This is a genomic window from Rudaeicoccus suwonensis, from assembly GCF_007829035.1.
GTDB lineage: Bacteria > Actinomycetota > Actinomycetes > Actinomycetales > Dermatophilaceae > Rudaeicoccus > Rudaeicoccus suwonensis.
In genome coordinates, this window is sequence record NZ_VIVQ01000001.1 from 626646 (window position 1) to 741988 (window position 115343).

General features: G+C 66.5%; 93 protein-coding genes, 1 tRNA gene, 3 rRNA genes, 2 pseudogenes and 1 riboswitch (2 of these 100 cut by a window edge). Of the genes and pseudogenes, 60 read left to right on the top strand and 39 right to left on the bottom strand.

The genetic code is table 11. The features are described from left to right. The 6 genes from BKA23_RS02950 to BKA23_RS02975 form a co-directional block, all read left to right on the top strand. Positions 1-437 carry the end of a glycosyltransferase family 2 protein gene (locus tag BKA23_RS02950; RefSeq protein ID WP_145225328.1) on the top strand. The gene continues 580 nt to the left of window position 1, outside the view, so the window shows 437 of its 1017 coding nt (coding positions 581-1017); its start codon lies off the left edge, out of view; its stop codon occupies positions 435-437. Then, positions 434-1774, top strand: coding sequence for a hypothetical protein (locus BKA23_RS02955; protein ID WP_145225330.1), 1341 nt, complete (start codon positions 434-436; stop codon positions 1772-1774). The genes BKA23_RS02950 and BKA23_RS02955 overlap by 4 nt, the downstream gene beginning before the upstream one ends. Beyond that, positions 1774-3294 (top strand): tyrosine-protein kinase domain-containing protein, encoded by a 1521-nt coding sequence (locus BKA23_RS02960; RefSeq protein ID WP_145225332.1) that lies wholly within the window; start codon positions 1774-1776, stop codon positions 3292-3294. The genes BKA23_RS02955 and BKA23_RS02960 overlap by 1 nt, the downstream gene beginning before the upstream one ends. 61 nt (positions 3295-3355) lie before the next feature. Then, entirely contained in the window at positions 3356-4789 is a 1434-nt protein-coding gene (locus tag BKA23_RS02965) for a lipopolysaccharide biosynthesis protein (RefSeq protein WP_145225334.1), read from the top strand. Further along, positions 4786-6051, top strand: coding sequence for a glycosyltransferase family 4 protein (locus BKA23_RS02970; RefSeq protein WP_211841579.1), 1266 nt, complete (start codon positions 4786-4788; stop codon positions 6049-6051). Before BKA23_RS02965 ends, BKA23_RS02970 begins: the two co-directional genes overlap by 4 nt. A 49-nt stretch (positions 6052-6100) precedes the next feature. Next, positions 6101-6844, top strand: a complete 744-nt coding sequence (locus BKA23_RS02975) for a CDP-alcohol phosphatidyltransferase family protein (RefSeq protein ID WP_145225336.1) — start codon at positions 6101-6103, stop codon at positions 6842-6844. An 82-nt stretch (positions 6845-6926) separates the two neighbouring features. Here the strand turns inward: BKA23_RS02975 and BKA23_RS02980 are convergent, their stop codons facing one another. Further along, entirely contained in the window at positions 6927-8087 is a 1161-nt protein-coding gene (locus BKA23_RS02980; RefSeq protein ID WP_145225338.1) for a DUF1972 domain-containing protein, read from the bottom strand. A gap of 31 nt (positions 8088-8118) precedes the next feature. After that, complete coding sequence (locus BKA23_RS02985; protein ID WP_145225340.1) at positions 8119-8541, bottom strand: FAD synthase family protein; 423 nt, start codon at positions 8539-8541, stop codon at positions 8119-8121. A 366-nt stretch (positions 8542-8907) separates the two neighbouring features. Between BKA23_RS02985 and mfd the strand changes: the two genes are divergently transcribed. From mfd to BKA23_RS03000, 3 genes are all read left to right on the top strand, one after another. Continuing rightward, the gene (gene mfd, locus BKA23_RS02990; protein WP_145228132.1) at positions 8908-12471 is read left to right on the top strand and encodes a transcription-repair coupling factor; all 3564 of its coding nucleotides are present in this window, start codon (positions 8908-8910) and stop codon (positions 12469-12471) included. An 84-nt stretch (positions 12472-12555) separates the two neighbouring features. Beyond that, positions 12556-13113 carry a hypothetical protein gene (locus BKA23_RS02995; RefSeq protein ID WP_145225342.1) on the top strand — a complete coding sequence of 186 codons (558 nt, stop codon included), beginning with the start codon at positions 12556-12558 and terminating at the stop codon, positions 13111-13113. After that, positions 13110-14060, top strand: coding sequence for a nucleoside triphosphate pyrophosphohydrolase (locus BKA23_RS03000; RefSeq protein WP_246104421.1), 951 nt, complete (start codon positions 13110-13112; stop codon positions 14058-14060). Before BKA23_RS02995 ends, BKA23_RS03000 begins: the two co-directional genes overlap by 4 nt. A 30-nt stretch (positions 14061-14090) precedes the next feature. Here the strand turns inward: BKA23_RS03000 and BKA23_RS03005 are convergent, their stop codons facing one another. Continuing rightward, positions 14091-15014 (bottom strand): LysR family transcriptional regulator, encoded by a 924-nt coding sequence (locus BKA23_RS03005; protein ID WP_145225344.1) that lies wholly within the window; start codon positions 15012-15014, stop codon positions 14091-14093. A gap of 85 nt (positions 15015-15099) precedes the next feature. Between BKA23_RS03005 and BKA23_RS03010 the strand changes: the two genes are divergently transcribed. The 6 genes from BKA23_RS03010 to BKA23_RS03035 all read left to right on the top strand — a co-directional run bounded on the left by BKA23_RS03010 (position 15100) and on the right by BKA23_RS03035 (position 19724). Next, entirely contained in the window at positions 15100-16071 is a 972-nt protein-coding gene (locus BKA23_RS03010; RefSeq protein WP_145225346.1) for a threonine ammonia-lyase, read from the top strand. 165 nt (positions 16072-16236) lie between these two features. Beyond that, positions 16237-17517, top strand: coding sequence for a phosphopyruvate hydratase (gene eno, locus BKA23_RS03015; RefSeq protein ID WP_145225348.1), 1281 nt, complete (start codon positions 16237-16239; stop codon positions 17515-17517). 42 nt (positions 17518-17559) lie between these two features. Further along, a complete protein-coding gene (locus tag BKA23_RS03020; protein WP_145225350.1) occupies positions 17560-18099 on the top strand; it encodes a septum formation initiator family protein in 540 nt (179 codons plus the stop codon). A gap of 10 nt (positions 18100-18109) precedes the next feature. Continuing rightward, positions 18110-18697 carry a DUF501 domain-containing protein gene (locus tag BKA23_RS03025; protein WP_145225352.1) on the top strand — a complete coding sequence of 196 codons (588 nt, stop codon included), beginning with the start codon at positions 18110-18112 and terminating at the stop codon, positions 18695-18697. Next, the gene (locus tag BKA23_RS03030; RefSeq protein WP_145225354.1) at positions 18694-19638 is read left to right on the top strand and encodes a Ppx/GppA phosphatase family protein; all 945 of its coding nucleotides are present in this window, start codon (positions 18694-18696) and stop codon (positions 19636-19638) included. The genes BKA23_RS03025 and BKA23_RS03030 overlap by 4 nt, the downstream gene beginning before the upstream one ends. Before the next feature lie 13 nt (positions 19639-19651). Then, a tRNA-Leu gene (locus BKA23_RS03035) sits at positions 19652-19724 on the top strand. An 837-nt stretch (positions 19725-20561) separates the two neighbouring features. Here BKA23_RS03035 and BKA23_RS03040 read toward each other — a convergent pair. Further along, the gene (locus BKA23_RS03040; RefSeq protein ID WP_170226346.1) at positions 20562-21935 is read right to left on the bottom strand and encodes an SLC13 family permease; all 1374 of its coding nucleotides are present in this window, start codon (positions 21933-21935) and stop codon (positions 20562-20564) included. Positions 21936-22192: 257 nt separating this feature from the next. Next, entirely contained in the window at positions 22193-23416 is a 1224-nt protein-coding gene (locus tag BKA23_RS03045; protein WP_145225358.1) for a hypothetical protein, read from the bottom strand. Between the two features lie 318 nt (positions 23417-23734). On the opposite strand from BKA23_RS03045, the gene BKA23_RS03050 reads away from it, so the two are divergent. Beyond that, positions 23735-24724: a Bax inhibitor-1/YccA family protein gene (locus tag BKA23_RS03050; RefSeq protein WP_145225360.1), complete on the top strand. Its 990-nt coding sequence runs from the start codon at positions 23735-23737 to the stop codon at positions 24722-24724. Between the two features lie 114 nt (positions 24725-24838). On the opposite strand, the gene BKA23_RS03055 is transcribed toward BKA23_RS03050, so the two are convergent. The 4 genes from BKA23_RS03055 to BKA23_RS03070 all read right to left on the bottom strand — a co-directional run bounded on the left by BKA23_RS03055 (position 24839) and on the right by BKA23_RS03070 (position 28030). Next, entirely contained in the window at positions 24839-25033 is a 195-nt protein-coding gene (locus tag BKA23_RS03055) for a hypothetical protein (RefSeq protein WP_145225362.1), read from the bottom strand. Between the two features lie 131 nt (positions 25034-25164). Continuing rightward, a complete protein-coding gene (locus BKA23_RS03060; RefSeq protein ID WP_145225364.1) occupies positions 25165-26388 on the bottom strand; it encodes an acetyl-CoA C-acetyltransferase in 1224 nt (407 codons plus the stop codon). A 122-nt stretch (positions 26389-26510) separates the two neighbouring features. Then, positions 26511-26930, bottom strand: coding sequence for an HIT family protein (locus tag BKA23_RS03065; RefSeq protein WP_145225366.1), 420 nt, complete (start codon positions 26928-26930; stop codon positions 26511-26513). Further along, positions 26927-28030, bottom strand: coding sequence for an SGNH/GDSL hydrolase family protein (locus BKA23_RS03070; RefSeq protein WP_145225368.1), 1104 nt, complete (start codon positions 28028-28030; stop codon positions 26927-26929). The genes BKA23_RS03065 and BKA23_RS03070 overlap by 4 nt, the downstream gene beginning before the upstream one ends. Before the next feature lie 109 nt (positions 28031-28139). Between BKA23_RS03070 and BKA23_RS03075 the strand changes: the two genes are divergently transcribed. The 5 genes from BKA23_RS03075 (at position 28140) to lysX (ending at position 39259) form a co-directional block, all read left to right on the top strand. Next, positions 28140-29519 (top strand): cystathionine beta-synthase, encoded by a 1380-nt coding sequence (locus tag BKA23_RS03075; RefSeq protein ID WP_145225370.1) that lies wholly within the window; start codon positions 28140-28142, stop codon positions 29517-29519. Positions 29520-30138: 619 nt separating this feature from the next. After that, a 16S ribosomal RNA gene (locus tag BKA23_RS03080) occupies positions 30139-31661 on the top strand. A gap of 392 nt (positions 31662-32053) precedes the next feature. Continuing rightward, a 23S ribosomal RNA gene (locus tag BKA23_RS03085) occupies positions 32054-35174 on the top strand. Between the two features lie 111 nt (positions 35175-35285). Beyond that, a 5S ribosomal RNA gene (rrf, locus tag BKA23_RS03090) occupies positions 35286-35403 on the top strand. The 16S, 23S and 5S rRNA genes sit together here, the layout of an rRNA operon. Positions 35404-35827: 424 nt before the next feature. Further along, on the top strand, positions 35828-39259 hold the full coding sequence (gene lysX / locus BKA23_RS03095) for a bifunctional lysylphosphatidylglycerol synthetase/lysine--tRNA ligase LysX (RefSeq protein WP_145225373.1): 3432 nt from the start codon (positions 35828-35830) through the stop codon (positions 39257-39259). Between the two features lie 65 nt (positions 39260-39324). On the opposite strand, the gene BKA23_RS03100 is transcribed toward lysX, so the two are convergent. Then, positions 39325-39804 carry a phosphoribosyltransferase gene (locus tag BKA23_RS03100; protein ID WP_145225375.1) on the bottom strand — a complete coding sequence of 160 codons (480 nt, stop codon included), beginning with the start codon at positions 39802-39804 and terminating at the stop codon, positions 39325-39327. 31 nt (positions 39805-39835) lie between these two features. On the opposite strand from BKA23_RS03100, the gene BKA23_RS03105 reads away from it, so the two are divergent. Continuing rightward, entirely contained in the window at positions 39836-40345 is a 510-nt protein-coding gene (locus BKA23_RS03105) for a P-loop nucleotide/nucleoside kinase family protein (protein WP_170226347.1), read from the top strand. Further along, positions 40342-41247, top strand: a complete 906-nt coding sequence (locus BKA23_RS03110) for an amidohydrolase family protein (protein ID WP_145225380.1) — start codon at positions 40342-40344, stop codon at positions 41245-41247. The genes BKA23_RS03105 and BKA23_RS03110 overlap by 4 nt, the downstream gene beginning before the upstream one ends. A 225-nt stretch (positions 41248-41472) precedes the next feature. On the opposite strand, the gene BKA23_RS03115 is transcribed toward BKA23_RS03110, so the two are convergent. Both BKA23_RS03115 and BKA23_RS03120 read right to left on the bottom strand, forming a co-directional pair. Then, the gene (locus tag BKA23_RS03115) at positions 41473-43452 is read right to left on the bottom strand and encodes a thioredoxin domain-containing protein (protein ID WP_145225382.1); all 1980 of its coding nucleotides are present in this window, start codon (positions 43450-43452) and stop codon (positions 41473-41475) included. 277 nt (positions 43453-43729) lie between these two features. After that, complete coding sequence (locus BKA23_RS03120) at positions 43730-44113, bottom strand: hypothetical protein (protein WP_145225384.1); 384 nt, start codon at positions 44111-44113, stop codon at positions 43730-43732. A gap of 969 nt (positions 44114-45082) precedes the next feature. On the opposite strand from BKA23_RS03120, the gene BKA23_RS03125 reads away from it, so the two are divergent. Further along, a complete protein-coding gene (locus tag BKA23_RS03125) occupies positions 45083-45280 on the top strand; it encodes a hypothetical protein (RefSeq protein WP_145225386.1) in 198 nt (65 codons plus the stop codon). Positions 45281-45362: 82 nt separating this feature from the next. Here the strand turns inward: BKA23_RS03125 and BKA23_RS03130 are convergent, their stop codons facing one another. From BKA23_RS03130 to BKA23_RS18095, 3 genes and pseudogenes are all read right to left on the bottom strand, one after another. Next, positions 45363-46085, bottom strand: coding sequence for a transporter substrate-binding domain-containing protein (locus BKA23_RS03130; protein ID WP_170226348.1), 723 nt, complete (start codon positions 46083-46085; stop codon positions 45363-45365). A gap of 10 nt (positions 46086-46095) precedes the next feature. Continuing rightward, entirely contained in the window at positions 46096-46962 is an 867-nt protein-coding gene (locus BKA23_RS18090) for an MFS transporter (RefSeq protein WP_342783607.1), read from the bottom strand. Further along, a pseudogene (locus BKA23_RS18095) lies at positions 46948-47358 on the bottom strand (MFS transporter); the annotation flags it as partial. The gene BKA23_RS18090 and the pseudogene BKA23_RS18095, both read right to left, overlap by 15 nt. Positions 47359-47471: 113 nt before the next feature. Here BKA23_RS18095 and BKA23_RS03140 point away from each other — a divergent pair. The 3 genes and pseudogenes from BKA23_RS03140 (at position 47472) to BKA23_RS17925 (ending at position 49580) form a co-directional block, all read left to right on the top strand. Continuing rightward, on the top strand, positions 47472-48560 hold the full coding sequence (locus BKA23_RS03140) for a LacI family DNA-binding transcriptional regulator (RefSeq protein ID WP_145225391.1): 1089 nt from the start codon (positions 47472-47474) through the stop codon (positions 48558-48560). A 70-nt stretch (positions 48561-48630) separates the two neighbouring features. Next, a riboswitch (ZMP/ZTP riboswitch) is annotated at positions 48631-48712 on the top strand. 23 nt (positions 48713-48735) lie between these two features. Continuing rightward, a pseudogene (locus BKA23_RS18205) lies at positions 48736-49092 on the top strand (tetrahydrofolate dehydrogenase/cyclohydrolase catalytic domain-containing protein); the annotation flags it as partial. A gap of 68 nt (positions 49093-49160) precedes the next feature. Then, a complete protein-coding gene (locus BKA23_RS17925) occupies positions 49161-49580 on the top strand; it encodes a Rossmann-fold NAD(P)-binding domain-containing protein (RefSeq protein WP_246104422.1) in 420 nt (139 codons plus the stop codon). Positions 49581-49583: 3 nt separating this feature from the next. On the opposite strand, the gene BKA23_RS03150 is transcribed toward BKA23_RS17925, so the two are convergent. From BKA23_RS03150 to msrA, 9 genes are all read right to left on the bottom strand, one after another. Beyond that, positions 49584-52997 carry an error-prone DNA polymerase gene (locus BKA23_RS03150; protein WP_145225393.1) on the bottom strand — a complete coding sequence of 1138 codons (3414 nt, stop codon included), beginning with the start codon at positions 52995-52997 and terminating at the stop codon, positions 49584-49586. A gap of 11 nt (positions 52998-53008) precedes the next feature. After that, on the bottom strand, positions 53009-54604 hold the full coding sequence (locus tag BKA23_RS03155) for a DNA polymerase Y family protein (RefSeq protein WP_170226349.1): 1596 nt from the start codon (positions 54602-54604) through the stop codon (positions 53009-53011). Continuing rightward, positions 54601-55212: a hypothetical protein gene (locus BKA23_RS03160; RefSeq protein ID WP_145225397.1), complete on the bottom strand. Its 612-nt coding sequence runs from the start codon at positions 55210-55212 to the stop codon at positions 54601-54603. The genes BKA23_RS03155 and BKA23_RS03160 overlap by 4 nt, the downstream gene beginning before the upstream one ends. Before the next feature lie 367 nt (positions 55213-55579). After that, complete coding sequence (locus BKA23_RS03165) at positions 55580-56098, bottom strand: ferritin (protein WP_145225401.1); 519 nt, start codon at positions 56096-56098, stop codon at positions 55580-55582. A 216-nt stretch (positions 56099-56314) separates the two neighbouring features. Further along, entirely contained in the window at positions 56315-58456 is a 2142-nt protein-coding gene (locus tag BKA23_RS03170; RefSeq protein WP_145225402.1) for a hypothetical protein, read from the bottom strand. A gap of 181 nt (positions 58457-58637) precedes the next feature. Further along, positions 58638-59810: a fatty acid desaturase family protein gene (locus BKA23_RS03175; RefSeq protein WP_145225404.1), complete on the bottom strand. Its 1173-nt coding sequence runs from the start codon at positions 59808-59810 to the stop codon at positions 58638-58640. A gap of 37 nt (positions 59811-59847) precedes the next feature. Beyond that, positions 59848-60930, bottom strand: a complete 1083-nt coding sequence (locus tag BKA23_RS03180) for a ferredoxin reductase (RefSeq protein WP_145225406.1) — start codon at positions 60928-60930, stop codon at positions 59848-59850. 107 nt (positions 60931-61037) lie between these two features. Continuing rightward, positions 61038-61649, bottom strand: a complete 612-nt coding sequence (locus tag BKA23_RS03185; protein ID WP_145225408.1) for a cytidine/deoxycytidylate deaminase family protein — start codon at positions 61647-61649, stop codon at positions 61038-61040. A gap of 210 nt (positions 61650-61859) precedes the next feature. Beyond that, positions 61860-62534, bottom strand: coding sequence for a peptide-methionine (S)-S-oxide reductase MsrA (gene msrA, locus BKA23_RS03190; RefSeq protein WP_145228136.1), 675 nt, complete (start codon positions 62532-62534; stop codon positions 61860-61862). 157 nt (positions 62535-62691) lie between these two features. Here msrA and BKA23_RS03195 point away from each other — a divergent pair, with 157 nt between their 5' ends. From BKA23_RS03195 to BKA23_RS03210, 4 genes are all read left to right on the top strand, one after another. Further along, positions 62692-65715, top strand: a complete 3024-nt coding sequence (locus tag BKA23_RS03195; RefSeq protein WP_145225410.1) for a glycine--tRNA ligase — start codon at positions 62692-62694, stop codon at positions 65713-65715. A 79-nt stretch (positions 65716-65794) separates the two neighbouring features. Beyond that, a complete protein-coding gene (locus BKA23_RS03200) occupies positions 65795-66766 on the top strand; it encodes a hypothetical protein (protein ID WP_145225412.1) in 972 nt (323 codons plus the stop codon). Positions 66767-66830: 64 nt separating this feature from the next. Next, positions 66831-67994, top strand: a complete 1164-nt coding sequence (locus tag BKA23_RS03205) for a cystathionine gamma-synthase (protein WP_145225414.1) — start codon at positions 66831-66833, stop codon at positions 67992-67994. A gap of 14 nt (positions 67995-68008) precedes the next feature. Further along, entirely contained in the window at positions 68009-68308 is a 300-nt protein-coding gene (locus tag BKA23_RS03210) for a hypothetical protein (RefSeq protein WP_145225416.1), read from the top strand. Between the two features lie 76 nt (positions 68309-68384). Here BKA23_RS03210 and BKA23_RS03215 read toward each other — a convergent pair whose 3' ends face one another. The 3 genes from BKA23_RS03215 to BKA23_RS03225 form a co-directional block, all read right to left on the bottom strand. After that, a complete protein-coding gene (locus tag BKA23_RS03215; RefSeq protein WP_145225418.1) occupies positions 68385-68855 on the bottom strand; it encodes a MarR family winged helix-turn-helix transcriptional regulator in 471 nt (156 codons plus the stop codon). 249 nt (positions 68856-69104) lie between these two features. Continuing rightward, positions 69105-69599, bottom strand: coding sequence for a transcription elongation factor GreA (greA, locus tag BKA23_RS03220; RefSeq protein WP_145225420.1), 495 nt, complete (start codon positions 69597-69599; stop codon positions 69105-69107). A gap of 256 nt (positions 69600-69855) precedes the next feature. Beyond that, positions 69856-70218: a DUF4307 domain-containing protein gene (locus BKA23_RS03225; protein ID WP_170226350.1), complete on the bottom strand. Its 363-nt coding sequence runs from the start codon at positions 70216-70218 to the stop codon at positions 69856-69858. 88 nt (positions 70219-70306) lie between these two features. On the opposite strand from BKA23_RS03225, the gene mca reads away from it, so the two are divergent. Both mca and BKA23_RS03235 read left to right on the top strand, forming a co-directional pair. Further along, positions 70307-71266 (top strand): mycothiol conjugate amidase Mca, encoded by a 960-nt coding sequence (mca, locus tag BKA23_RS03230; RefSeq protein WP_246104423.1) that lies wholly within the window; start codon positions 70307-70309, stop codon positions 71264-71266. Continuing rightward, positions 71259-71507, top strand: coding sequence for a hypothetical protein (locus BKA23_RS03235; RefSeq protein WP_145225424.1), 249 nt, complete (start codon positions 71259-71261; stop codon positions 71505-71507). Before mca ends, BKA23_RS03235 begins: the two co-directional genes overlap by 8 nt. 162 nt (positions 71508-71669) lie before the next feature. Here BKA23_RS03235 and trhA read toward each other — a convergent pair whose 3' ends face one another. Beyond that, positions 71670-72377 (bottom strand): PAQR family membrane homeostasis protein TrhA, encoded by a 708-nt coding sequence (gene trhA, locus BKA23_RS03240; protein ID WP_145225426.1) that lies wholly within the window; start codon positions 72375-72377, stop codon positions 71670-71672. Between the two features lie 104 nt (positions 72378-72481). On the opposite strand from trhA, the gene BKA23_RS03245 reads away from it, so the two are divergent. Further along, positions 72482-73243, top strand: a complete 762-nt coding sequence (locus tag BKA23_RS03245) for an isoprenyl transferase (RefSeq protein ID WP_145225427.1) — start codon at positions 72482-72484, stop codon at positions 73241-73243. A gap of 15 nt (positions 73244-73258) precedes the next feature. Here the strand turns inward: BKA23_RS03245 and BKA23_RS03250 are convergent, their stop codons facing one another. Further along, positions 73259-74242, bottom strand: a complete 984-nt coding sequence (locus BKA23_RS03250) for a S66 peptidase family protein (protein ID WP_246104424.1) — start codon at positions 74240-74242, stop codon at positions 73259-73261. A gap of 1351 nt (positions 74243-75593) precedes the next feature. On the opposite strand from BKA23_RS03250, the gene phoH2 reads away from it, so the two are divergent. From phoH2 to BKA23_RS03265, 3 genes are all read left to right on the top strand, one after another. Then, on the top strand, positions 75594-76934 hold the full coding sequence (phoH2, locus tag BKA23_RS03255) for an RNA 5'-3' helicase PhoH2 (protein ID WP_145225432.1): 1341 nt from the start codon (positions 75594-75596) through the stop codon (positions 76932-76934). A gap of 415 nt (positions 76935-77349) precedes the next feature. Beyond that, positions 77350-78018 carry an aggregation-promoting factor C-terminal-like domain-containing protein gene (locus BKA23_RS17930; protein WP_246104425.1) on the top strand — a complete coding sequence of 223 codons (669 nt, stop codon included), beginning with the start codon at positions 77350-77352 and terminating at the stop codon, positions 78016-78018. Positions 78019-78208: 190 nt separating this feature from the next. After that, positions 78209-78625 (top strand): hypothetical protein, encoded by a 417-nt coding sequence (locus BKA23_RS03265; protein WP_145225434.1) that lies wholly within the window; start codon positions 78209-78211, stop codon positions 78623-78625. A gap of 31 nt (positions 78626-78656) precedes the next feature. On the opposite strand, the gene coaA is transcribed toward BKA23_RS03265, so the two are convergent. Further along, positions 78657-79625: a type I pantothenate kinase gene (coaA, locus tag BKA23_RS03270; RefSeq protein WP_145225435.1), complete on the bottom strand. Its 969-nt coding sequence runs from the start codon at positions 79623-79625 to the stop codon at positions 78657-78659. A gap of 91 nt (positions 79626-79716) precedes the next feature. Between coaA and glmS the strand changes: the two genes are divergently transcribed. The 9 genes from glmS to tsaD are packed head-to-tail and all read left to right on the top strand — an operon-like array spanning position 79717 to position 88483. Next, the gene (glmS, locus tag BKA23_RS03275; protein ID WP_145225437.1) at positions 79717-81570 is read left to right on the top strand and encodes a glutamine--fructose-6-phosphate transaminase (isomerizing); all 1854 of its coding nucleotides are present in this window, start codon (positions 79717-79719) and stop codon (positions 81568-81570) included. After that, positions 81567-81917: a holo-ACP synthase gene (locus BKA23_RS03280; RefSeq protein ID WP_145225439.1), complete on the top strand. Its 351-nt coding sequence runs from the start codon at positions 81567-81569 to the stop codon at positions 81915-81917. Before glmS ends, BKA23_RS03280 begins: the two co-directional genes overlap by 4 nt. Positions 81918-81933: 16 nt before the next feature. Next, on the top strand, positions 81934-83412 hold the full coding sequence (locus BKA23_RS03285) for a bifunctional ADP-dependent NAD(P)H-hydrate dehydratase/NAD(P)H-hydrate epimerase (RefSeq protein ID WP_342783588.1): 1479 nt from the start codon (positions 81934-81936) through the stop codon (positions 83410-83412). 50 nt (positions 83413-83462) lie between these two features. Then, complete coding sequence (gene alr / locus BKA23_RS03290; protein ID WP_145225443.1) at positions 83463-84623, top strand: alanine racemase; 1161 nt, start codon at positions 83463-83465, stop codon at positions 84621-84623. Continuing rightward, a complete protein-coding gene (locus tag BKA23_RS03295) occupies positions 84620-85786 on the top strand; it encodes an alpha/beta fold hydrolase (protein ID WP_145225445.1) in 1167 nt (388 codons plus the stop codon). The genes alr and BKA23_RS03295 overlap by 4 nt, the downstream gene beginning before the upstream one ends. Continuing rightward, complete coding sequence (tsaE, locus tag BKA23_RS03300; RefSeq protein ID WP_145225447.1) at positions 85783-86265, top strand: tRNA (adenosine(37)-N6)-threonylcarbamoyltransferase complex ATPase subunit type 1 TsaE; 483 nt, start codon at positions 85783-85785, stop codon at positions 86263-86265. Before BKA23_RS03295 ends, tsaE begins: the two co-directional genes overlap by 4 nt. Positions 86266-86313: 48 nt before the next feature. Beyond that, positions 86314-86982, top strand: coding sequence for a tRNA (adenosine(37)-N6)-threonylcarbamoyltransferase complex dimerization subunit type 1 TsaB (gene tsaB, locus BKA23_RS03305; RefSeq protein WP_145225449.1), 669 nt, complete (start codon positions 86314-86316; stop codon positions 86980-86982). After that, complete coding sequence (rimI, locus tag BKA23_RS03310; protein WP_145225451.1) at positions 86979-87440, top strand: ribosomal protein S18-alanine N-acetyltransferase; 462 nt, start codon at positions 86979-86981, stop codon at positions 87438-87440. The genes tsaB and rimI overlap by 4 nt, the downstream gene beginning before the upstream one ends. Beyond that, positions 87437-88483: a tRNA (adenosine(37)-N6)-threonylcarbamoyltransferase complex transferase subunit TsaD gene (tsaD, locus tag BKA23_RS03315; RefSeq protein ID WP_145225452.1), complete on the top strand. Its 1047-nt coding sequence runs from the start codon at positions 87437-87439 to the stop codon at positions 88481-88483. The genes rimI and tsaD overlap by 4 nt, the downstream gene beginning before the upstream one ends. Before the next feature lie 38 nt (positions 88484-88521). Here tsaD and BKA23_RS03320 read toward each other — a convergent pair whose 3' ends face one another. Together BKA23_RS03320 and BKA23_RS03325 are read right to left on the bottom strand one after the other, a co-directional pair. Continuing rightward, on the bottom strand, positions 88522-89670 hold the full coding sequence (locus BKA23_RS03320) for a glycoside hydrolase family 3 N-terminal domain-containing protein (RefSeq protein WP_145225454.1): 1149 nt from the start codon (positions 89668-89670) through the stop codon (positions 88522-88524). Positions 89671-89861: 191 nt separating this feature from the next. Continuing rightward, positions 89862-91085 (bottom strand): class I SAM-dependent methyltransferase, encoded by a 1224-nt coding sequence (locus tag BKA23_RS03325; protein ID WP_145225456.1) that lies wholly within the window; start codon positions 91083-91085, stop codon positions 89862-89864. 111 nt (positions 91086-91196) lie between these two features. Between BKA23_RS03325 and BKA23_RS03330 the strand changes: the two genes are divergently transcribed. The 3 genes from BKA23_RS03330 (at position 91197) to groL (ending at position 94489) form a co-directional block, all read left to right on the top strand. Next, positions 91197-92174: a ribose-phosphate diphosphokinase gene (locus tag BKA23_RS03330; protein WP_145225458.1), complete on the top strand. Its 978-nt coding sequence runs from the start codon at positions 91197-91199 to the stop codon at positions 92172-92174. 285 nt (positions 92175-92459) lie between these two features. Further along, positions 92460-92756 (top strand): co-chaperone GroES, encoded by a 297-nt coding sequence (gene groES / locus BKA23_RS03335; protein ID WP_145225460.1) that lies wholly within the window; start codon positions 92460-92462, stop codon positions 92754-92756. A gap of 122 nt (positions 92757-92878) precedes the next feature. Beyond that, positions 92879-94489 (top strand): chaperonin GroEL, encoded by a 1611-nt coding sequence (gene groL, locus BKA23_RS03340; protein WP_145225462.1) that lies wholly within the window; start codon positions 92879-92881, stop codon positions 94487-94489. Positions 94490-94590: 101 nt separating this feature from the next. Here the strand turns inward: groL and BKA23_RS03345 are convergent, their stop codons facing one another. The 4 genes from BKA23_RS03345 to BKA23_RS03360 all read right to left on the bottom strand — a co-directional run bounded on the left by BKA23_RS03345 (position 94591) and on the right by BKA23_RS03360 (position 98784). Further along, positions 94591-96018, bottom strand: a complete 1428-nt coding sequence (locus BKA23_RS03345; protein ID WP_145225465.1) for a hypothetical protein — start codon at positions 96016-96018, stop codon at positions 94591-94593. Between the two features lie 95 nt (positions 96019-96113). Further along, positions 96114-96890 carry an ABC transporter ATP-binding protein gene (locus BKA23_RS03350; protein ID WP_145225466.1) on the bottom strand — a complete coding sequence of 259 codons (777 nt, stop codon included), beginning with the start codon at positions 96888-96890 and terminating at the stop codon, positions 96114-96116. Then, positions 96887-97504, bottom strand: coding sequence for a TetR/AcrR family transcriptional regulator (locus BKA23_RS03355; protein WP_145225468.1), 618 nt, complete (start codon positions 97502-97504; stop codon positions 96887-96889). The genes BKA23_RS03350 and BKA23_RS03355 overlap by 4 nt, the downstream gene beginning before the upstream one ends. A gap of 95 nt (positions 97505-97599) precedes the next feature. Then, entirely contained in the window at positions 97600-98784 is a 1185-nt protein-coding gene (locus BKA23_RS03360; RefSeq protein ID WP_246104427.1) for an alpha-hydroxy-acid oxidizing protein, read from the bottom strand. Between the two features lie 202 nt (positions 98785-98986). On the opposite strand from BKA23_RS03360, the gene shbA reads away from it, so the two are divergent. The 6 genes from shbA (at position 98987) to BKA23_RS03390 (ending at position 106630) form a co-directional block, all read left to right on the top strand. Next, the gene (gene shbA, locus BKA23_RS03365; protein WP_145225470.1) at positions 98987-99565 is read left to right on the top strand and encodes an RNA polymerase sigma factor ShbA; all 579 of its coding nucleotides are present in this window, start codon (positions 98987-98989) and stop codon (positions 99563-99565) included. Continuing rightward, the gene (locus BKA23_RS03370) at positions 99562-100284 is read left to right on the top strand and encodes a hypothetical protein (RefSeq protein ID WP_145225472.1); all 723 of its coding nucleotides are present in this window, start codon (positions 99562-99564) and stop codon (positions 100282-100284) included. Before shbA ends, BKA23_RS03370 begins: the two co-directional genes overlap by 4 nt. Positions 100285-100401: 117 nt before the next feature. Next, the gene (guaB, locus tag BKA23_RS03375) at positions 100402-101937 is read left to right on the top strand and encodes an IMP dehydrogenase (protein WP_145225474.1); all 1536 of its coding nucleotides are present in this window, start codon (positions 100402-100404) and stop codon (positions 101935-101937) included. A gap of 177 nt (positions 101938-102114) precedes the next feature. Then, positions 102115-103236: a GuaB3 family IMP dehydrogenase-related protein gene (locus tag BKA23_RS03380; RefSeq protein ID WP_145225476.1), complete on the top strand. Its 1122-nt coding sequence runs from the start codon at positions 102115-102117 to the stop codon at positions 103234-103236. A 62-nt stretch (positions 103237-103298) separates the two neighbouring features. Next, a complete protein-coding gene (locus BKA23_RS03385; protein ID WP_145225478.1) occupies positions 103299-104909 on the top strand; it encodes a succinic semialdehyde dehydrogenase in 1611 nt (536 codons plus the stop codon). Next, a complete protein-coding gene (locus BKA23_RS03390; protein ID WP_145225480.1) occupies positions 104906-106630 on the top strand; it encodes a GMC oxidoreductase in 1725 nt (574 codons plus the stop codon). Before BKA23_RS03385 ends, BKA23_RS03390 begins: the two co-directional genes overlap by 4 nt. Before the next feature lie 70 nt (positions 106631-106700). Here the strand turns inward: BKA23_RS03390 and BKA23_RS03395 are convergent, their stop codons facing one another. Beyond that, complete coding sequence (locus BKA23_RS03395; RefSeq protein WP_342783589.1) at positions 106701-107753, bottom strand: NAD(P)/FAD-dependent oxidoreductase; 1053 nt, start codon at positions 107751-107753, stop codon at positions 106701-106703. Positions 107754-107921: 168 nt separating this feature from the next. On the opposite strand from BKA23_RS03395, the gene BKA23_RS03400 reads away from it, so the two are divergent. Genes BKA23_RS03400 through BKA23_RS03420 form a run of 5 tightly spaced genes read left to right on the top strand, consistent with a single transcriptional unit; the run spans position 107922 to position 112933 of the window. Then, entirely contained in the window at positions 107922-108788 is an 867-nt protein-coding gene (locus BKA23_RS03400) for a UbiA family prenyltransferase (RefSeq protein WP_145225482.1), read from the top strand. After that, positions 108785-110008: a type III polyketide synthase gene (locus BKA23_RS03405; RefSeq protein ID WP_145225484.1), complete on the top strand. Its 1224-nt coding sequence runs from the start codon at positions 108785-108787 to the stop codon at positions 110006-110008. Before BKA23_RS03400 ends, BKA23_RS03405 begins: the two co-directional genes overlap by 4 nt. After that, positions 110005-110541, top strand: coding sequence for an isoprenylcysteine carboxyl methyltransferase family protein (locus BKA23_RS03410; RefSeq protein ID WP_145225486.1), 537 nt, complete (start codon positions 110005-110007; stop codon positions 110539-110541). Before BKA23_RS03405 ends, BKA23_RS03410 begins: the two co-directional genes overlap by 4 nt. Further along, entirely contained in the window at positions 110538-112013 is a 1476-nt protein-coding gene (locus tag BKA23_RS03415) for a phytoene desaturase family protein (protein ID WP_145225488.1), read from the top strand. Before BKA23_RS03410 ends, BKA23_RS03415 begins: the two co-directional genes overlap by 4 nt. Before the next feature lie 38 nt (positions 112014-112051). Further along, complete coding sequence (locus tag BKA23_RS03420; protein WP_246104428.1) at positions 112052-112933, top strand: phytoene/squalene synthase family protein; 882 nt, start codon at positions 112052-112054, stop codon at positions 112931-112933. Here the strand turns inward: BKA23_RS03420 and BKA23_RS03425 are convergent. Then, a complete protein-coding gene (locus BKA23_RS03425; RefSeq protein WP_145225492.1) occupies positions 112851-114740 on the bottom strand; it encodes an ABC transporter ATP-binding protein in 1890 nt (629 codons plus the stop codon). The two genes, BKA23_RS03420 and BKA23_RS03425, sit on opposite strands and share 83 nt — an antisense overlap. Beyond that, positions 114740-115343, bottom strand: the final stretch of a protein-coding gene (locus tag BKA23_RS03430) for an ABC transporter transmembrane domain-containing protein (protein ID WP_145225494.1). Its footprint extends 1121 nt past the window's final position; only the last 604 of its 1725 coding nucleotides appear in the window; its start codon lies beyond the right edge, outside the window; the stop codon is at positions 114740-114742. The genes BKA23_RS03425 and BKA23_RS03430 overlap by 1 nt, the downstream gene beginning before the upstream one ends.

Sequence of the window (115343 nt, forward strand, 5' to 3'; positions counted from 1 at the left end):
GCGAGGACACGCTGCTCACCCGGCGGATGTCGGCAGCCGGACTGCGCATCGTCTGGTGTGAGGAGTCCGTGGTCGCCGACCTGGTGCCCGCGGCACGCGCACGGCGCAGTTGGGTCCTCAAACGGGCTCTCAGCCATGGCAACACCAGCAGCCTCGTCGAGCGCGAACTCGCCGGCAATCCGCGGAAGCGGCGGGCCGTCAGCGCACGACTCGTCGCCGGTGGCTCCGCCCGGGTCGGCGCCGGTTCGGCGAAAGCCCTGGCGGGCACCGTCGTGCGCTCACAGCAGTTGCAAGCCCGTGGCCTGAGGCTCGCGTTCCGTGGCGCTGGCATGACTGTGGGCGCTCTCGGCGTCGTCGTCGAGGAGTACGCGCGTGGCACCGGGCGCCGCCGACGTACCCCTGCAGCGCTGCTGTCATCGGCTAGGAGCGGTCGGTGATCACGGCCATTCCGGCCTTTGCGCCGGGCAAGATGCTGTCCGCGGACAAGGTGTCGATGCTGATCCTGGTCGCCGGCTTGCTCGCGATCGTGCTCGGTGTTCTGGCGACCCGACCCAAACTCGGCGTGCTTGCATGGTTCGCCGTCATCTGTTTCATCCCGTGCTGGATCGAAGTCACGGTCAAGGTGTCGTTCTCGGCGGCCATGGTCATGGCGATCCTGCTGGTCCTGGTTCTGCTGCCCGCGCGACCGTCATACATCTCCGTCGCCGACTGGATCATGGGCGGGCTGTTCATCGCCGGGCTGGCCCCGATCGCCGTGCACGCCTCCACCAAGACCGCTGCCTTCGACGTCCTCACCCAGTGGCTGACCGGCTACCTCGTCGGCCGCACGATCGCCGTCCGGGTCGGGATCGACTGGATCTACCGGTGCGTCGCAGTCTTCTTCGGCATCGTCGCCGTGCTCGGGCTCATGGAGTTCGCGACGTCGTGGAACCCGTTCCTGATGCTGAAGATGAACAACGCCGCCTACCTGGAATGGTCGCCCCAGCAGATCCGCGGCGGCATGCTGCGCGTCGACGGCGCGTTCGGGCAGTCGATCGCCTTCGGAGCGAGTCTGGCGCTCGCCATACCTCTCGTCCTCGCGGCGAAGATTCCGTGGCGTCACCGGATGACGATCGTCACTCTCATCCTGGCCACCGAGGTCGTCACATTCAGCCGGACCGGCATGATGTCCGCTGCGCTCGCGATCGGGTTCTCGCTGCTCGGCCGCAATGACATGACCGCCAGGTTGCGGGCGCTCGTCGTCACGGCGACGAGTCTGATCGTCGTGATCGCGGTGCCGCTGCTGCTCAACACGTATGCCGACGCCGGCACCGAAGCAACCGGCAGCGCCGACTACCGGCTGCGCCTGACCGAACTCATCCCTGACATCTCCACTCTCGGCCTGTCATCGGTCGCGCACGTCGCGCCGGACGGCACCTTGTTCTTCGGTCAATTCCGGTCGATCGACAGCGAGGTCATCCTCATGGGGCTGACCTACGGGCTTTTGGCTGTGGCCATCGCTCTGGCGCTGCTGCTGGTCGGCATTTATCTTGTATTCACTCGTCAAGCAGCTCCGGCGACGATCGCGGTGGTGGCGCAGATCCCCAATCTTCTCACCGTCGCGTTGATCACGCAGTATCAGATCTTCTTCTGGTTCATGGTCGGCCTGGCGGTGTATTCGCAAGCCGCGAGGTTGATGTCCGATCCCAGCCGAGGTCGGCATGACAAGGGGATCCGGCAGTTGCAGCCGGCGCACATGACGTATGCACGATCCGACACAGGGGAGGACCTCTGATGCAACTGCTCAACTATCTCGCCGTGCTGCGCAAGCGGTGGATATCCGTCGTGGTGTTCACTGTGCTCGGCGTTGCCATCGCTCTGGGCAGCTCGCTTGCGGCGACCCCGCAGTACACCGCCAAGGCGGTCGTCTACTTCTCGCTGCCGTTCGGCACGACAGCCGCCGACCTGTCGGCCGGTTCGACGTTCGCCCAGCAGCAGGTGCAGTCGTACGCCGAGTTGGCACGTATGCCGGAGGTCCTCAACCCGGTCATCGAGCAATACAAACTGCCGATCTCCTCGCGCCAGCTGGCCGGCCAGGTCGGCACCACGGTCACCTCCGGGACCGTGCTGCTGACGATCACCGTCACCGATCCCTCGGCGCCGAAGGCCACCGAGCTGGCGAACGCCATCGCCTCCAGCCTCGGCCAGCGGGTCGGCTCGCTGTCGCCGAAAGACACCGGCGGCGGCAACACCGTCGACTCGACGGTGGTCGCGACCGCTTCGCAGCCCTCCTCGCCGTCGTCGCCGAAGACGACCCGCAATGTGCTCGCCGGCCTCCTCGGCGGTCTGCTGCTCGGCATCGTCGCTGCCTTCGTGCGCGAGTTCACCGACACCCGCATCAGTTCCGCGAAGGACATCGAGGCGCTCACCGACCGGCCGCTGCTCAGCCAGGTCGCCAAGTCCTCCAAGAAGTCGGACGGACCGCTGGCGGTCACCGACAGCGGTGACGTCGCGGCCAGTGAAGCGTTCCGGCGGCTGCGCACCAACCTCAACTTCCTGAAAGTTCAGCGTCAGGCCTCGGTCATCGCCGTGACCTCCGCGCTCGCCGGCGAGGGCAAGTCGACGGTCGCCGGCAACCTCGCCGTCTCTCTCGGTCGGGCCGGCCACACCGTCCTGCTCGTCGACGCGGACCTTCGGCGCCCGTCCGTCGACAAGTTCGTCGGCATCGACTCCGCAGTGGGTCTCACCAATGTCCTCATCGGCCAGATCGACTTCGACGAGGCGGTCCACACGTGGAACTCGGTGGGCATCGACGTACTGCCGGTCGGCCCCATTCCGCCGAACCCGGCGGAGATGCTGGAGTCGACCGCAATGGCCCAGCTGCTCGAAAAGTGCCGTCAGGACTACGAGTTCGTCATCGTCGACACCGCTCCGTTGGTGCCGGTCGCCGACACCTCCGCGCTCGCGTCCGCCGTCGCCGGCTTCGTGATCGTCGCTCGTGTCGGCGCCGTCACCACCGCCCAGTTCTCCACCGCGCTGGGCAACCTTTCGCAGGTGGGTGCCCGGGTGCTCGGGGTGGTGCTCAACGGCGTCAAGGTTTCCGGGGGCACCTACGGGTATGGCGTGACGCCCTCCGACGGCGATGCCCCGCTGACTCGCCGTGCCCGCCTTGCCGGCACTCGTGACAGGGGTGACTCGGTGCCCGAAACCTCCTCCGATAAATCGTCCGACCAGACCGACGACAGTGACGTCAGCCACTCCGTCTCGCGCTCTGCCGAACCCGCTCGCGCGGGCTTCGGCCCCTCCGCCGACTGAGGTGTCGAAGTCACCAGTCACTGCCGACGACCCTGATGCAGGTATCCCGGCAGTTCCCAGCATGGGCGAACAGCCATCGATCGTGTCCGACGGACAAGCCGTGGCCGACCTCGTGAGCGATTCTTCGATGGGGGCGGTCGACGCAGACGCGAACGCGGGGGAGGATGCGCCGACGGCGTCCGACGACAACCAACCGGTATGGCGCACGGTGGGTCGCAGCGCGATCCTGCGGGCGCTGGTGCTCCCGGTCAGCGCCATCCTCGGCATCATCATCACCCGCGTCATCATCGGCAATTACGGCCCGGGCGCCTTCGCGCAGTACGGCCTGCTTGTCGGTATCGGTGCCATGCTGCCGTTCACCGATCTCGGTATCTCCGCCGCGGTGGTCAATGCGCTCGCTGCCGCACCCAGCGACACCAAGCAGGAACACGTCTATCGCACCCTCGTCGCAGCCATCCGGGTGCTCGTCGCGTCGGCGGTGGTGCTGCTGGCGCTGACGGTGGCTCTCAGCGTCACCGGCGCGTGGCCGACGCTGCTCGGTGCCGGTCTCGACCCGAAGCACGGTTCGCTCGCCGCGGGTCTCTGCCTCGGTTTGATCGCTGTCGCGGTGCCGGTCGGCATCGGTCAACGGGCACTGGTCGGGCTGGGCAAGAACCACGTGTCGATCATCCTGCAGGGTCTGCAGTCGCCGATGGTCCTCGCTGCACTTCTGCTGGCCATCTGGGTCGGCATCGATGCCGGACCGTATGTCGCTGCCGTCGCCTACGCGGCGACCTTCGTTCTGGCGATCGTGTCGACGGTCATCGTCGCGCGGATGTTGCCGGGCAACTTCGGACGTGCGACCCGAGACGCCCCGCGGATCCGGTCGGTGCATGGAGAGAAGGTCTTCGACCAGGCGTGGCCGATGCTGGTGCAGTTGGTTGCGATGCCGATCGCGCTGCAGACCGACCGGCTGATCATCAGCCACGTCAACACGGTGAGTGACCTTGCGTCATACAACCTGGCGTCGCAGATGTTCACACCGGTCGCGCAGGTCGCGAGCGCTGCGGCATACGCGCTCTGGCCGATGTTCGTCCGCGCCCGCACCAGCGACGGCCCGCCTCCTGTGTCACCGCAGAAGACCGCCTGGCAGTTCTGCGGCGCGGCGACCGCGATGTGCCTGCTGATCTGCGCGGTGTCGGGCTGGCTCGCCAATCTCGCCTCCGGCGGCAAGATCAGCCTGTCGCTGTTGCTGATCGCGGTCTTCTCGGTGCTGATGATCCTGCAAGCGGCCAAGAATCCGCTCGGGATGTACATGACCGACGCACCCGGCCTGCGCTTCCAGGCGTACATGGTGATGCTCATGCTCCCGGTCAACCTGGTCATCTCGTGGGTGCTCGCCAAGCCCTGGGGGCCGGCCGGCCCGGTCATGGGCTCGATCGTCGGAGTGCTGCTGTTCCAGGTGCTGGCCAACGCGATCTACGTGCGCCGCGACCTCCGCCGGAGATTCGCATGAGAATGCCTCAGCGCCCGGTCCGGCGCTCTCGACGAAGTCACGGAGGAAGCGGCGAGCCCAGCGTTCTCATCGCTCATCCGTCCGCCGACCTGTACGGCGCAGACCTCCAATTGCTCGAGTCCGTCACCGGATTGGTCGATGCGGGCTGGCGCGTCGTGGTGGCGATGCCCGACACCGGGCCGTTGCAGGCGCTGCTGGAGCAGCGCGGCGCCGAGGTTGCGATTGCGCGGTTCCCGGTGCTGCGCCGCGCGTACGCCTCACCTCGCGGCATCGTCCACCTGGCCGGGGCCAGTGGCCGCGCGCTCCCGGCGCTGGTGCACCTGGTCCGCAGCGTCGATCCGGCGGTCATCGTCGTCAACACAGCCACCTTGCCGTGGTGGCAACTGCTGGCGCGGATCTGCCGCGTGCCGGTCCTGGTCCACGTACACGAGGCCGAGACCGAGGATCGCTGGGCGATCCGGTTCCTGCTCACTGCGCCGCTGATGCTCTCGACCTCTGTGGTGGTCAACAGCAGGTCGTCGGCCGCGGCGGCGTGCGACGCGGTGCCGCTGCTGCGCTCGCGGATACGGCTGGTCTACAACGGGGTTCTCGGACCTGACCACCAGCTCGACTCCGCTCCCGACGGTCCACTGCGCGCCGTTGTCGTGTGCCGGCTGTCGCCGCGCAAGGCACCGGATGTCGCACTCGAAGCGATGGCGCTGGTGCGTGCGGCGGGCGTCGACGCGGATCTGGAGGTGTGTGGCACGGCGTTCGAGGGCTACGAGTGGTTCGAGGAACAGCTCACCTCACGTGCTGAGCAGGTGCCGTTGACTGGGCACGTCATCTGGTCCGGTTACGTCTCGCCGATCTGGCCCGCGCTGCAACGAGCGCATGTGGTGCTGGCTCCGTCGTTGCGTGAGCCCTTCGGCAATGCCGTCGTGGAGGCACAGCTTGCCGGCCGTCCGGTGATCGCAGCCGCTGCGCACGGACACCTGGAGACGGTCGAGGATGGTGAGACCGGCCTGCTGGTCGCGCCCGGTGATGCGCAAGCACTCGCCGATGCGGTGGTCCGCCTCGATGCCGACCCGCAGCTCAGGCTCCGCCTGGCGCAGCAGGGGCGGCGCAGTGCCGAAGCCCGCTTCTCCGTGGCGCGCTATCGCACCGAGTTCGCCTCAGCTGTTGCTGACATCGCTCGCCGCCGGGTGCAACTCACCGCCGCCGAACCAACCACCTCAGACCCTCCCGCCACACGTGGGGCAGCAACGGCATCGAGTCACCGATGAGTCGGCTGAGCGAGCGATCGGCTGACCGCATCACCTCTGGAGTTCACGTATGACCGACACCGAAACCTTCATCGCGACGCTGCAACGGCTTCGTGGGTCGCAGAAGACCGCAAAGGGGGCGCCGGCATACTCCCGGTTCGTCAACCGCAAGGCCGGTCGAGTGCTGGCCGCGCTGAGCTACCGGGCCGGGCTGACGCCCAACCAGGTCACCGGCATCAGTGGTGTCTTTTCGCTTGCTGCGATCGTGCTGATCGCGACGGTGCATCCGGGGGTGCTGCTCGGCATCGGCGTCGCGCTGCTGCTCGCGATCGGGTATGCCTTCGACTCCGCTGACGGGCAGTTGGCCCGCTTGCGCGGCGGCGGCAGCCCGGTGGGCGAATGGCTCGACCACGTCGTCGACTGCGCCAAGATCTGTGCATTGCATCTGGCCGTGCTGATCTCGTTCTACCGCTTCGGTTGGCCTGGCGACGATCGCATCCTGCTGATTCCGCTGATCTGGACCTTCGTCGGGTCGGTCAGCTTCTTCGTCATCATCCTCAACGACCAGATCCGGCGGTCCCACGGCACGACGGCCGAGATGACGACCAGCGCGTCGGTCGTACGCAGCCTGCTGGTCGCACCCACCGACTACGGCGTGTTGCTGCTGATCTTCGTGCTGTACGGCGCAGGCACTGTCTTCGAGGTGATCTACGGATTGCTGCTGCTGGCCAACGCCGCGTATCTGGTGCTGGCGCTGCACCGGTGGTTCCGCGAGTTCAGCGCTCTGCCGGCGAAGCCCGCCAAGGGCCACTAGCGCGGTACATGCACGTGACGGCCGGGCGGCATCCTTGCCGCCCGGCCGTCACTTGCCATGCCGGTGTAAGAATTTCGAAACGTCAGTGACGCCAGGTGGATTCGCGACGGCGGCGACCGGAGAAACGGCCCCGCTGGGAGTTGCCGCGGGCCATGTCGTCGCACAGCGCTTCGTACAGCTTGGCGACGACGTCCCAGGTGTACATCGTGCCGACGCGGCTCTGCAGCTCGGTGCCGAGGTCCTGCATCGACTGTGGGCTCTGCTCGGCAGCATTCAGCAGAGCGGCCAGCGCGTCGGGGGAGTCGAAGAACTGTCCGTCGGCGCCCAGCACCTCGCGGTTGAAGCACACGTCATACGCCAGCACGGGGCTCGCGGCGCCCATCGCGCGCAGCAGTGACGGATTCGTGCCGCCGACGGAGTGACCGTGGATGTAGGTCGCGGCGTGGGCGTACATCTGGTCCAGCAGGTCCTGGTTCCACACACCGCCCATGAGGCGGATCCGGGGGTCGCTGGCCGCGAGGCGCTCGATCTCGGCGGTGTAGTCGCTGGCGTACGGCGCAGAACCCACCAGCACCAGCGGAAGCTTTGCATCGCTGCGCAGATAGCCCTGTACTGCCGGAAGGACGTTGTTCTCCTTCTCGAAGCGCGCGACAACGAGGTGATAACCGCCCTTGGTGAGGCCCTCGGCCTCCAGCAGATCGGTGTCGAGGTCGCTGAGGATCGGCGCGCCATACGCGATGCGTTCGGTGTCGGCCGCGAACTCCTCGCGGTAGTAGTCCGAGATACCGTCGGCGTCGGCGATGAGGCGGTCCGACCAGCGCACGGCCAGTGCCTCGGCGACGCGGTAGTACTTCTGGCCGGTGGGGCCCCACTTTCCGCGGCGCCATTCCAAGCCGTCGACGTGTGTCGCGACAGGGGTGCGGCGCAACCAGGTGAGCGGCAGCAGTACCGAGTTCGCCGAGTTGAACACGATCATCGCGTCGGCATTGCCGTGCCGAGCGTGGTGCGCCAGCGACAGGGCGGTGTGGCTGAGGGTCTCCAGCGAACGCCGCCGGAGCTTGGGCAGGTAGATCAGCTTCATGCCGTTGTGCTCGTCCGGGCGCTCCTGGCCCGGTTCGGTCCGGCAGTACACCGTGACCTCATGGCCCTGGGCGACCAGGCGGGTGCCGATCTCGTCGACAGCTGTCTCGAAGCCGCCATACCGGGCCGGCACTCCACGAGTACCCACGAGTGAGATGCGCATGTGCTGTGCCCCTTCCGGGGTGTTGAAATCGTCAGGAAGCAGTGATGCCGAGCACCGACCGCAGGTGCGTGCTCGACGTGTGTGCCGTGTAAGGCAGATAGAAGACCTCGACGCCGACCTTCGCGAACTTCCGTTCGAGGCGGTCACCCTTGGCGGTTCCGCGCCAGTCGTCGCCCTTGAAGATCACGTCGAACGGGTGGTCGGCCCAGACGTCGAGCTTGTCGGGGACGGTTTCGGCGACGGCCTCGTCCACGAAGTCGATGTGGCTGACGATCTCCAGGCGCTCCGAGAGCGGAACGACGGGTGTCTTGCCCTTCGCCATCAGCGTCATCTCGTCGGACACGACGCCGGCGATCAGGTGGTCACAGCGCTCACTGGCGCGACGCAGGATGTTCAGATGCCCGATGTGAAAAAGGTCGTAGACCCCGGGTGCATAACCAACACGCTTGGTCACTTGGGCCTCCGGATCGGTTTTCGACGGGTCCTTTACGGGTGTCCCTGACAGGTGTATGAAATGAAGTCTTGACGACTGTAAGGGAAAGTCTGGTCACTCGTCCAGTCAACGCAAAAACCGGCCCGTGGATGTGATGCAATCGACACAGCTCCTCTGTCGTGACAGTGCTGTCGACCCCGGATGGCCAACTTCCGCGCGGGTGTTCAGCTCTCACGGCGCCGTCAGTGGTGCCGGGTACTGTGAAGCACGCACCCGGTGGCCCCTCGGCTGAGTCCGGGCCTTTGTGCTGTCATCGTCAAGGAGCCTTCCGCTGTGAGCCTCGCGCCCGTTCTCGATCTGCTGGCCTCCGACGAAAGCGTCGGGCGGATGCTCGGGCATGTCGGCAACGCCAACCTGGTCGACGTCGCGGTCGCCCCTGGCGCGCGCGCAGCCCTGCTGTCCCTCATCACCGGCGCGACCGGTGGCGCACCGGCCAGTGCCGGGACGGATCACGCATCCTCGATGGTTCTTGCGGTCACCGCCACCGGCCGCGAGGCCGGAGATCTGGCCACCGCGCTGCGCAGCTTCATGCCTGCCGAGCGCGTCGTGGAGTTCCCCAGCTGGGAGACCCTCCCGCACGAGCGGCTCAGTCCGCGCAGTGACACCGTCGGTCGCCGGCTCGCCGTTCTGCGTCGGTTGGCTCACCCCGACTCCGAGGACGACACGTACGGCCCCGTCGACGTCGTCGTGGCCAGCGTCCGCGCGGTGATGCAGCCGATCGCCAAGGGCCTCGGCGACCTTGCTCCGGTGTCGCTGCGTGCCGGTCAGGATGCCGATCTGCCGCAGGTGGTCGCCGCGCTCGCCGGCGCGGCATACACCCGCACCGACCTGGTCGAACGACGCGGCGAGTTCGCGGTGCGCGGTGGCATCCTCGACGTCTTCCCGCCGACGCAGGAGCACCCGCTGCGCGTCGAGTTCTGGGGTGACACCGTCGAGGAGATCCGCTGGTTCAAGGTCGCCGACCAACGCAGCCTCGAGGTCTCCGAACACGGTCTGTGGGCGCCACCGTGCCGTGAACTGCTGCTCACCGACGCCGTTCGCGAGCGCGCCAGAGCCCTCGCCGCGCAGCTGCCCGGTGTCCAGGACATGTTGCTCAAAGTCGCCGAAGGCATCGCCGTCGAAGGCATGGAGTCCCTCGCCCCACTGCTGCTCGGCAGTCAGATGGAGACCCTGCTCGATGTCCTGCCGCAGGGGGCGCACATCGCGTTGTCGGATCCGGAGCGCGTGCGTACCCGAGCACACGACCTGGTAGCGACCAGTGCCGAGTTCCTGTCGGCCAGCTGGGCGAACGCCGCTGCCGGAAATGCGGTGCCCGTCGACCTGCAGTCCGTGCTCGGCACGGCGTCATACTGGTCGCTCGCCGAACTCCGCGACCACGCACTGACGACCGGCCGCGCGTGGTGGACCTTCTCATCCTTCGCCTCCGACGCCGAGCTGATCGAGTTCAGCGAGGACGAACTCGCCGGTGAGCGCGTGACCATACCGACGACCGAGGTGCCCGCCTACCGAGGCAGCACCGAGCAAGCCGTCGCCGACATACAGCAGTGGACCAGAGACAAACAGCGCGTGCTGATCGTCACCGAGGGTCCGGGCCTGGGGCACCGGGTCGGCGAGGTGTTGCGAGAAAACGACGTCGTATGCCGCCGGGCGGAGCACCTCGAGCCGGGCGTGGCCGAACTCGCGACCGGTTGTCTGGGCCACGGCTTCGCGCTCCCGACCAGTGACCTGGTGCTGTTGACCGAGAGCGATCTGACCGGCAGCGCCGGTCAAGGCGGGTCGACCAAGGACATGCGCAAGATGCCGTCCAAGCGGCGCAACGTCGTCGACCCGCTGCAGTTGCGCCCGGGCGACCACGTGGTCCACGAGCAGCACGGTGTGGGCAAGTTCGTCGAGATGATGCAGCGCACGATGGCCGGTGCCACACGCGAGTACCTCGTGATCGAATACGCCCCGAGCAAGAAGGGCCAGCCGGGCGACCGGCTCTTCGTGCCGACCGACCAGCTCGACCAGGTCACGAGGTATGTCGGCGGCGAGCAGCCCACCCTGAACAAAATGGGCGGATCCGATTGGCAGACAACCAAATCCAGGGCCCGGCGGCATGTCCGGCAGATCGCGGCTGAGCTCATCCAGCTCTATTCGGCACGTATGGCGACCGAGGGCCACTCGTTCGCACCCGACACGCCGTGGCAGCGCGAGCTCGAGGACGCCTTCGCCTACGTCGAGACCCCTGACCAGCTCAGCAGCATCGACGAGGTCAAGGCCGACATGGAGAAATCCGTGCCCATGGACCGCCTCATCTGCGGTGACGTGGGATATGGCAAGACCGAGATCGCGGTGCGCGCCGCTTTCAAGGCGATCCAGGACGGCAAGCAGGTGGCCGTCCTGGTGCCGACGACCTTGTTGGTCAAACAGCACCAGCAGACCTTCGCCGAGCGGTATGCCGGATTCCCGGTCACCGTGCGTGCACTGTCGCGTTTCCAGTCCGACCGTGAGGCCACAGAGGTCATCGAGGGCCTGCGCACCGGCGCGGTCGACCTGGTCATCGGCACCCACCGGCTGCTGTCCGGCGAGGTGAAGTTCAAGGATCTCGGCCTCGTCGTGGTCGACGAGGAGCAGCGTTTCGGTGTCGAGCACAAGGAGCAGCTGAAACAGATGCGCACCGCCGTCGACGTGCTGGCCATGTCGGCGACACCCATCCCGCGCACCCTCGAGATGGCCGTCACCGGCATCCGCGAGATGTCCACGCTGGCCACCCCGCCGGAGGAACGCCATCCCGTCCTCACCTTCGTCGGCGCGTATGACGAGAAGCAGGTCACCGCTGCAATCCGTCGCGAATTGATGCGCGAGGGCCAGGTCTTCTACGTGCACAACAAGGTCAGCTCCATCGAAAAGGCCGCTGCCCGCCTGCGCGAGCTGGTGCCTGAAGCGCGCGTCGTGACCGCCCACGGCAAGATGAGCGAGCATCGACTGGAGGATGTCGTCACCGGGTTCTGGGAGCGCGAGTCCGACGTGCTGGTCTGCACCACGATCGTCGAGACGGGCCTGGACATCTCCAACGCCAACACGCTCATCGTCGAACGCTCCGACATGCTCGGGCTCTCGCAACTGCACCAGCTGCGCGGCCGGGTCGGCCGTGGTCGCGAGCGCGCGTACTCCTACTTCTTGTTCCCCCCGGAAAAACCGCTCACGGACACCGCGCACGACCGGTTGCAGACCATCGCCAGTCACACCGACCTCGGCGCTGGCATGCAGGTGGCGATGAAGGACCTCGAGATCCGCGGCGCCGGCAACCTGCTCGGCGGTGAGCAGTCCGGTCACATCGCCGGCGTCGGCTTCGACCTCTACGTGCGCATGGTCGGTGAGGCCGTGGCCGATTTCCGCGGCGACGGGTCGACCCCGCCACCGGCGGAGGTCAAGATCGAGTTGCCCGTCGACGCGCACCTGCCGCACGACTACGTGCCCGGCGAGCGGTTGCGCCTGGAGGCCTACAAGAAGCTCGCCACGGTCGAAGACGAAGCCACGCTCGGTGAAATCGAGGCCGAACTCCGCGACAGGTATGGCGCTCCGCCCGAGCCCGTGCAGCACTTGTTCGAGGTGGCGCGTCTTCGCACGATCGCCCGCCGGGCCGGCATCAGTGACGTCGCGTTGCAGGGTCGCTCGGTGCGCTTCTCGCCGGTCGACCTGCGCGAGAGCCAGCAGTTGCGGCTCGAGCGCATCTACAAGGGCACTCTCGTCAAACCGGCGCTGCACCAGATCCTGGTGCCGCAGCCCAAGACGGCGCCGGTCGGTGGGCAGCCGTTGTGCAACACCGACGTGCTGAAGTGGGCCGCCCAGTTGATCGAGGCCGTGCTTCTCGACGATGTAGCAGCGGCTGCAAACGCCACCCAGTGACAGGTGCGGGCAACCTTGGTCCCGCTGTCCTGACCCGCCCTGGCATGATGAGTGCCGATCATTCGTCTGGAGAGGTTCTTACGTATGCCGAACATCCGGCGCGCCAACTACATCCGCGCCGCGGTCGCCGCGGTCACTGCCTGCTGCGCTCTGACGCTGACCGGTTGCGGCAGCGACAGCGTCATACACAACGGGAATGACGGCGTCAGCTTCGCCGGCGGTTCGGCCACCGCTGCCGATCTGCAGGCCGCTTCGGTGCAGATCACCCAGGCGCTCGGCCAGGGGACGATCACTCCGGGCGATGTCGCGACTGTTCTGGCGCTCGGCCCGGCCGCCGTCAAGCTCGGCCAGCAGCACGACGTGGCCGTCTCCGAAGCGCAGATCCAGAACGCCTATCCGTCGGTGAAGTTCAACCGGACCGCGCTGCAGGCGCTGCAGTCCAACGACCTGCTCAGCCAGTTGCAGACATCGGACCCTGCGGGTGTGACGGCGCTGCTGGCCTCGGCCAAGGTGAACCTCAATCCGCGATACGGCACCTGGATCGCCGGCCAAGGCGCCGTCGCAGCCAGTGAACCGTGGATCAAGTCGACCCCGAGCTCGTCCGCCCCGGCTGTCGAGCAGAACGGCCACCCGGCCCCGTGACCTCGGGCACAGCGGCGTCGCTGACGCTGCTGGTGACCAGTCCTCGAGTTCCTGCCGGTCTGATGTCTCGCGACGCGTGGGACGTCCTGGCTTCTGCCGCAACGGTTTTCGCAGCTGACGCCGACGATCCGGTGACGGCTGCAATCGCCACGTCGGGCGTCGAGGTGGCGGTTCTGTCAGCCGACACAGCCGAGCAGCGTGCCCGTGCATTGGTCGAATCCGCCGAGCATGCCCCGGTCGTCTGGATCGGCTCCCCGGACGCCGACCCCGGTCTGACCGATGCGCTCGCCGGTGAACTGACGCGCCTTGAGCAACCACCCTCGATCGAGGTGCTGGTCGCGTCCTGGGATCTGCCCGGAGCTCGCATGCTGGATGCGGTCGCAGTGATGGACACGCTGCGCTCACCCGGCGGCTGTCCGTGGGATGCCGAACAGACCCATGCATCGCTGAGCAAGTACCTGCTGGAAGAAGCCCACGAGGCCGTTGAGGCCATCGAGGCCGACGACTCCGAGCATCTGGCCGAGGAGCTCGGCGACGTGCTCCTGCAGGTCCTGTTTCACGCTCGGATCGCCGCCGAGAGCGATGCCGGCTTCGACATCGACGACGTCGCAGCCGGGCTGGTCGCCAAGATGCTCCGCCGCCATCCACACGTGTTCGCCGACGGTGAGGCATCCTCGCCGGAGGAGGTCGAGGCGGCGTGGGAGACGATCAAGGCCGAGGAGAAGCCCGAGCGCGATCGAGCCGATCTGCTGGCCGGGATCCCGGTCTCGTTGTCCACCCTGCTCATCGCCGACAAGGTGCTCGCCCGCGCCGAGCGCCGCGGCACGCCAGTGGCGCTCGATGGCGACGACATCGGCTCGCGATTGCTCCACCTTGTCGCTTCCGCGCGCGAGAGCGGCCAGTCGGCCGATGCCCTGCTGCGAGCACGTCTGAGGGCGGTCACCTAGTGCGGTGGGTCGCCCGCGACGGCAGCAGCCTCAGACCTGCTGCACCGCACCGGAGCTGAGTGCGACGGTCCTGGCCACCTCGGCAGCGGTTGTCTGCAGCGCGGTCACGGCGACATCGACCGCGCGCGGTCGTGGGGGAGCGCCATACGTGACGACCTGCACGCGCCTGGTCGCCGCCAACCGGGTGACGCGGACGCCCGGGTGACGATGCGCTGCCAGCGCGAGCCCCGGCAGGATGCTCACCAGATCACCCTCGGCGACCAGCGCCTGCACGGCGATGTAGTCGTCGGTCGCGAAGCTGATGTCGGGCTCGAAACCCGCGGCACCGCACAGATCCACCAACTGTGCGCGGCACCGCTGACAGCCGGCGACCCAGCGAGTCTCTCGATGAGCGCGCAGCGCGCGGTCCGCCCGTCGTGACGGTGTGCCGGTCGGCTCGACCAGATAGAGGTGATCGTCGGCCAGCGTCGTCGAGGTCAGTTGTGGTGACGGCTCGTCATCGGCATATGTGAACGTCACCGCGACGTCGATGGCTCCGGCCCGCAGCATCGCGATCGCGTCGGGCGGCTCGGCCTCCACCAGTTCGACGGCGACGCCGGGTGCACCCGTGCGCAGACGTGTCAGCATGGCGGGCACCAGCGTCGCGGCAGCTGAGGGAAATGTACCCAATCGCACTCTGCCCGAACGTAATCCGGCCGCCGCCTGCAGTTCGTCCTCGGCACGCTGCGCGAGGGCGAGGATCTCTTGCGCACGTGTGGCGAGCGCCTCGCCCTCAGCTGTCAGTCGGACGCCGCGGCCGACTCGCTGCAGCAGCACGGTGCCGGTCTCCGCCTCCAGCCGCTGCAGGTGGTGGGAGATCGTGGGCTGACCGTAGTGCAATTCGTCGGCGGCAGAGCTGACAGAGCCGGTCCTGGCGACAGCGACGAGAGCCTGCAGACGGCGAAGATCGAGCATCTCGCATATATATCGAAGATGTCGCTGGAATTGCAATAATCAATCTATTGGACTGATACGACGGTCGGCCTTCACACTGGCTGTCATGACAGCGCTGACCTTTGCCGGAGTCCTGCAGGCCGCTGACGCGATCGCCACGGAGTTGCCGCCCACGCCTTCGTGGAGCTACCCGGCACTCAACGCCACTGTCGGCTGCGACATCGTCGTCAAACACGAAAACGTCCAGCCCACGGGCGCTTTCAAGGTTCGAGGCGGTGTCTCCTTCATCTCCGGGCTGAGCGAGCAGGAGCGTTCGCGCGGGCTGGTGACCGCGTCGACCGGCAATCACGCTCAGAGCGTGGCGTATGCCGCGCGGCTGGTCGGAGCACAGGCCACCGTCGTCATGCCCGAGTCCGCGCCACAGGAGAAGGTCCTGGCCACGCAGCTTCTCGGCGCGACCGTCGTGACCTTCGGCGGCACCATGGGGGAGTCGTGCGACCACGCCCGCGAGTTCGCCGCCAGCACCGGCATGCGCTTCGTCAGCCCGGGTGACGAGCCGGCCATCGTGCACGGGCACGCGACCATCTATCTCGAACTGCTGCAGCGCCATCCGGACCTCGAGGCGATCTACGTGCCGGTCGGCAGCGGCTCCGGTGCCGCCGGCGCCTGCGTGGTCCGCGACGCCATCGCCCCCGGCTGCCGCATCATCGGTGTGCAGTCGCAGCTGGCGCCCGCGGCATACAACTCGTGGCGATCCGGCCAGGTCGAGTCCGCGGAGTGCCACACCCGATTCAGCGGTGTCGCGACTTCGCGCGGATCGGCGCTGCCACTGTCGGTGATGCACCCGCGACTGGACGACTTCGTGCTGGTCAGCGACGAGCAGATCACCGACGCGATGCGCCTGCTGGCCGGCACCGCGCACACCCTGGCCGAGGGTGCGGCGGCCGCCTCGCTGGCCGGTCTGCTGCGCGACGAGCATCGCCCGCAACGCTGCGCGGTCGTGTGCACCGGCGGAAATGCCGACGCCTCCGAGCTGGCCGATCTGGCGGCGAGCAGGCACCTGGCCGCGGCCCTCTGACGTCGGGCCGCGAACCGGCTCGCGTTGTTACTGCCCAGTCCGCGGGTCGCTCCCCGCCCTGCGGGCACAAGGCGGATAGGCTCCACGACGTAGGCCGTAGGCTCTTTTCCGGATGCTCTGCGCTGCCGGACAGCCCGATCCACCGATGCTCCAGGAGACACGCACGTGGCCACGATCGACGCCCTGCTCGCCCGCGAGATTCTCGATTCGCGCGGAAACCCCACGGTCGAGGTCGAGGTGGCCCTCGACGACGGCACCGTCGGGCGCGCGGCTGTTCCCTCCGGCGCCAGCACCGGGCAGTTCGAGGCCGTCGAGCGTCGTGACGGCAACAAGAACCGCTACCTCGGCAAGGGTGTCGAAGACGCCGTCGACGCGGTGGCCGAGGACCTCGCTCCGCATCTGCTGGGCTACGACGCGAGCGAGCAGCGCCTGGTCGATCAAGAGATGATCGCGATCGACGGCACCGACAACAAGGGCAAGATCGGCGCCAACGCGATCCTGGGCGTCAGCCTGGCCATCGCCAAGGCCGCCGCCGACTCCGCCGACCTGCCGTTGTTCCGTTACGTCGGTGGCCCCAACGCGCACCTGCTGCCCGTGCCGATGATGAACATCCTCAACGGTGGCGCCCACGCCGACTCCAACGTCGACATCCAGGAGTTCATGATCGCGCCGATCGGCGCCGGCTCCTTCCGCGAGGCGCTGCGGTGGGGCGCTGAGGTCTACCACGCCCTCAAGAAGGTGCTGCACGACAAGGGTCTGTCCACCGGATTGGGCGACGAGGGTGGATTTGCCCCGAACCTGGAATCCAACCGCGCTGCGCTGGACCTGATCCTCGAGGCCATCAAGGCCGCAGGTTACGAGCCCGGCAAGGACATCGCGCTGGCGCTCGACGTCGCCGCGAGCGAGTTCTGCGCCGACGGCAGCTACACCTTCGAGGGTGCGCAGAAGTCGGCCCAGGAGATGACCGACTACTACGCCGACCTCGTGGCGAACTACCCGCTGGTGTCCATCGAGGACCCGCTCGACGAAGAAGACTGGCAGGGCTGGAAGACCCTCACCGACGCGCTCGGCGACAAGGTCCAGATCGTCGGCGACGACCTGTTCGTCACCAACCCGACCCGCCTGCAGCGCGGCATCGACAGCGGCACCGCGAACGCGCTTCTGGTCAAGGTCAACCAGATCGGCACCCTCACCGAGACGCTCGACGCTGTCACCCTCGCCCAGAGCAACGGCTACCGCTGCATGATGAGCCACCGTTCCGGCGAGACCGAGGACACCACGATCGCCGATCTGGCCGTCGCGACCGGCTGCGGTCAGATCAAGACCGGTGCTCCCGCCCGCTCCGACCGTGTTGCGAAGTACAACCAGTTGCTGCGCATCGAGGAAGAACTCGACGACGCCGCGGTGTATGCCGGCGCCGGTGCCTTCCCCCGGTTCCGCGCCTGATCGCAGCATCGACATACCAATGGACCGCCGGAAGGAGTGGACATGACACGGGACGCCCGCCCAAGCGGCCGCAACCAGCCTCGTTCGTCCACCCGTCCGGCGGTCAACCGGCCGGTCTCCGGGCGCCCGTCGGCCCCTCGGGGCACGCAGACCAAGCCGTCGACGAAGCCGGCTCGTCGTGCCCGGGTGACAAACTCCCGGGTGAGCCGCACCCCGCGGAATCCGCGCTCGATGCGGCGGCTTGCGGTCATCGGTGTGCTGCTGGTCTTCCTGGCCGTCGTCATCACGCCGACGCTGCGCGCCTATCTCGCCCAGCGCTCGCAGATCGGCCAGTTGACTCAGCAGGTCGCCGCCCAGCAGGCCAACATCACCTCGTTGCAGAACCAGCAGAAGCAGTTGAACGACCCCAAGTACATCGCCGCCCAGGCGGGCGCACAGTTGGCATTCGCCAAGCCGGGTCAGACCCTGACGATCTACGTCACCACGGAGCCCAGCGCAGCGGCGAAGGCGGCCGCAGCGGCCAAGAAGGCCACGTGGTACGGCTCGCTGTGGCAGTCGGTCGTCAACTCCGGCAAGCACTGAACGCGCTCGTATGACGCATCAGCCTGATTCCTCCGTGGACCCTGCCGACATCGCGGCGATGGAAGCACAGCTGGGGCGTCTGCCTCGCGGCGTCGTCGACATCGCGCACCGTTGCCCGTGCGGCTGCCCGGACGTGGTCCGCACGCTGCCGCGTCTGCCCGGCGGCACGCCCTTTCCGACAACCTTCTATGCGACCTGTCCGAAGCTGACCGGCGCGATCAGCACGCTGGAAGCCCGGGGGATGATGCGGCAGATGACGCAGGATCTGGCCGACGACCCTGTGCTGGCCGCCGGCTACCAGGCTGCGCACGAGGACTACCTGCGCCGCCGCGCGGACCTGGGGCAGGTCGCCGAGATCGACGGTATTTCCGCCGGTGGCATGCCCGACCGCGTCAAGTGCCTGCACGTCCTGGTGGCGCATTCGCTGGCCGTCGGGCCCGGCGTCAATCCGCTCGGCGACCGCGCCCTCGAGGCGCTGCCGCAGTGGTGGCTGGGCGGCTGTTGCTCAGGCGCTGAGGGTGCCGACGCTGGTGATGCGGACACGACAGATCGCAACGACGCGGCAGATCACAACGGCACGACGGATCAGCAGGTATGACGCGCGTCGCCGCCGTCGATTGCGGCACCAATTCGATCCGGTTGCTCATCGCAGACACCGACGGTTCTCGCCTGCACGACCAGGTGCGACGGATGGAGATCGTGCGCCTCGGCCAGGGCATCGACCGAACCGGCCGAATCGCTGCCGACGCCATGGAGCGCACGCTCGCAGTCGCCCGCGAATACGCCTCGCAATGCACGCAATTGAAGGTCGATCGGGTGCGATTCGTGGCCACCTCGGCTTCCCGTGACGCAGCGAATGCCGCCGATTTCACTGATGGTGTCGCCCGTGCCTTCGAGCGTTTCGGCATCGATCCGGAGGTCGTCACCGGTGCCGAAGAAGCGGCGCTGAGCTTTCGTGGTGCGACGAGCGTGGTCGGTGCGGGGATGCCTGCGCCATACCTGGTGATCGATCTGGGCGGAGGATCGACGGAGTTCGTGCTGGGCGAGCGGGAGGTTCGCGCCGCACGGTCGGTCGACATCGGTTGTGTGCGCCTCACCGAACGTCGGCTGCACACCGACCCGCCCACGGATGCCGAGATCGCGGCGACAATTGCGGACATCAGTGCTGCGATCGACCAGGCCGCCGCCGAGGTGCCGCTGGATCAGGCCCGCACCCTTGTCGGACTGGCCGGCTCGGTGACGACGGTGACGGCACACGCGCTGGGGCTGTCGTCATACGACCCGGATGTCATCGACGGGGCGCGGCTGCCGGTCGACCGGGTGATCGAGTCCTGCAATGCGCTGCTGCACGCGACCCGCGATGAGCGGGCCGCGATGGGCTTCATGCATCCGGGCCGTGTCGACGTGATCGGCTCCGGGGCGCTGATCTGGCGCACCATCGTCGAGCGCCTCGCTGGCGTTGCCGGTCTCACCGAGGTCGTCACGAGCGAGCACGACATCCTCGACGGCATCGCCCTCGGGCTCGGCGACCAGCACTGACTACTCTGGGCCTGCCCTCGTAGCCCAACGGCAGAGGCAGGCGACTTAAAATCGCTGCAGTGCGGGTTCGAATCCCGTCGAGGGCACTGCAGGTTCGACGTATGACATCAACGCGAGGCCGTGACCTGAGCACGCTGTGTGGCGGTGAGGTACCCACGGCGGGCACCACCGGCCCCTGCGGACTGCACTGCTATGGCGCGTGATGTCTCAGCGGATGCGTGATCCCCAAGGAGGGAGCGTGATCCCCAAGGAGGGAATCCGGTCCACCGGTCCGCAGCTTCGGTGATGTCGGCCCGTCCGCCGGTCCGCCGGGTTAGCAGCGTCGCAGGTTCGGTGGCCTCGGCTGGGGTCGCAGCGTCGCAGGTTCGGTGATGTCGGCCCGTCCGCAGGTCCGGTAATGCCCGCAGGGGCGCGCGCCACGAACGTCCGGCAGCCGATGGACGCCAGCAGTTGTTGCACCACCATCCGCTGGTGTCGATCGGAGCGGTTTCCTCGGACTGTAGTCATGAGATGTCATTCCTGGTCGCTACCGGGTCGAGGAAGCGGCACATGCTGACATCTCGTGGGTGCGGCGGCTTGAGGAAGCGGCACATGCTGACATCTCGTGGGTGCGGTGGCTTGAGGAGGCGGCACAAGCTGACATCTCGTGCGCGTAGCTCGTCCGATGACCGGCAACGACGGACATCTCGTGGGTGGCGCCTACCGGAAACTCGCCGAATCGGCGAATTATCTGTGGCCAGTGGGGCCCATGAGACCAATGCGACCGATGTGGCGCTGAACCCGACCGAATCGGCGACTTGTGCATGATCAGCCGCGCTCTGATCAGCCTCGCTCTGATCAGCCTCGCTCTGATCAGCCGCGCACCACCAGTCGCGGCCCACAGCGCAGCCGCCCTCGCCGCATGCTGTCAGCGCACGAGATCCTCAGTGGAAGAAGACGGTCAGCACCAGGCTCATCACCACAGCCGCGCCACCCATCACCGGCAGCCCGACGGTGAGTTCCTTGCGGTACATCGCGTCCTGCTTCTCCGGTGGCGAGAAGCTCATCACCATCGCTCCACCCTCGGAGTATGGCGACACTGCCATCGACAGGCCACCGATCGTCGTGCACACGAACAGCAGCGTGGGGTTGAGGTGCGCGATCGCTGCGATGGTGGGAACGATCGGGAACAGCGCCGGCGCCGTCACACCGATGTAGCTGCTGAACGCCGTGATCACCGCGGCCACCAGAGCGAGCAGCACAGGGATCAGGTAGCTCGGGATGTGGTCCTTGCTGAGCCAGTGCGCCAACTGGTTGATCGCACCCCCGGCCACGCCAACCTGAATCAGCATGCCCATGCCGCTGATCATGATCAGGATGTGCCATGGCACCCGCTCGATGACCCTGCGGTTGTCCGCAGCGCCCATGAGCAACGCGACGACGGTCAGCAACACGCTGACCAGTGGCGGGTCGACGTTGCCCGTCCAGGTTCCGAAGATGTCGACGCTCGGGAACAGCACATGCAGGATCGACGGAACCAGCGCCAGCAGCAGGAAGACCGCGATCAGCGCCAGCGTCATACGTTGGGCTCGGTCGAACGGTTCGGGTTTGACGACCTCGATCCGCTCACGCTGAGCCTCGGCACCGCTGCGTATGGCGCGGCGCCGGTACACGAGCGTCAATCCGGTGATGACCAGCAGTCCGAGCACCAGGTAGGCCACGAAGATCCAGAACGAGAAGCTGAACGCCCTCGAGCTCGAATAGCCGAGCTTCTCGAACAGCCCCTTGAAGACGATGCCGTTGAGGCTGGTCATGAAGTTGGAGCCCACCTGCGCGCCGACGATCACGCCGACCCCGGCGAGCAGGGGTTCGATCTTGACCTGCGTACAGATGACGAGGGCAGCTGGCGCAAGGAAGACCATGACCGCGTAGAAGCCGGCACCGAGCGCAGCAACCACTGCGGCGGTGAGGAAAAACACCACCGCAAGACCCCATGCGAGTCCGCGCGATCGGAACAGCATCAAGCCCGAGATCTTCTCCAGGGTGCCGTTCTCGATGGCGACGGAGAAGAACAGCGTCACGGCGAAGATGGTGAAGAAGATCGTCACCGGCCACATCGCGGTGACGTCTTTCGGCGTCAGACCCAGGACGAAAACTCCGATGAGATACGAGAACGCGATCGCCAACAAGCCGGTGTTGATCTTGGTGCGGTAGCTCACCCCGATCGAGATCACGATCGCCAGGGCGATCAGGAGGGTGTGCGCCAGGCTCCCCGACTGGGTGGGGGCGTCGGCTGCAACGATGCTGGCTGCGATCACGATGTGCTTCTCTCAAATGCTGTGGCCAAGGAGGCTTCTCGTCGCGGACCGTTGCCGCGACGGCAGCGGGGAAGGGCGCACGAAAACGTATCAACATCGTCCGCCGCAGTCGGGGACTTCGGCATGACGTCTTCGTAGCACGTCGCCGGGGCATGGCCGGAGCCCCAGCAGCGGCATGGCCCGATCCATACGTCGAGGGTCGACAGATCGATCGGGCCACGCGAGATTGAATTTTCCTGCTGTATGCCGCAACTCGCTCAGGCGAACGGGATGTTCTCGTTCGTCGCGAAGCGAATGCAGTCCGAGCGCACCCTGCCGGACAGCACCAGCCGGATGTCGCTGGTCTTCTGCAGTTGTTTGGCGCCGTTGTACGTCTTGTGCACGACCACGACCAACGGGTTCGACGGCGTGGGTGTCAACCCATTCATGGTCGGATCGGTGATCGTCACCTTGCTCGATCCAAGGCTGGAGTCGATGACCGCGAAAATCGGCGTGCCGGGCTTCTTGTCGCCCGCTGAGGTGACTGCGCGGTTTGCCTGAGCGCTGAAGCGCACCAGGTTGATCGTCGCAACACATTGCTCGAAGTTGATCGGGATCCCGGTGTTGGTCGACGCAAAGTCGGTGTGTGTGATCGCACCGGTGCACTGGTAGTGCGTGATCCCGTGACCGTACGCCGTGTCGTGCGAGAAACAGTTGGTCGTCGTCAGCCCGTTGGTGAAGTTGAAGCCCATGCCACTACCGGCCACCGGTACCCCGGCCGAGTTGCGACCGTCGACCTCGACGTTCTGCATCGAGGTGTTGACACTGCGGTAGTCGCACACGCTGAACGTCTCGCCGGGGTTGAAATCGGAACTGCCCGGGATCCCTTTGACCAGCACGTCGTAGACCTTGACGCCCTTGCACGAGTAGAGCCGCAGACCGTTGTACGTCTGGGGCTTGCCCGTCTTCGGATCGACCGGCTGCGTGGTGCCGAGCAAGGTGAAACCCGCGACCTGGTAGGGCCGCGACGAAGGAGCGTTCGACCAACCGTCGCCGACGCGCATCAGGCACAACTGGTTGGTACCGCCAGACTTCTGCGCGGGGATCGACTTGGCCTGAGTCGAGGTCCCTGGCGTCATCTGGAATACGGTCTTGGCCGAACCGGATCCGTAGACACCGGTGACATTCGAGGTGAACATCACCCCGTAGGTGTGTGCAACCGCGAAGTCCTTGCAGGAGAACGTTCCCGAAGCGAAGGTGACACTGGCGTTCGGTGACACCGTCGATGCTGTTGCGGTGATCGACCCGCGCTGCGCAAGTTTCTCAAACGGCTGATATCCGGCACCGGTCGGTCTAGCATAGCCGGTGGGCACGCTGATCACCGGCGGCCACGTGGGCGGGAGGCGGATCGACCAGAGCGCAGCGGACAGGCCACCGACGGCGGTGAACGCCAAGAGTCGTCGTCGGGGCAGGGTCGCATTCGGTAATTCTGAACTATTCATGACGGAGACACCTCCGTTTGGGATGAGGAGAGTCGCGCGGCAACGTGACTCCCAAAGACTAGGGCGCTTGACACCTGTAATGGGAAGTCTTTCGCGCCCTAGTTTTTGCCCGAATTCCCTGACAGTTGTTCAAGATTCGCCTGTCGCGCCACGAAAATTTCGCCAGCCTGCCTGAAGAAGATCATGGTCTTCGCCCCCTGCCGTCGAAGGTTTCGTGGACCCGCCGGGTGCTCGCCGTCGATGTCTGTCCACACGGCGAACTACACTTTGGGTCAGGGATGGTGGCCATCAGGTCACCGCAACGACTGGGAGTTGACAATGGCATCGAATCCGGTGTTCAGACGCTTCAATCAAGACCTCGCTGCCGGGCGCTACGCGGGAGATCAGCAGCCCCAGTACGGCCAGTTCGGCACTCCACAACAACAGCAGGCCGCGCAGTATGGCGCGCAGCCCGGCTACCCCCAGCAGCCTTACGGCCAGCAGCCTTACGGCCAGCAGCAGTACGGCCAGCAGCCGAATTACGCCCAGCCCGGTTATCCGCAGCAGGGTTATGGCCAGCAGTACGGCCAGCCGCAGCAGTATCCCGGCGCGGGTTACGCGACCGGGCCCGGTAAGCAGGCGCCGTACACCGACAGCCGTCGGATGACGCTGGACGACGTGGTCACCAAGACGCTCGCGTTGTTCGGAATCCTTTTGGTCGCAGCAGCTTTCGGCTGGTTCGTCGCCAAGGACAGCCAGGCAGCAGGCATGGGTCTGTTCCTCGGCGGGATGGTCGTCGGCCTGGTGATCGGTCTGGTCATCTCGTTCAAGCGGATCATCTCGGTGCCGCTGATCTTGACGTATGCCGCCGCCGAAGGGCTCTTCCTCGGTGCGGCCAGCGCCTTCTTCAATCAGATGTACCCCGGTGTCGTCAGTGAGGCGGTGCTGGCGACGCTGTGTGTCTTCGCCGGAATGTTCGCCGGCTGGAAATTCGGCCTGATCCGGGTGACCGAGCGCTCTCGCAAGATCTTCGCGATGATGGTGATGGGCTACTTCCTGTTCGCCCTGATCAACGTCGTCCTCGTCTGGACCGGTGTCTTCTCGAGTCCGTTCGGTGCCGGCGGCAGTGGTTCGCTGGGCATCATCATCAGCCTCTTCGCGGTCGGCCTCGCGTCATACTCCATCGCCGTCGACTTCGACACGATCCAGCGCGGCGTCAACTCCGGTCTGCCGGAGAAGTACTCCTGGCTGATGGCGCACGGTCTGCTTGTCTCGGTCGTCTGGCTGTATGTCGAGTTGCTGCGGCTGTTCGCCCGGATGCGCAACTGACGCGTATCTCGCTCACCAGCAACAAGACTGCGCCCCCGACCGACGACTTCGGTTGGGGGCGCAGACTTTTACGGCTGTGACGCCTCGCAGTTCGGTCGATGGGCTATCCGCTGATCAGGGCAGGGATCGCCGCAACTGCGCAAGACTCTCGAGCAGGCCGTCGGTCACCCCGGCGACCTGGGCGTCATACACGACGACGGTCAGCTGATCACCGAGCGCAGCAAGGCCCAGGTCTGGTATGCCGAGCGGCTCACAACCACACCGCGCGCGTGTGCGGTCCGCCAGCGATTGGGTGAAATCCCTGAGCACTGAGGCGAATTCGGCCGCCTGTTCCTCAGGCAGCTCGTGCCAGCGGCGCGCTATCCGCCGCGTTTCGGTCTCAAGTGCACGCCAGCCCCGGTCCGCTGGCTGCGGACCGAGGCTGGCGTCGAGAGGCTGGTTCAGGAGAGACGCTCGTAGATGATCGCCATCCCCTGACCGCCGCCGACGCACATCGTCTCCAGGCCGAAGGTGCCGTCGCGTGACTCCAGACCGTTGAGCAGCGTGGTGGTGATGCGGGCGCCGGTGGAGCCGAACGGGTGGCCCAGCGCGATGGCGCCACCGTGGACGTTCAACTTGTCGAAGTCCATGCCCAAGTCGTCGGCGCTCGGCAGCACCTGCGCCGCGAAGGCCTCGTTGATCTCGTACAGATCCATGTCGGCGATCGTCATCCCGGCTCGCTTCAATGCCTGACGGGACGCCTCGACCGGGCCGAGGCCCATGATCTCCGGAGACAGCGCCGAGACCCCGGTGGACACCACGCGCGCCAGCGGCGTCAGGCCCAACTCCTTCGCTTTGGTATCGCTCATCACGACAACCGCGGCGGCACCGTCGTTCAACGGGCAGCAGTTGCCGGCCGTGACTGTGCCGTTCTCGCGGAACACCGGCTGCAGGGTGGCGACCTTCTCCAGCGTCACACCGGCGCGCGGGCCGTCGTCGGTGGAGACGACGGTGCCGTCGGGCAGGGTCACCGGTGCGATCTCGCGGGCGAAGAATCCTTCGGCAATGGCCTTCTCGGCGCGGTTCTGGCTGGAGACACCCCACTCGTCCTGGCGTTCTCGGCTGATGCCGCGCAGGCCGGCGACGTTCTCCGCCGTCTGTCCCATGGCGATGTAGATGTCCGGCAGCTCGCCGTTCTCGCGCGGGTCGCTCCAGGTGCTGTTGTCTTTGGCGATCTGCTCGGTGCGCTTGATGGCGTCGGCGAACTTGGGGTTCTGCCAGTCGGCCTTGCTGCCGCCTGCTCCGGCGAAGTCGGCATAACGCGACACACATTCGACCCCGGCCGACACGAAGACGTCGCCCTCGCCTGCCTTGATGGCATGCGCCGCCATACGCGTCGTCTGCACGGATGAGGAGCAGAAGCGGTTGACTGTCGCGCCCGGCACGTGGTCGAGACCGGCGAGCACAGCGACGACGCGCGCCATGTTGCTCCCGTGCTCTCCCCAAGGCTCGGCGCAGCCGAGGTAGAGATCCTCGATCAGCGACTGATCCAGGCCCGGGAGCTTGGCCAGGGCCGCCTGGATCACCTGCGTCGCCAGGTCATCGGGGCGGATGTCCTTCAGCCTGCCCTTGAAGGCCCGGCCGATCGGGGTCCGCGCGGTGGAAACGATGACTGCTTCGGGCATTTGTCCTCCGTCATTGCAGGGCTACCGGGCAGTACCGCCCGGGCTCTCCCGAGTGTATGGCGACCGTATGACGCCGCGATCGTCGCACCACAGGTCGTGACGGCGGCAGCGGGCAGGTCCGATCAATCGCTGCCGCGCAAAGCAGCCGCAGTCGCGGCAATGGCGTCCGGGTCACCCGCCACCGGTCGCCACGGCAACTGCAAACTGTCGTCGGTGTATCGCGGAACCACGTGCATGTGGAAGTGGAAGACCGTCTGCCAGGCGACCGGTCCGCAGCAGTTGAGCAGGTTGACCCCCTCGGCCCCCAGTCTGTCGACCGCTCGCCCGGCCAAGCGCTTCGCAGCGACAGCGACCGCCGAGAGGCTGTCATCGTCGATCTCGAGCAGATCGCGAGCATGCTTCTTCGGGATCACCAGCGCGTGCCCGGTCGAGCCGGGGTTGATGTCCATGAACGCGATCGTGTCGGCGTCCTCGTCCACTCGTTCCGCCGGGATCTCGCCGGCGATGATCTTGCAGAACAGGCAGTCGGCTTCAGCGCTCATGGAGCCGACTGTATGCCGTTGTGATCGGTCCCGACAGCCGTTGGATCATCTGCCGGCAGCTCGGATGACGCATCGCCGGTGGGCTGCTCTGCCTCGACGGCGTCGGACTCCTGCAGCGGCGTGCGTTGACGTCGCATGAGCACCGCCCATCGACCCCGGCTGCCCCGCTGGGACCCGTGCACGTCGGTGCCGGAAACCTCCGTGCCGGGGTCGGCGACGGCTCGGGTCGCTGCCACCGAAACAGGACCGACCGTCTCACGCCGGCGAATATCCGGTGCGTGTCGGTCGTCGACGCCGGACTGACCCAGGGCGTCCAGCACACTCGGCAGGAGCGCGGACGCAGCCCTGGCATATCCCGCCGCCGACGGATGAAAGCGGTCCGCCGAGAACATCACCGCGGGACTCTTCGAGAACTCCGGCCCGAGCAGGTCCCCGAGCGACACGGTGCGACCCCCGTGCTCGATGACTGCGACGGTCTGCGCCGCCGCGAGGTCCCGTGACCAGCGACGGGCAAGGGTGCGCAACGGCTGTGGAACCGGCTGTATGACGCCGAGGTCGGGGCAGGTGCCGACGATCACCTCGGCGCCCGCCTCTCGCAGCGCAAGGACGGCCGCCGACAGGTGGCGCACCGAGGTCGCCCGCGGCAGGCGGCTGGTGACGTCATTCGCGCCGATCATGATGATTGCGGCGTCCGGCGCCGGCACGGCTTCCAGTGCCTGCTCCACTTGACCCGTCAGATCCGTGGAGACGGCACCGACCACTGCGACATTCGTCAGATGAACCGGCCGCCCGGCGAGGGCCGCAGCTGTCGCCGCGATGATCGCGCCCACGGTCTGGTGCGCTTCGTCCGCGCCCATTCCCCGAGCAGTGGAGTCTCCGATCACGAGCAACTGGATCGGTTCACCGGGCCCGGCGCCATACGTGCCGTTGGAGTCAGGTGCGCCGTCAAACGGTTGCCCGACGATGCGCCGTGCTATCACGGATTCCCCGAGCAGCAGTCCCCACGTGGTCAGACCTGCGCCGATCAGCCCCGCGGCACCGATACCCCCGCCGTATGCCGCCCTCGACGCGATCTTGCGTGCTCGCCTCGCCCGCCCCATGTGCGCACACCCGCCCTTCGTCCGGTCCGTCGGTCACCCCGATATTGTCACCAGCGCTTCAGTCGCCTGCCGAGTGCGTCAGTGGTTCAGAATCTGAGACGATCGACACATGAGATATGCCGAGCACATCGCCGACCTCGTCGGTGGCACCCCCCTGGTCAAGCTGAATCACGTCACCGAGGGCGTCGCCGCGACCGTCCTGGTCAAGGTCGAGTACCTCAATCCCGGCGGTTCGGTGAAGGACCGCATCGCGCTTCGGATGATCGAAGCCGCCGAGGCATCCGGTGCCTTGCAACCGGGCGGCACGATCGTCGAGCCCACGTCGGGCAACACCGGCGTCGGTCTGGCGTTGTTCGGCCAGCGCAAGGGTTACAAGTGCATCTTCGTGTGCCCGGACAAGGTGAGTGAAGACAAGCGCAATGTCCTCAAGGCGTATGGCGCAGAGGTTGTCGTGACGCCCACGTCGGTGCCGCCGGAGCACCCGGACTCCTACTACAGCGTGTCCGACCGCATCGCGGCTGAGACTCCCGGCGGCTGGAAGCCGGACCAGTACTCCAACCCCGAGGGCCCGAACTCGCACTACCACTCGACCGGCCCGGAGATCTGGGCCGACACCGACGGCGAACTCACCTCGTTCGTGGCCGGCATCGGTACGGGCGGCACGATCACCGGCACAGCGCGTTACCTACGCGAAGTGTCCGCGGACCGTGCGGGCGGTCGCGTGCAGATCATCGGCGCCGACCCGGAAGGTTCGGTGTACTCCGGCGGCACGGGTCGCCCGTACCTCGTCGAGGGGGTGGGTGAAGACATGTGGCCGCGCGCCTACGATCCCTCGGTCGTCGACGAAGTGATCGCCGTCAGCGATGCGGAGTCCTTCGAGATGACGCGTCGCCTGGCTCGTGAGGAGGGCCTGCTCGTCGGCGGTTCGTGCGGTATGGCGGTCGTCGCGGGTCTGCGGCACGCACGCACGCTGCCGGCGGAGGCGACGGTGGTCGTGCTGCTCCCGGACTCCGGCCGTGGATACCTGTCGAAGATCTTCGACGACGGCTGGATGAGCTCGTACGGTTTTATGCGCGAACGCGCCGACGAGACCACGGTCGGCGAGGTCCTTGCGGCGAAATCGGGTCAGATGCCGGCGCTGGTGCACACCCACCCGACCGAGACGGTGCGCGACGCGATTCAGATCCTGCGCGAGTACGACGTCTCGCAGATGCCGGTCGTCAAGGCGGAGCCACCGGTCATGGCAGGCGAGGTCGCCGGTTCGGTGAGTGAGCGCGAACTCCTCGACGCGCTGTATGCCGGGTCAGCCCACCTGGCCGACCCCGTCGAAAAGCACATGGAGGCTCCGTTGCCACTGATCGGTTCCGGGGAGCCGGTGTCCGTGGTGCGCGAGCTGCTGCGCAAGAACGACGCCGTGATGGTCGTGGACGGCGGAAAGCCGACCGGTGTTCTCACCCGTGCAGACCTGCTCAGCCTGCTGGTCGACTGACGGCGCGGTTTCTCTGCAGGCGTGATGGGGGTGGGCACGACGCAGGCGTCGTGCCCACCCCCATCACCGCATCGCACGTGACCTCCCTACGGCGCGTCCACTGGCATACGCCGTGCGCGAGTTCAGCACGACTCGTATCTGACTTCTACGGGCCGACTCACTTCTCGTGAACCACACAAAACCTCAGTCGCGCCCCGCGGTTGCTGGGCTCCACTCCCTCCGCGGCACCTCGATTTGGAACTTCTCCTGAGGTTGGTCTACTGTTCTTCTTGTCAGCCCGACGGGGCAGGACGCGGACAGGCTCGCCTGGCTGCGCGGCCCACCGAAGACTGACCAGTCTGGTTTGAAGCAGTCAGTGGCTGTGTTAAGCTAGGCACCGATCGAAGCCAAGTGCGCGAGAGTCCAGAAGGACTTGCCGCCCAAGATTCAGATCGAAACCAGAAATTAGCAGCAGTGCTGACCTGTCGCCTCAGGGTGACAGCGATGTAGTGTCTGGTCGTTTTTTGAGAACTCAACAGCGTGTCGAGATGGTTGATGCCAGATTTTTGTTTGGTTATTGATTGGTTTTGAGTTTTTTTGCTCTTGATCAGTTTTTGCCGGATTGGATTTTTTGTGTTTTTTTGCGGAGAGTTTGATCCTGGCTCAGGACGAACGCTGGCGGCGTGCTTAACACATGCAAGTCGAACGATGATACCTGTGCTTGCGCGGGTGGATTAGTGGCGAACGGGTGAGTAACACGTGAGTAACCTGCCCTTCACTTTGGGATAAGCCTTGGAAACGGGGTCTAATACCGGGTATGACTGCGCATCGCATGGTGTGTGGTGGAAAGCTTTTGTGGTGGGGGATGGACTCGCGGCCTATCAGCTTGTTGGTGAGGTAGTGGCTTACCAAGGCTTTGACGGGTAGCCGGCCTGAGAGGGTGACCGGCCACACTGGGACTGAGACACGGCCCAGACTCCTACGGGAGGCAGCAGTGGGGAATATTGCACAATGGGCGGAAGCCTGATGCAGCGACGCCGCGTGGGGGATGACGGCCTTCGGGTTGTAAACTCCTTTCAGCAGGGACGAAGCTTTTGTGACGGTACCTGCAGAAGAAGCACCGGCTAACTACGTGCCAGCAGCCGCGGTAATACGTAGGGTGCGAGCGTTGTCCGGAATTATTGGGCGTAAAGAGCTTGTAGGCGGTTTGTCGCGTCTGCCGTGAAAGCCCAGGGCTTAACCCTGGGTCTGCGGTGGGTACGGGCAGGCTAGAGTGTGGTAGGGGAGACTGGAATTCCTGGTGTAGCGGTGAAATGCGCAGATATCAGGAGGAACACCGATGGCGAAGGCAGGTCTCTGGGCCATAACTGACGCTGAGAAGCGAAAGCATGGGGAGCGAACAGGATTAGATACCCTGGTAGTCCATGCCGTAAACGTTGGGCGCTAGGTGTGGGACTCATTCCACGAGTTCCGTGCCGCAGCTAACGCATTAAGCGCCCCGCCTGGGGAGTACGGCCGCAAGGCTAAAACTCAAAGGAATTGACGGGGGCCCGCACAAGCGGCGGAGCATGCGGATTAATTCGATGCAACGCGAAGAACCTTACCAAGGCTTGACATACACCGGAATCATGCAGAGATGTGTGCGTCTTCGGACTGGTGTACAGGTGGTGCATGGTTGTCGTCAGCTCGTGTCGTGAGATGTTGGGTTAAGTCCCGCAACGAGCGCAACCCTCGTTCCATGTTGCCAGCACTTCGGGTGGGGACTCATGGGAGACTGCCGGGGTCAACTCGGAGGAAGGTGGGGATGACGTCAAATCATCATGCCCCTTATGTCTTGGGCTTCACGCATGCTACAATGGCTGGTACAGAGGGTTGCGATGCCGTGAGGTGGAGCGAATCCCTTAAAACTGGTCTCAGTTCGGATTGGGGTCTGCAACTCGACCCCATGAAGTTGGAGTCGCTAGTAATCGCAGATCAGCAACGCTGCGGTGAATACGTTCCCGGGCCTTGTACACACCGCCCGTCAAGTCACGAAAGTCGGTAACACCCGAAGCCGGCGGCCTAACCCCTTGTGGGAGGGAGTCGTCGAAGGTGGGATTGGCGATTGGGACTAAGTCGTAACAAGGTAGCCGTACCGGAAGGTGCGGCTGGATCACCTCCTTTCTAAGGAGCGTTTGAACCTTTCATCACCGAGTGTGTGGTGGGGTGAGCTCATGGGTGGAACATCAACCGTTTGTGATGGTGTGTGGCAGTGTCCACCGCGAGTACGAATCGTGCTTTCACTTTTGTGTGGGGGTGTGGTTGTGGAATGTGGTGGGTGGTGTTGGGCGTCGTTGTCGGCACGTTGTTGGGTCCTGAGGAAACGACCGTTCGCTGTCGTGTGGTGACTGTCATGGTGTGAGCTGTGGTGGTTGGTGCGTGGTGGTGGTTGTTTTTTCTGGTACTGCCTGCTGGTTGCGCCGCGTTGGTGTGGTGTGGTTGGTGGTGTTGGTGTGTTGTTTGAGAATTGTATAGTGGACGCGAGCATCTTTGTGGCTTTTAAGAATTTCTTAATTGTTTAAGTTTTTAAGGGCGCATGGTGGATGCCTTGGCATCAGGAACCGATGAAGGACGTAGGAATCTGCGATAAGCCTCGGGGAGCCGATAACCGGGCTGTGATCCGAGGGTTTCCGAATGGGGGAACCCCGCACCAGTTATGTGGTGTGACCCGTACCTGAACTCATAGGGTGCGTGGAGGGAACGTGGGGAAGTGAAACATCTCAGTACCCACAGGAAGAGAAAACAATATGTGATTCCGTGAGTAGTGGCGAGCGAAAGCGGATGAGGCTAAACCGTGGTTGTGTGATACCTGTCAGGGGTTGCAATCAGGGTGTTGTGGGGCCTTTTTTTACCGTATCTGACAGTGCGGTGCGTGGCGTGTGCGTGTAGTCGAACCAGTGTGAGTGCTGGACCGTAGTGGGTGGGAGTCCCGTAGGCGAAACACGTTGCTGTCATGTGGGAGGGTGCCCAAGTAGCACGGGGCTCGAGAAATCTCGTGTGAATCTGCCAGGACCACCTGGTAAGCCTAAATATTTCCTGATGACCGATAGCGGACTAGTACCGTGAGGGAAAGGTGAAAAGTACCCCGGGAGGGGAGTGAAATAGTACCTGAAACCATGCGCTTACAATCCGTCAGAGCCTCCGTTTGGTGGGGTGATGGCGTGCCTTTTGAAGAATGAGCCTGCGAGTTAGTGCTCAGTGGCGAGGTTAACCCGTGTGGGGAAGCCGTAGCGAAAGCGAGTCCGAACAGGGCGCCTTGAGTCGCTGGGTCTAGACCCGAAGCGGAGTGATCTACCCATGGCCAGGTTGAAGCGACGGTAAGACGTCGTGGAGGACCGAACCCACTTCAGTTGAAAATGGAGGGGATGAGCTGTGGGTAGGGGTGAAAGGCCAATCAAACTCCGTGATAGCTGGTTCTCCCCGAAATGCATTTAGGTGCAGCGTCACGTGTTTCTTGCCGGAGGTAGAGCTACTGGATGGCTGATGGGCCTCACCAGGTTACTGACGTCAGCCAAACTCCGAATGCCGGTAAGTGAGAGCGTGGCAGTGAGACTGCGGGGGATAAGCTCCGTAGTCGAGAGGGAAACAGCCCAGATCACCAGCTAAGGTCCCTAAGCGTGTGCTAAGTGGGAAAGGATGTGGAGTTGCTGTGACAACCAGGAGGTTGGCTTAGAAGCAGCCACCCTTTAAAGAGTGCGTAATAGCTCACTGGTCAAGTGATTCCGCGCCGACAATGTAGCGGGGCTCAAGCACATCACCGAAGCTGTGGCAATCACACATGTTCCTAGCCCCTTTTGGGGGGTTCAGGGGTGTGGTTGGGTAGGGGAGCGTCGTGTCACCAGTGAAGTCCCGGTGTGAACCAGGGGTGGAGGTGACACGAGTGAGAATGCAGGCATGAGTAGCGAATGACGGGTGAGAAACCCGTCCGCCGAATAACCAAGGGTTCCAGGGTCAAGCTCATCTGCCCTGGGTAAGTCGGGACCTAAGGCGAGGCCGACAGGCGTAGTCGATGGACATCCGGTTGATATTCCGGAACCGGCGAAGGACCGCCCATATCGAATCAGGGGATGCTAACCACCCGAACTACCGTGTTGATCCCTTTCGGGGGTGATCGTGTGTGGGGAGCGTGGGACCCGATCTTGTAGTAGGTAAGCGATGGAGTGACGCAGGAAGGTAGCCTCCGCGGGGCGATGGTAGTCCCCGTTCAAGCGTGTAAGCCGACTGGTAGGTAAATCCGTCAGTCATGTAGGCCCAGGCGTGATGGTGACCACGTAATGTGGGAAGTGGGTGATCCTATGCTGCCGAGAAAAACTTCTAGCGAGGTTCGAGCCGCCCGTACCCCAAACCGACTCAGGTGGTTAGGTAGAGAATACTAAGGCGATCGAGTGAATCGTGGTTAAGGAATTCGGCAAAATGCCCCCGTAACTTCGGGAGAAGGGGGGCCTGATCCTTGATGTCATTTACTGACTAGGGGTGAGGGCCGCAGAGACCAGGGAGAAGCGACTGTTTACTAAAAACACAGGTCCGTGCGAAGAAGTAATTCGATGTATACGGACTGACGCCTGCCCGGTGCTGGAACGTTAAGGGGACCGGTTAACACGTGAGTGTGAAGCTGAGAACTTAAGCGCCAGTAAACGGCGGTGGTAACTATAACCATCCTAAGGTAGCGAAATTCCTTGTCGGGTAAGTTCCGACCTGCACGAATGGCGTAACGACTTCTCCACTGTCTCAACCACGAACTCGGCGAAATTGCACTACGAGTAAAGATGCTCGTTACGCGCAGCAGGACGGAAAGACCCCGGGACCTTTACTATAGCTTGGTATTGGTGTTCGGTACGGCTTGTGTAGGATAGGTGGGAGACTGTGAAGTACCAGCGCCAGCTGGTGTGGAGTCATTGTTGAAATACCACTCTGGTCGTTCTGGGCTCCTAACTTCGGTCCGTGATCCGGATCAGGGACAGTGCCTGGTGGGTAGTTTAACTGGGGCGGTTGCCTCCTAAAAGGTAACGGAGGCGCCCAAAGGTTCCCTCAGCCTGGTTGGTAATCAGGTTTCGAGTGTAAGTGCACAAGGGAGCTTGACTGTGAGACAGACATGTCGAGCAGAGACGAAAGTCGGGACTAGTGACCCGACGGTGGCTTGTGGAAGCGCCGTCGCTCAACGGACAAAAGGTACCCCGGGGATAACAGGCTGATCTTGCCCAAGAGCTCATATCGACGGCATGGTTTGGCACCTCGATGTCGGCTCGTCGCATCCTGGGGCTGGAGTAGGTCCCAAGGGTTGGGCTGTTCGCCCATTAAAGCGGTACGCGAGCTGGGTTTAGAACGTCGTGAGACAGTTCGGTCCCTATCCGCTGCGCGCGTAGGAAACTTGAGAAGACCTGTCCCTAGTACGAGAGGACCGGGATGGACGAACCACTGGTGTGTCAGTTGTTCCGCCAGGAGCACCGCTGATTAGCTACGTTCGGAAGTGATAACCGCTGAAAGCATCTAAGCGGGAAGCACGCTTCAAGATGAGGTTTCCATCAGGGATCAAACCCTGGAGAGGCTCCCAGCTAGACGACTGGGTCGATAGGCCGGACGTGGAAGCACAGTAATGTGTGGAGCTGACCGGTACTAATCAGCCGACAACTTAAACACCACAAAACACGTTCAAAAAAGCGTCCACTATACAATTCTGAAACAACACCCACCCCGCCCCCGGAAAACATTCCAGGGTTCGCAGGCTGGTTGGTGATAGTTTCATAGAGTTACGGCGGTCATAGCGAAGCGGGAAACGCCCGGACACATCCCGAACCCGGAAGCTAAGCCCTTCAGCGCCGATGGTACTGCACTCGGTAGAGTGTGGGAGAGTAGGACACCGCCGAACAACCATTACACGTTTCAGCGTGGAACCCCCACCCCAACCCCCAACCAAAGGGGGCCAGGGACGGAACAGGGCTCCACGCTGAAACCATTTGTGGGCACATGTGCCGAGCCCGCTGTACGAATCTCTCGTATGGCGGGCTCTTTGTGTACCGCGGTTGTTCCCGAGCGCTGACTGGTTGCCCAGCGACAGTCCGCTTGGGGCCGAAGGGTGCCGGCCGATCCCATCATCGCGGCGACAGCGGAGGACATTTGAACGGCCAACCGCGGATCCTTCTCGTGCGTCATTTCAGGTGAGGCCGGGCGGTTGACGCCGGGCTTCATGTCAGGTGAGGCCGAGGTGGTTTTCATCTGTGCTGAAGACGTGGCCGGTAGGCTGCTCGAGGTCGGCATCAGCCGAGTTCATCACCCGGGGTAAAGGTAAGTCGATGCAGGCGAAGGCGCCGAAGCTGTTGCGTGGATCTTTCAATCCATACGGTGGGGCGACGCCGTCTCGAGACAAGTCTTCGGTTCCGTGGCGCGAGCGGGTAGCGCAGTGGACTGGACGGCTGTACCTGTTGGCAGCGGTGTGGTCGCTGATCACCTTGCCGTTGCGGCATACAGTCGTTTCGGACATCGGCGGTGATGCGCTCGGTCTGGTGAATGTGCCGTCCGCGCCGAGCCTGTTCATCGTGTGCTTGCTCCTGGCACTGGCCGGGGCGATCCGCCGTCGGCTGCGGGCTGCGCACACCGTGACTGTGGTCCTGAGCGCCGTCGGTGTGCTGGCGAGTGCGCTGCTGTTCGTCGGTTCCATCGCCCACAACGACTTGTTGCGCGACACCCACGTCAGGGGCTTCGAGCGTGAGTATGTCGACTTCACCAATGGGGTCTTCTTCAACACCGTCGCGTTGCTGATCGGTGTCGTCGCTCTCGTGCTCGTGGTGATGAGTCGGCGTGAGTTCCCGGCGAAGCTGGCCGCAGGCAGCCGAGTGGCGGCGACTGCGGTGCTCGCCGGAGGGCTCCTCGTGTCCTTCGTGGTGACCCTTGTCATCACGGCGACCGCCCGGCATACCTTGCATGGCTCCCGGGAAGTGGTGCGCTTCGCGCTGCGGTCGACGTTCGGGATCTCCAGTGATCCCTCGACACCGGGTATGTCCGGTCACACCGGATATCCGTGGATCTACGGGTTGGCCGGGGTCATGTCGACCGTCGCGCTGGTGCTCGCGATCCTGGTGTTTCTGCGGTCTGGGCGTGGCCGGCAATTCCAGTCCGCCGACGAAGAGCTCGCAGTCCGTCGGCTGTTGCTGCGTTTCGGTGAGAACGACTCGCTCGGCTATTTCGCCACGCGCCGTGACAAGAGCGTGATCTTCTCCGCTGACGGTCAGGCGGCGGTGACCTACCGCAACGAGGGCAGCGTCAGCGTCGCGAGCGCGGATCCCGTCGGTCGTCCGAGCTCATGGCAGTCCGCCATCGAGGCGTGGCTCGAGCAGTGCCGTCAGCACGGGCTGTATGCCGCCGTGCTCTCGTGCTCGGAGCAGGGCACCAAGGAGTATGTCGAGGCGGGGCTCAAGGCGTTCGCTCTCGGCGACGAGGCCATCATCGACGTGGAGTCGTTCTCGTTGCGCGGCCGTACCATGCGCCCGGTGCGTCAGGCCGTCACCCGCATCACCCGCGCCGGCTACACCACCCAGGTCCGTCGGCACAGCGAACTGTCGGCCGAGGAGTTGGCCGAGATCGGTCGGCTGGCCGAGGAGTGGCGTGGTGAGGAGGCCGAGCGCGGCTTCTCGATGGCGCTGAACCGCCTCGGTGATCCGGCCGACGGACGATGCGTCATCATCACCGCGCACGACGCAGAGGGCCACATCCGCGGTTTCCTGTCGTTCGTGCCGTGGGGCGTGCGTGGGGTGTCGCTGGACCTGATGCGTCGCGACCGCGATGGCGAGAACGGCCTCAACGAGTTCATGGTGGCCAGTCTCATCGAGGCCGCGCCCGAGAGCGGCATACGGCGCATCTCGCTCAACTTCGCAGTCTTCCGTGAGGTGTTCAGCAGCGCCGACCAGGTGGGCGCCGGTCCGATCACCCGCATCAACGACGCGGCGTTGTCGTTCGCGTCCCGCTTCTTTCAGCTAGAAAGCCTGTACCGCTCCAACGACAAGTACAAGCCGACCTGGGTGCCGCGGTTGCTGTGTTACGACCCCGCGCTGACGGTCCCGCGAGCCGGCCTGGCGATGGGTATCGCCGAGGGCTTTGTGCCGATGATGGGCCCGCGATTCCTGACCGGGCCACGTCCCTCGGATGTGCAGCCGCAGCGGATGGAGCCGTGGTTCGTCGACCGGGTGCGTGAGCAGGAGCAGGCGCTGCTGCTGCCGGCACCGCCGGTCGTGCAACTGTCCGAGCAGCAGCGGGTGCGCCGCGACAAACTGGTCACGCTGGACGAGGCCGGTTCGCAGGGGTATCCGGTGGCTGTTCCACGAAGCGACCGCGTCCGGGACATCCTGCCGGCATACAGCACGATGCAGCCGGATCAGGTGAGCGAGCACGTTGTCGCGATCGCGGGGCGGATCCGTGCCGTGCGCGACCTCGGCGGCGTGACCTTCGCGGTGCTCGACGATGAGGGCGCGTTCATCCAGATCATGGTGACCAAGTCCGACTCCCCGGATGCCGAGCGCTGCCTGTGGCGCAAGACGGTCGACCTCGGTGACCTCGTGAGCGTCACCGGACCGGTAGCCACCTCACGCAACGGCGAACTGTCGGTGCTGATGACCGGGTGGCAGATGGCCGGCAAGTGCCTCAGCCCGATGCCTGATCTGCGGGCGACGTTGAGCGATGACGTGCGGACCCGTAACCGGTCGCTCAACCTCATCGTCAGCCCGGACGCACGCGGCATGCTGCTGCGTCGCTCGCTGGCGGTCCGAGCGATGCGCGAGGCGTTCCAGGACCGTGACTTCATCGAGGTCGAGACGCCGATGCTGCAGGCGATCCACGGCGGCGCGGCCGCACGGCCGTTCAAGACCCACATCAATGCGTACAACATGGAACTCTTCCTACGTATCGCGCCCGAGCTGTATCTCAAGCGGCTCGCGGTGGGCGGGATGCAGCGCATCTTCGAACTCAACCGCAACTTCCGCAACGAAGGTGCCGACGCTACCCACAACCCGGAGTTCACCTCGCTCGAGGCGTACGAGGCGTACGGCGACTACAACACGATGCGGGAGCTGACCCGAGAGGTCTTCCTCAAGGTTGCGATCGCGGTCAACGGCAAGCCGGTCGCGCTGCGCCCGAACGACGCCGGCGGGTTCGACGAGGTCGATCTGACGCCCGAGTGGCCGGTCGTGACCGTGCACGCCGCCGTGTCGAAGGCCGTCGGTGTCGAACTCACCTCCTCCTCCAGCTGGGAGGAGGTCGCCGACGTATGCCGCAAGCACGGCGTCCCCGCGAAGGCCGAGCACTCCGCCGGCAAGCTCGTGATGGAGTTGTACGAGGCACTGGTGGAGAAGCAGACGACCTTCCCGACGTTCTACTGCGACTTCCCGGTGGAGGTCTCACCGCTGGCGCGCAAACACCGCAGCGATCCGCGGCTGACCGAGCAGTGGGACCTGGTGGCCTTCGGCGCCGAGATGGGCACTGCCTACAGCGAACTCACCGACCCGGTCGACCAGCGCCAGCGGTTCACCGAGCAGTCGATGGCCGCGGCCGCCGGCGACCTCGAGGCGATGCAGCTGGACGAGGCCTTCCTGTCGGCGCTCGAATACGCCATGCCGCCGACAGGTGGTCTGGGCTTCGGAGTCGACCGGTTGGTGATGATGCTGGTCGGTCAGAACATCAAGGCCACGCTGGCGTTCCCGTTTGTTCGACCGCAGGGTGGCACGACCGCCGGGTGACGTGCGGTGCGTGGAATGCGTGCGGTGAGTTCGGACGAAGCAGTGGGTCAGGCCACCGTGGTGCATCAGGGCCGGTCGGGGACGATCTCGGGCTGGCTGGACCACGGGAAGTCGATCCACAGATCGGTGCGCTTCCAGACGTACTCGCACTTGACGATGGAACGCGGCTTTTCGTATATCACCGCGCACCGGGTCTGCTTGACGTGGCCCTCGCAGAATGTGCGGACCAGATCCAGCGTGCCACCGGTGTCGGCGACATCGTCGATCACGAGCACGGTCGCGCCGGACAGATCCACCGGCTGGGGAACCGGTGGAAGCACCACCGGCATGGCCAGGCGCTCGTCGACACCGGTGTAGAACTCGACGTTCATGACGTGGACGTTCTTGATGCCGAGCGCGTAGCTGATCGCGCCGGCGGGGATCAGGCCACCGCGGGCAATGGACATGATCAGGTCAGGCTCGTAGCCGTCATCGGCGATGGTTTGGGCCAGCTCACGACTGGCGGTGCCGAACAGGTCCCAGGTGAGGATCTCGCGCTGCGTCATACTCCACAGTCTGGCGGATATCGTGCGACGAGTGACCCACCAGCTGGTATTGCTCAATGGTCCGCCCGGTGTCGGCAAGTCGACGCTGGCGCGGCGCTATGTCGACGAGCACGACGGATCGATGTGCGTCGACATCGATCTGCTGAGAGAGATGTTCGGTGTGCGGGTGCGCCATGAGACGCGATCCCTGCTGACGTCCCGGGTCGTGGCACTGAACGTCGTCGCGGCCGGCCTCGCGGGAGGATATGACGTGTGGGTGCCGCAGCTGGTGCTCGACACCGCATTCGTCGATGAGTTGGCGGGTGTCGCGGGCGGGGCGGGTGCGGAGTTCAAGGAGGTTCTGCTGATGGACAGTCTGCAGCACATGCAGCGACGAGTGGCTGAGCGTGCGCGTGAGTTCGATCCTGATGCGAACGAATTAGCCTCGTATCACGAGCGTTTCGTGCATTCCATCGGAGTGCGGCCAGAGGTGCTGATCCTCAACTGTGGCGAGGGTCTGCAGGTGCAGACGTATGACGCCCTGCTGCAGGCGATCGCATGAACGATCAGCTCATCACGCCCGGACCATCCTGCGATGACGAGATCGCTTCGTATGTCGAACGACTCGGCGTGCCGGGACTGGCCGACATTCACGTGCACTTCCTGCCGGAGCCGATGCTGGCCAAGGTGTGGGCGTACTTCGACCGGGCCGAGGAACACTACGGTGCGCCGTGGCCGATCCAGTACCGATTCGACGAGCAGACGCGGCTGACAGTGTTGCGGGGCTTCGGAGTTCGGGCGATCCCGGCGTTGACCTATCCGCACAAGCCGGGAATGGCGCAGTGGCTCAACGAGTGGTCGGCGCAGTTCGCGAACCGGGTGCCGGATGCCGTGCACTGCGGGACGCTCTATCCCGAGGCCGGCGTCGGGGAGTATGTCGGTGAAGCGCTGGCGTCGGGTGCGCGCTTGTTCAAGATGCATGTGCAGGTGGGCCAGTTCGCACCGGACGACCGGTTGCTGGACCCGGCATGGGACGTGTTGGCAGAAGCGGGTGTGCCGATCGTCATACATGCCGGATCTGCGCCCTTGCCAGGGGAATTCACCGGTGCGGAGCGAATCGCGCGGGTGCTGGAGCGCCACCCGACGCTCACGCTGGTGATCGCGCATGCGGGAATGCCGGAGTATCACGCGTTCGCGGATCTGGTCGAGCAGTTCGAGCGGGTGCACCTGGACACCACGATGGTTGCGACGGACTACACCGAACGGTTTGCGCCGCTGCCGGGCGGGTATGTCGAGCGACTGGCCGAGCTGCGTGATCGGGTGGTGCTGGGATCGGACTATCCGAACATCCCGTATCCCTATGCGCACCAGATCGATTCGCTGGTGCGTCTGGGGCTGGGTGATGAGTGGATGCGCTCGGTGCTGTGGCACAACGGAGCCCGCCTTCTCGGCCTCGATGGTTGAGCGGCGGCTCGATCCGGTATCGACGTCGAGCGTCGTGGGCGGCGCCACGCGAGTTGAGGCACAGAGCGGCGTGAACCGCGCGACCCGAGTTGACCTGGCGGTAGGCGTCGTTACGACGCGGTTGTAACCGCATGTGCTGCCAGGTCAAGCCGTGGGAGGTGCCGTCGGATGGCGCCGAGTCTGCCTGCGGTGGTGGCGGATGATGGCAGCAAGTGGTCGGAGCGATTAGCGGTGGCGGAGCGCCTGCGCGAGGGCGTCCAGCGACGTGACCGGTTGATCGCAGACGAAGCCTCGGCATACGTAGGCGGCCGAATGCCCTTCGACGAGAAGGCGATCCGCGAGCAGCGGCAGTCCCGGCTGACCCGGTGTGCCGGCGACGGTGACCAGGCCGGGGGAGGGGCTGCGCCATACAGCGCGGTGCATTGCACGGGCGGCGCGGTCGGTGCCGACGACGGCGACTTGAAGAGGGCCGGTCGCGTCGGCTTCGGCGACGGCCAGCGCCCAGCCGGCGAAGCGGGGGTCACCGTGGATCACCTCGCTCATCGACGCGGCGGCGTCCCGTGCTCGGCGAATCGCGTCTGCGTCGCCGGTGAGGGCGCCGAGCGTCAGCAGCGCGGCGGCGATGCTCGACGTGCCAGAGGGTTCGGCATTGTCGCCGCGGCCGCGCGGCGTGAGGAAGAGCTGCTCGCCGTCGTCGGAGGTGTCGCGGAAGCCGCCGTCGCCGGCATCGAAACGGTCGCGCGCGACCTGCAGCAATTCGCTTGCAGCAGTGAGGAATTGAGGGTTTCCGGTTGCCTGGTGCAGAGTGAGCAGGCCTTCGGCGAGATTGCCGTAGTCGTCGGCGACGCCGGGTGCGCTGCCCACCCGGCCGTGCCGTGAGGTGCGCCGCAGGCGGCCGTCGACCAGATGCGTGGTCAGCAGGTATGCCGCGCAGTCGGTCGCGGCGGTGACCCAGTCGGGTTCGCCGAGGATCATGCCGGCATCCGCCAGAGCGGCGATCGCCATGCCGTTCCAGGAGGTGACGATCTTGTCGTCGCGCGCCGGTTGAGGCCGGGTGCGGCGGACGCTCGACAGCTTGGCGCGGATGTCCTCCCACCACTGTTCGTCGTCAGGGTCGCTGCGTCGTTGCAGGGTGGAGCTGCCGTGCTCGAAGGTGCCGGCCGGTGTGACGGACAGCAGTTCCGCCGCCCGCGGCGCGTCGTCGGCGCCGAGCGCTTCGCGAAGCTGGTCAGGAGTCCATGCGTAGGTCAGTCCCTCGATGCCATCGGCGTCGGCGTCGAGTGCCGCAGCGAAGCCGCCTTCCGGTGTGCCGAGGGTGCCGATGATGAATTGCGCTGTCTGTGTGCAGATTCGTGCCGCAAGTGGGGACTCGGTGATGCGCCACAGGTGTGCGTAGACGCGCAGCAACTGAGCGTTGTCGTAGAGCATCTTCTCGAAGTGCGGCACGACCCACGCCGCGTCGACGCTGTAGCGGGCGAAGCCGCCGTCGAGTTGGTCGTAGATCCCGCCGCGGGCCATCGCCTCGCAGGTGCCCTGCGCCATACGTAGGGATTCGGCGTTACCGGTGCGTGCGTGGTGACGGAGCAAGAACTCCAGCACCATGGACGGCGGGAACTTCGGGGAGGTGCCGAAGCCGCCGTGCTGTGCGTCATACGTGCGCTGGAGTGTGGCGACGGCTTCGTCGAGAGTGGCGCTGGTGATGGGTGTGGACTCGCCACGCGCTGTCGCGGACTGCAGTTGTTGGGCGACATGGTCGCTGGACGCCAGCACGTGGTCTCGCTGGTTGGTCCAGGCGTCGGAGGCAGCCGAAAGCAGTTGCAGGAATTGCGGTTTCGGCAGGTAGGTGCCGGCAAAGAAGGGCTTGCCGTCGGGTGTCAGCAGGCAGGTCATCGGCCAGCCGCCGTTGCCCGTCATGGCGGTTGTCGCCGTCATGTATGCCGCGTCGACGTCCGGGCGTTCTTCGCGATCGACCTTGATAGCGACGAAGTCCTTGGCCAGGGCGGCCGCGACGTCGGCATCCTCGAAGGACTCGTGGGCCATCACGTGGCACCAGTGGCAGGCGGAGTAGCCGACGCTCAGTAGGATCGGCACGTTGCGGCGGCGCGCTTCGGCAAAGGCGTCGTCATTCCACTCCCACCAGTCGACCGGGTTGTCGGCGTGCTGCAGCAAGTAGGGGCTGGTCGCGTTCGCGAGACGGTTGGCCATGTGCGGGTGACTCCTGACGATCTGGTGCCCGGTCGCCGGCCTACGGTGGGTGCTGGTGCGACGGTGTGCTGGTCGCAGTGTTGGTGACGGCCGACCGTTCCAGCCTAGGTGGGATCTCCGCTGCGCACGTTGGAGGAGTGTGTGCGCGAGTCTTCAGGTTCGGCATGGAGCATGGCGGTGACGGATGCTCGACACCAGGGCGGTCCTAGCCGACATGGTGTCGAACATCCAGTGCCCGGCCACGTGGGCATGTCCGCGTTGGCACGCGGCGTGTGGGTTATCGGACGAGGCGGTTGGTGGCTTGCAGGACCTGTAGGGCTTGGGCGGGTCCGGTGATGGTGGCGGTGCCGGGCAGGTTGGCCCAGTCCTGGTCGTCGACGGAGAACTGTCCGGAGTACACGACGGTGGCGCGGGTGGTGACGGTGCCGGGGTGGGTGTAGGTGTGGACCAGGTCCCCGCCTGGGTATCCGCCGCCGGTGCTGGTGGCGGGTCCGAGGGTGGTGCCGTCGCCGAGGGTGATGGTGGTGGTGTGGAAGACGGGTCGGATCCGCACGGTGTGTCCCAGCAGGGTGGTGGTGCGGACTTCCCCGGGGCCGTACCCGCCTGCTGGGAAGGTGGCGGTGAAGTAGGTGGGCAGGTTGACCAGGGTCCGGTTGCCCACCGGTTCGATCCTGATGACTGGTGCGGTGAAAGGGGTGCGGTCGAATTCGGACTGGATCATCGCCAGGGTGAGTCGTGGTTTGTCGATGGTGTTCGGGACTAGATCCGGCCAGCACGTTTGACCCAGATAGTCCCACGTCGCTGGAGGCTGTCCAGGTGGCATTACCGCCCGGCGATAGATGCGCGACAGGGGGCCATTTGAGTCGGCCACGTTGTTGCAACCGGTCAAGGACAGGACGCAGTCGAATTCGTTATTTTCCGCGTCGTTGTTGGGGCACGCGGGCGGGGCGGAGTATTCGTAGGAGACTCGGCGTTCGACTCTTTGTCCATGGTCTGAAATTTTCACGGTCGTGCTCGGCGGGAGGCCGGAGGTTTCGGTCTTGCTGAGGCCGACGTATACACCGTCGTCTTCGACACCACCGCACACCGATCCGTAACACGGTTCGCCGGTTTCTGCCGTTGCGAGCACTGGGCTGAAATTCAACATTACGAATGCCGCAGAAGCGGTCCACGCTATTCTCAGGGTGCGCATTATTCAGTCGCCGTGGGATCAGTCTTGATGGTTGAAACGCGCCAACCATTCTTCCAATCAAGGCCGAAAACGAGCCCTTGGTTCGCATCGGCTGGGTAGGTCTTCAGGACGTGATTCGACTGATCGAGTCGAGCACCTTTCAGGGGCGACACGACCGCAGTGATGACATTCTCATTACTAGGGTCCAGATTTGCATACGTTCGAACAATGGAGAACTGCGGACCGCTGAATCGTTCTCGGTGACTGGATAGGTAAGCAGCGGAGTCCTCAAAGTTGGCGCAGGTCTTGCACGAGTCGAGACTGAGGGGCTCAAGAACGCCAGGTTTCGGATTTTGCCCCAACCGGTTGACTAGGTCGATGTAGTACCTGGCGAAAGCTTCAGCACCGGCTGCGGTGTGCTGGCGAGCGGGCTCCGGCACTCCCGGTGCGCCCGCGGCCGTGCCGCTGGGACTCGGCGACGCCGATGTGCTCGTCGTGCTCGACGCCTTCGACGACGGTGTGATCACCGGCACCGACGACCCGGCAGCCTCGCTCGACGAACCACCGCAACCGGCCACTCCGACGAGACCGATCATCGTCAGACCGGCCACAAACACGCGTGACGGAACCATGCACACCCTCCTGAGAAATTCCTGAGTCCCTCAGTATTGTGCGCGATGATCGTCGATGGCGCGAGTCTCCGATGGAATTGTGTGGACAGTGCGATGCGCCATCAGTCTCAGGCGGGTGGTGCCACCTGGGCTCCGGTCTGGCCGGAGCGACGCAGCGCGTCGGCGACGAAGCCGCTGGCCTTGAGCTCCTCGACGATCGAGCGAACGAAATCGATCGCCACCACGCTGCGGTCACGCGGCATCGCAACCGCCTGCTCGATCTGCATGAATGCCGGCTCGACCACTCGCATGTCGCTGTGCTGCTCGGCAAACGCGGTCACCGGTTGACGGATGCCGGCGCCCACCTCGAGACCTCCGGCAGCGAAGACGTCCACGCCTTCGGCGCCGCGCACGATCGTCGCGTGCTGCAGCGTCCGCGTGAGGAAGAGGTCGTATGCCGATCCCTCCTTGACGCCGATGCGCACGCCCGGCCGGTCCGCATCATCCACCGTGCGCACCGGCGACGCATCCGTCACGACGAAGATGCCTTCGATCACGGCATACGGCGCGGTGAAACTGACCTGCCGTGCCCGTGCCGGCTCGATCGCCAGGAAGCCGATGTCAGCGGAGCCGTCGGTCAGCTCCTCGAACGACTTACGGGCGGCGTCGAAGCACACGAACGTGCACTCGACACCCAACCGCGTCGCGATCTCAGCGGCCAGATCAACGGTCACACCACGTGGATGATCCGGATCGCCCTGCGCAAGAACGGGATTGCCGAGATTGATCGACGCGCGAAGTCGCCCGGTCGGTGCCAGCTCGTCGATGACGGCCGCGCTCAGTTCACTCACGAGCCTGAGGCTACGCGCCGCTGACGTCGGTATGGCGCTGCGCTGGTTCGCGCACGGCAGGGACCGTGGCCAGCGCGACGAGCGCGGCTGCACCCACGGCCAGCAGTGCATGCAGCACCCCGACGTGCTGGCCGAGGAATCCGAGCAACGGCGGCCCTGCCAGGAACGCGGTGTAGGCGATCGTGCTGACGACCGAGATCCGCGCGTGTGCACGCTTCGGATCGTCCGCCGCGGCACTCATGCCGATCGGGAAGCCCAGCGAGACACCGACGCCCCAGACGGCGACTCCGGCATACGCAAGCCACGTAGGTGCGAACACGACGACGAGGCAACCGGCGATCGCCATACCGAAGCAGACGCGCAGCGCGGGAACTCGGCCGAAGTGGTCGATGAGGGAGGTGCCGACGAGCCGCCCGCACGTCATGAACGACAGGAAGGTCGCGAACGCCAGAATCCCCGCCCACTTCGGCACATGGTGGCCCTCGACGAAGGCCACCGACATCCAGTCGTTGGCAGTGCCTTCGGTGAAGGCCGCGACCAGGGTGACCAGGCCGATCAACAACACGCGACGTTCGCGCCAGGCTCCCCAGTGCGAGCTGGTTTCTTCGGGTTCGTCTGCAGGAGAGTCAATTTCGTGGTCGTCCTCTATGGCGTTGAAGCCGCGCACGCACCAGATGGTGGTGGCGAGGATAAACGCCATTCCGATGAGCACGTGGGCAAGAATCGAGACGTGCGCCGCGGAAATCCCTGCGGCGATCAGGGCGGCGACGACGGTGCCTCCGCTGAAGGCAGCGTGAAAGCGCGGCATGATCGACTTGCCCAGGCCGCGCTCGACGACGGTGCCCTTGAGGTTCATCGCGACATCCCATGAGCCCATCCCGAATCCGGCGACGAACAGGCAGATCGCGGCCAGGGCCACATTGCCGAGGCTGACGCCGATGGCAGCCCCGGCATACCCGGCGGTGGTGGCGCAACTGGCGATCAGCACGGTCCGCAACGAGCCGAGCCGGCCGGCCACCCAGCCGGACAGGGGGAGCCCGGCGACGCTGCCGGCGGACCCGGACAGCAGGAAGAGGCCTAGGCCGGCAGCGGACAGGCCGAGCTGCGCCTTGACGTCCGGGATCCGGGACGCAAAGGTCGCGAACGACGCACCGTTGAGCGCAAAAACCGCAATGACCGCCCACATTGCCCGCTGCAGCGCAACGCTGCGCTGCACGTCGTCCGGCAGGGCACGGGCTGCTGTGCTCGAAGTGGTCATTGGGTTCCAACTCCTGGGTGGATCACGTGCGAGTGGTGCGGGATGTCATCGGTTGTCGTAAGGGATGCGCGTTGGCGCACAATGATTGTCGAATCGATTCGACGAATCGATTCGATAGTCTGCTACCCATGTCAGTGACAGGTCAAGCGGGACGCAACGGTCGAGCCACTTTGCGAGATGTCGCCGAGCTCGCCGGAGTGGCCACCTCGACGGCGTCACTGGTCTTCAGCGGCAACAAGCCGGTGGCTGCCGAAACCGCTGAACGTGTCCGTGCCGCAGCGCTCGACCTCGGGTATGCCGGGCCGCACCCGATGGCATCCTCGTTGCGAAACGGCCGCAGTGGCGTCATCGCGGCGGTCGTCGAGCGGCGAATCCTGCACGCGTTCCGCGATCCGTTCGTGGTGGCCGTGCTCGACGGGCTGGCGCAGGTGGTCGGAGAGCTCGGTTGCGGGCTGTTGTTGCTGCCGGACGTGAGCGAAGGTCATGGTGACCAGGCTCCGCAGCCGTCGCGGGTTGCGGCCGATGCGGTGGTCTTCCTGCTCTGCGGTGAGGAGCACAACGAGCTCGCGGACCAATTCCTCGCGCGTGGCATACCGGTCGTCGGCACGAGTTCGCCCACGGGCGACGAAGTCGTGCGGGTCGAGGTGCCCGAGCGGGCCGCAACCCGCGACGTCGCCCAACACCTGGCGGATCTGGGGCACACACGCGTCGCGCACGTGATGATGCCGTTGCGGTGGGGAAGCGGCCCCGGTCGGCGCACTGTCGGACAGGTGCGCGCGAGCGGCTTCCCTGATACGCGCGACCGCGCGCTCGGCGTGCTGGATGTCTTTGCCGATGCGGATCTCATCGAGGCTGCCGAGGCCGACTTCGCCTCCGGGCGAGCGGCGGCCGACGCGGCGCTGGATGCTCCGTCACCGCCGACCGCGATCATCGCCCAGAGCGACCTGCTCGCCGCCGGCGCAGTGCAGGCCGTGACACAGCGCGGGCTTCGTGTGCCGCAGGATGTCTCGGTCACCGGTTTCGACGGTGTCGCGTTGCCGTGGTTCGACCGCACGCTGACCACCATCGACCAGCGTCCGATGGCCAAGGGGCGCGCGCTCGGGGAGAAGGTGCGCGGGTTGCTCGAGGGGCAGCAGGTCGAGAGCTCCGTCTTCGAAGTCAGCCTGCGGATCGGCGACACCACCGGGCCTGCGCCAACGGAGACGATGCACGTCTGAGGTTGGCGCGCACTACTCGTCGTGGGAGATCCGATCCGGCTCGCGGGTCGTGTCCACCTCACCGGCTACGATCGTGGTGCACGACTGGCGCAGGTGGGTCACCACCGGGGAGTGCACCGCTCGAGATCGCATCGCCCGCCTGGGTGCCCTCATCACTGATGAGGAGTATGTCGAAATGCATTCGCAGGCAAGGCTTTTGGATGGAACCGCAGTGGCGCGCGAGGCGAATGCCACAACTGCGACGCGGGCTGCAGCGTTCGCCCAAAGAACTGGCAGGCGGCCGTTGCTCGCCACTGTGCTCATCGGCGACGACCCCGCGTCGCAGACCTATGTCGCGATGAAGCAACGGCAGTGCGAACGGCTCGGGATCGACTCCCGTCACGTCGCACTGGATGCCGCATGTGCCACGGTCGAGGCCGTTGCAGCAGTCGCTGCACTGTCGGCGGACGTGGTGGTCGACGGGATTCTCGTGCAGCACCCCGCGCCGCGCCAGATCGACGAACGCGCAGTTTGCGAAGCCATCGACCCGAGCAAGGACGTCGACGGTGTCACACTCGCGAGCTTCGCCGCGATGGCAATGGGAGACGACTGCTTTCGATCGTGCATCCCGCCGGAATCGTCGATCTGCTGGCGGCGTATGACATCCCGGTGGCCGGCCGCACTGCGTGTGTGGTCGGCCGTAGCGCGATCCTCGGCAAACCGGTGGCGATGTTGTTGTTGCAGCAGGACGCGACCGTGGCCATCTGTCATTCGCGCACGCCGGATCTGGCCGCAGAGGTCGGGCGGGCTGACATCGTGGTCGCTGCCGTCGGTCGTGCCGAGCTGATCAAGGGGGAGTGGATCAAGCCGGGTGCCGTCGTCGTCGACGCGGGCTACAACGAGGGAAATGTCGGCGACGTCGAATTCGCCACTGCAGCAACACGATCGGCATACATCACGCCGGTGCCTGGAGGTGTCGGGCCGATGACGATCGCCACGCTGATGTCGCAGACGGTCACCGCCGCGGAACGACGCGAATGACGATCACTGGAAGTCACGCGAGCGGGTGCGCACGTGGATGGTCAGGTGTTCGAGCTTGTCCGCCACCAGATTGACGACACCCTCCTTCGACCGTTCGAGTATGCCGCGCACCACCATCGCGGGCGCCGCTCTGGCGATGCGGCGGTGTCGATGCCAGACACCGCGGGACACGATGACGTTGAGGATCCCGGTTTCGTCTTCGAGGTTGAGGAAGGTGATGCCGCTGGCGGTCGCCGGCCGTTGCCGATGCGTCACAACCCCGGCGACATGGATCCGCCGGCCGGTCTCGAAGTGCAGCAACTGGGTGATCGGCAGCACTCCGCGGGCATCCATGTCGGCGCGACAGTGCTGCATGGGATGGTCGGCCGGGCTGATGCCGGTCGACTGCAGGTCGTGCGCCAGCAACTCGCCCAGGCTGAGTTCCGGCAGCAGCGGAGGCTGGTAGGGCACCCGCACCTCCAGCTGGCCGGAGCGGATCGATGCTGCCTCGGCTGACTGCCATAGCGCCGCGCGTCTGGAGCCGGCCATCGAGTCGAGCGCACCCGAGAGCGACAGCGCCTCCATCTGCTCGGTGGTCAGTTCCGTCCGGCGCGCCAGATCGGCGAGGTCGCGGTAGGGCCCACCGAGATTGCGTTGCTGCACGATGCGCTCGGCAGGTGCCGCGCCCAACGCGGTGATGTCGGCCAGGCCGAGGCGCACAGCGTGCTGCCAGTCGCGGCGATGCTCCTGCCAGTCCGGGGGTGCAGCTGCATCGAATTCGCCGATGTCCGTGTGTGCATGATCGTGCAAGCACTCGTCGCGGCCGCCTCGGCGGGCCAGTGCGTCGGCTGACTCGGGTTCGAGGTCGGCGTACACCGACGAGTGGACGATGTCGGGCGACAGTACGGTCACGCCGTGCCGGCGGGCATCGCCGGTGAGGGTCTGCGGGGAGTAGAAACCCATCGGCTGCGCACGCAGCAGGGCAGCCAGGAAGGCCGCCGGGTAGTGCAGTTTGAGCCACGAACTGGCATAGACCAGCACCGCGAAACTCAACGCGTGCGACTCGGCGAAACCGAAGTTCGCGAAGGCCTCGATCTTGTTGTAGATCTCATTGGCGACGTCATCGGACAGACCGTTGGCCGCCATACCGGCGAACAGTTTGGCGCGCAGCGAATCCATACGTTCGACACCGCGTTTGGAACCCATCGCCCTGCGCAGCAGGTCGGCATCGGCGGACGTGCACCCACCGACCGCGATCGCCATCTGCATCAGTTGCTCCTGAAAGAGCGGCACACCGAGGGTGCGCTCGAGCACGTCCTTCAGCAGTGGGTGCGCGTAAGTGACGTCTTCCTGGCCGGTGCGCCGACGGATGTAGGGGTGCACGGCGCCACCCTGGATCGGCCCGGGGCGGATCAGACCGATTTCGATCGCAAGGTCGTAGAAGGAGCGCGGTTTCAGCCGGGGAAGGGTGCCCATCTGGGCGCGACTCTCGACCTGGAAGACGCCGATCGAATCGGCCCGGCACAGCATGTCGTAGACACCCGGCTCGTTGCGGGGGATGGTCTGGATCCGCCACTGCTCATCGAAATGGCGTTCGACAAGGTCGAAGGTGTGCTGCAGCGCGGAGAGCATCCCGAGTCCTAACAAGTCGAACTTCACCAGGCCCATCCAGGCGCAGTCCTCCTTATCCCATTGCAGGACAGTGCGATTGGTCATACGCGCGTGTTCGATCGGGCAGACCTCACCCACCGGACGATCGGTGAGCACCATGCCGCCGGAGTGGATGCCGAGGTGACGCGGGTAGCCCAGCACCTGGTGCGCCAGGTCGATGACAGGGGCCGGGATGTCGTGATCCTGGCTCGAAATCTCAGCGCCCCAACGCTCGACCTGGCGAGACCAGGCATCCTGCTGGCCCTGGCTGGCGCCGAGGGCCTTGGCCATGTCGCGCACGGCGTTCTTGGGCCGGTAGGTGACGACATTGGCGACCTGGGCCGCGTTGTGCCGGCCGTAGCGGTCGTAGACGTGCTGGATGACCTCCTCTCGTCGGGCCGAGTCGAAATCGACGTCGATGTCAGGCGCCTCCGCGCGCAACTCGGACAGGAATCGCTCGAACGGCAGACCGTAGAAGATCGGGTCGACCACCGTGATGCCCAGGACGTAACACACCGCCGAAGCCGCCGCCGATCCTCGCCCCTGGCACAGGATCCCGTGGTTGAGAGCAAACTGAACGATTTCGTCAACGATCAGGAAATAGCCCGGAAAGTCTTTGGCTTCAATGACTTTCAGCTCACGTTCGAGGCGTTCGTATGCCGCAGTGTTGTCCGCCGGGTAGTGCTTCGCCGCGCCGCGCATCGTGAGTTCACGCAACCAGCTCATCGGGGTGTGGCCGTCGGGAACCTCCTGCCGCGGTAGTCGTGGCGTGGCCGCGCGAAGGCTGAAACCCAGATCGTCCGCCAACTCGACCGTGCGTTCGACCGCACCGGGGAATCGTGCGAACCGGGCCGCCATCTCGGCGCCGCTACGGATGTGGGCGCCGGGGGTCCCGGGCAACCAGCCGTCGAGTTCTTCCAGGCTGCGCCGCGCGCGGACGGCGGCCAGGGCGGTCGACAGGGGGTACTGCCCAGGGTTGGCGTAGTGCACCGCGTTGGTCGCGACCGTCTGCGCTCCCGCTTCGAGCGCGACCGCGGCCAGTCGGTCACACCGGGTGCTGTCGCCCGGCGAACCATGATCGGTCAACTCGACGAAGACGTTCGATCGGCCGAAAAGCATTTGTAGATGGCGTAATTCGGTGACTGCAGCAGCGTGGCCGTGGATCTCTAGCGCTCGCGGGACGCTGCCCTTGCGGCATCCGGTGAGCACCGTCCACTCACCCGCAGCCTCCGCGGCGACCGCGTCGAGGTCGTAGACCGGACGGCCTTTCTCCGCGCCCTCGGCCAACTGGGCGGTGGTGATGGTGCGGGCCAGCCGTCGATAGCCGCCCTCGCCGCGTGCCAACACCACCAGGTGGGTGCCCTCGGGGTCGGCGTGACCGTTCTGCGGCGCGGTCAGATCCAGCGACAACTCTGCGCCGAAAACCGTTGTCAGGCCGAGGGTGTCGGCTGCCTCGGCGAGACGCACCACGCCATACAGTCCGTCGTGATCGGTCAGTGCCAGACCGTGCAGGCGATGCTGGGCGGCTGCGGTCGCCAGAGCCTCCGGTGATGCGGCACCGTCGAGGAAGCTGTAGTGCGAGTGCGCATGCAACTCGGCATAGGGCACCACGGGTCCGGTGTCGAGCTGAAGATCCGGAGCCTTGAACGGTTGCCGTTTGCGGGACCAGCCGGGTGCGTCACCGCCGTCTGCGGGGCGGCTGAAATCCTCGCGGTCGGGTGGGCGCACGCCCTGCGAGAGCGCCTGCTCCAGCTGGGACCAGGGGATGGCCGGATTAGACCAGCCCATGACCGGCGCCCTCAGTCATAGCGGCCCTCGGCCCACCACTGCCGACCGTCGGTGATCACCAGCCAGGCGGCATCATCGTTGTCTGCCAGTTGAAACCTGTTGACTGTTGCGGGGTTTCGCCACCACCGCTGGTTGATCGGCCACGGGCCGGCCCATGAGGTGATGCGCCGCCGGTCGGTCGGTAGCAGCAACCAGACCGGCTCCGAGCGCAGTGCGCCGCGCTCGTTGACGGTCACTGCGGTGCCGTCGGCTGTGTGCACCCGCACCGTGAGAGCCTGCGCGAACACTGTGGCCGGAGCAGGGCCGGGCATGCTGCCTGGCCAGGGTTGCTCCAGTCGTCGCTCGCGCTCGGTCGGCAGCGCGTCGCCCCAGGGCCACAGGATCCGACGCTCATGCAGCAGACGCCCGCCGCCGACGGCGCTGGTCAGAACGCCGTCGTGACCCAGCCGGTGTTGCAGTCCGGTGAGAGCGAGCTCGATGCGCTCGTCGGGACGATCGCCCCACAGACCTTGAGCGTGATGTGCTGCGGCGTCCACGGATTCGGGTGAGATCTGCACGGTGCAGATGCGGTAGGGCAAGGCCTCGTCGTCGATGGTGGTGCTGTCGGTCGCGATGTCTTCGAGCTGCCAGCGCACTCGATCCAGGATCTCGGTCTGCCCGAACTGCCATGGGTGGCGCCAAATGCGCTCCAGCAGTCCGTCCGGCTCCAGCTGGACGCCCACCCGGATCTCGGTGCAGACCAGGGAGGAGTGGGTGAGCTGTTCGGTGAAGCGGGCGGCCGCCGGTCGGCACCGGGCGATGATCTGCTCGACCCGATCGGTTGGTGGCTCGAAATGGATGGTCGCGGTGAGATCGGCGGGAACGGTGCGCGCGTTCAGCGTCGGAGCGTCCTGGCCGCAGGCCAGCTTGTGGGCGTGCAGACCGGCGGCTCCGAAACGCGCGTGCACCTGATCGCGTGGCAGCTTTGCGAACTCGCCAAGGCGGCGAATGCCCATACGTTGCAACAGATGAGACATCTGTTTGTCGCAGGCGGTGCTCACTGGCAGCCCGGCGAGGAAGGCAGCCGAGCCACCGGGAGGTATGACGGTGACCGGTGTCGCGATGGTGGTGTTGCGGGCGGCGTGCTCGGCTGTGAAGAGCCCGTCGGCGACGGCCACGCGCAGATCGATGCTGGTGCGCAGGTCACGCTCGGCATACGTTCGCAGGTGGGAGAACAGTGCGTATGCCGCTTCGGATTCGCCGCCGTAGAACCGTCGCGGACCCTGCGCCTTGACCGCAGCGATGCCCGGCCGGACGACATGCACGTCAGGAACGATGTCCTCGATGATGCGGACCATAGGCTCGAAAGCACGGGTCTCGGCGAGGGTGTCCTGCGGCAGGACGATCAGATCGGGACACCGGTGTTGTGCCTGACGGAGGCGAAGACCGGCAGTTACGCCTTCGGCCACAGCCGCATCGGATGCGGCCACGATCACACTGCGGTCGGTGAGTGCCAGTGCTGCATCGGCGGGGATGCCCTGGATGAGACGAGTTGCCAGAACCGACCAGCCGGGGCACCACAGCAACAGCACGCGGACCGGGTCGGCAGTGGCAGGTGAGGTGGTCACGAGCGCACCGGCACGTCGAACTCGGCGCATCGGCGGCGGTGGTGCTCGACGACCTCCAAGCGCAGGCGTTGCCCGTGGATGCACCCGTGACCCTGGTGCAAGCCCTCCCATCGCACCGTGCGGGCGGTGAGCTGTGCGGCAGCGCGTGGCCAGGGGCCCGTGACGAGCAGGGTGCTGCCGCAGCTACGCAGCCGGGCCAGCACCCGGGAGATCTCGCCCGCGCTGATGTGCTCCGGTGGTGCGGCAAGCACCAGATCGCTCACCTCGATCAACGTGGCGACCACACTCGTCCACTGCGTGGCGTCGAGGCGGGGGACCAGCACCAGTCGGTCGAGGTCGACCCCCCACTGGGCGGCGGCTTCGACACTCAGGTGTGGCAGCCCGACCGCCGCGCACCAGGAGCCGGCTCGTGACGGACCGGCCAGCAGCGCCAGTGCTGCGGTGAACGAACCGTCGAGGGAGTATGCCGCCCCGGCCCTCAATCCCGTTGGGAATGCTGCGGATAACGCAGGATGCAGGGGCAACCCGGCCATGCTGGCAGGGGGCGAGTCGTGCCGTTGCAACAGCTGCTGCAACTCGGCGACGGTGCTCGATGTGGTGGCCGGCATGCGGTCAAGTATCGAACACGCGTTCGAAAAACGTCAACTCGCACCGGGTGGCGGTAGCTCGGGTTCGGCACCTGGTGACCTGTCGCGATCGGCCAGCACAAGGTGAGCGGACCGTTGCTCGGGCCCAGCACCTGTTGACCTGTCACAAGGTGCCGTTATGGCGCACTCTTAACAACGTCTGCCGCCAGGTCAACCGCGGACGAAGCAGGGGAGTGGAGAAGCAGGGGGAGTGGAGAAGCAGGGGGAGACAAAGCAGGGGAGTGGAGAAGCAGTAATTCTTGGACGCGGTGCAGAAAAAACAGCGGGTCCGCGGCGGCTGTATGCCGGCGAACCCGCTGCCGTGACGAGCAGTATGACGGAGCGCGTCCTACTGAGCGGTGTTCTCGGTGGTGGCGGTCGGACGCTGGGCGAGGTCCTCGTCCAGGCGCAGCAGGCCGGGGCCGTCGTTGTCGATCAGCTTGATGCGGCCGACGATCTCGCTGACCGTCGATTCTTCCTCGACCTGCTCGGACAGGAACCAGTTCAGCAGCGGGCGGGAGTCGAGGTCGTCGGCGTCGTCACCGGCGCGGTAGAGATCGCGGATCGATGCCGAGATCTTCTCCTCGTGACGCAGGGCGGCCTCGAAGCAGGAGAGAACCGAGTCGATGTGCAGATCCGGGGCGGCGATGGCGCCGATCAGCGGGTGGTTGTCGCGGTCGCTCAGGTGGTCGATGAACTTGTTGGCGTGCACGATCTCTTCGTCGGCCTGGTGGCGCAACCACGCCGCCATGCCGGGGAGGTCCATGTCCTCCATCTCGATCGCCAGCTGGCGGTAGACCATGGAGGATTCGAATTCCATGGTGATCTGGTGGTTGAACTTGGCTTCCAGCGACTCAGTCATCTTCATGCGACGACTCTACGAGGTCGCCGACCGTGCGACCAGTAAGGCCCGGCGTTCACAGGTCACGTTTTGCGTCGACCGACCGAGGGCGTGTCGGCGACCGCTCCCCTCATCCGTGCTACGGCATACAGAACGACGGCATCACACCGCACAGGACACCGAAAAAGCGTGCACCGCAACGACATTGCGGTGCACGCCTTCTCGGCGTCGAGCAGATGGCGGTCAGGAGGTGCGCAACATCCCGTTGCTCCTGCTCGTCAACGACTGCACGTTGCCGGAGCTGAATCCGCCGCGACCCTCGATGGCACCCAGGATCGACGCCTCCATCTGCTGGGCGAGCGAGTCGCGTGCGAAGCACAGGCCGGTCAGCGTCTTTTCGGTGTTGATGTAGGTGCTGTCACCGGGAGAGGTGCTGGTCAGTGCGGCCGTCGACATCTTCAGCGTCGCCATCGCGAACTGCCCTGTGGGAGCGGTCAACTGCTTGTATGCCGCACTCAGTGCGATCAGCTGCTTCTCGTGCGCGCGCACCTGAGGCGAGAGCACCTTCGGGGAGATGATCGGCAGCAGTGGAACGCCGTCGACCTGGTAGCTGTCGCGCAGCCCGGTCAGCGTCATGATTGTCGGACGCATGTCGACCTGGTCGGTGAACGTGGTGTTGGTGCCGCGTGCCGAGATGCCGGGACCGACATAACCAGCCCAGATGTCCTGCATGTCCGACCAGTCGCCACCGTGGTTCCACGCGTAGCCCTGCGAGGTGTAGACGCAGGAGGAGTTGCAGTTCGCCGCACCGCTACCGACATACGAATCCTCGCCGGAGAACAACGTCAGCGTCGGCGTGCGAGCGGCATCCGCGCTGACGAAGTGCAGGATCTTTTCTTCCGCGGTGTCGGCCATGCTGTAGGCCACCGGTTCGGACTTGGCGGTGTAGGGGTTGGTGAACTTCACCTTGGCGATCGCATGGTCCAGTGCACGCACGGTCGAACTGTTGCGGGCCGGGTTGCCCTCCACCCACAGGGCGGGGGCGGGGTCGTCGTGGATCGCAAACGGCGTCGTGTTGCCGGCCTGCGTCGCAAGCAGCCCCGGCAGGTTGACGTCGACCTCGGAGCGAGTCTTGTAGTTGCAGTAATTCCCAGGCGTGCCAGTGCAGTTCGCCGGTGTCGGCGCGGTGCCCGCAAAGTGGTCGCCCTCGTCGGTGGTGAAGGTGAACAGGGTGTTCGCCGGGGTGATCCCGTCCTTCTTGAGCCGGGCGAAGAATGTCGCGAAGGCCGCGTTGTATGACGCGAGCTGCTGCGTGAAGGTCTGCTGGCCAGGGCCCATGTCACCGGTGTTGGCGGCGGTGTGGTCACCGTGCGCGTCAGAGACGTAGATGTTGACGTCCTGCACCCCGTGCTCGAGCATCTGGGCGCCGTACCCGAGCGAGTTGTTCGGCGTCTCGGAGTCGAATCCGGGGAAGCCGGGGTTGCCGGTCGGGTCGGCGATGATCTTGCCGTCGGTGGAACGCACCGGTCCGCTCGGGCTGATCACCGGCTGGATCTGAGCGGCGCCGAACAACGCTTTGTAACCGGCGTAGCCGCCCGGCTCGTCCGGCAGCGCGTCGGTCTCACCGGATGCGCACAACCGGGAGGTCTTGGCGCAGTGCACGGCGAACCCGACCATGTCCGCCTGGGCCTTGGTCGGGTTGGTGGCGGCCTCGGCCGCCTGCGGCGAACCGGCTCCGAACACCTTGGTCACGTCGGAGGTGGTGTTTTCCAGAACCGTGTTGGGAGAACCGACTTCGCCGACATTGCAGCCGGCCTCGGTGAACGGGACCCACGGCGCCGGCACGTTGATGCTCTTCTTCGGCGCGGCCTGGGTGCGCGATGGCAGGTAGTCCATGTTGTACCGCTGGTCGGTCATGCCGCCCGAGGGGTCGTAGACCGAGTCGGTCCAATAGGCGAACGAGCTGTCCGGGTGGGTGGCGCCGGACGGGTCGTAGTAGTCGCCGCTGTTGGACTGGGTGATCGCGTCGCGGTCGGGGTAGAGCCCCGTCATGTCCGAGATCATGTTGGTGCCGGTGTGCACCAGGTCGTCGTGCGTGTTGGTCATCAGCACGCCTTGGCTCTTCATGAAGTTGAGCAGAGCCGGCATCTGTTCCAAGTCACTCGCGACGTTGGGGTTGTCGCGGGTGAGGTGCACGTTGTCGAAGTCGACCTGCACGACGTGCTTGATGCCGTTGGCGAGCTGACAGTTCGTCGGCGACGAGGGCGAAGACGGTGTTGCGGTGTGCCGGGCCGGGGTCTGGGCGGCTTGCGCAGCTGCGCCGACCCCGACTCCACCCGCAGCGAGGGCCGCGACAGCTGTCGCGGCCACGATGGCGTTCCGCACGATGTTCCTCCTGATGACGTAGGCGGCTAAGTGCACGCTGACCCATCGTGGCGGCTATGGAAAGGCTGTGGGGATATTGAGAGTGTGAATATTTGGTGTCCATACGTATGACGAGCGCCCCGCTGGTAGCAGGACGCTCGTCATACGTGCGGCGGTCGACACCGCGGGAGGTGGTGCCGACTCAGGCGGCCTCGGCCAGGCGCTCGCGGCGAACGACCTTGCGCACCAACGGCTTCGGCGCGCGGCGCGGACGAAGGCGCTCGGCATACTTGTTGGGCAGCGACAACCGGATGACCTTCATCCACGCCGAACCGACCTGGCGCGGCAGCGATCCGGAGGTGTACTGCAGGCCGTAGCGCTCGCAGATGTCCTGCACGCGCGGGGCGATCTGCTGGTAACGGTTGCTCGGCAGGTCGGGGAACAGGTGGTGCTCGATCTGAAAGCTCAGGTTGCCCGTCGCGATGTGCATCGCCTTGGACCCGGAGATGTTGGCCGAGCCGATCATCTGCCGCAGGTACCAGTCGCCGCGGGTTTCGCCGGCGATCGAGGTGCGGGTGAAGGTCTCGACGCCTTCGGGGAAGTGGCCGCACATGATGACCGAGTGGGTCCACAGATTGCGGGCCAGGTTGGCGAGGTAGTTCGCGGCGAGGGTGCGCCGGGCCGACCCGGTCACGGTCGCCAGCAACGGGTGCAGCACGTAGTCCTTGGTGACCTGACCGCGGATCTTGTTGACCACCTTGGTGGCGTCCCGCTTGAAGACGTCCTTGTCCTTGCGGCCGGCGAAGTACTTGCCGAGCTCGAGATCGTAGGCGGCGATGCCGTATTCGAAGAAGCAGGCGTTGACGAAGTTCCACACCGGCTGACCGAGGTAGACGGGGTGCCAGCGCTGGTCCTCGTCGACGCGCATGATGCCGTAACCCAGATCGTTGTCGCGGCCGAGCACGTTGGTGTAGGTGTGGTGCAGCTCGTTGTGCGAGTGCTTCCACAGATCGGCGGGGGAGGCGTTGTCCCACTCCCAGGTCGTCGAGTGGATCTTCGGGTCGCGCATCCAGTCCCACTGGCCGTGCATGACGTTGTGCCCGATCTCCATGTTCTCCAGGATCTTGGACACAGTCAGGCCGATGGTGCCGAGTGCGAAGGCCACGTTGTTGCGGCTGGCCAGCAGCACGAACCGGCTGCCCATCTCCAGTTTGCGTTGCACGTCGATGACCCGGCGGATGTATGCCGCATCGGCTGCTCCACGTGAGTCGACGACCTCTTGGCGCAGCGCGTCCAGTTCTTCGCCGAGGGCTTCGATGTCCTCGCGGGTGAGGTGCTCGATCGGGTTGACGTCCTTCTTCTGCAATGCAGTCATGGTCGTGATCCCTTGCTGTGGTTGATGGTTCAGGTCTTTAGAGCTGTATGTCGCAGCGTCCCGCGACAGCCGAGATGCAGGTCTGCACGAGCACCCCGTCGCCGGGGGTCGCGGTGGTGATCTCGCCGGTGCGCAGGTCGCGCACGGCGCCTTCTCGTAGCGGCAGGACGCACCCGTAACAGATGCCCATCCGGCATCCGGACGGCATCAGGATGCCGGCGTCCTCAGCGTGGTCGAGGATCGGTCGCGCGCCGTCGCATTCGACCTCGCGGTCGAGTCCGGTGAAGTAGGCGACGCCGCCTTCACCGGGTTCGACGACCGCGGGCCGGAATCGCTCGGTGTGCAGTCGGTGCGCGTGACCCTCGTGTTCCCAATGGTTTTCGAGCATCTCCAACATGCCCGCGGGGCCGCACGCCCAGGTTTCGCGATCGGCCCAGTCCGGCACGAGAGCGGCGAGTTCGTCGGTGTCCAGCATGCCCTCGTGATCGGTGTGGCGTTCGAGCAGGGTGATCCGCCCCTGTTGGGCCAGGGACCGCAGCTCGTCGGCGAAGATGACGTCCTCAGGTCGAGGTGCGGAGTGCAACAGGATCACGTCGTCGAGTTCGTCGACGGCATGCCGCAGGATCCCCATCACGGGAGTGATGCCGCTGCCGCCGGTGAGCAGCAGGATCTGCCGGGGCAGCACCGCCGGCAGCACGAAGGCGCCGTCGGCCTGTTCCATCTGCACGATCTGCCCGACTCGCAGGGTCTCGATCAGGTGGGTGCTGACGGCGCCACCGCTGATCGCCTTGACGGTGATCGCGATGCAGCCGTCATCGCGGGGACCGGATGTGACGGAGTAGGCACGCCACAGGCGCACGCCCTCGACATCGACACCGATCCTGATGAACTGGCCCGGGATGTGACCACGCCAACCGCGGCCGGGCCGGATGGTGACGGTGGCCGCGTCCTGGGTCTCCATCTGGATGTCGGCGACCCGGCCGCGCAAAATCGTCCGCGAGCTCAGTGGTGCGAAGAGGTCGACATAGTCCTGCGGGACCAGCGGGGTCACCAGTGAGCGAGCCAACCAGCCGGCGCCGGAGCGCAAGGCGCTCGAGGGCGAGGTACCGGTGGACTTCATACTTACTATTGTGTTCGATTCGGCATATAAAATCTTTGTGCCGCCGGTTGGCTCTGCGGCAAGAAATTAGCACTGGACGCTAATTTCTTACTGCGCCCGGGCGCAGGTCAACTCAGCGGGATGCCCTTGTCGCCCTTGTCCGCCTGGTAGGTCTCCGACAACTTGTCGTAGATCGTTCGCAATGTCGCGGCTCGGGTCGCCAACTGTGGATCGGCGGACCGGCGAACCTCTTCGGCCAGATCGATGCTCGAGAAATACGCGTTCTGCCGGTTGTAGAGGTCGCGGTTCGGATCGGCGGCCTCGCGGTCCGGATCGGGCACGGCATACACGGCTTTGAGGATCTGGATGTCATAGGGGATGGCGAACGAGTCGGCGGAGTCTCTGTGGCTGAAGAGGTAGCCGAACGTGGTGAATCCGCTCCAGGTGATGCCGGACAGGCAGAGCGAGCACGGCTCGTGGGTGGCGAGGAAGAAGCAGTCGGCGGGTGCCGGACGCGCCGATGCGGGCAGTTCGTAGAACTTCTTGATCGCGTGGATCTCGCCGTGCCAGAGCGGATTCTCGATCTCGTTGTTGGTGGCCGCGACCACGAGTGACAGGTCGGATGTGCGCAGGATGGCGGCTCCGAAGAGCTTGTTTCCATCGGCGACGCCGACCGTGGTGAGAGGCACGATGTCAGCCTCGATGACGTGCAGCAGTCGGTCGAGCGATGTGTGATCCATGACACCAAGAATACCGCTAAACGAAATATAAATTCCACTGAATGGAAGTTCTCGTTGTCCGCGAGATGTCGCTCGTGGTCGGGGTCCACTTCGCGAGATGTCGGTCCTGGTCGGGATTCACTTCGCGAAATGTCGGTTCTGGTCGCTGTCCGTTCATGGAACCGGCACATCGCGACATCTCGTGAGCGAGTTCGGGGCGTCGCCCGCCGATCAGGCAGGGGGAGCGATCTCCTGCTGGCTGGGCAGCTGATCCTGGCGCAGGATGCCGACCGGGCAGGTCATCCCGTTGGGTCCGTGGTTGCAGTAGCCACCGGGGTTCTTGTGCAGATACTGCTGGTGGTAGTCCTCGGCGTAGTAGAACTCGCCGACCTCGGATGCCGGTCGCATCTCGGTGCTAATGTCGCCGAACCCGTTGTCGTGCAGCACCTGCTGGAAGGCCGCGCTGGTCGAGGCGACGGCCTGCGCCTGCTCGTCGTCGGTCCAGTAGATCGCCGAGCGGTACTGCGTGCCGATGTCGTTGCCCTGCCGGTTGGCAGTCGTCGGGTCGTGGTTCTCCCAGAACTGCTTGAGGATCAGTTCGGCGCTGGTGGCCTGCGGGTCGTAGGCCACCAGGACCGTCTCGGTGTGACCGGTGCGACCGGTGCACGTCTCGTCATACGTGGGGTTGGGGGTGAACCCGCCCATGTATCCCGCTGCCGTCGTCACGACACCGGGGATGCGCCACATGATCCGCTCGGTGCCCCAGAAACACCCCATCGCGACATACAGCACCTTCGTGCCGTCCGGCCACGGTCCGCGCATCGGCGAACCGAGCACGACATTCGAGTCGGCGATGCCGGGCAGGGGCGTGGGGCGCCCGGGGAGTGCGTTGTCGCGCGAGACCATGGACGTGCTGCGTCCGAATCCGAAGACCATGTATGCCGCAACGTATGGCGACGCCCAACCCTTCCCGTTACGGCGCGGCGTGTTGCGGAGCTCAGATGCGGCAGGTACGGCGTGACACGGCCGGTGCCGGTTGGTCGCGCCTCGGTAACCTTGCGCCGTGCTGACTGTGCAAGACGCCCTCATCCGCCTCCAGAAGTTCTGGACCGACCGTGGCTGCATGATCGTGCAGCCCTACAACACCGAGGTCGGTGCAGGAACGATGAACCCCGCCACCTTGATGCGGGTGCTCGGTCCGGAGCCGTGGCGGGTGGCGTACGTCGAGCCGTCGGTCCGCCCCGATGACAGCCGGTATGGCGAGAACCCGAACCGGTTGCAGACGCACACCCAGTTCCAGGTGATCCTCAAGCCGGACCCGGGCAATCCGCAGGAGCTCTATCTGGAGTCGCTGCAGGCGTTGGACATCGACATCCACGCGCACGACGTGCGCTTCGTCGAGGACAACTGGGCGCAGCCGGCGATCGGCGCCTGGGGCCTGGGCTGGGAGGTGTGGCTGGACGGGATGGAAATCACCCAGTTCACCTACTTCCAGCAGGTCGGTGGACAGAACCTCGACCCCGTCGCGGTCGAGCTGACCTACGGCATCGAGCGCATCATGATGGCCCAGCAGGGGGTCTCGCACTTCAAGGACCTGCAGTACGCCCCGGGCGTCACGTATGGCGAGGCCTTCGGTCAGCAGGAGTACGAGATGTCGAGGTACTACCTGGACGACGCCGACGTGGCCACCAATCAGGAGTTCTTCGACCGGTATGTCGCAGAGGCCACCCGGATGGTCGAGGCGCGACTGCCGATTCCGGCATACAGCTATGTGCTGAAGTCCTCGCACGCGTTCAACGTGCTCGACGCGCGTGGGGCGATCTCGACGACGGAACGTGCGAAGGCCTTCGCCACGATGCGGGGACTGGCGCGGGACGTCTCCCAATTGTGGGTCGAACGACGTGGCGAGCTCGATTTTCCGCTGCTGAAGAGCGAGGCGCCCAAGGTGCTGCTCGGCGCGGCGGTGCGCCACCCGGCGGACGATCAGGAAGACGTGGATCCGGCTGCGCTGCCACAGGATTCGCAACTGCTTGCGCTTGAAATCGGCGTCGAGGAGCTGCCGCCGCACGTCGTGCAGCAGGCGATCGATTTCGTGCGCGCGTCATTGACCGAACGACTCGACGCGACCCGGCTGACGCATGGAGCGATCGACGTGGTCGGCACTCCGCGGCGCATCGTCGCGACGGTCGCTGCGCTGTCGGCACACGAGCCGGACGCCGAGAGCCTGCGCAAGGGGCCGAAGGTCGCTGCGGCATACGACGCGGACGGCAACCCGACGAAGGCGTGCGAGGGTTTCGCGCGCGGTCAGAAGGTCGACGTGGCCGATCTCGTGCGCGCGGAGTTCGACGGGGCCGAGCATGTGGCTGTGCGGGTCACCGAGACCGGGCGTGGCGTGATGGAGGTCGCCGGTGAGCTCATCGCGGGCGTCATCGAGTCGTTGCGCGCCGACAAGAACATGCGCTGGTCGGACCCGCAGCTGTCCTACAGCCGGCCGATCCGCTGGCTGGTCGCCCTCTGGGGCGAGACCGTCGTGCCGGTGCACGCGTCCGACCTGGTCGCTGGTCGCACCACCTATGTCCACCGCACCAACCCTGAGCCACTGGTGCGCGTCGCCAAGGCCGACGATCTGGTGCATGTCTTGACGACCCACGGACTGGTCGTCGATCCGGTGCAGCGCCGGGCTCAGGTCGTCGAACAGGCTCGGCAACTGGCCGGATCCGTCGGTGGCACCGTCGATGTCGAGGGTGAGTCGGCGCTGGTCGACGAGATCACCAACCTGGTGGAGCAGCCGCACGGGATCCTCGGCACCTTCGGGGAGAAGTACCTCGAACTGCCCGAGCAGATCCTCACGACGGTGATGCGTAAGCACCAGCGGTACCTGCCGGTGCGCGACGACGCGGGCAAGCTGCTGCCGTATTTCGTGACGATCGCCAACGGCGACTGCGACGACGAGTTGGTGCGGCTCGGCAACGAGAGCGTCATGCGTGCGCGGTACGAGGACGCCGCGTTCTTCTTCGCCGCCGATCTGAAGGTGCCGCTGGAGGAGTTGCGCGCCGGCATCGCCAAGCTGACCTTCGAGAACAGGATCGGCTCGGTCGCGCAGCGCGCCGACCGGATCCGTGACATTGCCACCGGCTTCGCCGACACCCTCGGCATCACCGGCGACCAGCGCGCCACCCTCGACCGCGCCGGTGAACTGGCGAAGTTCGACCTGTCCTCGCAGATGGTCATCGAGATGTCGTCGCTCGCCGGGCCGATGGCCAAGGAGTACGCACTGCGCGCCGGTGAGCCCGCCGCGGTCGCCACCGCCCTGCTGGAGATGGAGCAGCCGCGCACTGCCGGAGGCGAGGTCCCGCAGACCACGCCAGGTGCGGTGCTGGCGCTCGCCGACAGGTTCGACCTGCTCTCGGCGATGTTCGCGATCGGCGCCAAGCCGACCGGCTCGTCCGACCCGTATGCGCTGCGTCGTGCGGCGCTCGGCGTGGTGAGCATCCTGCGGGCGCACCCGCAGCTGGCCGGCATCACGATCAGCGGTGGCCTGAGGGCCGCGGCGGATCGCCTGCGCCAGCAGGGCATCGACGTCTCCGACGAATCCGTGGCAGCGGCAACTGAATTCGTCGTCGGACGGTTCGGTCAGCAGCTGCGTGACGAGGGCGTGCCCGTGGGGCTGGTCGCCGCAGTGACTCCTCTAGCGGATGCACCTGGGGTGGCGACGCAGGCGCTCGCTGACATCACGGCCGCACGGGCGGAGACGCGCTTTCCGGCGCTGGTCGAGGCGGTGCAGCGCATCACGCGGATCGTGCCCGAGGGCACGCCTGCGGCATACGACCGCGCGTTGTTGGTCGAGGATGCCGAGCAGGCTCTGCTGGTATATGTCAACGAACTGCCTGATCACGCGAATGACGCTCTGCCGCAATGGATTCCGGATGCATTGCCGCTCGTGGCACCGCTCGCCCGTTTCTTCGACGACATCATGCTCATGGCCGAGGACGAGGCGCTGCGAGCTGCTCGTCTCGGCTTGGTGCAGACCGTCGTCGAGCGTGCTCCGCGCGGCATCGATTGGCGGGAGCTCAACTCCGCTCTCTGACAGGGTGTCCCGCGACACCAAGACGGAGACGTGTGTCCGCGTGCGGGGGTATACAGGTCTGTGAGGCGAGGAGGCTTCCATGACCCCACAGATGCCGGACGAGACAATGCGCTGGTTGCTGGCCGGTGATCCTTCGATCCGTTGGCAGACTCTTGCCGACCTCACCGATGCGTCGCCGCAGGAGGTGGCGGAGGCGCGTTCTGAGGTGGCCGAGTCCGGCTGGGGCAAGGACCTGCTCGACCGGCAGTCGGGTGGCCGGTGGGCTGACGGCGGCTGTTTTCCGGCGCGTGACTGGCACCCGACCGTGCCGATCACCGGAGATCCCGACGGGCAGCCCTGGGTCGCGACGTTGCCGACGCTGCGCCTGCTGCGCGCATTCGGAATCGCGCCGGACCATCCGCGGGTGCGCGCTGCGATCGAGGCAGTCGCGGAGCACTGCACGTGGGAGTACGACGACGCCCCATTCTTCGACGGAGAGGTCGAGCCGTGTATCAACGGCGGTGCGCTGTCCGTCGGCGCCTACTTCCGGCGCGACATGGACGCGCTCGCTACCCGACTCGTGGGAGAACAGCTGCCGGATGGCGGGTGGAACTGCGAAGCCGAGCGAGGCTCCACGAGGTCTTCGTTCCACACGACGATCTGCGTGCTTGAGGGGCTGCTCGACTACGAGTGCAACGGTGGTGAGGTGTCGGTCGCCGAGGCCAGGCGAGGTGGTGAGGATTATCTGCTCAGCCGGGCGCTGTTCCGCAGGGCCAGCACGGGCGAGCCGGCTGACGACAGTTGGCTGAAGTTCTCCTTCCCGACGCAGTGGCACTACGACGTGCTGCGCGGCGCCGACTACTTCCGAGGCACGGGCGCGGCACCCGACCCACGTCTCGGCGAGGCACTCGACCTGGTGCGTGCCAAGCAACAACCGGATGGCAGCTGGCTGTTGGAAAACACCCATCCCGGCCTGGCCTGGTTCGCGCTGGACACCGGCGACGGTGCGCCCAGCCGATGGAACACGTTGCGTGCCCTGCGGGTGCTGAGCTGGGCGGACGGGGGCGCCTGACCGGCCGCGCAGCGCCCGCGGGTCGCACGGGTTCGTTCAGGGTGTGACTCGTAGACTCGCGCGCATGACTGGTTTCTCCACGCGCGCCATCCACGCAGGACAGGAGCCGGACCCCCGAACCGGCGCTGTCGTCCCTGCGATCTACCAGACCTCGACCTACAAGCAGGACGGTGTCGGCGGGCTGCGTGACGGCTACGAATACTCCCGTTCGGCCAACCCGACACGCACCGCCCTTGAGGAATGCATCGCCGAACTCGAAGGCGGCGCAAAGGGTTTCGCGTTCGCCTCAGGCCTCGCCGCCGAGGACACGATCATGCGGTCGCTGCTCTCGCCCGGCGATCACATGATCATCCCGACCGACGCGTATGGCGGCACCTACCGACTCATCGACAAGATCCAGAAGGTGTGGGGCATCGACCACAGCCTGGCGAAGGTGTCGCAGGCGGACGCGATCCGCGGCGAGATCCGCCCCGGCGTCACCAAGATGATCTGGATCGAGACACCGACCAACCCGCTGCTCGGCATCGCCGACATCGAGGCCATCGCCGCGATCGCGCACGAGGCCGGGGCACTGCTGGTGGTCGACAACACGTTCGCATCGGCATACCTGCAGCAGCCGTTGGCACTCGGCGCCGACATCGTGCTGCACTCGACGACGAAATACTCCGGCGGCCACTCCGACGTCGTCGGCGGCGCTGTTGTGGTGTCCAAGAATGTCGCAGTGCCCGAGTTCGCGGATGCTGCCACCCGCATCGGGTTCCACCAGAACTCCATGGGCGCCGTTGCGGGGCCTATGGATTCGTGGCTGGTGCTGCGCGGCCTCAAGACGCTGGCGGTGCGCATGGAGCGACACTGCGACAACGCCGAGAAGGTCGTCGACTACCTGCGCTCACGCTCCGACGTCACGCACATCCACTACCCGGGCCTGGACAGCCACCCGGGTCACGACATCGCTGCGCGGCAGATGCGCCGGTTCGGCGGGATGGTCAGCTTCCAGCTCGCCGGTGGTGAGCAGCACGCCGTCGACGTGATCGGTCGGACGAAGATTTGGACCCTGGGGGAGTCCCTCGGTGGTGTCGAGTCGCTGATCGAGCATCCGGGCCGTATGACGCATGCCAGTGTCGTCGGCACCGAACTCGAGGTTCCGGCAGATCTGATCCGCCTGTCGGTGGGTATCGAGGACGCCGACGACCTGATCGCCGACCTGGCGCAGGCTCTCGACGCCTGAGGACAGCCGCCGCCATGTGGGATGTCGTCGTCATCGTGTTCTGCCTCGCCGGAGCGCTCTTGCTGCTCGTGCAGACCGTGGTGCAGCAACGCATCTGGCGCCGGCACCTGCGTGAGGTCACCGAGTACAACGCCTGGCAGCAGTCGAAGGTGGGCGCACCCTTCGACCAAGATGGCAGCGGCCCGCCCCTGGTGACCTCGCCGTATGCCGTCCAGCACCGCCCCCTGCCGCCGAAGCCAGGCGCGGGACGGCTCATCTGGGCCGGTGTGCTCGTGGTGGTGGCACTGCTGGTGTTCTTCGCACGACTGGCATAGCGGCCCTGACCACCGTCGACGTCGGTCGCAGGCCGTGCTGTGCTGATCCCTCCCGGGACCGCCAGCGCTCGGCGTCTCAGGCGGTTTCGGCTCCGATCTTGCGCAACAGGTCGCGCAAGGCGGTGACTTCGCGCGCGGTCAACTGAGCGAAGACCTCAGGGGGTGTGTTGTCGGCGATCTGCGCGCGCCTGGCCATCCGCCGGCCTGTCGGGGTCAGCACGATCACCTTGATCCGGCGGTCGGTCGCGTGCGCCTGACGCGACGCCAATCCGTGCTTCTCAAGGGTGTCTACCAACGATGTGACGTATGACGTGTCGCACCTGAGGCGTCGCGCAAGGTCGCGCATCGGGATCGCTTCATCGACGGGCAACACCAGCAGCGCGCGTAACGCGGCAAGTGGCAGGCCGGTGTCATGCACCAGTCGGTGAAAAGCTGCCATGGCTGCCGGATTGTGCGCGATGGCGCGGATGCGCTGCCATGCCTCCGTGGCGGGGTCTGCCCCGGGGTCGACAATGCCCGGTGCGGGAAGGTCTGCGGCCGAGATCACCTGTTGATGATATCGCGAAGCAATAGATGACTAAAACAATGGTTGAGCAACTCAATAATGTTGGTAGTTTGAGATCATGCGTCATACAGAGCAGGGGTTCGCCGTCGCCGTGGGCTGTCGTGGTGGCACTGGCGGTCCCTGATACCGACACCTCGGCACGCCGCAGCTGCGGCATACACAACGACAGACGAAACGGGTCGTTCGCAACGAAAACCGTTGCGAACGACCCGGGTCGCGTACGCGCGATGCTCAGCCGTGGTAGGCCGTGGCCTCCAGGATCTTCACCTCGATGATCTTGCCGTTGGGAGCTTCATAGGACACCTTGTCGCCGACCTTGGCGCCGTTGATGGCAGCACCCAGCGGGGACTTCTCGCTGTAGACGTCGAGCGCGGAATCGCCGGCGATCTCACGGCTGCCGAGCAGGAATTTTTCCTTGTCGCCGAACATCTCGGCGGTGATGACCATACCCGGGCCGACAACGCCCTCGGCCGCCGAAGCCTGCCCGACGACGGCGTCGCGCAGGATGGCCTCGAGCTGGCGGATGCGGGCCTCCATCTTGCCCTGCTCCTCCTTGGCTGCGTGGTAGCCGCCGTTCTCCTTCAGGTCGCCTTCCTGGCGAGCTTCCTCGATCTTGGCGGCGATCTCGCTGCGACCCTCACCGGAGAGGTGGTCGAACTCGGCCTTCAGGCGGTCGTATGCCTCCTGAGTCAGGAAGCTGGCCGAAGCGTCGGCAGTGTTGGTCACGGTGTCTCCTAGTGCAGTGAATCGTTGTGAACCCGGTGCGGATGTGGGCGATGTTGCTGGTCGGTCGCTGAGCAGTTGTCCGCGACCTCGCACGCACCGAACCGGGTGCCCTCGAGCGGTAAACAAGTGGGTCCGGAACCGCTCCGCGTCACTCGCGGATGCCGGTTCCAGACCCGTGTGTAGCCATCGATCATAGCACCGCGGCAGGCGTCGACCCGGTTCGTCGTGGTCCGGGGACCCGTGCGGGCGGTCCGGGTCAGTTGTAGTTGCAGGAGTCCACGAGCGCGGTGACGGCCTTGGATACCGTCTTGATCGTGACCGTGTATTGCGCGACGGACTTCTTGGTCGGAGGCAGCGTCACGTTGGCCACCCCGACCTCGTTGTGGCTGTAGTCCTGCGCTTCGAGGTTGCAGATGACCGACTTACCGTCCTGGTTGCCCACGTTGAAGACCAACTGGATGCTGCGGTCGTTGATGTTGTGCACCTGGGCGACGCCGAAATCGACTCCGCGGCTTGCTGCGATGCCGAACCAGGTCGCGAACGCTGTCATCACCACGACTCCGACAACTCCGATCACCCACCACTTGCCTTGACCGGGTGCGGGTTTGGGGATCGCCATGAGGTGAGAGGATAGGCGAGTTGTCTCAACGCCCGATGGGTGGTTCTGCACCGCGCCCCGGGCATGCCTCATCAAGGAGAGCGAACACGTGAGTGACCAGCTACGGCTGATGGCAGTTCACGCACATCCGGACGACGAGTCCAGCAAGGGCTCGGCCACGATGGCGAAGTATGCCGACCTCGGCCACCGTGTGATGGTGGTCTCCTGCACAGGGGGCGAGCGGGGGGACATCCTCAACCCCAAACTGGTCGACAACCCCGACATCCAGCGGGACCTGCCGCACTTCCGGCGGGCCGAGATGGCCAAGGCGCAGCAGATCCTCGGTGTCGAGCACACGTGGCTCGGTTTCGTGGATTCCGGGCTGCCCGAAGGCGATCCGCTGCCGCCGCTGCCGGAAGGGTGCTTCGCGCTCGAGCCACTCGACATCACCACCGAGGCGCTGGTGCGCGTCATACGCGAGTTTCGTCCGCACGTGATGACGACGTATGACGAGAACGGCGGTTATCCGCACCCCGACCACATCATGACGCACAACGTGTCGGTCGCCGCCTTCGCCGCGGCCGGTGACCCGACGGCCTTCCCGCACGCCGGCGAGCCATGGCAGCCGCTGAAGCTGTATTACGACCGCGGTTTCTTCAAGGCAAAGATGGTGGCCTTCCACGAGGCACTGCTCGCCGAGGGGCGCGAATCGCCGTACACCGATTGGTTGAAGCGGTGGGACGACCGACCCGAGGGCCGGGTGACCACCCGTGTTGAGTGCGCGAAGTATTTCCCGCAGCGAGAACAAGCGCTGTTGGCGCATGCGACCCAGATCGACCCGGACGGGCAGTTCTTCACGCTCAGCCCCGCCGAGCAGGGCCGGATCTGGCCGACGGAGGAGTTCGACCTGGCGCGGTCGTACGTCGCGCTCGCGGAGGGCGAGGACGACCTGTTCGCCGGATTGCCGCGCAGCGCACAGGAAGCCGACCACCTTGCGACCGGTGACGCCGGGACGCTGATCATCGATGACGTCGTCGAACGTCAGGCAAAGGAGCGCCACCATGGGTGACGGAGGCAATGAGAGCGTTGCGGTCACAGCCGGCATCTGGGGATTCCTGGTGCTGTTCGCGCTGGCCATCGCCTGCTGGCTGCTGTTCCGCAGCATGAACAACCACCTGCGCGGAGTGCGCTGGCGCGAGGAGGACCGCGAGGCGGCGCTGCAGGAGCAGCAGGCGCAGGTCATCCCGCCGCGTCCGGTCACGCCGCCCGCGACGGGCACCGACGGGACTGCGGCGCCGCCTGGCGTCTGAGCCGACCTCCGTCGGCGCACGAGTCGCGCCGAGTGAGTCCGACAGCAGCTACCGGCGAGCGGTGACCTGGCAGCGACGCAGTGCGCTGAACGCCGCAGCCCCGTCATACCGATTGGTATGACGGGGCTCTCATGCGTCGTGAGCGGTCGGGTCGGGGAGCGGTCAGATCGAGGTGCCGTGCTGGTAGATCGCCATCGAAGCTGCGACGTAGTGAGCAGCGAAGGCGAGAATCGTGAACGAGTGGAAGACCTCGTGGAAACCGAACCAGCGCTTGGAAGGATTCGGGCGCTTGGTGCCGTAGACCACCGCGCCGAGTGTGTAGAGCAGTCCGCCGACCGCGATCAAGGTCACGACGGCGACGCCACCGCTGCGCATCAACGGTCCGAAGTAGAAGACCGCGACCCAGCCGAGGGCGACATACACCGGGGTGTAGAGCCATCGCGGGGCGCCGACCCAGAAGACCCGGAACGCGACTCCGAGCGCGGCGCCGCCCCAGACGATCAGCAGCAGAGTCGTGGCCTGGCGACGGTTGAGCAGCGTGACCGCGAACGGCGTGTAGGTGCCGGCGATGATCAGGAAGATGTTGGAGTGGTCCATTCGCTTGAGCAGCCGCTCGACGCGCGGAGTCCAGCGGCCACGGTGATACACGGCCGACGTGCCGAAGAGCAGCACCGCCGTCAGGGCAAAGATGCCGGCGCCGATGCGGGCGTGCTCGTTGGGCGCGAGAGCGACGAGCACGATGCCGGCCACCATGGCCAGTGGGGCCATCCCGGCATGCAACCACCCGCGCAGCTTCGGCTTGACCGCCCGCAGGAGTTCGGCGGCGTCCTGCTGCAGTTGTCCTGCGGCATCGCGGGAGAGTTCGACCATGCGATCAAGAGTAAGTTACGGCAGCGTAGGTGTCAGCCTCGCCGTGTTATCCGTTGGCTAGGACTACCCTGAGAGGTGAACTCGACCGGCGAAGGGGATCGAACATGCGCGTGAGCGATCTGCTCTACAGCGCTTATGAGCGGCATGTTCAGCACTCGCTGCCTGTTGAGAATCTGCCCCGCCACGTCGGTGTCATGCTCGACGGCAACCGACGGTGGGCCAAGGCACGCGGCGCCAACACCGAATCGGGGCATCAGGCCGGCGCCGACAACATCAAGCCGTTGCTCGGCTGGTGCGAAGAAGCCGGTGTCGAGGTCGTCACGTTGTGGCTGTTGTCGACGGACAACCTGAACCGGCCCACGGCGGAGCTCACGCCCCTGCTGTCGATCATCGAGCGGGCCGTGCAGGGCTTGGCTGCGGAAGGTCGCTGGAGGCTGCATCCGGTGGGGGCGCTCGATCTGCTGCCCGACCAGACCGCCACTGTGCTCAAGGAAGCTGCCGACCGGACTGCCGATGCCGACGGCCTCATGGTCAACATTGCCGTCGGGTATGGCGGTCGCCGCGAGATCGCCGACGCGGTGCGCGCGATGCTGCAGGAACAGGCAGCGCAGGGGCGTTCGCTCGAGGAACTCGCCGAGATCCTCGACGTCGAGCACATCGCGGATCACCTCTACACCAAGGGCCAGCCGGACCCGGATCTGGTGATTCGCACCTCGGGAGAACAACGGCTCGGGGGGTTCCTGCTCTGGCAGAGCGCGCACTCGGAGTTCTATTTCTGTGAGGCGTACTGGCCGGATTTCCGACGAGTGGATTTCCTGCGGGCACTGCGTGCGTATGCCGAGCGTGATCGTCGCCTCGGTCGTTGAGCGGTTATCGGCGCGCTATTCGCCGAAGTGCGCGGTGATCGTGTGGGTTCGGCCGTCGACAGTGACCGGACCGCCATACGGCAGCAGAAGTTGCGGGCCGGTGTGCCCGAAGTCGACATCCAAGACGACAGGTATGCCGGGCGCATACGTGTCGATGGTGGTCGTCACCACGTCGCGGTATTGCTCGCGCACGGCAGCAGCCTCGGTCGCGGTCGAAGGATGATCGTGATCACTGACGGGCGGCCTGGCCCACAGCACCGCTGACGCGCCGCCCAGGATTCCGCGTTCGCCGAGGTTGCGGAGTAGATACCCCACTTCGGTCGGGCTGGGCTGATCCTCGGAGATCTCGAGCATCAGGATGGCCCCGACATACTCCTCGGTCGAATGCATCCACTGGTTGGTTGCGAGGGTCCACTCGACGATCTCGAGGCATCCGCCCCACGTCGGAGCGGTCACGGCGGTGGTGTCGCAGTGCCAGGTCCATGGCTCTGCGGGCAGGTCGGGTGCGGGCGTGACCAACACGTCGGGGTCGTCCCAGCGCAGGCCGACATCGCGGGTGCGCGTCGGCGGAACCAGCACGTGGTCGGTGCCGAACAGCGCGGCTCGCAGCGAGTCGAGGTGTTCTGGATCCGGCACGGGGCCAAAATGGACCTGCGTCGATCCTCCGTACACCCCGGCAATGCCGTGAAACCACAGGTAATTCAGCAGATTCGTGTTGTCGCTGTAGCCGAGGAACCGCTTGGGGTTTGTGGTGATCACGGACATATCCAGATGTCGCAACACGGTGATCTGGTCGTCTCCGCCGATCGTGCTGATGACGGCAGTGATGGTGGGATCGGCGAACGCCGCGTTGAGGTCGGCGGCGCGGGCTGCGGGGCTCGAGGGTGCTCTGGTCGTGGCGAACTCGACCGGGTGGAGACCGAATTCGTCATGGAGTCGCTGTATCGCGCGGTCGTGAACCTGCGGAAAGAAGTGCGGCGCGGCCCAGCTTGGGGACACGACGGCGACGCGGTCGCCGCTTCGCACAGGTGGGGGCAGAGGTCTCGACTGCGGCATACGCAAGATCCCATCGCGATCGCCGGGAGTCGGTCAACCGAATTGCCAGGGAGGTGGGGCGCGCTTGGTGTGCGGCGCGTAAGTCGCCGATGCGGTCTTTGTGGGTGGCGCACGCGTCGCTTCGGTCACATGAGTCGCATCAGGCACACATAAGTCGCCGATGCGGCGAGTTCCGCGGGCGCTGCGCCCCTTAGAGATTGCGCGGGTAGGTGCTGGGTGTGGCGCCCACCGTATCCGCCATCGCCCTCCGTACGTCGCCGAATCGGCGACGTACGGGTGCCCGGGCTGGCCCCGGCACAGCGAGTGCATGGTCGAGATGACGATTACTTCCCAGTATCGCGACCGCGACCGGAAGTAATCGTCTTTCCAACCACCCCAGCGTTACTGCCGTGGCGTATGTGGCGGGTGGGAGTCACCGCACCACGCGAGGGGTCCTCGTCGTCGCCGCATCGGCGACTGATGCATGATGCGTGAGGCCTTCGGGGCTCATGCGACCCATGAGGCGACCCCTGGTGCCACATCGGCGAGGTACAGACTGTGCGGGCATGTACTCGGCGCTCGCCAGGAGCCGGCACGGTCGCGAGGAGCGGGCACCGCGTCTGTTACCAGTGGGATCTCCGCGTCCGCACCGAACGACGCCGAGCCCGAGCCGACCGACGACGCCTGGGTGAGGGATCTCCGCGTCCGCACCGAACGACGCACCCCGATCATCAACGCGTTCATCGCCCTGGCCAAGACGATCACCATCACCCGACTCCTCATCCGCACCGCCTAGACCACCCACCGCTGGAACCCAGGCCCACACACCGGCCATGACCTACCCGCGCGATCTCTAAGTCGCCGATGCGGCGGGTTCGGGTGGTGCGTGGTGCATAAGTCGCCGATGCGGTCTTTGTGGGTGGCGCACGCGTCGCTTCGGTCACATGAGTCGCATCAGGCACACATAAGTCGCCGATGCGGCGAGTTGCCCGGGGGCTGCCGACTTCCGCATGTGATGGGTGTGGTTCAAAGTGACGAATGGTGCTGGTGTGAATGAACATTCGACGACGATCACTGTGAGATGCCACGACACGCCGCGCCGCGCCGTCGGCGGTGCGCGAGGAAGTCGGAGCTGCGTCATACAGTCGGAATCGACGTGACGCGATCCGCGCGGCGCGTTCGGGAGGCCCACCACATGGAGCGATCTTTGCTCCGGACGGAGGGCCGGCACCGGCTCTCCTGGGCCCGGTCCCGGCACCTCGTCCGAGAGTAGGTCACACGGCTTGCGCCGCTGTGCACCTTGAGGAGATCGACCATGGCATCCAGCACGTCTTCGCCTTCGACCGCCACGACCCAGCCGCGCGAGCCCGACCACCGCACCTACGTCCTCGATACCTCGGTCCTGCTGTCCGATCCGCGCGCCATGACCCGGTTCGCCGAGCATGAAGTGGTTCTGCCGGTCGTCGTGGTCACCGAACTCGAGGCCAAGCGTCACCACCCTGAGCTGGGGTACTTCGCCCGCTCGGCGTTGCGGATCCTCGACGATCTGCGGGTCGTCAACGGTCGGCTGGATTCCCCTGTGCCGATCGGCGACGGCGGCAGCCTGCGCGTCGAGCTGAACCACACCGACCCGCAGGCGCTTCCCGCCGGATTTCGCCTCGGCGACAACGACACGCGCATCCTGTCGGTCGCCCGCAATCTCGCCAACGAAGGCCACAACGTCACCGTCGTCAGCAAGGACCTGCCGATGCGGGTCAAGGCATCTGCGGTCGGCCTCAACGCCGAGGAGTACCGCGCCGAACTCGCCGTCGACACCGGCTGGACCGGCATCACCGAGCTGGATGTCTCGCGCGAGCAGATCGACCAGCTGTATGACGATGGTCGTGTCGAACTCGCCGATGCTGCCGAACTGCCCTGTCACACCGGGGTCGTGATGCTGTCGCCGACCGGCAGCGCCCTCGGGCGGGTGATGGCCGACAAGTCGGTGCGCCTGGTGCGCGGAGACCGCGACGCCTTCGGCCTGCACGGCAGGTCCGCAGAGCAGCGCATCGCTCTAGACCTGCTGCTGGACCCCGACGTCGGCATCATCAGCCTGGGCGGCCGCGCAGGCACCGGAAAGTCGGCGTTGGCGCTGTGCGCCGGGCTCGAGGCGGTCATGGAACGCAGACAGCACCGCAAGGTGATCGTCTTCCGCCCGCTCTACGCCGTCGGCGGCCAGGAGTTGGGCTATCTGCCCGGCAGCGAGAACGAGAAGATGGGCCCCTGGGCGCAGGCCGTGTTCGACACGCTGGGCGCCGTCGTCTCGCACGAGGTGATGGAGGAGGTCGTCGACCGGGAACTGCTCGAAGTGCTGCCGCTGACGCACATCCGCGGTCGTTCACTGCACGACGCCTTCGTCATCGTCGATGAGGCGCAGTCGCTGGAGCGCAATGTGCTGCTGACGGTGCTGTCGCGAGTCGGTCAGAACTCCCGCGTCGTGCTGACCCACGACGTGGCGCAGCGGGACAACCTGCGCGTCGGTCGCCACGACGGCGTCGCCGCCGTCATCGAGAAGTTGAAGGGGCACCCGCTGTTCGGCCACGTGACCTTGCACCGCAGCGAACGCAGCCCGATCGCCGCGCTGGTCACCGACCTGCTGGAGGGTCCGGACGCCTGATTCGGACTTTCGTGCCGATGCCGTGCGAGCGGGGGGCTGGGCTGATACCGGCTGGATGGCAGCGCCACCCGCAGCCGCGCCAGCCTTCCGTCTCACGCATTTCACGAAGAGTGACGCGGCGGCCGGGTGTGGTCATCCACCACTTCCGGCCGCCGAGTTGCGGCCAACGGCCTGGTTTGAGACTCTGGTCCGGTTGTCTCAGTTCGGTAACGCTCCGGCCCCCTGCAGAGATAACACACTCGGGACGCGCTCGACTCCCAGGCCGACAGGCCTGAGCCGCAGTGCGTCCTTGCATGTGTCCCCTCTGAAAGGTTGCTCTATGTCCCGTCCTGTCGGACGTCACCGTGCCCGTCGCGATACCGGGGTCCGCGCGCTACGCAGACCCGCGATTGCAGCAACTGCAGCGATTTCGGCAGTGTCAGTTTCGGCAGCGGGATACGCATCCGCCGCTTCGGCGCTCTCCGGTCCGGCCAGCGCCGACCTGCAGTTGCGCGGTCAGGCCGACGGCCTGGATGCGGTGAACGCAGGCAACTCGGCCGTCTACGCCAACGGCGATTCGCAGAGCCAGGCCGCGGCGCAGGCCGTCGCCGCGCGCAATGCGGCCAACGGCAAGTCGAAGGGGGCGCTCGCCAGCCTGGCCGCTCAGGCACGCGCGCTGCAGGCCCAGGCCAATGGGTCGGCGGCATCCGCTCGTGAGGCCGCTGCGGCGCAATCCGACTCGAGCAGCAGTTCGTCCGGTAGCGGTAGCGGTAGCGGTGGCGGCACGACTGTCACGACCTTCTCCGGAAGCCCACAGGCCATCGCTGCGGCGATGCTCAGCTCCTTCGGATGGGGCCAGAACCAAATGGGCTGCCTGGTCAGCCTCTGGAACCGCGAGTCCGGCTGGAACGCCAGCGCCGAGAATGCGTCCTCCGGTGCCTACGGCATCCCGCAGGCGCTGCCGGGCAGCAAGATGGCCAGCGCCGGTGCTGACTGGCGCACCAACCCGGCGACGCAGATCAAGTGGGGCCTGGGGTACATCGCGTCCCGCTACGGCTCGCCGTGCGGCGCCTGGGGTCACTCTCAGGCCACCGGCTGGTACTGATACCCCGGATCCTCTCGCATCTGTTCATTCGAAGATCTGTTGATCGATCGTCTTATCGGCGACCCTCCTCGGCCCGCTGACGGCAGGTGCAGCACGGTCGCGTGTGCGGGCCTGAGAGATGTCGGCACCGCCATACGCGTCGGCGCGTTTGTGATGTCGCTCGGCACGATCTTCACGTAACTTAAGGCCCATGTTGTTGCAGAAGCGCTGGTTCGTCGCGTCCTACTGGGTGGCGGCGGTCGTGCTCGTGGGGGTCGCCGGGGCACTGGGCGCACGGTGGGGCGACGGCGAGGCTCCGAACTTCGACAACGACGACAAGGGCGGGGTGCCTGCGACCGGTATGTCGCACCTGCTCTACCAGGTGTTCGGCGGGATCCTGCTGGCCGCACTGGTTCTGGCGATCTTCTCCGGGGTGTGGCTGCTGATGTGGATGCGCGCCCGGCGGGCGGCAGCCGCGGCCGATGACGGCGCTGACGAGGTGATCGACGAAGACGAGATGTCGGTCGACGACGTGGAGCACATGTTCGACGACGAGGACGACGACTCAGAGCCCGATGACGTCGAGGCGGATGAGGTCGCGGGCAGCGCCCCGAACCGCACCTGGTGATCCGGTGCTCGACCGTCGCACCGTCACACCTTCACACCTTGCGCAGGCGGATCCTGGTCACCCCGTGATCGGGGCCTTTGGTCAGCACGAGCGTCGCCCGGCTGCGCGTGGGAGCGACGTTCTGCGTGAGATTCGGCGCGTTGATGCTGTCCCAGATCTGCACCGCGCGGTCGACGGCCTGCTCGTCGGACAACTGGGCATACCGGTGGAAGTAGGACTCCGGATCGGCGAAGGCCGTCTCGCGCAGCCGCAGGAAGCGATCGACATACCAGCGGCGGATGTCCTCCTCGCGGGCATCGACATACACCGAGAAATCGAAGAAGTCGGACACCGCCAGGTTGTTGCGGCGGTCCGGCGTCGGGATCGAGGGCTGCAGGACGTTGAGCCCCTCGACGATCAGCACGTCCGGCTGGCGCAGCACGATGCGTTCGTCCGGCACGATGTCGTAGGTCAGGTGCGAGTAGACGGGGGCGCTCACCTCGGACTTGCCGGCCTTGACCTCGGCCAAGAAGCGCACCAGCTTGCGCCGGTCGTATGACTCCGGAAAGCCCTTGCGTTCCAGAAGGTTTCGTCGCTCGAGCTCGGCATTCGGAAACAAGAATCCGTCGGTGGTGACCAGTTCCACGCGCGGTGTGTCCGGCCACCGAGCGAGCAGTTCGCGCAGGATCCGTGCCGTGGTCGACTTGCCCACCGCAACCGAGCCGGCGATGCCGATCACGAAGGGCGTGCGGGCGGGCGTCTCACCCAGGAAGTCGGTGGTCACCCGGTGCAGCCGCGTCGTCGCGCCCACGTAGATGTTGAGCAGTCGCGACAGCGGCAGATAGACGTCCTGCACCTCTGGAAGCTCGAGCCGGTCGCCGGTGCCGCGCAGTCGGCGAACGTCCTGCTTGGTCAGGCTCATCGGATGCGAGGCGCGAAGGCCGGCCCAGGCGGCGCGGTCGAACTCGACGTACGGCGACGGGATCGACGGATGGTGGCGGGACACCGCGCCATTGTCCATGACACCGTGCCCCTGGCTGCAGGTATGGCGACCGGACTCACCCGTGCCGGTGATTCAGTGACTGAGCCGCTTCGACGTTAGGGTGTCGCGCATGTGTGGAATCGTGGGTTATGTCGGTCGCGACGACAGCACCAAGGCGCTCGACGTGGTCCTGGACGGTCTGGCTCGACTGGAATACCGGGGATATGACTCCGCCGGCATCGCGCTCGTCGCGGGCGATGTCGTCGAGACCCGGAAACGCTCCGGCAAGCTGGCCAATCTGCTCACGGAGTTGGACGAGCAGCCGCTGCCGGAAGGCCGCACCGCGATCGGTCACACCCGGTGGGCAACCCACGGTGGACCCACGGACGCGAATGCGCACCCGCATCGCGGGGGCACCGACGGCAAACTGGCGCTGATCCACAACGGCATCATCGAGAACTTCCACTCTCTCAAGAGCGAATTGCTCGACGCCGGAGTGCATTTCGAGTCCGAGACGGACACGGAAGTTGTCGCCCAGATGCTCGCCGAGCTGTATGACGGCGACCTCACTGCCGCGATGCTGGCCGTCGTCAGTCGACTCGAAGGCGCCTTCACCCTGCTGGCAGTGCACGCCGACCAGCCCGGTGTCGTTGTCGGCGCGCGACGTAACAGCCCGTTGGTCGTCGGACTCGGCGACGGTGAGAACTTCCTCGGCTCCGACGTCGCGGCCTTCATCGGATACACCCGCGCGGCGATGGAGCTGGAGCAGGACCAGATCGTCACGATCACTCCGGAGTCCGTCACGGTGATCGGCTTCGACGGCCAGCCCGCCACCGGCAAGCAGTTCCACGTCGACTGGGATGCCGCTGCTGCTGAGAAGGGCGGCTACGACACCTTCATGGAGAAGGAGATCCACGAGCAGCCGCAGGCGGTCAACGACACGCTGCTGGGGCGCACCAACGAGGTGGGCGCCCTCGAACTCGACGAGCTGCGCATCTCCGAGGAGCAACTGCGAGCGGTCGACCGCATCACGATCGTGGCGTGCGGGACAGCGGCATACGCGGGGATGGTTGCGAAATACGCCATCGAGCATTGGACGCGCATCCCGGTCGAGGTGAGCCTGGCGCACGAGTTCAGATATTGCGACCCGATCGTCGACGACCGGACGCTGGTCGTCTCGATCAGCCAGTCCGGCGAGACGATGGACACGCTGATGGCGGTCAAGCATGCGCGCGAACTCGGTGCCCTGACGATCTCGGTGTGCAACACCCACGGATCGACCATCCCGCGCGAGTCCGACGCGGTGCTCTACACGCACGCCGGCCCCGAGGTCGCGGTCGCATCGACCAAGGCATTCCTCGCGCAGATCACCGCGTGCTACGTGCTCGGGCTCTACCTGGCCCAGCTGAAGGGGCAGTCCTACGCGCAGGACGCCAAGGCCGTGATGGCGCAGTTGCAGCAGGTGCCCGACCGGATCACCGAACTGCTCGGCGACCTTGACCGGGTGCGCGAGATCGCCCGGTTCATGGCCGACACCCGGTCGGTGCTCTTCCTGGGCCGACACGTGGGATTCCCGGTCGCGCTGGAGGGGGCTCTCAAACTCAAGGAACTCGCCTACATCCACGCCGAGGGCTTCGCCGCGGGCGAGCTGAAGCATGGGCCCATCGCGCTGATCGAGCCGGGGCAGCCGGTCTTCATCGTGGTGCCCGGGCCGGACACACCGCACGGTCTGCACGGCAAGGTCGTCTCCAACATCCAGGAGATCCGTGCTCGCGGTGCGCGCACCCTGGTGATCGCCGAGGACGGTGACGACGCGGTGGTGCCCTTCGCCGACGAGGTCATCCGGGTGCCACGCACGGCTCCGCTGCTGCAGCCGTTGCTGACGGTGGTGCCGCTGCAGGTCTTCGCACTCGAACTGGCCACGGCCAAGGGCCTGGATGTCGACCAGCCGCGCAACCTGGCGAAATCGGTGACCGTCGAGTGATCGTCGGGGTCGGCATCGACGTTGTCGACGTGCCTCGATTCATGGCGAAGCTCGAGGCGACACCGGCATTGCTCGAACGACTGTTCGCGCAGCCCGAGCGCGGTCTGCCGCCGAACTCACTTGCCGGCCGGTTCGCGGCGAAAGAAGCGCTCGCCAAGGCGCTCGGTGCGCCCGCCGGATTGCACTGGGTCGACGCGGTGGTGATCAAGAACGCCGACGGTCAGCCGTCGTGGTCACTGCACGGCACCGTCGCTGCGCGAGCGGCGCAGCTGGGTGTGACCGCGCTGCACCTGTCGATTTCGCATGACGGAGGGATCGCCTCTGCCATCGTCGTGGCCGAGAGCTGAGGAGAACACCGAGATGATGCGTGCTTTCGCAGTCGCAGATGTCCGTGCCGCCGAGGAGGCGGTGCGTGCCCAGTTGCCGGAAGGCATGCTGATGACGCGTGCCGCCGAGGGACTGGCGGAGGTCGCGATGGCACGGCTGGGCCGGCACGGGTCTCGCGTTGTCGTGCTTGCCGGGCCGGGAGACAACGGCGGGGACGCGCTGTATGCCGCTGCCGCGCTCGCCGGGGACGATCTCAACGTGCTCGCAGTCCTGACCGGCCCGGCCGAACACCAGGGTGGTCTGGAGGCCGCGACGGGGGCCGGCGTGGTGATCGAGGAATGGCGCGACGGTCCTGCCGGCGATGCGGTCACCGGTGCGTTGGCCGATGCCGATCTGGTGATCGACGGGATCCTGGGGATCGGCGGACGACCGGGTCTGCCGGAACATCTGCGCAACCTGCCCGACCTCATCGGTGGCGACGCCTTCGTGCTCGCTGTCGACCTGCCATCGGGCTGCGACCCGGCCGGGCTGGTGCGATCAGACTCGATCTATGCCGACGAGACGGTCACCTTCTCGCTGGCGAAGCCGGTGCACCTGATGCCGGTCAGCGAGCCCGCCGTCGGGATGCTCACGGTCGTCGACATCGACGTACCCGACCCGGATGCCATTGCTGTGCAACGTTTTTCGCATCAGGATGTCGCATCGTTGTGGCCGGTGCCCGGCCCGGACGATGACAAGTACTCGCGCGGCGTGCTGGGGGTCGTGGCCGGGGGCGAGCACTACACCGGTGCGCCGGTGATGGCGGTGACGGCCGCTGTGACCGTGGGTGTCGGCATGGTGCGTTATGTCGGTCCCGACGCGCCGACCCACCTGTTGCGGCAGCTCGTGCCCGAGGCGGTTTTCGGTGAGGGCCGGGTGCAGGCGTGGGCAATCGGGTCGGGCTTGGTCGTCGACGACGCCAGCAGCGAGCAGCTCCGCGTCGCCGCGGAGGCCATCGCCTCGGACCTGCCGGTCCTGCTGGATGCCGGGGGACTGGATCTGATCGAGGGCCCGCGTCATGCTCCGACTCTGCTGACGCCGCACGCCGGCGAACTGCTGCGGCTGGCCAAGCGACTCGACATACGTGCGCAGGACGGTGCGACGATCGACGAGCGGTTGATGCAACTGCAGCCGACCGTCGTAGCCGGCCTGGTTGCGGACCGCCTCGACGCGACGGTTCTGCTGAAAGGATCGATCACCTCTGTCGTCTCGCCGGGCGCGAGTGAGCTACCGACCTACACCCAGGCGGACGGGCCGACCTGGCTCGCGACGGCCGGAGCCGGTGACGCGCTCGCCGGGATCTGCGGGGCGCTGCTGGCGGGCGGGCTGCCGCCGCAGCTCGCCGGGGCGGTGGGCGCGCTGGTGCACGGCGTCGCCGCCGACCAGGCCAACCCTGGTGGCCCGGTGCGCGCCCTGGACGTCGCGCATCAGGCGGGGCGCGCCGTCGCTCACCTGCTGTCGCTGCCTCAGGAGTGAAGCGGCAGGGGTCGCCGACGCGCGAGCTCGCGGCTGCCAGACTGTCGGATGTGAACGACGAACGACCCGTGCTGCCTGGCGGCGCCCCGGCGCGCCTGTCCATCGACCTCGACGCGATTTCGGCGAACATTGCGACCTTGAACGAGGTCAGTGGCAACGCCCAGGTGCTCGCCGTGGTCAAAGGCGATGCGTACGGCCACGGTCTCGTGCCTGCTGCTTGCGCGGCGCTGCGTGGTGGAGCCAGCTGGCTCGGCACCGCTCAGCTGGCCGAGGCGCTCGCCCTGCGCAATGCGGGAGTCACCGCACCGCTGATCAGCTGGTTGCTGGCTCCCGGCCTGGATTTCGCCGCCGCGATTCGGGCGCGGATCGATCTTGGTGCTCCTGCGGTCTGGACGCTGGATGAGATCGCCGCGGCCGCGCGCGAGGTCGGCGAGACTGCGCGTGTGCAGCTCAAGATCGACACCGGTCTGGCCCGCAACGGCGCGTATGGCGCTGACTGGCCCTTGCTGGTCGAGGCCGCTGCGCGGCATACAGCCGATGGATCGATCACGGTGACAGGTGTTTTCACGCATCTCGCATGCGCCGACGAGCCGGAGAATCCCAGCAATGCGGCGCAGCAGCGGTTGTTCGCCGACGCCGTGCGTGACTGCGAACGTGCCGGATTCGCACTGGAGGTGCGCCACATGGCCAACTCTGCGGCGACTCTGCTGCTACCGGAGGCACACTGGGACCTCGTGCGTCCCGGCATCGCGACCTACGGACTCTCGCCGGCCCCGCACATCGGTGACTCGGCACACTTCCGACTGGTTCCGGCGATGACGATGACCGCGAATGTGACTGTTGCCAAACGGGTTCCGGCAGGTCAGGGTGTGAGTTACGGGCACACCTACGTCACCGCCGACGAAACGACTCTCATCGATGTGCCGTGCGGCTACGCCGACGGGATCCCACGTTCGGCATCCGGGCGTGGCCCGGTGCAGGTCGCGGGACACCGGTTCAGCGTGGCTGGTCGGGTGTGCATGGACCAGTTCGTCGTCGACGTCGGCGATCTGCCGGTGGCAGCCGGTGACGAGGTCGTCATTTTCGGCGACGGGCGCGACGGTGGCCCTACCGCGCAGGACTGGGCCGACGCCGCAGGCACCATCTCCTACGAGATCGTCACCCGGATCGGCAACCGCCTGCCGCGCGCCTACCAGGGTCAGGTGGCATGAGCGAGGGCCGAAAAGGGCTGCTCGGCATCGGCATCGGAGTGACTGCCGCCGTCGTCGCGACCGCCGCGGGATTTGCCACTGATCGCGTGGTGCGTGCCAAGCGCGCCGAGACCGAGGGCGGCATCGACTTCACCGACGTGCCCGACCGCGAGGTTGTGGTCATCGGGGACGACGGGGTGCCGTTGCATGTCGAGATCGACGAACCGGAGAAGGTGCAAAAGACTTCTCCCACAATCGTTTTCACTCACGGTTACACCCAGAACCTGCAGGTGTGGGCCTTGCAGCGGCGAGCGATCCGGGATGCCGGCTATCGCGTCGTGCTGTGGGATCTGCGCGGCCACGGCAAATCCGGCGAGGGTGACGATGCGTCATACACGATTGATCAGCTCGGTCGCGATCTTGCCGCTGTGATCCGGGAGGCCGTGCCGGACGGCTCGGTGGTGCTCGTCGGCCACTCGATGGGCGGTATGACGATGATGGGTCTCGCGGCGCAGGATCCGGCACTGTTGCATGAACGTGTGATCGGCGCAGCATTCGTGTCCACGAGCGCCGGCGGCCTCAGCAGCGTGAACTACGGCTTGGGTCGCCAACTCGGCGGAATCGTGCACCGGCTCGGACCGGCGGCAGTCACCCGGGCGGGCATGCGACAAGAGCTGTTCGACCAGGTGCGCGTCGCCGGCAAGGACATCGAAGCTGCGATGGTGCAACGGTACTCGTTCGGCGGACCGGTGCCGGCGCCGCTGGTGTTCCAGGTCGCCGAGATGATCTTCGCCACCAAGTTGCATGTGATCGGCGCCTACCTGCCAGGCCTCATGGCGCACGACGCGACGGAGGCACTCTCCGAGTTCAACGGCATCGAGACGCTGGTGATCCACGGCACGAAGGATCGCCTGACCCCTTTGCAGCACAGCGAGGCGATCGTCGACAGGATTCCGGGCGCCGAGTACGTGATCGTGACCGGCGCCGGCCACATCCTGCCGTTCGAGCAACCGGATGTGGTGAACAGCGAACTGTTGCAACTGATCTCGCGTGCCCAGCGGTCCATCGAAGCGCGTCGCCCGGTCAGAAGGCGCAAGGTGGTCAAGCAGGTCACCGGTTACCGCCGACGAGCGGGCGTCGGGGATCGTCAGGAGGCCGGTGCCGTGGAAAGCGAGCCGTCATGACCGAACCGGTGCGCCTCGAATCCGTACATTTCGATTCGGTGGAGCAGACACAGGCGTGGGGTGCCCGCCTCGGCGAGAGCCTGCGCGCCGGCGACCTCGTCGTGCTCACCGGTGGGCTGGGTGCCGGCAAGACGACGCTCACGCAGGGCATCGCCGAAGGAATGAGAGTGCGGGGACCGATCACCTCACCGACCTTCGTCATCGCGCGGGTTCATCCCTCGCTCGTCGGTGGTCCGGCGCTGGTTCACGTCGATGCCTATCGCCTGGGCGGTGCCGCCGAACTCGACGACATCGACCTCGATGAGGATCTCGAGGAGGTCGTCACCGTGGTCGAGTGGGGTGCCGGGCTGGCCGAGCAACTCGCCGATGACCACCTTGAGCTGGTGCTCGCCGGTGACGGCGACCGACGCACAATCACGTTGCGGCCCAGCGGAGCCCGCTTCGACGTACTTGTCGACCGACTGACGAACGACGTCTGATTCGCGCACCAGGCAAGGCCGCCGGCACGATGCGACTACCCTTGTCCGGTGCTTCTGCTCGCGCTCGACACCTCGACCTCCGCCGTCACCGTCGCCGTCCACGACGGCGAGCGCGTGCTCGCCGAGCGCACCACCATCGATGCCCGCAGGCATGCTGAAGTGCTTGCACCGTCTATCCGCGACGCCATGGCCGAGGCCGGTCGACGGCCCGCCGATCTGACCGCTGTCGCTGTCGGCGTCGGACCGGGCCCGTTCACCGGATTGCGCGTCGGCATCGCGACCGCCGCGACTCTGGGCCTGGCGCTCGACATACCGACGTATGGCGTCTGCAGCCTCGACGCGATCGCGCACGCTGCAGCGGTGTCACACATCGGACAGTTCGTCGTCGCGACGGATGCCCGCCGCAAAGAGGTCTATTGGGCGCGCTACGTCGCGACCTCCGACGGCGTGCAACGGCTCACCGATCCGGGCGTCTGCCGCCCGCAGGATCTCGCCGAGGAGGTGCGTGCGCTTCCGGCAGCAGGGCGCGGCCCGGCGTTGTATCCCGATGCCTTTATCGAGAGTGTCGAACCTGTTGACGTCAGCGGGATTTCGCTGGCGGATTTTGCGTTGGGCGAGCTCGCAGCAGGTCGACCGCTGTTGCCGTTGCAGCCGTTGTATCTGCGGCAGCCGGATGCCAAGCCGGCCGCTGCGCGCAAGTCGGTGCTACCCCGATGAGCGTCGTGCTCCGACCTGTCGAGTGGCCGGACCTGGCTCGACTCGCGCGCCTCGACGCGATCGCGTTCGCTGATGACGCATGGCCCGAGACCACCTGGTGGGCCGAGCTCGCCGGACGGCCGCGACGGCGCTATTGCGTTGCTGTCGAGGCAGATTCGATCATCGGGTATGCCGGCATCGACTGTGCGGGGGACACCGCCGACGTGATGACGATCGGTGTGTCACCGCAGGCGCAGGGCAAGGGTGTCGGACGCACTCTGCTGCGCTGGATGCTGTGCGAGGCACGGTCTGCGGCGGCGGAGGTCGTGCTGCTCGAGGTGCGCGCGGACAACGGTCGAGCGCGAGATCTATATGAGCGCAACGGTTTTGAGCACATTCAGACGAGGCGACGCTATTACCAGCCCGGTGACGTGGATGCGCTCGTCATGCGGGCGCACCTGACCAAGGAAGCATCATGACCGAGCCGTTGATCCTGGGCATTGAGAGCTCGTGCGACGAAACGGGTGTCGCCTTCGTCCGGGGCACGACCTTGCTGGGCGACGTCGTCGCCAGCAGCGTCGAGGAGCATGTGCGGTTCGGGGGAGTGGTGCCGGAGGTTGCCAGCCGTGCGCACCTGGAGGCGTTGATCCCGACCATCCGGCGCACCTGCGACGAGGTCGGGCACAGCTTGGCGGATGTCGACGCCATTGCGGTCACCTCCGGCCCCGGCCTCGCGGGTGCGTTGATGGTCGGTGTCGCCGGTGCCAAGGCTCTGGCCTGGGCGTTGGACAAGCCGCTCTACGGGGTCAATCACCTGGCGGCGCATGTGTGTGCCGATGTGCTCGACCACGGCCCGCTGCCCGAACCGACGGTGGCCCTCCTGGTGTCCGGTGGTCACACCAACCTGTTACTGGTCAACGATATTGCCTCCGATGTGATCGAACTCGGAGCGAGCATCGACGATGCCGCCGGTGAGGCCTTCGACAAAGTGGCGCGAGTCCTCGGGCTGGCGTATCCGGGTGGGCCGCACATCGAGAAGGCGGCCGCCGACGGCGACCCGAACGCGATCCGCTTTCCCCGCGGCCTCAGCTCACGCAAGGATCTCGAACGGCATCGCTTCGACTACTCGTTCTCGGGTCTGAAGACCGCGGTCGTGCGCTGGGTCGAGGAACGCGAACGTGCCGGCGAGCCAGTGCCGGTGGCAGATGTCGCTGCCAGCTTCAACGAGGCTGTTGCCGACGTGCTCACGCGTAAGGCGCTGGATGCGTGCGAGGAGTATGGCGTTCGGGACCTGCAGATCGGCGGTGGTGTCACCGCCAACAGCCGGTTGCGCGTGATGGCCAAAGAACGCTGCGACGCGGCCGGCATCTCCCTGCGTGTGCCACGGGTGCGACTGTGCACCGACAACGGCGCCATGGTCGCCGCACTAGGCGCACAAATGGTGCAACGTGGGCTGACGCCGAGTTCGCTCGATCTGCCTGCAGATTCGTCGATGCCGGTGTCAGAGGTCAAAGCCCCCTGATCGCCGCTGGAGGGGCCGCACGAGGCGCGCGGCGACGGCTATGAGCAGGAGAGCAGACCGAGCGACGCTTTGAGGGTCAGCACCCTGCGCTCGGACGCAGCGACGGCGCCGGCGAATGCCGGGTCCTGCGAGACCTTTTGGGTGACTGCCGCAATCATCGTCGGCGCGTCGCTCGCCTTGCCGATCAACACGAGGTCACCTCCGGCGCCGATGAATCGCGTTGCACGCTGCCCGGCTGGGACGTCGGCGACCGCGACGGCCCCCATGTCGTCGGTGACGACGACCCCGTGCCAGCCGAGCCGGCCACGCAGCAGACCGTCGACGATGGCAGGGGAGAAGACGGCCGGATTGTTCGGATCGAGTTTTGGGTAGTCCGCCGAAGACATCATCACCATCGATGCGCCTGCCTTGATGCCATCCGAAAAAGCTTGCAAATAAGGGTCGTTCGCGGTCATCTGCGTGTCAGTGATGCCGACCGACGTCACATCGGTGTTGCCGGAGATCCGCCCCAAGCCCGGGAAGTGCTTGAGCGTCGACCCGACACCGGCGGCGGTCAGGCCGCGCACCACGCTCTGCACCGCGCTGCCCACCGCCTGCGGCTGATTGGCGTACTCCCGGCCGAAACGTCCGATCGGACCGTTCGCCAGCCCGATCGATGCGGGCACCGTGTCGGCGACCGGCGCGAGATCGACATTGACACCGGCTTGTTTGAGTTGACCGCCGAAATTGCGTGCGTATGCCGTGAGTTGCGCCGAAGTCATCCGTCCCTGGTCGATCGCCGGCAACAGCGTGGTGAAGCCGGAGCCACGCAGTTCTTGCACCGCTCCGCCTTCCTGGTCGGTGGCGATGACGAGACGCACGCCGCCGGTTGCCGCAGAACTCACCTGCGACTGAAGACCTTCAGACACCTGCTGCACGGTAGTCATTCCCGACCAGTCGCCGAGATAGATCACATTGCCCACGTGATCCTGCCGGATCAGCCGCTCGACGGTGGCGGGGCCGTACTGGCTCTTCACGCCGACCATGAACAACTGGCCGATGCGCTGAGCCGGGGTCATGCGCGCCAAAGTCGAGGATGCGCACGCGGCGACATCCTGACGCGGCGGCATCGCGCTCGCGGAGGACGTCGCGCTCGCTGCTTCGGAGGACGCGCTCGCTGCGGACGACGACGCGGAAGAGGGCGTCATACGTGAACTGGATGCAGCGCTCGAGCCACCCGCGCCACAACCCGCCAAAGGTGCGCTGAGCAGAGCGCAGACCGCGAGGGCTCGAACCTTTGGTGACGTGGACACCCGCTCCACGGTAGGCGACGCACGCACGATGCCCAACTGGCGCAACTGACGATTTCAGCTGTGGCGGAGGCTGCCCGATCGGTGGGTCAGAGTGCTGCGGACAGCATCAGCACGACCTGTGCACCGCCGACACGGGTGAGCAGGATGGTCGCCTCGGAGTTGCCGGACAGTCGCATCTGGCGACGCAACTGATCGCTGTCGATGCTCACCCCACGCTTTTTGATGGTCAGCCGACCGACGCGGTGGTCGCGCAACCAGGCGCGAAGCGCCTTGTTGTTCAACGGCATCGCGTCGATGACCGAGTACTTCTTGGCCCACGGCACGAGCACGTCCCGCGGGGAGGTGACGTACCCCAGTCCCGCGCCGAGCTCGACGCCGTCGACGCGCCGCACCAGCGCGCCGGTGAGCCCGGCACGGATGACGGCGCGATCGGCCTCGTAGAGATACCCGTGCAGCCGGTCGAGGCGTGCACCGTCGGTGCTGGCACCCGCGGCGTCCTGCTCGTGCACCTCGTAGGCGAACCGGCCGGTCACCACGACGGCGCACCGCCCCGGCTGCCAGGCGAGCTCGCCCCACCACACGACGCACTCCACGACCTCGCCGCCGAACGAGGTCCACTGTGCCTGGCTGCCCGGCGGCACCGCGGAGTGGGCGAATGACGGCGACAGCTTCGCCCCGACCGCGGGAACGGTCTCGGCGACCGATCGGACGAAATCCCACGACGGCGACAACTCATCGAGCCGGAAGGTGCGGCGAGTGCGACCGGTGATGTCCGCGACTCCGGGGATGCGTCTGGCCGGGTCCAGCCAGACCCCGACATCTCGTGGCTGTGACGGCGGCAGTTGGACGGTCTCGGCGCGCTGGTGGATGACGCGAGCGTGCTCCCACTGCTTGAGATTGACCGCCGCGATCATCGCCGTCAGCTCGTCGGAATCTGCTGCCATCACCCGCAATCCGGCCGACGCAAGGGCGCGGGCGTCGGAGCCGATGCCGCAGCCCAGGTCGAAGACGGACTGTATGCCGGAGTCGCGGAAGCGCGCCGCATGAGGTGCGGCGACCTCCGAGCGGGTGGCCTGCTCGAGACCATCGGCGGTGAACAGCATCTCGGCCGCGGCCTCACCGAACTTGCCGACGGCTCGGGCCCGTAGTCGGGACTGGGTCAGGGCGGCGGCGACCAGGTCGGCGTCGAAACCCGCATCGCGCAGGCGGGCGCCCAGTGCGAGAGCCGCCGTCTCGTCATATGTCGGCAGGGACTGCATGAGTCCCCATCCCTCACCCGAGGTGAGTCGGGCGAGAAGGGCGGGGTCCATGGGTCGACAGTCTGTCGCATCGGCGGGCGGTGGCGTGCGGGAGTCGCGCGGACCGATGACGGTAGGGTCGGAACTCCCAGCAGATCGCTCCCGTCCTCAGGAGTCACCGCCGTGCGCGACATCGTGGTTTTCACCGGCAGCGCCCACCCCGACCTCGCGCGACGCATCTGTGGCGGGCTCGGTGTGCCGCTGTCGGGCGTCGACATCCGCCGGTTCAGCAACGACTGCCTGCAGGCTCAGCTGCTGGCCAACTGCCGGCAGCGTGACGTCTTCATCGTCCAGCCGCTCGTGCCGCCCACGCAGGAGCATCTGATGGAGCTGTTGCTGATGATCGACGCCGCACGGGGTGCCTCCGCGGCCCAGATCACGGCGGTGATTCCCTATTTCGCCTACGCTCGATCGGACAAGAAGGACGCCTCGCGCATCTCCATCGGCGGCAAGTTGGTTGCCGATCTGCTCGCCACCGCCGGCGCCCAGCGAGTCATCACCATGGCGCTGCACGCGCCGCAGGTGCACGGCTTCTTCGGTATGCCGGTGGACCATCTCACCGCGATCGGCGTGCTCGCCGACCACTTCCGGGAGCAGGATCTGACATCCGCCGTGGTCGTCTCGCCCGACTTCGGAAACGCAAAGACCGCAACGCAGTTCGCTCGACTGCTCGGTCTGCCCGTGGCCGCCGGATCCAAGAAGCGCATCTCCGACGACACGGTCGTGATCGACACGATCGTCGGTGACGTCGCCGGTCGCCGAGCCATCGTGCTGGATGACGAGATCGCCACGGGAGGCTCGGTGATCGAGTTGCTGGATCGGTTGGGGGAGGCAGGGTGCACCGGTGCGGCCGTCGCCTGTACGCACGGGCTGTTTGCCGGGCGAGCCGTCGAGCGGTTGTCCGCCCACCCGATGCTCACCGAGATCGTCACCACCGACACCGTGCCGCCGGCCGGCTGGCCCGAGCTGAAAGTGCGCTCGATCGCCAGCCTGTTCGCGCAGGCGATCGCCAGGATCCACGCGGGCGAATCCGTCAGCAGCCTGTTCGACGGCGTCGACCCGACGCACGCGCCGCCGCAAGCGCATCTGCCGCTGGGCTGACCTGACACAGCGCGGCGTTTCGGTGCCGTTGAAGCGACACCGTGCCACAGGATCGGCGCCCGTCATACGTACGTGGCGATCGGTTGGCGAATGTTGGCACTCGAGTTGCAAGAGTGCTAACGACGTCATAGATTCAGTCCTGGCACTCTTCCTGGGACAGTGCCAGCCAGACAGTGTGGTCCGACCCCCGCGACGGCGGCTCACACGAACACATCCGGCAGCACTGCACCAGGGTTCGCATCCGCGGCCTGCGTCACGCAGGCCCTAGCAAAGGAAGGTCCCACCGTGTCGGTGAACATCAAGCCGCTCGAAGACCGCATCGTCGTCAAGTCCGTCGAGGCCGAGCAGACCACCGCTTCCGGTCTGGTCATCCCGGACACCGCGAAGGAAAAGCCGCAGGAGGGCGAGGTTCTCGCCATCGGTCCCGGTCGCATCGACGACAAGGGCAACCGCGTTCCGCTCGACGTCGCTGTCGGTGACAAGGTCATCTACTCCAAGTACGGCGGCACCGAGGTCAAGTACGCCGGCGAGGAGCTGCTCATCCTCTCGGCTCGCGACGTGCTCGCAGTCGTCACCAAGTAACACGACTCCATTTCGTATGACGCGCCTCGGCTCGCGCGCCAGCTTTGCTGCTGAATCACAGGCAGTGGCGGGCCGCCGGCCGAGGCGTTCGTCATACCCCCTGAACTAGCGAAAGGCCACTCATGGCAAAGGAACTGGAGTTCAGCGACTCCGCCCGCAAGTCCCTGGAACGTGGCGTCGACGCGCTCGCGAACGCGGTCAAGGTGACGCTCGGCCCCAAGGGCCGCAACGTCGTGATCGACAAGAAGTGGGGCGCCCCGACCATCACGAACGACGGTGTCACCATCGCCCGTGAGGTCGAGCTCGACGACCCGTACGAAAACCTCGGCGCTCAGCTGGCCAAGGAAGTCGCCACCAAGACCAACGACATCGCCGGTGACGGCACCACCACCGCCACCGTGCTGGCCCAGGCGATGGTCCGCGAGGGCCTGCGCAATGTCGCCGCCGGTGCCGGTCCCGCCGCCCTGAAGCGCGGCATCGACCACGCCGTGACGTCGATCAACGACCGCCTGCTGGCCAACGCCCGCGAGGTCGACGGCAAGGACGAAATCGCTCAGGTCGCAGCGCTTTCCGCGCAGGACGCCACCATCGGCGGTCTGATCGCCGAGGCGTTCGACAAGGTCGGCAAGGACGGCGTCATCACCGTCGAGGAGTCCTCCACCGCCGAGACGGTGCTCGACTTCACCGAGGGCATGCAGTTCGACAAGGGGTACATCAGCCCCTACTTCGTGACCGACCCCGAGCGGATGGAAGCCGTCCTCGAGGATGCCTACATCCTGATCAACCAGGGGAAGATCTCCGCCGTCGCCGACGTGTTGCCGGTGCTGGAGAAGGTCGTGCAGTCCGGCAAGCCTCTGCTGATCATCGCCGAGGACATCGACGGCGAAGCGCTGTCGACGCTGGTGGTCAACAAGATTCGTGGCACGTTCAACGTGTGCGCGGTCAAGGCGCCGGGCTTCGGTGACCGCCGCAAGGCCATGCTGCAGGACATCGCGATCCTGACCGGTGGCCAGGTCATCAGCGAAGAGGTCGGCCTCAAGCTCGACCAGGCAGACCTCGAACTCCTCGGTCAGGCGCGTCGCATCGTCGTCACCAAGGACAACACCACCGTCATCGACGGTCAGGGCGAGTCCAGCGACGTCGACGGTCGTGTGAAGGAGCTCAAGTCCGAGATCGAGCGCTCCGACTCCGACTGGGATCGCGAGAAGCTGCAGGAGCGTCTGGCCAAGCTGGCCGGTGGCGTCTGCGTCATCAAGGTCGGCGCTCACACCGAGGTGGAGCTGAAGGAGAAGAAGCACCGCATCGAGGACGCGATCTCCGCGACGCGCGCTGCGATCGAGGAGGGCATCGTCGCCGGTGGTGGCTCTGCTCTGGTGCACGCTTCGGCGGCCCTCAGCGAACTGTCGCTCGAAGGTGACGAGGCCACCGGTGCAGCGCTCATCGGCAAGGCCGTCGTCGAGCCGCTGCGCTGGATCGCCGAGAACGCCGGTCTCGAGGGCTATGTCGCCGTCGCCAACGTCAAGGACCTGCCGGTCGGCCAGGGCCTCAACGCAGCGACCGGTGAGTATGGCGACCTGATCAAGGCCGGCGTCATCGACCCGGTCAAGGTCACCCGCTCCGCGCTGCGCAACGCCGCATCAATCGCGTCGATGGTGCTCACCACCGACACGCTCGTCGTGGACAAGAAGGAAGAGGAAGAGCCGGCCGCTGCCGGTCACGGTCACGGTCACTGATCGACGCCGAACCTCAGCACGAGGACGAGCCCCGTCATACACCACCGGTGTATGACGGGGCTCGTTCGTGTTGGGCGCGACGACCGCGCCCGTGGCGGTGGTCAGGCAGCCGAGCGCTCGGCCGCGGCCGAGAGAGCCTCGATGATCGCCACACCCTGCCGGCGGAGCCGTCGTACGGCGGCGCTGCCAAGGGCGCCTGCGGCGAGTGCCCCCGTTGCCACGCTGAGAGGCATCGCCGCCCACAGGAGGGCTCGGGAGTGGGCAACGGTGCCGGCCACGAGGAGTGCGACCGTCGGAGCGGCTGTCAGCAACTCCAGCAGGATCGCCGCATAGACCTTGACCGGCCACGTGGGGGGCGGTCCGCCGTTGGCGTCAAGAGGGAGGACGGCGATCGTGGAGGCCAGTGGGATCAGTCCGGTGGCGCCGCCGAGCACGGCGATCAGACCCGCGATGGCCCACGGCCAGGCCCAGGTCTGGCCACTGGCAGCAGTGAGAGCGATGGTCGTGACTGCGGCATACGGGCCGGTGATGAGAAGAAACGCCCATTGACGGCCGCGCACATCGGCGCGCTCCGCGCCGGCCAGTACGGTCAGCCGCAGCGCCAGACCGTCCGAACCGTAGAGATTGCAACCACCAGCGCCTGCGATCACCACCGACAGGATGCCGCCGAAGGGCAGCAGGAATGGTGTGCCGTGCGTCAGGTCCGGCACGACGCACGTGCCCGCTCCGACGATCGCCGCAATGACGAGGAATGTCAGGCGGAGGGGGTCCCGGACCCACATGCGCACCTCCTTGCCGACAACGGCTCCCACCGGGGTCGCGGGCAGCAGCCGAGGGCGCGAGCGACGTCGCCTCGTCAAAGCCGCTCCTGTCCCTTCGAGACGACGAGTGAGGACTACCGGCCAGATCGCGACGACGATGGCGGTCAGCAGTGCCAGCGCAACCAACGGAAGAATCGAGTCGATCGCGGAGTGGCGTCGCGCGCCGGTGACCGCATCCGCCGCCCAGCCTGTCGGCAGGATCTTGAGCACATACGTGACCACGGGAATCCGGCCTGCGATCAACGACGTCGTCAGCCCCGGTAGCAGGGTCGCGGCCACGGACACCAGGCTGATCGCGGTGGCAACTGCCACTGTCCCCAGAGCCCGACGCTGCTGCGAGGGCGGCGGCAGGAGCGCCTCGACCACCGGCACCGAACACCCCGTCAGCAGCAAGGTGATGGCGCCGCCGACCGCACCGGTGGCTGCTGCCAGCATGCTGTCGTGCGCACCGAGTGCGACGAGCGAGCCGAATGCAACAGCCATGAAGACGAGTGACGGATCGACGAGGGCGGACACCAGCAGCGCTCTCGCCAGGTGGCGGCGCGGTATCGGCAGGTATCGCAGGAGGCCGAGTTGTATGCCGGAGCCACCGCTGAACGCTGCGTACGACAGTCGACCGCCGACCCACAGCATCAACACCATCGAGACCGCTGCGGCACCGGCTGACGGTGTCGGGTACGTGGCGCCTCCGACCAGGAGGCTGCTCACTGCAGACGCCGCGCCGATCGTTGTCATCACGATCGTCGACATCACGGCGAAGCGCGATGTCCGGCGGTTCCGCGCCATGGTGCCGCGCATGTGGATCAGGAGGCGAACCATGACAATTCGGCCCGTTCAGGTGAATATCCGACGAGTCGGGCGAATGCTTCGTCCAGGGACTGCCCACCGCGCACGTCGTAGATCGGACCTGCCGCCAGAAGCTCTCCACCGGCCAGCACCGCGACGTGATCGCAGATCTGCTCGACGATGGCCATGACGTGGCTGGACAGGACGATCGTGCCGCACGAGCGGATGAAACCACCCAGGATCGACCGGATCGTGGCAGCCGAGACGGGATCGACCGCTTCGAAGGGTTCGTCGAGCACCAGCACCTCAGGCCCGTGCAGCAGGGCCGCGGCCAGGGCGATCTTCTTGCGCATGCCCGTCGAGTAGTCGGCGACAAGGCGATGGCCGGCGTCGGTCATGTCGAGCACGTCCAGCAGTTCGGTGCAGCGCTCCCGAACGACCTCGCCGTCGAGACCGCGAAGCAGGCCGAGGTAGGTCAGCAGCTCGCAGCCGGTCAGCCGGAGCGGCAGGGAGTCCGCATCGAGCAGCACCCCAAGACGGGCCTTCGCGGCGACCGGCTCGCGCCATACGTCGGCGCCGAGCACTTCGGCCGTTCCGCGATCCGGCCGCAACAGCCCGACGGCCATGGCGAGCGTGGTGGTCTTGCCGGCGCCGTTGGGCCCGACCAGGCCGTAGAACGAGCCCCGCGGGACGGTGAGATCGATGCCGTCGACGGCGGTCGTGTCCCCGAATCGCTTGTGCAGACCGCGAATTCGTAAACCCGCTGCGGTGGACGAGTCCTGATACCCGGTCACAGCCCGAGCGTCCGATCCCACAGTTCGGCCAGGTCGGCCCCGAATGCGACGACATCGAAGTCGTGATCGAGGCGGATTCCCGTGGACGCCGCGTCGATGGCCGCCCTCAATGAGATGGCCGCTGTGCGTGCCGGGATCGCCACGAACTCGCCCGCGGCGATGCCGGCGTCGAGGAGTGCGGCGAGCGCCGCGATGGCGTCTTCATGCGATGTCCGGAAGATCTGGTCCACGCCCGGCGTCGCACGGGCGTTCGCCAGCACCTCGGTCAACGCGGCGATGTCGCGCGGGTGATCGTGCAGGAACTCGACGTTGGAACGGATGTACGCGTGCACGGCGTCGGCGTACGACTCGGCCGACTCGATCCGGGGAGTCATCCACTCCGTCGCGCGGCGGAGCACCGTCCTGACGACCTCGGACAGCAGGTCGTCCTTGCCCGCGAAGTGGTAGGAGATCACCCCTTTGCTGATGCCCACCCGGTCGGCGACGGCAGCGAGCGAGGCGGCGGCGAAGCCTGTCTCGGCCAGCACGGCGATCGCTGCGTCGACGATTTGGGCTCGTCGGACTTGTCCGGTGAGGGAGTCGGAGGACACGCCCCATGCGCGTGTTGGCTGCATGGTCAAAAATTAGCACGCGTGGTCAAATTTCGACGCCGGCGGGAGCGCCGGTCGCTCGGGTCTGCGACGCTGCTGCCGGGCTGGATTTCCCTGGATCAGGCGCGGAAAGCGTTGCGGTGCAAGGCTTCCGGGCTGAGGTCGGCGATGCTCGGGTAGCCGTCGATGGCCATGGTCAGGTCGGTCTCGGCCAGCAGCGACCGCAGGACGTGCACGATGCCGTCCTCGCCACCGAGGGCGAGTCCGTAGGCATAGGGGCGCCCGATGCCGACCGCGGTGGCTCCCAGCGCGAGGGCCTTGACGACGTCGGCTCCGGAGCGGACGCCGGAGTCGAAGAGCACCGGCATACCGTCCGCAGCCTCGACGACACCTGGCAGCGCGTCGAGCGCAGTCATACCGCCGTTCACCTGCCGACCGCCGTGGGTGGAGCAGTACACCCCGTCGACGCCGAGGTCGCGCGCCCGGCGCACGTCCTCCGGATGGCAGACGCCTTTCAGCAGCAGGGGCAGCGAGGTCAGCGAGCGCAGCCAGGGCAGGTCGTCCCACGACAGCGGGTTGCCGAAGATCGTCGCCCACTGAAGCGTCGCCGCGGGCATGTCCTCCTCCGGTGGTTTGGCCAGTGACGCGCGGAAGACCGGGTCGCTGGTGTAGTTCGCCAGGGCGTTGCCGCGTAGTTGCGGAAAGTTCGCGACAGACAGGTCGCGCGGCCGCCAGCCGAGCATCCAGGTGTCGAGGGTGACGACGATGCCGCGATAGCCGGCAGTCTCGGCGCGCTGCACCAGGCTCGCTGCCAGATCACGGTCGCGGGGCGTGTAGAGCTGGAAGAGCCCGGGAGTGTCGCCGAGATCAGCAGCGACAGCTTCCAAGGGGTCGTTCATCAGGGTGGAGGCCACCATCGGCACGCCTGTCCTGGCTGCGGCACGCGCCGTCGCCAGGTCACCGTGGCCGTCCTGCGCGCACAGCCCGATGACACCGATGGGGGCAAGAAAAAGGGGAGAGGGGAGCGTCATACCGAACAAGTCGACGCTCAGGGCACGGGAGCCGGTGGCACGCAGCATGCGGGGGATCAGGCCCCACTGACCGAAGGCCGCGGCATTGGCTCGCTGGGTGAACTCGTCGCCGGCGCCACCCGCGACATACGACAGCAGGGCCGGCGACATCGCGGCTGACGCGCGGGCCTCGAGATCGGCATAGGTCATCGGCAGGTCGGGAACGACGCCGTTCAGGCCGTTCAGGTAGATCTCCAGGCTGTAATCGCCGTAACCGCTCATCGCTGCTCCCATGTCGCAAATGTGGCTTCGCACAATACGGCGGCGCCGTTGAGATTGACGGCCTCGGGAGGGCACCGCGTAGGCTGGGGGAACGCCTTCAGCGGCGATACACGGAGGGCAGATGAGCTCGGGGAGCTGGCGTTCGGCTGCAGATCGTTCTGATCTCAGCGACTTCAGCGAGCCTGACTACGTAACATTCTCCGGCCCTCCGGCGATGTCTGAGTCGGAAGCGCATACCCCGATGCGCGACTTGGCCGCTGCCGCCCGAGACGGTGACGCTGCTGCCACCAATGAACTCATGGCGGCTGTACACCAGCTCGCGGTGCGCTATGCCCGCGGCAAGCTGGGCAGGTTCCCGGCCGCCGTCGATGCGGCAGCCGATGCCGCCCAGGAGGTGTGTGTGGCTGTGCTGACCGCTCTGCCGCGGTACGCCGACCGTGGCGCGCCCTTCGAAGCGTTCGTCTATCGCATCGCGGCCAACAAGGTGGCCGACGTGCAGCGCGGGATCATCCGGCGGCCGACACCGACCGACGATCTTCCCGAGTCGGTCGACGAGGCTCCCGGTCCCGAGGCGACTGCTCTGGCGTCCGATCGGGCCGACCGCATCTGGTCGCTGCTGGCGCAGTTGTCCGACCAGCATCGCGAGATCCTGACCCTGCGTGTAGCCGTCGGCATGACCGCCGACGAGACAGCAGACGCGCTCGGTATGACGTCCGGCGCGGTTCGCGTCGCACAGCACCGTGCCCTCGCCCGCCTGCGGGGTATCCTCGGCGACTCGAAGGAGGAGCTGTGACGCCACCGTCGATTCGTGACTTCCGCTCCGACGACGAATTCCTCGACGCGCTCGGCGCCCGTCGTGCGCCTGATGTTCCTGACGAGCTGAGCGATCTGCTGCAGGCGTGGGTCAAGGACATCGACGGCGAACAGACCGTTCGTCAGCCGGGCCGTTATGCCCGCGCCCGTCGCGGTGGCTTCCGATTCGCCGCAACGACCGCGATCGTCGTCGGCACGCTGTCGATCTCCGGCGTGGCCGCTGCGGTGACCGGGGCCAACGTGCCGGTCTTCGGGCAGGTGGCGCGCAACCTCGGCATCACCTCGCCGCAGGTGCTGCCGAGCGCGGTCGGTTCGTCGTCATCGGTGCCGTCGCCGATGTCGACACAGGTCGGTGATCCTGGCACGAGCGTGGTGCCGACGATGCCGCATGCGCCCGACTCGAGCCAGCGCGTGCTGCCGGGTATGCCGACGGCCACCACCGGCGTCAGCACCGCTCCGACTGCGCGTCGTTCGTCGTCTGCTCCGTCGTCGACCGAGCCGACCGGTCCGACCTCGTCGAAGTGGCCGAGCCCGTCCCCGAGCGGCGGCTCGTCGAGCAGCCCCTCACCGACCGGCTCGACCTCGAAGCCGTCACCGAGTGCCCCCACCCGGACGGGCCCGCCCCGGACCACGCCCACCGGTGGTCCCTGGGATCCGGTGTCGGTGAGTCCGAGCGGTTCTGCCTCCGCAGCCAACTGATCCCGCATGTCCTGACGGTGGCGGCATCGCGGTCACAGCGGTAGGTGTCACGAAGTCGGTGTCCGCGCACAACTGCCCTCTCAGCGGACGGTCCGGAACGCCTCTTACACTCGTGGAATGGCTCCCGCGCAGTCTTCCGCCCCAGCCCATTCCTTCGAAGTTCCCGGCAAGTTCGGGCAACTCGGCCTGACCTATGACGATGTGCTGCTGCTGCCCGGCGAGACCGACGTCATTCCCAGCGAGGTCGACACCACGTCGCGACTGACCCGCGAGATCAGCCTGCGGGTGCCGCTGATCTCCGCGGCGATGGACACCGTGACCGAGTCACGTATGGCGATCGCCATGGCGCGCCAGGGCGGCATCGGTGTGCTGCACCGCAATCTTTCGATCGCTGACCAGGCCGAGCAGGTCGACCTGGTCAAGCGCACCCAGACCGGCATCATCTCCAACCCGGTGACCATCGGCCCGGACGCCACCTTGGAGGAGCTCGACGAGACCTGCGGTCGCTATCGCGTCTCCGGGCTGCCGGTGGTCGACTCCGACAACACCCTCATCGGCATCATCACCAACCGCGACCTGCGGTTCACGCCGGTCGCCGAATGGGCGAGCACCAAGGTCAACGAGATGATGACGCCGATGCCGCTGGTCACCGGTCCGGTCGGCATCAGCCGCGATGACGCCGCGACACTGCTGCGCAAGCACAAGCGTGAGCGTCTTCCGCTCGTCGACGACGCCGGCCGGTTGGCGGGGCTGATCACGGTCAAGGATTTCGTGAAGTCCGAACAGTTCCCCTACGCCTCCAAGGACGCCGACGGTCGCCTGCTGGTCGCCGCTGCCATCGGCTACTTCGGCGATGCGTGGGAGCGGGCGGTCACGCTCGTGGAGGCCGGCGTCGACATACTCGTCCCCGATGTCGCCAACGGCCACGCGCGACTCATGCTCGACATGATCCGCAAGCTCAAGTCGGACCCGGCAACGCGTCACGTGCAGATCATCGGTGGCAACGTCGCCACGCGCGAGGGCGCGGCCGCGCTGGTCGACGCGGGTGTCGACGCGGTCAAGGTGGGGGTCGGGCCCGGCTCGATCTGCACCACCCGGGTGGTGGCCGGCGTCGGGGTGCCGCAGGTGACCGCGATCTACGAGGCGTCGCTGGCGTGCCAGCCCGCGGGGGTTCCGGTTATCGGTGACGGTGGTCTGCAGTATTCCGGTGACATCGCCAAAGCCCTTGTGGCTGGCGCGGATTCGGTGATGGTGGGCTCGTTGCTGGCCGGTTGCGAGGAGTCGCCCGGTGATCTGATCCTGGTCAACGGCAAGCAGTTCAAGACCTACCGCGGGATGGGCTCGCTCGGCGCCATGGCATCACGAGGCAAGAAGTCGTTCTCCAAGGACCGCTATTTCCAGGCAGACGTCGCCAGCGATGACGAGCTCGTGCCGGAGGGCATCGAGGGCCGCGTCGCGTATCGCGGACCGCTCGGCGGCGTCATACATCAGCTGGTCGGTGGGCTGCACCAGTCGATGTTCTACGTCGGCGCGAACACCGTGCCGGAGCTGCAGGAACGCGGCCGGTTCGTCCGGATCACGACCGCCGGGCTCAAGGAGTCACACCCGCATGACGTGCAGGGCATCGTCGAAGCGCCGAATTATTCTCTCTGACGTTGCTCCTCCTGTCGTGGGCTGACCTCGTACCTCGGTCGGCGTGTTCTGCAGCCCCGCGGTATTCGACGGTGGGGCGGGTATGGGAGCCGTGGTGTCGAAAATCGCAAGAGCGGGCTGGGTTCGCAGGTGGGGCTGGCACGAGTGACGTAGCGCCGGGCTCGGTAACCTTGGCCGGTGACTGAGATCGAGATCGGCCGGGGCAAGCGGGGACGCCGCGCCTATTCCTTCGACGACATCGCGATTGTGCCCTCACGGCGCACGCGCGACCCCGAGGAGGTCTCGGTCAGCTGGCAGATCGATGCCTACCACTTCGACCTGCCCGTCATGGCGGCACCGATGGACTCGGTCGTCTCACCTGAGTCTGCGATTGAGCTGGGTCGTCTCGGCGGTCTGGCGGTCCTCGACCTCGAGGGCCTGTGGACGCGGTACGAGAATCCCGAGCCGCTGCTCGCCGAGATCGCGACGCTCGACCACCATGCGAGCACTGCACGGATGCGTGAGATCTATGAAGCGCCGATCCGTCCCGACCTGATCACTTTGCGGTTGAAGGAGATTCGCGATTCGGGTGTCACGGTCGCCGGTGCGCTGTCGCCACAGCGAACGCAGGAACACTGGAAAACCGTCGTGGACGCGGGAGCCGATCTTTTCGTCATACGTGGCACGACGGTGTCCGCCGAACACGTGAGCGGCCGCGCGGAGCCCCTGAATCTCAAGCGGTTCATCTACGAACTCGATGTGCCGGTCATCGTCGGCGGAGTCGCGACCTACACCGCGGCCCTGCACCTCATGCGCACCGGTGCCGCCGGCGTGCTCGTCGGATTCGGCGGCGGAGCAGCCCATACGACGCGCCGCACGCTGGGCATCCACGCGCCGATGGCCTCCGCGGTCGCCGACGTCGCAGCGGCACGACGCGACTACATGGACGAGACCGGTGGGCGCTACGTGCACGTCATCGCCGACGGCGGAATGGGCCTGTCCGGTGACATCGTCAAGGCCTTTGCGTGCGGCGCGGACGCGGTCATGCTCGGCGCGGCCCTCGCTCGTTCGAACGACGCGCCCGGGCACGGATTCCACTGGGGTTCGGAGGCGTATCACGGCGAATTGCCGCGCGGCGAACGCGTCGAGGTCGGCTCGGTCGGCACCCTGCCGCAGATCCTGACCGGCCCCGGGCAGGCGGCTGACGGCACCACCAACCTGATCGGGGCGCTGCGTCGCGCGATGGCCACGACGGGTTATCTGGACCTCAAGGAGTTCCAGCGGGTCGAGGTCGTGGTTGCGCCATACCACCGCTCGTGACCACGATGTGAGATTTCGTCGCCCTCTCGCCAACGTGACCTGAGTAACCCTACTCTGGAGTAATGTCCGAGCAGCTGGTAACGAAGTCCACTGATCTGTCCGCCTCGTCGACGCCCAGCACGCCGCCGTATGTCGTGGCTCCCGGGCTGGCCGACCGGCTCGCCCGCCGGGTCGTGACCTCGCCAGGGGCGACGCGACATCCCAGCGTCACGCCGCTGACCGGCGGGGTCATTGCCGAGCTTCCGGTGTCGACGGTCGACGACGTCGAGATGGCCTATCTCGGCGCACGCTCGGCGCAGCCCGCCTGGGCGGCGACGCCGATCGAGCAGCGCGCCGCCGTGCTGCTCCGCCTGCACGACCTGGTGCTGGACCACCAGAACGAGCTGCTCGACCTGATCCAGTTGGAGTCAGGCAAGGCGCGCTGGCAGGCGTTCGAGGAGGTCATGGACGTCGCGGGTGTATGCCGCCACTACGGTCGCCGCGCCAAGGACTATCTGGCTCCTCGGCGACACGTCGGCGCCATACCGGTGCTGAGTCAGTCCCGCGAGGTACGGCACCCCAAGGGAGTCGTGGGCATCGTCGCGCCCTGGAACTATCCGCTGTCGATGTCGATCACCGATGCGCTACCCGCGCTCGTCGCGGGTAACGCGGTGGTCCTGCGACCGGACGAGAAGAGCAGCCTGACGGCGCTGCGGACGGTCGAACTGCTTGATGAGGCCGGCCTGCCCGAGGACGTGCTGCAGGTGGTGCTGGGCGATGGCCGCCATATCGGTGCGGCCGTGCTCGACAAGGCCGACTATGTGATGTTCACCGGGTCGACCGCGACCGGTCGCGGCATCGCCGAGCGGGCCGGTAGCCGGCTGACCGGTGCCTCGCTGGAACTCGGGGGCAAGAACTCGATGTATGTCGCAGCGGATGCCAACCTCAAGGCAGCCGCGGATTCCGCTGTGCGGTCGTGCTTTTCGTCCGCCGGGCAACTGTGCATCTCGATCGAGCGACTCGTGGTGCACGAGAGCGTGGCCGATGAATTCGTGCGGCTGTTCGTCGATCGGGTGAAAGCCGTGCGGGTCGGGCCCTCGCTGAAATGGGACACCGACATGGGGTCGCTGATCTCGCTGCAGCAGTTGAAGACCGTGACCGACCATGTCGAGGACGCCGTCGCGAAGGGCGCGGTCGTGCTTGCCGGGGGCCGGGCCCGACCCGACCTGGGTCCGTTCTTCTACGAGCCGACCGTGCTCGACGGAGTGACCAAGGAGATGACCTGTCGTGACTGCGAGACGTTCGGTCCGGTCGTGTCCGTCTACCGTGTCGGCAGTGACGCGGAGGCGGTCGAACTGGCCAACGACACGTCATACGGGCTCAACGCCGCGATCTGGAGCCGCGACGTCAAGCGCGCTCGCAAACTCGCTGCGCAGATCCGGTGCGGGACGGTGAACATCAACGACGGTTACACGGCGGCCTGGGCGAGCTACGGCTCACCGATGGGCGGAATGGGCCAGTCCGGACTTGGCCGTCGGCACGGCGCCGAGGGCATTCACAAATACACCGAATCGCAGAACATCACCGCCCAGCACCTGATGGGATTCGCGCCGCCCAAGGGCGTGCCGGCCGGGCTCTGGGCCAGGTCGATGACGATGAATCTGCGGGCACTGAAGAAGGGCAGGGTGTCATGAGTTTCGACCATGACGTGGTGGTCATCGGCTCCGGCTTCGGCGGCTCTGTTGCCGCTCTTCGGCTGGCCGAAAAGGGTTACGAGGTAAAGGTGTACGAAGCTGGTCGCCGGTTCGAGGACGACGACTTCGCCAAAACCTCGTGGGATGTGCGGCGCTACCTGTGGGCGCCATGGCTGAAGTGTTTCGGGGTGCAGCGCTACCACCGGCTGCCCGACGCGATGGTGCTCGCGGGCGCGGGAGTCGGCGGTGGCTCGCTGAACTACGCCAACACGCTCTACAAGCCGACTGCTCCGTTCTTTCAGGACAAGCAGTGGTCGCACATCACCGACTGGGAGGAGGAGTTGTCGCCGCACTATCAGGTGGCCTCCCGGATGCTCGGCGTCGTCGACGAGAACCCGTGCTGGAGCGCGGCCGAGCAGGTGATGAAAGACGCAGCCAACTCACTCGGTGTAGGGGGGACCTTCCGCAAGACGCCGGTCGGCGTGTTCTTCGGTGAGGCCGGCAAGAAGGTCGCCGACCCGTACTTCGACGGCGAGGGTCCCGAGCGCACCGGCTGCACCGAGTGCGGCAACTGCATGGTGGGCTGCCGCGTCGGCGCGAAGAACACGCTGATGAAGAACTACCTGGCGCTCGCCGAACGCAGGGGTGTCACCATCGAGCCGATGCGCACTGTCGTTGACCTCGAACCGTTGCCCGACAACGGTTTTCGGATCACCACCGAGACGACCGGTGCCTGGGTGAAGAAGGACCGGCGGTCGGTCACCGCCGCAGACGTCGTCGTCGCGGCCGGCACGTGGGGCACCCAGCAATTGCTGCACCGGATGAAGGCCACCGGCCGCCTGCCCGGGTTGTCGGACCGGCTGGGTGTGCTCACCCGCACCAACTCCGAGGAACTGGGTGGCGCGGCCGCCGTCAGCGTGCCGAAGTCGGTCGACCTGACGACGGGGGTGGCGATCACGACGTCCTTCCACATCGACGAGAGCACCCACATCGAGAACTGCCGCTACGGCAAGGGCTCCAACCTGATGGGGTTGATGTCGACGCTGCTGGTCAATGGCGACAAGCCGCTGACCGGTCGGGTGAGGGAGCTGGTGAGCGGTTTTGCCAAGGAGCCGCTGCGTCTGTCGCGGGCGCTGGGGCCGAAGTGGTCCGAGCGCACGATCATCGCGCTCGTGATGCAGAACATCGACAACTCGATCACGGTGTCCGCCAAGCGTCGGTTCGGGCGCATCTCGCTCACCAGCACGCAGGGCCACGGCCAGCCGAACCCAACCTGGATTCCCGCCGGGCACAAGGCGATCACCGCGATTGCAGACCGCCTCAAGCAGCTCGGCGGAGTTGATGTCATCGCCGGCGGTTGCTGGCCGGAATTCCTGGGGATCCCGATGACGGCGCACTTCCTCGGTGGAGCGACGATCTCGGACTCACCCGACACCGGCGTCATCGACCCCTACCACCGTGCGTGGGGCTACCCGCACCTGCACATCGTCGACGGCAGCGCCATCTCGGCCAACCTCGGCGTCAACCCGTCGCTCACGATCACCGCGCAGTCCGAGCGCGCGATGTCGCTGTGGCCCGCCAAGGGGCAGCAGGATCAGCGCCCAGAGCAGGGTGCGGCATACGAGCGGATCGACGCACCTGCCGGTCGGGTGCCTGGTGTTTCATTGGGTATGCCGCCGCTGCCGCAGCGACTGCCGGTGGAGGCGGCGCCTGCCTGCTGAGCGATGCGATGCCCAAGCGCGTCGCCACGGGTGGTGTCTCGGCAGACAGCGGCACCCGCGGCGGTCGCGGTCAGGTCGATCCGATGGAACGCACGACCGCCCCGAAGACGCTCGGTAAGGCGCTCGCGGCCGGCACGATGGTGCGGCGCACCGGGCCGAATCGTGTTGCGGTGACGAGGGTTCGGGTGGTCACCGAGTGTCGGCGGGTGACCCTCCGCCAGCCTGCTTCGTAACTGCCGGGATCCTCAGCGATCACCGCTGAGATGGCCTCTTTTGCCTGAGCGGCACCCAGCATCACGCCCTCGCCGGTGAGAGCGTCGACGTATCCGGCAGCATCGCCCACCAGCAGCACCCGTCCGGCGACCCGACCACTGGTGCGCTGTCGTAGCGGCCCGGCGCCCAGCACCGCCGACCCGCCGTCGTGCAGGTGCGCGGCCAGATCGGGGAAGCCGGCGAGCAGGTCGTCGAAGGATGCGCGGCGGCGAGTCAGCAGGGCGACTCCGACAAGCGTGGGCGCGACCGGGGTGACATACGCCTCGGCGTGCGCTGCCCAGTGCACCTGAACGTGGTCGTCCCACGGCTCGACCGCGAAGTGGCGGCGTTGCCCGAAGCGCACAGCGCTTGTGGGCGGCAGACCGAGGCCCAGTTGCGACCGGATGTGTGAGTGCAGTCCGTCGGCGGCGATGACGAATTTCGCCGTCACCTGCGTCATGTACGTCGGCGCGGTGCCGGCTGCTCGGGCGTGCACGGTCACGGCGTCGGCGGACTGGTTGAGGTGGGTGGCGCGCGCGTGGACGAGAGGAGTGCCCGCGTCGGCCACCGCGGCCAGCAGCGCTGCATGCAACTCGGTGCGGCGAACGCCACGACCGGCCACGCCCCCGAAGGACGCGTGTGCCTCGCGGGAGCCGCCGACATACCGAATCCCGTTGAGCGGCATACCGATCGGGTCTATCCCCAGGTCGAGCAAGGTGGCCAGACCTCCGGGCATGAGTCCTTCGCCGCAGGCCTTGTCGATCACGCCGCGCCGAGGTTCGACCACCGTGCACGACAGGCCGGCGCGGGCGGCATACAGCGCGGTGATGAGCCCGACCGGCCCACCGCCGACGATCACCAGATCGAGCACCAGCCGCCTCCGTCCGCGCCGCGGGACTGCGGCTGCGATCACGCTCCCACACGTGGCCCCGTGTGGGGCGTCTCCGCGCCTGGCCGAGGGGCGACCACGGCTGACGGTGCGACGCGCACGTGCCTACGGGTGTTGGTCGCGAGCAGGCGGGCGGCATACGGTCGAACCATGCGCCCGTGCCAGCTGCGAGGGATCGCCGGGGCGACCGGCGGACTGCTGCGCGCCTGCCATCCGGGCCCGTCGCTGGCCGTGACCGGGCTGACCGCGCTGCTGACGCGAGCCACTGCCGGGCGCGGCGCTCGAGTCGCCCGCGTGACGGTGGCCGTCGGTCTCGGGCAGTTGCTGATCGGCTGGACAAACGATCTGGTCGACGAGCGACGCGACCGGCAGGTGGGTCGGACGGACAAGCCGGTCGCATCCGGCGCGGTCAGTCGCCCCGTCGTCACCTCGGCCGCGGGGCTTGCGGGCCTCGGCTGTGTCGGTATGTCGCTCAGCTGCGGTCGACGGTCGGCCCTGGTCCACCTGACCGCGGGCGTCGGCAGCGGTCTGGCGTACGACTTGGGCCTCAAAACGACGGTGGGATCGGTTGTGCCCTTTGCGGTCGCATTCGGCACCCTGCCCGCCGTCGTCAGCCTGGCATCGCCGCAGCCCGCGCTGCCGCCGTGGCGGGTCAGCACCGCGGCCGCGCTGCTGGGCATCGGGGCGCACCTGGCGAATGCGTTGCCGGATCTGACGGACGACACCGCCACCGGTGTGACGAGCCTGCCGCAACGGCTGGGCGCACGCAGGTGCACGCAACTGACGGCGGCGACCCTGCTCGGCTCGACGGCAGTGCTGCTGGCCGGAGGCGGGGCCGCCCCGCTGCGGTGGGTCATGATGACCGGTGCGACGTCACTGGCCGTCATTGCCGGGCGCGGCTCGGGCCGGACCCCGTTCGCCGCGGCCGTCGCGTTGGCCTTCATCGACGGTGCGATCCTCGTCCTGCAGTCACCACGCGCCGACAGGCCACAAGCCGAAAGACATTGTCCCGTATGACGATCCGCGCATCATCGCAACAGTTCCCACACTACGGGCCGACGTCGTCTGCCAGCCGGATCGAGGCAGTCGCAGCGGTCACGCCACCACACCGCTACCCACAGGCGCGCCTGACGCAGTTGTTCACCGACCTGCTCGGTGCGACCGATGTCAACCGAGCCGTCGTGGAGCGGATCCACGGCAACGCGGGTGTCAGCTTCCGGCATCTGGCGCTGCCGATCGATGCGTACGCCGGGCTGACCGACTTCGGCATGTCGAACGACGCTTTCATCGACGTGGCGGTGGACCTGGGGGTGCGCGCGGTGAGCGAGGCCCTTGCCCAGGCGGGTCGATCGCCCGATGAGCTCGACCTTCTGGTGTCGTCGACGGTCACGGGCCTGGCGGTGCCCTCGCTGGACGCGCGGATCGCTGCTCGGATGGGGCTGCGTGCTGATCTGAAGCGGATCCCGATGGTCGGCCTCGGCTGTGTGGCCGGTGCTGCAGGCATCGCGCGCGTGCACGACTACCTCGTCGGGCATCCGGGTCGGCTCGCCTGCCTGGTCACGGTCGAGCTGTGCAGTCTGACCGTGCAGCGGCAGGATCCGACGATGGCCAATCTCGTGGCCAGCAGCCTGTTCGGCGACGGCGCGGCAGCGGTGCTCATGACCGCGGCGGACGGCGCCGATGGCGATGCGCCCGATGCCGGAAGCGGCATACGGAACGCGATCGGGCCGGCCACCTCGTCACGTGTGGCTGCCGACCGGTCCAGCGAACCCACCGATCTCGTCCGCGGCGCGGCGATCACCGTCATCGACACCCGCAGTCGGATGTATTCGGACTCGGAGCGGGCGATGGGCTGGGATGTCGGCGCGACGGGGCTGCGTGTCGTGCTCGGTGTCGAGGTGCCCGACCTGGTCAGGGCGAACCTGCGGGCGGACGTCGATGACTTCCTGCGGTCGCACGCGTTGACCAGGGATGACATCGGCTGGTGGGTCGCTCACCCTGGCGGGCCGAAGGTGCTCGAGGCGATGCAGGAGGCTTTGGCGGTGCCTCGCGACGCGCTCGCGCTGACGTGGGCGTCGCTGGACCGCATCGGCAACCTGTCGTCGGCGTCGGTGCTGCACGTTCTGGCCGACACGCTGCGTGAGCGGCCGCCCGCTGCCGGCAGCTATGGTGTGCTGCTCGCGATGGGTCCCGGCTTTTGCCTGGAAATGGTTCTCTTGCAGTCGGTTTCGCGATGAGACGATCTGTCGGCTGGTATGTCGCTCTGGTCGCCGCGGTCAGCGTCGAACGCGTTGCCGAACTGGTCGTCGCGCGGCGGCATCAGAAGTGGGCCATGGCCCGCGGTGCCGTTGAAAGCGGCAGAGGGCACTATCCGGTGATGGTGGCTCTGCATACCGGGTTGCTCGTGGGATGCCTGGCCGAAACTCACTGGCGGCGAACGCGATTCAACCCCTCCGTCGGATATCCGATGGTGGCGGCGGTCGTGGCGGCGCAGGGCCTGCGTTGGTGGTGCATCACGACTCTCGGTCCACAGTGGAACACCCGTGTGCTGGTGATTCCGGATGTTCCACTGGTCACGGGCGGGCCGTACCGGTGGCTGCGCCATCCCAACTATGTCGCGGTCGTGACCGAGGGCCTCGCACTGCCGCTGGTGCATTCTGCCGGCGTGACGGCGACGACCTTCAGCATCCTCGATGCCGCTCTGCTCACCGTGCGGATCCGCACCGAGAACCGCGCCCTGGCCGCGGGTGGGCGGCCACACACCGCATGAGCCGCATCGTGATCGTCGGCGCCGGTTTCGCCGGACTGTCGGCGGCGTGCCACCTGGTCGGGTCCGGTCATCAGGTGACGGTGCTCGAGCGCAACGCGCAGGTCGGCGGGCTCGCCGGACGACTGCAGCAGGACGGCTTCACCTTCGACACCGGCCCGACGGTCATGACCATGCCCGAACTCGTGTATGACGCGTTGCGCGCCGCGGGCGTTCGCGATCCGGAGCAGGCGGCGCCGATGCGACGGCTGGATCCGGCATACAACGCGCACTTCGCCGACGGTTCGACCCTGCTGGTGCGCGACGGGGTGGAGGCGATGCGTGCCGAGATCGCCGCCACGGCGGGGGAGTCGCAGGCGCAGGCGTGGGACGCCTTTGTGCCGTGGCTGGAGCGGCTCTACGAGATCGAGTTCCCCCACTTCATCGACCGCAATTTCGACCACGTCACCGATCTGGTCGCCAATCCGGTCGCCGCGGCAAAATTGCTGCGAATGGGGGCTTTTCGACGTCTTGGGCCGCTGATCGACGGCATCTTCGACGACGACCGACTGCGGCGCCTGTTCACCTTCCAGGCGCTGTATGCCGGAGTCTCGCCGCGACGCGCTCTGGCGATCTATGCAGTCATCACCTACCTGGACTGTGTCCGCGGCGTGTTCTATCCGGATGGCGGGATCCACGCGCTACCGCAGGCGATGGCGCGCGCCGTGGTCGCTGCGGGCGGCCGGATCCACGCGGATGTGACGGTCACCGGCATCGACCGTGACAGTGCAGGGCGCGTCGTCGCCGTGTGCACCGACAGCGGCCCGCAGGCAGCGGACGCGGTGGTCCACACCGGCGACCTGGGTCGGGTCTACCGCGACCTGCTGCCCGATCTGTCGCCGCCACGGATGCTGCGCCGGCCACGACACTCGCCGTCGGCGGTCGTCTGGCATGTCGGTGCCCGCGGGCTGCCCGATGCCGGAATCGGCCACCACAACGTGCATTTCGGCCGAGCGTGGGACCAGTCGTTCCGCGAGTTGCTCAGCGACGGCCGGCTCATGAGCGCCCCCTCCCGTCTGGTCACCGTGCCGTCGATCACCGACCCGGCGCGCGCGCCAGGCGGTTGTTCGACGTTGTACGTACTCGAGCCGGTGCCCAACCTGAACGCCGGTCTCGACTGGAACACCTACCGTGCACCCATGCGAGAGCGGTTGTTGGCCTTCCTGGACGTCAACGGCTACCCGACCGATGTGGTGGCCGACCAGCTGGTCACCCCTGCGGACTGGTCGGCGCGCGGGCTCAGCGCCGGTACGCCGTTCGCGTTCGCGCACACCTTCGCCCAGACCGGACCGTTTCGTGCGCCGAACCACGAAAAGCGTTTGCCGGGAATGTATTTCGCCGGTCACGGCACAACGCCCGGTGTGGGCGTGCCGATGGTGCTTATCAGCGGCAGACTGGCGGCAGCGCGCGTCATACGTCAGTTGGGTCGGCTGTGAGCCCGGACCTGCGGGAAGGCTACCGGCGGTGCGCGCAATTGACCCGCGCGAGCGGCACGACGTATTACTGGGGCACGCGCATCCTGCCGCCCGAGCAACGCCGGGATGTGCACGCGGTCTACGCCCTGTGCCGTATGGCGGATGACATCGTCGACGCACCGGGTGCGACCGAGCCGGCGAAGCTGGCCGCCACCGAGCACGCGTTGCGGGGTCTGCAGGAGCGTTTCGAGCAGGCCCTCGACGGCGGGTCCGCAGGAACGATTCTCGACGCGGTTGCGCACACCGTTCGCAGCCGGCGCATCGGCCCTGCTTGTTTCGACAGATTCTTTGCGGCCATGGCGGCCGACCTCACAGTGCGCGAATACCGTTCCTACGAGGAGCTTTCCGGCTACATGGACGGGTCGGCTGCGGTGATCGGCGAGATGATGCTGCCGATCCTGCAGCCCACCAGCGACCGTGCGTTCGGCCCCGCGCGAGATCTGGGACTTGCCTTCCAGCTGACCAACTTCATTCGCGACTTCGCCGAGGATGCCCGACTCGGGCGCACCTACCTGCCGACGGAGGAACTTCGACGGTTCGACGTGCCGCCCGGCATACGGTCGGTGACGCCGCAGTGGCGAGCCTTCGCCGCCTTCCAGATCGAGCGGAACCGTGCGTTGTACGCCTCGGCCGACGCCGGGTTGGCGTATCTGCCGGCACGGTCGGCGGACTGTGTGCTGACGGCACGGCGGCTCTACAGCCGGATCCTCGACCGGATCGAGGGCGCCGGTTATGACGTGTTCACGGCGCGGGTGCGGGTGCCGACCGGCGCCAAGATCGCGCTGAGCGCGGACAGCGTCATACGTCGGTGGATGACACAGCGGCGTCGACAGAGTCCGATCGGTCCGGCCGATCGGGCTGATCCGACCCACCTGGCCTAGCGGCGCCGGACCGGCTCGCGGAGGCATCCGAGGGCTCGTCGCGCCACGACCGCCACAGCTCGGCATACGAGCCGCCGGCCGCGAGAAGCTCGTCGTGCGAACCGATTTCGCTGATGCGGCCGGCTTCGACGATTGCCACCCGGTCGGCATCGTGCGCCGTGTGCAGGCGGTGCGCGATCGCGACGATCGTGCGCCCGGCGACAACTGCGTTGAGCGAGCGCTCCAGGTGTCGGGCCGCTCGCGGGTCCAGCAGGGAGGTCGCTTCGTCGAGCACCAGGGTGTGCGGATCGGCCAGCACGAGCCGGGCCAGCGCCAGTTGCTGCGATTGCGCATCGGTCAGCCCGTGCCCGCCTGCACCGACGGTCGTGTCGAGGCCGTCGGGCAGGATCCGTGCCCACTGCTCGGCGTCGACCGCACGCAGGGCTGACCACAGTGTGACGTCATCCGCGTCCGGCGCCGCGAGCAGCAGGTTGTCGCGCAACGTGCCGACGAAGACGTGATGCTCCTGGGTGACGAGCGCGACCTCGCCGCGCAGATCCGGCAGCGTGAGGTCGACCAGTGGCACGCCGCCGACGCTGACGGTGCCGGATGTCGGGCCGTCGATCCCGGCGAGCAGCCGGCCGAGGGTCGACTTGCCGGCACCGGAGGGGCCGACGATGGCCAGCCGCTCACCCTGGCGCAGCTGCAGCGAGACTCCGCCGAGCACGTCGTGGCCGGGCCGGTAGGCGTAGCGGACGTCGTCGGCGCTCAGATCGGCCGACGCCGGCGTCGCCCCGGTGGCGGTGCGATCGGGACCGACCTGCTCGACGCCGATGATGCGGGCGAGCGAGGTTGCACCGACCTGGATCTCGTCCAGCCACGACAGGAGATCGTCGAACGGATCGCCCAGCGCCTGCGCGTAGAGCACGACCGTCGTCACCTGGGCGAGGCTGGCGTGCCCCTGGGTGACCAGAAATCCGCCCCACAGCAGCGCGATCGCAGCCGGCCCGAGGATGGCGAAGTCCACCTGCGGGAACCACCGCAGCCGCAGCCCGAGGGTGTACATCTCCGCGTCGAACATCTCGCCGACCGATTCGTCGATGCGCTGCCGTCTGCGCCTCGAGAGCCCCAGCGCGTCAACAGTTCTCGCACCTTCGACGGTCTCGGTGATGACTCCGTTGCCGACCGCGTATGCCGCCCGCTCGCGCAGGTAGCCGGCCGTCGCGTAGCGCAGATAGCGCCGGGTGGAGGTCGACATCAACGGGACCCCGACCAGCAGCGAGACCGCCAGCAACGGGTTGACCAGCATCGCCGCCACGAAGGTCAGCAGAGTGGTCACGCACGCGACGAAGATCGATGGGATGCCGTAGCGCACCACCATCGACAGCGAGTCGATGTCGTTGGTCGTCCGTGCCACCAGATCGCCCGTGCCGGATCGCTCGACGGTCGACAGCGGTAGTTCGACGACGCGCTCGATGAATCGCTCGCGCAGTTGGGCGAAGACCGTCTCGCCGAGCCGGAAGGCGGCCCGCCGGGCGAACCAGGTGAGGATGGTCTGCAGCACGACGGCGACGGCCAGCCACAGGCACAACCGGTTGATCGCCCGCAGGGTCGTGTGGCTCGTCAGCTCGCCGACGAGGTCGCCGACCAGGCGGGGCGTCGCGAGGGCGGCGATCGCGGCCAGCGCATGCAGCACGATGACCCAGGCCAGCGCAGACCGATGCTGCCGCATGAGTCCGGCGGTGTGCGTCCGTACCTGTGCCATCGACGAGATCGGCAGGGTGCGCCGCGTCGGGTCGTGTGGGTCGGCCACGACGGATGCCGACATCAGTCCTCACCTCTCACGACGACACGGCGGTATGCCGCATCGTCGGCCATCAGTTGCATGTGCGTCCCGCGCGCGGCCTGTCGGCCGTCGGCCAGGAAGACCACCTCGTCGGCATGGTCCAGCAGCAACGGACTGGCGGTCATCACCACGGTCGTCGCGCCACGGCGGGCGTCGGCCAACCGTGCCGCGATACGGGCCTCGGTGTGAGCGTCCACCGCCGACGTCGGCTCGACCAGGATCAGCGTCGGGTCGGCGGTGCCGGAGCCGAGGGCCACCAGAAGCGCCCGCGCCAGGGCCAGCCGCTGCCGTTGGCCACCGGAGAAGGACCGGCCGCGCTCCTCGACCTGGGAGTCCAGGCCGTCCGGCAGCGCCTCCAACACATCGGCGGCCGATGCGACCTCGAGCGCAGCCAGGAGTTCACGATCGGATGCAGCCCCGCTCGGATCCACCTCCGCCCGCAGCGTTCCGGTGAACAGCCGCGGATCGGTCTCCGAGACGACGATGCGCGAGCGCACCTGCTCAAGCGGAGCCTGCGACAACGGAACCCCACCGAGGGTCACCGCCGACTCCTCGCTGCCGAAGCGGCCCAACCGGTCGGCGAGC

Coding starts and splice junctions, on each gene's coding strand:
- BKA23_RS02960 (WP_145225332.1), top strand. CDS start 1,774: ATGCAACTGCTCAACTATCTCGCCGTGCTGCGCAAGCGGTGGATATCC.
- BKA23_RS02965 (WP_145225334.1), top strand. CDS start 3,356: ATGGGCGAACAGCCATCGATCGTGTCCGACGGACAAGCCGTGGCCGAC.
- BKA23_RS02970 (WP_211841579.1), top strand. CDS start 4,786: ATGAGAATGCCTCAGCGCCCGGTCCGGCGCTCTCGACGAAGTCACGGA.
- BKA23_RS02975 (WP_145225336.1), top strand. CDS start 6,101: ATGACCGACACCGAAACCTTCATCGCGACGCTGCAACGGCTTCGTGGG.
- BKA23_RS02980 (WP_145225338.1), bottom strand. CDS start 8,087: ATGCGCATCTCACTCGTGGGTACTCGTGGAGTGCCGGCCCGGTATGGC.
- mfd (WP_145228132.1), top strand. CDS start 8,908: ATGCTCGGGCATGTCGGCAACGCCAACCTGGTCGACGTCGCGGTCGCC.
- BKA23_RS02995 (WP_145225342.1), top strand. CDS start 12,556: ATGCCGAACATCCGGCGCGCCAACTACATCCGCGCCGCGGTCGCCGCG.
- BKA23_RS03005 (WP_145225344.1), bottom strand. CDS start 15,014: ATGCTCGATCTTCGCCGTCTGCAGGCTCTCGTCGCTGTCGCCAGGACC.
- BKA23_RS03010 (WP_145225346.1), top strand. CDS start 15,100: ATGACAGCGCTGACCTTTGCCGGAGTCCTGCAGGCCGCTGACGCGATC.
- BKA23_RS03020 (WP_145225350.1), top strand. CDS start 17,560: ATGACACGGGACGCCCGCCCAAGCGGCCGCAACCAGCCTCGTTCGTCC.
- BKA23_RS03025 (WP_145225352.1), top strand. CDS start 18,110: ATGACGCATCAGCCTGATTCCTCCGTGGACCCTGCCGACATCGCGGCG.
- BKA23_RS03030 (WP_145225354.1), top strand. CDS start 18,694: ATGACGCGCGTCGCCGCCGTCGATTGCGGCACCAATTCGATCCGGTTG.
- BKA23_RS03045 (WP_145225358.1), bottom strand. CDS start 23,416: ATGAATAGTTCAGAATTACCGAATGCGACCCTGCCCCGACGACGACTC.
- BKA23_RS03050 (WP_145225360.1), top strand. CDS start 23,735: ATGGCATCGAATCCGGTGTTCAGACGCTTCAATCAAGACCTCGCTGCC.
- BKA23_RS03060 (WP_145225364.1), bottom strand. CDS start 26,388: ATGCCCGAAGCAGTCATCGTTTCCACCGCGCGGACCCCGATCGGCCGG.
- BKA23_RS03065 (WP_145225366.1), bottom strand. CDS start 26,930: ATGAGCGCTGAAGCCGACTGCCTGTTCTGCAAGATCATCGCCGGCGAG.
- BKA23_RS03070 (WP_145225368.1), bottom strand. CDS start 28,030: ATGGGGCGGGCGAGGCGAGCACGCAAGATCGCGTCGAGGGCGGCATAC.
- BKA23_RS03075 (WP_145225370.1), top strand. CDS start 28,140: ATGAGATATGCCGAGCACATCGCCGACCTCGTCGGTGGCACCCCCCTG.
- lysX (WP_145225373.1), top strand. CDS start 35,828: ATGCAGGCGAAGGCGCCGAAGCTGTTGCGTGGATCTTTCAATCCATAC.
- BKA23_RS03100 (WP_145225375.1), bottom strand. CDS start 39,804: ATGACGCAGCGCGAGATCCTCACCTGGGACCTGTTCGGCACCGCCAGT.
- BKA23_RS03110 (WP_145225380.1), top strand. CDS start 40,342: ATGAACGATCAGCTCATCACGCCCGGACCATCCTGCGATGACGAGATC.
- BKA23_RS03115 (WP_145225382.1), bottom strand. CDS start 43,452: ATGGCCAACCGTCTCGCGAACGCGACCAGCCCCTACTTGCTGCAGCAC.
- BKA23_RS18090 (WP_342783607.1), bottom strand. CDS start 46,962: ATGGGCTCATGGGATGTCGCGATGAACCTCAAGGGCACCGTCGTCGAG.
- BKA23_RS03140 (WP_145225391.1), top strand. CDS start 47,472: ATGTCAGTGACAGGTCAAGCGGGACGCAACGGTCGAGCCACTTTGCGA.
- BKA23_RS03150 (WP_145225393.1), bottom strand. CDS start 52,997: ATGGGCTGGTCTAATCCGGCCATCCCCTGGTCCCAGCTGGAGCAGGCG.
- BKA23_RS03160 (WP_145225397.1), bottom strand. CDS start 55,212: ATGCCGGCCACCACATCGAGCACCGTCGCCGAGTTGCAGCAGCTGTTG.
- BKA23_RS03165 (WP_145225401.1), bottom strand. CDS start 56,098: ATGAAGATGACTGAGTCGCTGGAAGCCAAGTTCAACCACCAGATCACC.
- BKA23_RS03175 (WP_145225404.1), bottom strand. CDS start 59,810: ATGACTGCATTGCAGAAGAAGGACGTCAACCCGATCGAGCACCTCACC.
- BKA23_RS03180 (WP_145225406.1), bottom strand. CDS start 60,930: ATGAAGTCCACCGGTACCTCGCCCTCGAGCGCCTTGCGCTCCGGCGCC.
- BKA23_RS03185 (WP_145225408.1), bottom strand. CDS start 61,649: ATGGATCACACATCGCTCGACCGACTGCTGCACGTCATCGAGGCTGAC.
- msrA (WP_145228136.1), bottom strand. CDS start 62,534: ATGGTCTCGCGCGACAACGCACTCCCCGGGCGCCCCACGCCCCTGCCC.
- BKA23_RS03200 (WP_145225412.1), top strand. CDS start 65,795: ATGACCCCACAGATGCCGGACGAGACAATGCGCTGGTTGCTGGCCGGT.
- BKA23_RS03205 (WP_145225414.1), top strand. CDS start 66,831: ATGACTGGTTTCTCCACGCGCGCCATCCACGCAGGACAGGAGCCGGAC.
- BKA23_RS03210 (WP_145225416.1), top strand. CDS start 68,009: ATGTGGGATGTCGTCGTCATCGTGTTCTGCCTCGCCGGAGCGCTCTTG.
- BKA23_RS03225 (WP_170226350.1), bottom strand. CDS start 70,218: ATGGCGATCCCCAAACCCGCACCCGGTCAAGGCAAGTGGTGGGTGATC.
- BKA23_RS03235 (WP_145225424.1), top strand. CDS start 71,259: ATGGGTGACGGAGGCAATGAGAGCGTTGCGGTCACAGCCGGCATCTGG.
- trhA (WP_145225426.1), bottom strand. CDS start 72,377: ATGGTCGAACTCTCCCGCGATGCCGCAGGACAACTGCAGCAGGACGCC.
- BKA23_RS03245 (WP_145225427.1), top strand. CDS start 72,482: ATGCGCGTGAGCGATCTGCTCTACAGCGCTTATGAGCGGCATGTTCAG.
- phoH2 (WP_145225432.1), top strand. CDS start 75,594: ATGGCATCCAGCACGTCTTCGCCTTCGACCGCCACGACCCAGCCGCGC.
- BKA23_RS03265 (WP_145225434.1), top strand. CDS start 78,209: ATGTTGTTGCAGAAGCGCTGGTTCGTCGCGTCCTACTGGGTGGCGGCG.
- coaA (WP_145225435.1), bottom strand. CDS start 79,625: ATGGACAATGGCGCGGTGTCCCGCCACCATCCGTCGATCCCGTCGCCG.
- glmS (WP_145225437.1), top strand. CDS start 79,717: ATGTGTGGAATCGTGGGTTATGTCGGTCGCGACGACAGCACCAAGGCG.
- BKA23_RS03285 (WP_342783588.1), top strand. CDS start 81,934: ATGCGTGCTTTCGCAGTCGCAGATGTCCGTGCCGCCGAGGAGGCGGTG.
- BKA23_RS03295 (WP_145225445.1), top strand. CDS start 84,620: ATGAGCGAGGGCCGAAAAGGGCTGCTCGGCATCGGCATCGGAGTGACT.
- tsaE (WP_145225447.1), top strand. CDS start 85,783: ATGACCGAACCGGTGCGCCTCGAATCCGTACATTTCGATTCGGTGGAG.
- rimI (WP_145225451.1), top strand. CDS start 86,979: ATGAGCGTCGTGCTCCGACCTGTCGAGTGGCCGGACCTGGCTCGACTC.
- tsaD (WP_145225452.1), top strand. CDS start 87,437: ATGACCGAGCCGTTGATCCTGGGCATTGAGAGCTCGTGCGACGAAACG.
- BKA23_RS03320 (WP_145225454.1), bottom strand. CDS start 89,670: ATGACGCCCTCTTCCGCGTCGTCGTCCGCAGCGAGCGCGTCCTCCGAA.
- BKA23_RS03325 (WP_145225456.1), bottom strand. CDS start 91,085: ATGGACCCCGCCCTTCTCGCCCGACTCACCTCGGGTGAGGGATGGGGA.
- groL (WP_145225462.1), top strand. CDS start 92,879: ATGGCAAAGGAACTGGAGTTCAGCGACTCCGCCCGCAAGTCCCTGGAA.
- BKA23_RS03355 (WP_145225468.1), bottom strand. CDS start 97,504: ATGCAGCCAACACGCGCATGGGGCGTGTCCTCCGACTCCCTCACCGGA.
- BKA23_RS03360 (WP_246104427.1), bottom strand. CDS start 98,784: ATGGGAGCAGCGATGAGCGGTTACGGCGATTACAGCCTGGAGATCTAC.
- shbA (WP_145225470.1), top strand. CDS start 98,987: ATGTCTGAGTCGGAAGCGCATACCCCGATGCGCGACTTGGCCGCTGCC.
- guaB (WP_145225474.1), top strand. CDS start 100,402: ATGGCTCCCGCGCAGTCTTCCGCCCCAGCCCATTCCTTCGAAGTTCCC.
- BKA23_RS03385 (WP_145225478.1), top strand. CDS start 103,299: ATGTCCGAGCAGCTGGTAACGAAGTCCACTGATCTGTCCGCCTCGTCG.
- BKA23_RS03390 (WP_145225480.1), top strand. CDS start 104,906: ATGAGTTTCGACCATGACGTGGTGGTCATCGGCTCCGGCTTCGGCGGC.
- BKA23_RS03400 (WP_145225482.1), top strand. CDS start 107,922: ATGCGCCCGTGCCAGCTGCGAGGGATCGCCGGGGCGACCGGCGGACTG.
- BKA23_RS03405 (WP_145225484.1), top strand. CDS start 108,785: ATGACGATCCGCGCATCATCGCAACAGTTCCCACACTACGGGCCGACG.
- BKA23_RS03410 (WP_145225486.1), top strand. CDS start 110,005: ATGAGACGATCTGTCGGCTGGTATGTCGCTCTGGTCGCCGCGGTCAGC.
- BKA23_RS03415 (WP_145225488.1), top strand. CDS start 110,538: ATGAGCCGCATCGTGATCGTCGGCGCCGGTTTCGCCGGACTGTCGGCG.
- BKA23_RS03425 (WP_145225492.1), bottom strand. CDS start 114,740: ATGTCGGCATCCGTCGTGGCCGACCCACACGACCCGACGCGGCGCACC.